The 115,343-nt window shown below is 34.3% G+C and carries 121 protein-coding genes and 2 pseudogenes (2 of these 123 only partly in view); 44 read left to right on the top strand and 79 right to left on the bottom strand.

Translation table 11 applies throughout. From position 1 onward, the window contains the following. The 8 genes from EDC58_RS00930 to EDC58_RS00900 form a co-directional block, all read left to right on the top strand. Nucleotides 1-517, top strand: the 3' end of a protein-coding gene (locus EDC58_RS00930; RefSeq protein ID WP_123351623.1) for a TolC family protein. It extends 746 nt beyond the left edge of the window; only the last 517 of its 1,263 coding nucleotides appear in the window; the start codon falls outside the window, past its left edge; it ends in the stop codon at nt 515-517. Beyond that, a complete protein-coding gene (locus EDC58_RS00925; protein ID WP_123351622.1) occupies nt 514-1,584 on the top strand; it encodes an efflux RND transporter periplasmic adaptor subunit in 1,071 nt (356 codons plus the stop codon). The genes EDC58_RS00930 and EDC58_RS00925 overlap by 4 nt, the downstream gene beginning before the upstream one ends. Before the next feature lie 2 nt (nt 1,585-1,586). Continuing rightward, nucleotides 1,587-4,661, top strand: coding sequence for an efflux RND transporter permease subunit (locus EDC58_RS00920; protein ID WP_123351621.1), 3,075 nt, complete (start codon nt 1,587-1,589; stop codon nt 4,659-4,661). A 74-nt stretch (nt 4,662-4,735) separates the two neighbouring features. After that, nucleotides 4,736-5,092, top strand: a complete 357-nt coding sequence (locus EDC58_RS00915) for a rhodanese-like domain-containing protein (RefSeq protein WP_123351620.1) — start codon at nt 4,736-4,738, stop codon at nt 5,090-5,092. An 8-nt stretch (nt 5,093-5,100) separates the two neighbouring features. After that, nucleotides 5,101-5,832, top strand: coding sequence for a sulfite exporter TauE/SafE family protein (locus EDC58_RS00910; protein WP_123351619.1), 732 nt, complete (start codon nt 5,101-5,103; stop codon nt 5,830-5,832). A 142-nt stretch (nt 5,833-5,974) separates the two neighbouring features. Further along, nucleotides 5,975-6,124: a hypothetical protein gene (locus EDC58_RS10035; protein WP_170151094.1), complete on the top strand. Its 150-nt coding sequence runs from the start codon at nt 5,975-5,977 to the stop codon at nt 6,122-6,124. Nucleotides 6,125-6,127: 3 nt separating this feature from the next. After that, nucleotides 6,128-6,595 (top strand): cyclic pyranopterin monophosphate synthase MoaC, encoded by a 468-nt coding sequence (gene moaC, locus EDC58_RS00905; RefSeq protein WP_123351618.1) that lies wholly within the window; start codon nt 6,128-6,130, stop codon nt 6,593-6,595. 9 nt (nt 6,596-6,604) lie between these two features. Further along, the gene (locus EDC58_RS00900; protein WP_123351617.1) at nt 6,605-7,177 is read left to right on the top strand and encodes an NTP transferase domain-containing protein; all 573 of its coding nucleotides are present in this window, start codon (nt 6,605-6,607) and stop codon (nt 7,175-7,177) included. Here EDC58_RS00900 and EDC58_RS00895 read toward each other — a convergent pair. Beyond that, entirely contained in the window at nt 7,133-9,271 is a 2,139-nt protein-coding gene (locus tag EDC58_RS00895; protein ID WP_123351616.1) for a WD40 repeat domain-containing protein, read from the bottom strand. The genes EDC58_RS00900 and EDC58_RS00895 overlap by 45 nt on opposite strands. 45 nt (nt 9,272-9,316) lie before the next feature. Between EDC58_RS00895 and polA the strand changes: the two genes are divergently transcribed. The 3 genes from polA to EDC58_RS10030 all read left to right on the top strand — a co-directional run bounded on the left by polA (nt 9,317) and on the right by EDC58_RS10030 (nt 13,303). Beyond that, on the top strand, nt 9,317-11,938 hold the full coding sequence (polA, locus tag EDC58_RS00890) for a DNA polymerase I (RefSeq protein ID WP_123351615.1): 2,622 nt from the start codon (nt 9,317-9,319) through the stop codon (nt 11,936-11,938). 9 nt (nt 11,939-11,947) lie between these two features. After that, nucleotides 11,948-13,003 carry a tetratricopeptide repeat protein gene (locus EDC58_RS00885; protein ID WP_123351614.1) on the top strand — a complete coding sequence of 352 codons (1,056 nt, stop codon included), beginning with the start codon at nt 11,948-11,950 and terminating at the stop codon, nt 13,001-13,003. A gap of 162 nt (nt 13,004-13,165) precedes the next feature. Further along, nucleotides 13,166-13,303: a hypothetical protein gene (locus EDC58_RS10030; protein WP_170151093.1), complete on the top strand. Its 138-nt coding sequence runs from the start codon at nt 13,166-13,168 to the stop codon at nt 13,301-13,303. Nucleotides 13,304-13,328: 25 nt separating this feature from the next. Here the strand turns inward: EDC58_RS10030 and EDC58_RS00880 are convergent, their stop codons facing one another. From EDC58_RS00880 to EDC58_RS00845, 8 genes are all read right to left on the bottom strand, one after another. Beyond that, nucleotides 13,329-13,817, bottom strand: coding sequence for a methyltransferase family protein (locus EDC58_RS00880; protein WP_123351613.1), 489 nt, complete (start codon nt 13,815-13,817; stop codon nt 13,329-13,331). A 1-nt stretch (nt 13,818) separates the two neighbouring features. Beyond that, the gene (locus EDC58_RS00875) at nt 13,819-16,425 is read right to left on the bottom strand and encodes an AAA family ATPase (RefSeq protein ID WP_123351612.1); all 2,607 of its coding nucleotides are present in this window, start codon (nt 16,423-16,425) and stop codon (nt 13,819-13,821) included. Beyond that, nucleotides 16,400-17,470, bottom strand: coding sequence for a metallophosphoesterase family protein (locus tag EDC58_RS00870; protein WP_123351611.1), 1,071 nt, complete (start codon nt 17,468-17,470; stop codon nt 16,400-16,402). The genes EDC58_RS00875 and EDC58_RS00870 overlap by 26 nt, the downstream gene beginning before the upstream one ends. An 8-nt stretch (nt 17,471-17,478) precedes the next feature. After that, a complete protein-coding gene (locus tag EDC58_RS00865; RefSeq protein WP_123351610.1) occupies nt 17,479-17,970 on the bottom strand; it encodes a LemA family protein in 492 nt (163 codons plus the stop codon). 256 nt (nt 17,971-18,226) lie between these two features. Next, nucleotides 18,227-19,465: a DNA recombination protein RmuC gene (locus EDC58_RS00860; RefSeq protein WP_123351609.1), complete on the bottom strand. Its 1,239-nt coding sequence runs from the start codon at nt 19,463-19,465 to the stop codon at nt 18,227-18,229. Further along, the gene (locus EDC58_RS00855; protein ID WP_123351608.1) at nt 19,465-20,028 is read right to left on the bottom strand and encodes a M48 family metallopeptidase; all 564 of its coding nucleotides are present in this window, start codon (nt 20,026-20,028) and stop codon (nt 19,465-19,467) included. Before EDC58_RS00855 ends, EDC58_RS00860 begins: the two co-directional genes overlap by 1 nt. Further along, nucleotides 20,021-20,647, bottom strand: coding sequence for a 3-methyladenine DNA glycosylase (locus EDC58_RS00850; protein ID WP_123351607.1), 627 nt, complete (start codon nt 20,645-20,647; stop codon nt 20,021-20,023). The genes EDC58_RS00855 and EDC58_RS00850 overlap by 8 nt, the downstream gene beginning before the upstream one ends. 52 nt (nt 20,648-20,699) lie before the next feature. Beyond that, nucleotides 20,700-21,515 carry a TIGR00282 family metallophosphoesterase gene (locus EDC58_RS00845; protein ID WP_123351606.1) on the bottom strand — a complete coding sequence of 272 codons (816 nt, stop codon included), beginning with the start codon at nt 21,513-21,515 and terminating at the stop codon, nt 20,700-20,702. A gap of 85 nt (nt 21,516-21,600) precedes the next feature. On the opposite strand from EDC58_RS00845, the gene EDC58_RS00840 reads away from it, so the two are divergent. Genes EDC58_RS00840 through speA form a run of 3 tightly spaced genes read left to right on the top strand, consistent with a single transcriptional unit; the run spans nt 21,601 to nt 25,386 of the window. Next, nucleotides 21,601-22,356, top strand: coding sequence for a hypothetical protein (locus EDC58_RS00840; RefSeq protein ID WP_136779810.1), 756 nt, complete (start codon nt 21,601-21,603; stop codon nt 22,354-22,356). Between the two features lie 26 nt (nt 22,357-22,382). Further along, on the top strand, nt 22,383-23,546 hold the full coding sequence (hisS, locus tag EDC58_RS00835; protein ID WP_123351604.1) for a histidine--tRNA ligase: 1,164 nt from the start codon (nt 22,383-22,385) through the stop codon (nt 23,544-23,546). 7 nt (nt 23,547-23,553) lie between these two features. Further along, nucleotides 23,554-25,386, top strand: a complete 1,833-nt coding sequence (speA, locus tag EDC58_RS00830; protein WP_123351603.1) for a biosynthetic arginine decarboxylase — start codon at nt 23,554-23,556, stop codon at nt 25,384-25,386. Here speA and EDC58_RS00825 read toward each other — a convergent pair. From EDC58_RS00825 to EDC58_RS00775, 11 genes are all read right to left on the bottom strand, one after another. Further along, entirely contained in the window at nt 25,383-25,895 is a 513-nt protein-coding gene (locus EDC58_RS00825) for a chemotaxis protein CheW (protein WP_123351602.1), read from the bottom strand. The genes speA and EDC58_RS00825 overlap by 4 nt on opposite strands. Nucleotides 25,896-25,898: 3 nt before the next feature. Beyond that, nucleotides 25,899-28,289, bottom strand: a complete 2,391-nt coding sequence (locus EDC58_RS00820) for a hybrid sensor histidine kinase/response regulator (protein ID WP_123351601.1) — start codon at nt 28,287-28,289, stop codon at nt 25,899-25,901. Nucleotides 28,290-28,292: 3 nt separating this feature from the next. Next, complete coding sequence (locus tag EDC58_RS00815; protein ID WP_123351600.1) at nt 28,293-29,240, bottom strand: chemotaxis protein; 948 nt, start codon at nt 29,238-29,240, stop codon at nt 28,293-28,295. Continuing rightward, complete coding sequence (locus EDC58_RS00810) at nt 29,192-29,914, bottom strand: UDP-2,3-diacylglucosamine diphosphatase (RefSeq protein ID WP_123351599.1); 723 nt, start codon at nt 29,912-29,914, stop codon at nt 29,192-29,194. The genes EDC58_RS00815 and EDC58_RS00810 overlap by 49 nt, the downstream gene beginning before the upstream one ends. An 8-nt stretch (nt 29,915-29,922) precedes the next feature. Continuing rightward, nucleotides 29,923-30,900, bottom strand: a complete 978-nt coding sequence (gene argC / locus EDC58_RS00805; RefSeq protein ID WP_123351598.1) for an N-acetyl-gamma-glutamyl-phosphate reductase — start codon at nt 30,898-30,900, stop codon at nt 29,923-29,925. 302 nt (nt 30,901-31,202) lie between these two features. Next, entirely contained in the window at nt 31,203-31,631 is a 429-nt protein-coding gene (gene dut, locus EDC58_RS00800) for a dUTP diphosphatase (RefSeq protein WP_123351597.1), read from the bottom strand. Nucleotides 31,632-31,700: 69 nt separating this feature from the next. Next, a complete protein-coding gene (gene greA / locus EDC58_RS00795; RefSeq protein WP_123351596.1) occupies nt 31,701-32,189 on the bottom strand; it encodes a transcription elongation factor GreA in 489 nt (162 codons plus the stop codon). A 59-nt stretch (nt 32,190-32,248) separates the two neighbouring features. Continuing rightward, entirely contained in the window at nt 32,249-33,325 is a 1,077-nt protein-coding gene (gene lpxB / locus EDC58_RS00790) for a lipid-A-disaccharide synthase (protein WP_123351595.1), read from the bottom strand. Next, the gene (locus tag EDC58_RS00785; RefSeq protein WP_123351594.1) at nt 33,318-33,458 is read right to left on the bottom strand and encodes a lipid-A-disaccharide synthase; all 141 of its coding nucleotides are present in this window, start codon (nt 33,456-33,458) and stop codon (nt 33,318-33,320) included. The genes lpxB and EDC58_RS00785 overlap by 8 nt, the downstream gene beginning before the upstream one ends. Before the next feature lie 3 nt (nt 33,459-33,461). After that, the gene (locus tag EDC58_RS00780) at nt 33,462-36,137 is read right to left on the bottom strand and encodes a RecB-like helicase (protein WP_123351593.1); all 2,676 of its coding nucleotides are present in this window, start codon (nt 36,135-36,137) and stop codon (nt 33,462-33,464) included. Continuing rightward, the gene (locus EDC58_RS00775; protein WP_123351592.1) at nt 36,138-36,929 is read right to left on the bottom strand and encodes a GTP cyclohydrolase I; all 792 of its coding nucleotides are present in this window, start codon (nt 36,927-36,929) and stop codon (nt 36,138-36,140) included. A gap of 77 nt (nt 36,930-37,006) precedes the next feature. Here EDC58_RS00775 and EDC58_RS00770 point away from each other — a divergent pair, with 77 nt between their 5' ends. The 6 genes from EDC58_RS00770 to EDC58_RS00745 all read left to right on the top strand — a co-directional run bounded on the left by EDC58_RS00770 (nt 37,007) and on the right by EDC58_RS00745 (nt 41,340). Then, nucleotides 37,007-37,585: a LemA family protein gene (locus EDC58_RS00770; protein ID WP_123351591.1), complete on the top strand. Its 579-nt coding sequence runs from the start codon at nt 37,007-37,009 to the stop codon at nt 37,583-37,585. Further along, entirely contained in the window at nt 37,585-38,436 is an 852-nt protein-coding gene (locus tag EDC58_RS00765) for a TPM domain-containing protein (protein WP_123351590.1), read from the top strand. Before EDC58_RS00770 ends, EDC58_RS00765 begins: the two co-directional genes overlap by 1 nt. A 10-nt stretch (nt 38,437-38,446) precedes the next feature. Further along, on the top strand, nt 38,447-38,989 hold the full coding sequence (locus EDC58_RS00760) for a hypothetical protein (protein WP_123351589.1): 543 nt from the start codon (nt 38,447-38,449) through the stop codon (nt 38,987-38,989). Further along, a complete protein-coding gene (locus EDC58_RS00755) occupies nt 38,986-39,843 on the top strand; it encodes a class I SAM-dependent methyltransferase (protein ID WP_123351588.1) in 858 nt (285 codons plus the stop codon). Before EDC58_RS00760 ends, EDC58_RS00755 begins: the two co-directional genes overlap by 4 nt. 56 nt (nt 39,844-39,899) lie before the next feature. Continuing rightward, nucleotides 39,900-40,751, top strand: coding sequence for a cation diffusion facilitator family transporter (locus EDC58_RS00750; RefSeq protein ID WP_170151092.1), 852 nt, complete (start codon nt 39,900-39,902; stop codon nt 40,749-40,751). 70 nt (nt 40,752-40,821) lie between these two features. Then, entirely contained in the window at nt 40,822-41,340 is a 519-nt protein-coding gene (locus EDC58_RS00745) for a hypothetical protein (protein WP_123351586.1), read from the top strand. A gap of 1 nt (nt 41,341) precedes the next feature. Here the strand turns inward: EDC58_RS00745 and EDC58_RS00740 are convergent, their stop codons facing one another. Beyond that, complete coding sequence (locus tag EDC58_RS00740) at nt 41,342-42,460, bottom strand: Mrp/NBP35 family ATP-binding protein (protein WP_123351585.1); 1,119 nt, start codon at nt 42,458-42,460, stop codon at nt 41,342-41,344. Nucleotides 42,461-42,517: 57 nt separating this feature from the next. After that, complete coding sequence (gene thiC / locus EDC58_RS00735) at nt 42,518-43,897, bottom strand: phosphomethylpyrimidine synthase ThiC (RefSeq protein ID WP_123351584.1); 1,380 nt, start codon at nt 43,895-43,897, stop codon at nt 42,518-42,520. A 146-nt stretch (nt 43,898-44,043) separates the two neighbouring features. Here thiC and EDC58_RS00730 point away from each other — a divergent pair, with 146 nt between their 5' ends. From EDC58_RS00730 to EDC58_RS00700, 7 genes are read left to right on the top strand one after another with little or no spacing between them, the layout of a single operon-like run. Continuing rightward, the gene (locus EDC58_RS00730) at nt 44,044-45,162 is read left to right on the top strand and encodes a bifunctional 2-C-methyl-D-erythritol 4-phosphate cytidylyltransferase/2-C-methyl-D-erythritol 2,4-cyclodiphosphate synthase (RefSeq protein WP_123351583.1); all 1,119 of its coding nucleotides are present in this window, start codon (nt 44,044-44,046) and stop codon (nt 45,160-45,162) included. After that, entirely contained in the window at nt 45,137-45,997 is an 861-nt protein-coding gene (locus EDC58_RS00725; protein ID WP_123351582.1) for a DNA-binding transcriptional response regulator, read from the top strand. Before EDC58_RS00730 ends, EDC58_RS00725 begins: the two co-directional genes overlap by 26 nt. Continuing rightward, the gene (locus EDC58_RS00720) at nt 45,975-47,150 is read left to right on the top strand and encodes a sulfate adenylyltransferase (RefSeq protein ID WP_123351581.1); all 1,176 of its coding nucleotides are present in this window, start codon (nt 45,975-45,977) and stop codon (nt 47,148-47,150) included. The genes EDC58_RS00725 and EDC58_RS00720 overlap by 23 nt, the downstream gene beginning before the upstream one ends. 8 nt (nt 47,151-47,158) lie before the next feature. Continuing rightward, entirely contained in the window at nt 47,159-47,803 is a 645-nt protein-coding gene (locus EDC58_RS00715; RefSeq protein WP_123351580.1) for a phosphoribosyltransferase, read from the top strand. Continuing rightward, nucleotides 47,796-48,287, top strand: coding sequence for a phosphatidylglycerophosphatase A family protein (locus EDC58_RS00710; protein WP_123351579.1), 492 nt, complete (start codon nt 47,796-47,798; stop codon nt 48,285-48,287). The genes EDC58_RS00715 and EDC58_RS00710 overlap by 8 nt, the downstream gene beginning before the upstream one ends. Nucleotides 48,288-48,320: 33 nt before the next feature. After that, entirely contained in the window at nt 48,321-49,628 is a 1,308-nt protein-coding gene (locus EDC58_RS00705; protein ID WP_123351578.1) for an APC family permease, read from the top strand. Further along, on the top strand, nt 49,615-49,998 hold the full coding sequence (locus EDC58_RS00700) for a YidH family protein (RefSeq protein WP_123351577.1): 384 nt from the start codon (nt 49,615-49,617) through the stop codon (nt 49,996-49,998). The genes EDC58_RS00705 and EDC58_RS00700 overlap by 14 nt, the downstream gene beginning before the upstream one ends. Here EDC58_RS00700 and EDC58_RS00695 read toward each other — a convergent pair. The 11 genes from EDC58_RS00695 to EDC58_RS00645 form a co-directional block, all read right to left on the bottom strand. Beyond that, entirely contained in the window at nt 49,995-50,855 is an 861-nt protein-coding gene (locus EDC58_RS00695) for a hypothetical protein (RefSeq protein ID WP_123351576.1), read from the bottom strand. The two genes, EDC58_RS00700 and EDC58_RS00695, sit on opposite strands and share 4 nt — an antisense overlap. 19 nt (nt 50,856-50,874) lie before the next feature. After that, nucleotides 50,875-51,522: a ribonuclease T2 family protein gene (locus EDC58_RS00690; RefSeq protein WP_123351575.1), complete on the bottom strand. Its 648-nt coding sequence runs from the start codon at nt 51,520-51,522 to the stop codon at nt 50,875-50,877. Further along, nucleotides 51,519-52,073, bottom strand: a complete 555-nt coding sequence (locus EDC58_RS00685) for a YigZ family protein (RefSeq protein ID WP_123351574.1) — start codon at nt 52,071-52,073, stop codon at nt 51,519-51,521. Before EDC58_RS00685 ends, EDC58_RS00690 begins: the two co-directional genes overlap by 4 nt. Then, a complete protein-coding gene (locus tag EDC58_RS00680) occupies nt 52,073-52,999 on the bottom strand; it encodes a ribose-phosphate pyrophosphokinase (RefSeq protein WP_123351573.1) in 927 nt (308 codons plus the stop codon). The genes EDC58_RS00685 and EDC58_RS00680 overlap by 1 nt, the downstream gene beginning before the upstream one ends. Nucleotides 53,000-53,141: 142 nt before the next feature. Then, nucleotides 53,142-54,164: a tRNA 2-thiouridine(34) synthase MnmA gene (gene mnmA, locus EDC58_RS00675; RefSeq protein ID WP_123351572.1), complete on the bottom strand. Its 1,023-nt coding sequence runs from the start codon at nt 54,162-54,164 to the stop codon at nt 53,142-53,144. 25 nt (nt 54,165-54,189) lie between these two features. Next, a complete protein-coding gene (locus EDC58_RS00670; RefSeq protein ID WP_123351571.1) occupies nt 54,190-54,981 on the bottom strand; it encodes a tRNA 2-thiocytidine biosynthesis TtcA family protein in 792 nt (263 codons plus the stop codon). Further along, nucleotides 54,962-56,167, bottom strand: a complete 1,206-nt coding sequence (locus tag EDC58_RS00665) for a hypothetical protein (RefSeq protein ID WP_123351570.1) — start codon at nt 56,165-56,167, stop codon at nt 54,962-54,964. Before EDC58_RS00665 ends, EDC58_RS00670 begins: the two co-directional genes overlap by 20 nt. After that, on the bottom strand, nt 56,164-56,850 hold the full coding sequence (locus EDC58_RS00660) for a 5'-methylthioadenosine/adenosylhomocysteine nucleosidase (protein WP_123351569.1): 687 nt from the start codon (nt 56,848-56,850) through the stop codon (nt 56,164-56,166). The genes EDC58_RS00665 and EDC58_RS00660 overlap by 4 nt, the downstream gene beginning before the upstream one ends. Next, nucleotides 56,847-57,590: a nitrilase-related carbon-nitrogen hydrolase gene (locus tag EDC58_RS00655; protein ID WP_123351568.1), complete on the bottom strand. Its 744-nt coding sequence runs from the start codon at nt 57,588-57,590 to the stop codon at nt 56,847-56,849. Before EDC58_RS00655 ends, EDC58_RS00660 begins: the two co-directional genes overlap by 4 nt. A gap of 2 nt (nt 57,591-57,592) precedes the next feature. Continuing rightward, on the bottom strand, nt 57,593-58,504 hold the full coding sequence (gene fabD, locus EDC58_RS00650; protein ID WP_123351567.1) for an ACP S-malonyltransferase: 912 nt from the start codon (nt 58,502-58,504) through the stop codon (nt 57,593-57,595). A 25-nt stretch (nt 58,505-58,529) separates the two neighbouring features. Next, a complete protein-coding gene (locus tag EDC58_RS00645) occupies nt 58,530-59,138 on the bottom strand; it encodes a response regulator transcription factor (RefSeq protein ID WP_123351566.1) in 609 nt (202 codons plus the stop codon). A gap of 537 nt (nt 59,139-59,675) precedes the next feature. Here EDC58_RS00645 and EDC58_RS10400 point away from each other — a divergent pair. After that, nucleotides 59,676-60,335 (top strand): annotated as a pseudogene (locus EDC58_RS10400) (methyl-accepting chemotaxis protein); the annotation flags it as partial. 1 nt (nt 60,336) lies between these two features. Here the strand turns inward: EDC58_RS10400 and ubiE are convergent. The 4 genes from ubiE to EDC58_RS00620 all read right to left on the bottom strand — a co-directional run bounded on the left by ubiE (nt 60,337) and on the right by EDC58_RS00620 (nt 63,267). After that, a complete protein-coding gene (gene ubiE, locus EDC58_RS00635; RefSeq protein WP_123351564.1) occupies nt 60,337-61,038 on the bottom strand; it encodes a bifunctional demethylmenaquinone methyltransferase/2-methoxy-6-polyprenyl-1,4-benzoquinol methylase UbiE in 702 nt (233 codons plus the stop codon). Nucleotides 61,039-61,095: 57 nt separating this feature from the next. Further along, on the bottom strand, nt 61,096-62,073 hold the full coding sequence (gene hypE / locus EDC58_RS00630) for a hydrogenase expression/formation protein HypE (protein ID WP_123351563.1): 978 nt from the start codon (nt 62,071-62,073) through the stop codon (nt 61,096-61,098). Nucleotides 62,074-62,218: 145 nt separating this feature from the next. After that, a complete protein-coding gene (locus EDC58_RS00625) occupies nt 62,219-62,452 on the bottom strand; it encodes a type II toxin-antitoxin system HicA family toxin (RefSeq protein ID WP_123351562.1) in 234 nt (77 codons plus the stop codon). Next, on the bottom strand, nt 62,449-63,267 hold the full coding sequence (locus EDC58_RS00620) for a viperin family antiviral radical SAM protein (RefSeq protein ID WP_123351561.1): 819 nt from the start codon (nt 63,265-63,267) through the stop codon (nt 62,449-62,451). The genes EDC58_RS00625 and EDC58_RS00620 overlap by 4 nt, the downstream gene beginning before the upstream one ends. Nucleotides 63,268-63,324: 57 nt before the next feature. Here EDC58_RS00620 and EDC58_RS00615 point away from each other — a divergent pair, with 57 nt between their 5' ends. Beyond that, nucleotides 63,325-64,089 (top strand): hypothetical protein, encoded by a 765-nt coding sequence (locus EDC58_RS00615; protein WP_123351560.1) that lies wholly within the window; start codon nt 63,325-63,327, stop codon nt 64,087-64,089. A gap of 73 nt (nt 64,090-64,162) precedes the next feature. On the opposite strand, the gene EDC58_RS00610 is transcribed toward EDC58_RS00615, so the two are convergent. From EDC58_RS00610 to EDC58_RS00555, 12 genes and pseudogenes are all read right to left on the bottom strand, one after another. Then, entirely contained in the window at nt 64,163-64,525 is a 363-nt protein-coding gene (locus tag EDC58_RS00610) for a HepT-like ribonuclease domain-containing protein (RefSeq protein ID WP_123351559.1), read from the bottom strand. Continuing rightward, a complete protein-coding gene (locus EDC58_RS00605) occupies nt 64,518-64,808 on the bottom strand; it encodes a nucleotidyltransferase family protein (RefSeq protein WP_123351558.1) in 291 nt (96 codons plus the stop codon). Before EDC58_RS00605 ends, EDC58_RS00610 begins: the two co-directional genes overlap by 8 nt. A gap of 28 nt (nt 64,809-64,836) precedes the next feature. Continuing rightward, complete coding sequence (hypD, locus tag EDC58_RS00600; RefSeq protein WP_123351557.1) at nt 64,837-65,952, bottom strand: hydrogenase formation protein HypD; 1,116 nt, start codon at nt 65,950-65,952, stop codon at nt 64,837-64,839. Then, entirely contained in the window at nt 65,949-66,260 is a 312-nt protein-coding gene (locus EDC58_RS00595) for a HypC/HybG/HupF family hydrogenase formation chaperone (protein ID WP_123351556.1), read from the bottom strand. The genes hypD and EDC58_RS00595 overlap by 4 nt, the downstream gene beginning before the upstream one ends. A 25-nt stretch (nt 66,261-66,285) precedes the next feature. Then, on the bottom strand, nt 66,286-67,056 hold the full coding sequence (gene hypB, locus EDC58_RS00590) for a hydrogenase nickel incorporation protein HypB (RefSeq protein WP_123351555.1): 771 nt from the start codon (nt 67,054-67,056) through the stop codon (nt 66,286-66,288). Between the two features lie 93 nt (nt 67,057-67,149). Next, nucleotides 67,150-67,911, bottom strand: coding sequence for an energy-coupling factor ABC transporter ATP-binding protein (locus tag EDC58_RS00585; RefSeq protein ID WP_123351554.1), 762 nt, complete (start codon nt 67,909-67,911; stop codon nt 67,150-67,152). Next, nucleotides 67,908-68,468, bottom strand: coding sequence for an energy-coupling factor transporter transmembrane component T (locus EDC58_RS00580; protein WP_123351553.1), 561 nt, complete (start codon nt 68,466-68,468; stop codon nt 67,908-67,910). Before EDC58_RS00580 ends, EDC58_RS00585 begins: the two co-directional genes overlap by 4 nt. Then, nucleotides 68,458-68,763 (bottom strand): PDGLE domain-containing protein, encoded by a 306-nt coding sequence (locus tag EDC58_RS00575; protein WP_123351552.1) that lies wholly within the window; start codon nt 68,761-68,763, stop codon nt 68,458-68,460. The genes EDC58_RS00580 and EDC58_RS00575 overlap by 11 nt, the downstream gene beginning before the upstream one ends. Next, nucleotides 68,760-69,407, bottom strand: coding sequence for a cobalt transporter CbiM (cbiM, locus tag EDC58_RS00570; RefSeq protein WP_123351551.1), 648 nt, complete (start codon nt 69,405-69,407; stop codon nt 68,760-68,762). The genes EDC58_RS00575 and cbiM overlap by 4 nt, the downstream gene beginning before the upstream one ends. Nucleotides 69,408-69,865: 458 nt before the next feature. Then, nucleotides 69,866-70,360, bottom strand: a pseudogene (locus EDC58_RS00565) (ABC transporter ATP-binding protein); the annotation flags it as partial. Continuing rightward, entirely contained in the window at nt 70,357-71,244 is an 888-nt protein-coding gene (locus EDC58_RS00560) for a FecCD family ABC transporter permease (RefSeq protein WP_123351549.1), read from the bottom strand. The gene EDC58_RS00560 and the pseudogene EDC58_RS00565, both read right to left, overlap by 4 nt. Further along, the gene (locus EDC58_RS00555; RefSeq protein ID WP_123351548.1) at nt 71,237-72,223 is read right to left on the bottom strand and encodes an ABC transporter substrate-binding protein; all 987 of its coding nucleotides are present in this window, start codon (nt 72,221-72,223) and stop codon (nt 71,237-71,239) included. The genes EDC58_RS00560 and EDC58_RS00555 overlap by 8 nt, the downstream gene beginning before the upstream one ends. A 128-nt stretch (nt 72,224-72,351) precedes the next feature. Between EDC58_RS00555 and EDC58_RS00550 the strand changes: the two genes are divergently transcribed. Together EDC58_RS00550 and EDC58_RS00545 are read left to right on the top strand one after the other, a co-directional pair. Further along, nucleotides 72,352-72,867, top strand: a complete 516-nt coding sequence (locus tag EDC58_RS00550; RefSeq protein ID WP_123351547.1) for a hypothetical protein — start codon at nt 72,352-72,354, stop codon at nt 72,865-72,867. Continuing rightward, entirely contained in the window at nt 72,864-73,466 is a 603-nt protein-coding gene (locus EDC58_RS00545; RefSeq protein ID WP_123351546.1) for a helix-turn-helix domain-containing protein, read from the top strand. Before EDC58_RS00550 ends, EDC58_RS00545 begins: the two co-directional genes overlap by 4 nt. Here the strand turns inward: EDC58_RS00545 and hypF are convergent. The 9 genes from hypF to EDC58_RS00500 all read right to left on the bottom strand — a co-directional run bounded on the left by hypF (nt 73,458) and on the right by EDC58_RS00500 (nt 84,450). Further along, nucleotides 73,458-75,641, bottom strand: a complete 2,184-nt coding sequence (gene hypF, locus EDC58_RS00540) for a carbamoyltransferase HypF (RefSeq protein WP_123351545.1) — start codon at nt 75,639-75,641, stop codon at nt 73,458-73,460. The two genes, EDC58_RS00545 and hypF, sit on opposite strands and share 9 nt — an antisense overlap. A gap of 125 nt (nt 75,642-75,766) precedes the next feature. Then, a complete protein-coding gene (locus EDC58_RS00535; RefSeq protein ID WP_123351544.1) occupies nt 75,767-77,506 on the bottom strand; it encodes a hypothetical protein in 1,740 nt (579 codons plus the stop codon). Then, nucleotides 77,503-78,090, bottom strand: coding sequence for a HyaD/HybD family hydrogenase maturation endopeptidase (locus tag EDC58_RS00530; RefSeq protein WP_123351543.1), 588 nt, complete (start codon nt 78,088-78,090; stop codon nt 77,503-77,505). Before EDC58_RS00530 ends, EDC58_RS00535 begins: the two co-directional genes overlap by 4 nt. 104 nt (nt 78,091-78,194) lie before the next feature. Beyond that, on the bottom strand, nt 78,195-78,887 hold the full coding sequence (gene cybH, locus EDC58_RS00525) for a Ni/Fe-hydrogenase, b-type cytochrome subunit (RefSeq protein ID WP_123351542.1): 693 nt from the start codon (nt 78,885-78,887) through the stop codon (nt 78,195-78,197). A 10-nt stretch (nt 78,888-78,897) separates the two neighbouring features. Further along, nucleotides 78,898-80,634, bottom strand: a complete 1,737-nt coding sequence (locus EDC58_RS00520; protein WP_123351541.1) for a nickel-dependent hydrogenase large subunit — start codon at nt 80,632-80,634, stop codon at nt 78,898-78,900. Nucleotides 80,635-80,637: 3 nt separating this feature from the next. Next, nucleotides 80,638-81,771 (bottom strand): hydrogenase small subunit, encoded by a 1,134-nt coding sequence (locus tag EDC58_RS00515; protein WP_123351540.1) that lies wholly within the window; start codon nt 81,769-81,771, stop codon nt 80,638-80,640. Between the two features lie 103 nt (nt 81,772-81,874). Next, nucleotides 81,875-83,032 (bottom strand): nickel-dependent hydrogenase large subunit, encoded by a 1,158-nt coding sequence (locus tag EDC58_RS00510; protein WP_123351539.1) that lies wholly within the window; start codon nt 83,030-83,032, stop codon nt 81,875-81,877. Beyond that, a complete protein-coding gene (locus tag EDC58_RS00505; protein WP_123351538.1) occupies nt 83,004-83,879 on the bottom strand; it encodes an NADH-quinone oxidoreductase subunit B family protein in 876 nt (291 codons plus the stop codon). Before EDC58_RS00505 ends, EDC58_RS00510 begins: the two co-directional genes overlap by 29 nt. Beyond that, complete coding sequence (locus EDC58_RS00500; RefSeq protein WP_123351537.1) at nt 83,863-84,450, bottom strand: TetR/AcrR family transcriptional regulator; 588 nt, start codon at nt 84,448-84,450, stop codon at nt 83,863-83,865. The genes EDC58_RS00505 and EDC58_RS00500 overlap by 17 nt, the downstream gene beginning before the upstream one ends. Before the next feature lie 46 nt (nt 84,451-84,496). On the opposite strand from EDC58_RS00500, the gene hypA reads away from it, so the two are divergent. Then, the gene (gene hypA / locus EDC58_RS00495) at nt 84,497-84,847 is read left to right on the top strand and encodes a hydrogenase maturation nickel metallochaperone HypA (RefSeq protein ID WP_123351536.1); all 351 of its coding nucleotides are present in this window, start codon (nt 84,497-84,499) and stop codon (nt 84,845-84,847) included. A 7-nt stretch (nt 84,848-84,854) separates the two neighbouring features. On the opposite strand, the gene EDC58_RS00490 is transcribed toward hypA, so the two are convergent. From EDC58_RS00490 to EDC58_RS00480, 3 genes are all read right to left on the bottom strand, one after another. Next, a complete protein-coding gene (locus EDC58_RS00490; protein ID WP_123351535.1) occupies nt 84,855-85,157 on the bottom strand; it encodes a hypothetical protein in 303 nt (100 codons plus the stop codon). A gap of 20 nt (nt 85,158-85,177) precedes the next feature. Continuing rightward, nucleotides 85,178-85,732, bottom strand: coding sequence for a DJ-1 family glyoxalase III (locus EDC58_RS00485; protein ID WP_123351534.1), 555 nt, complete (start codon nt 85,730-85,732; stop codon nt 85,178-85,180). Nucleotides 85,733-86,089: 357 nt separating this feature from the next. Continuing rightward, nucleotides 86,090-86,785 carry a hypothetical protein gene (locus EDC58_RS00480; protein WP_123351533.1) on the bottom strand — a complete coding sequence of 232 codons (696 nt, stop codon included), beginning with the start codon at nt 86,783-86,785 and terminating at the stop codon, nt 86,090-86,092. Nucleotides 86,786-86,854: 69 nt separating this feature from the next. Here EDC58_RS00480 and EDC58_RS00475 point away from each other — a divergent pair, with 69 nt between their 5' ends. Further along, nucleotides 86,855-87,433, top strand: coding sequence for an LPP20 family lipoprotein (locus EDC58_RS00475; RefSeq protein ID WP_123351532.1), 579 nt, complete (start codon nt 86,855-86,857; stop codon nt 87,431-87,433). Nucleotides 87,434-87,436: 3 nt separating this feature from the next. Here EDC58_RS00475 and hemN read toward each other — a convergent pair whose 3' ends face one another. The 11 genes from hemN to EDC58_RS00420 all read right to left on the bottom strand — a co-directional run bounded on the left by hemN (nt 87,437) and on the right by EDC58_RS00420 (nt 99,411). Beyond that, complete coding sequence (gene hemN / locus EDC58_RS00470) at nt 87,437-88,795, bottom strand: oxygen-independent coproporphyrinogen III oxidase (RefSeq protein WP_123351531.1); 1,359 nt, start codon at nt 88,793-88,795, stop codon at nt 87,437-87,439. A gap of 10 nt (nt 88,796-88,805) precedes the next feature. Continuing rightward, nucleotides 88,806-89,690 carry a hydroxymethylbilane synthase gene (hemC, locus tag EDC58_RS00465; protein ID WP_123351530.1) on the bottom strand — a complete coding sequence of 295 codons (885 nt, stop codon included), beginning with the start codon at nt 89,688-89,690 and terminating at the stop codon, nt 88,806-88,808. A gap of 32 nt (nt 89,691-89,722) precedes the next feature. Beyond that, a complete protein-coding gene (gene hemB / locus EDC58_RS00460; RefSeq protein WP_123351529.1) occupies nt 89,723-90,706 on the bottom strand; it encodes a porphobilinogen synthase in 984 nt (327 codons plus the stop codon). Beyond that, entirely contained in the window at nt 90,703-91,737 is a 1,035-nt protein-coding gene (gene hemE, locus EDC58_RS00455) for a uroporphyrinogen decarboxylase (RefSeq protein WP_123351528.1), read from the bottom strand. Before hemE ends, hemB begins: the two co-directional genes overlap by 4 nt. 86 nt (nt 91,738-91,823) lie before the next feature. Next, a complete protein-coding gene (hemA, locus tag EDC58_RS00450) occupies nt 91,824-93,083 on the bottom strand; it encodes a glutamyl-tRNA reductase (RefSeq protein ID WP_123351527.1) in 1,260 nt (419 codons plus the stop codon). Between the two features lie 2 nt (nt 93,084-93,085). Then, the gene (locus EDC58_RS10180; RefSeq protein ID WP_123351526.1) at nt 93,086-93,556 is read right to left on the bottom strand and encodes an alkylphosphonate utilization protein; all 471 of its coding nucleotides are present in this window, start codon (nt 93,554-93,556) and stop codon (nt 93,086-93,088) included. Then, nucleotides 93,556-96,039 (bottom strand): cytochrome c biogenesis protein CcsA, encoded by a 2,484-nt coding sequence (locus EDC58_RS00440; RefSeq protein WP_123351525.1) that lies wholly within the window; start codon nt 96,037-96,039, stop codon nt 93,556-93,558. The genes EDC58_RS10180 and EDC58_RS00440 overlap by 1 nt, the downstream gene beginning before the upstream one ends. Further along, nucleotides 96,036-96,458, bottom strand: coding sequence for a thioredoxin family protein (locus EDC58_RS00435; protein ID WP_123351524.1), 423 nt, complete (start codon nt 96,456-96,458; stop codon nt 96,036-96,038). The genes EDC58_RS00440 and EDC58_RS00435 overlap by 4 nt, the downstream gene beginning before the upstream one ends. Nucleotides 96,459-96,536: 78 nt before the next feature. Then, nucleotides 96,537-97,097, bottom strand: coding sequence for a cytochrome c3 family protein (locus EDC58_RS00430; RefSeq protein WP_123351523.1), 561 nt, complete (start codon nt 97,095-97,097; stop codon nt 96,537-96,539). 60 nt (nt 97,098-97,157) lie between these two features. After that, nucleotides 97,158-98,777: a sensor histidine kinase gene (locus EDC58_RS00425; RefSeq protein ID WP_123351522.1), complete on the bottom strand. Its 1,620-nt coding sequence runs from the start codon at nt 98,775-98,777 to the stop codon at nt 97,158-97,160. Next, nucleotides 98,761-99,411, bottom strand: coding sequence for a response regulator transcription factor (locus EDC58_RS00420; protein WP_123351521.1), 651 nt, complete (start codon nt 99,409-99,411; stop codon nt 98,761-98,763). Before EDC58_RS00420 ends, EDC58_RS00425 begins: the two co-directional genes overlap by 17 nt. Before the next feature lie 316 nt (nt 99,412-99,727). On the opposite strand from EDC58_RS00420, the gene napA reads away from it, so the two are divergent. From napA to EDC58_RS10175, 10 genes are all read left to right on the top strand, one after another. After that, on the top strand, nt 99,728-102,562 hold the full coding sequence (napA, locus tag EDC58_RS00415) for a nitrate reductase catalytic subunit NapA (protein WP_123351520.1): 2,835 nt from the start codon (nt 99,728-99,730) through the stop codon (nt 102,560-102,562). A gap of 9 nt (nt 102,563-102,571) precedes the next feature. After that, on the top strand, nt 102,572-103,393 hold the full coding sequence (gene napG / locus EDC58_RS00410; RefSeq protein ID WP_123351519.1) for a ferredoxin-type protein NapG: 822 nt from the start codon (nt 102,572-102,574) through the stop codon (nt 103,391-103,393). Continuing rightward, nucleotides 103,381-104,229 (top strand): quinol dehydrogenase ferredoxin subunit NapH, encoded by an 849-nt coding sequence (gene napH, locus EDC58_RS00405; protein ID WP_123351518.1) that lies wholly within the window; start codon nt 103,381-103,383, stop codon nt 104,227-104,229. The genes napG and napH overlap by 13 nt, the downstream gene beginning before the upstream one ends. After that, on the top strand, nt 104,207-104,707 hold the full coding sequence (locus EDC58_RS00400; protein ID WP_123351517.1) for a nitrate reductase cytochrome c-type subunit: 501 nt from the start codon (nt 104,207-104,209) through the stop codon (nt 104,705-104,707). The genes napH and EDC58_RS00400 overlap by 23 nt, the downstream gene beginning before the upstream one ends. After that, on the top strand, nt 104,704-105,180 hold the full coding sequence (locus EDC58_RS00395; RefSeq protein ID WP_123351516.1) for a ferredoxin-type protein NapF: 477 nt from the start codon (nt 104,704-104,706) through the stop codon (nt 105,178-105,180). Before EDC58_RS00400 ends, EDC58_RS00395 begins: the two co-directional genes overlap by 4 nt. A gap of 10 nt (nt 105,181-105,190) precedes the next feature. Continuing rightward, complete coding sequence (locus EDC58_RS00390; protein WP_123351515.1) at nt 105,191-106,147, top strand: WD40 repeat domain-containing protein; 957 nt, start codon at nt 105,191-105,193, stop codon at nt 106,145-106,147. A 2-nt stretch (nt 106,148-106,149) separates the two neighbouring features. Next, nucleotides 106,150-106,494: a chaperone NapD gene (locus tag EDC58_RS00385; RefSeq protein ID WP_123351514.1), complete on the top strand. Its 345-nt coding sequence runs from the start codon at nt 106,150-106,152 to the stop codon at nt 106,492-106,494. A gap of 111 nt (nt 106,495-106,605) precedes the next feature. Next, a complete protein-coding gene (locus EDC58_RS00380) occupies nt 106,606-108,138 on the top strand; it encodes a multiheme c-type cytochrome (RefSeq protein WP_123351513.1) in 1,533 nt (510 codons plus the stop codon). Between the two features lie 181 nt (nt 108,139-108,319). Next, nucleotides 108,320-109,534, top strand: coding sequence for a multiheme c-type cytochrome (locus EDC58_RS00375; protein ID WP_235823144.1), 1,215 nt, complete (start codon nt 108,320-108,322; stop codon nt 109,532-109,534). Next, nucleotides 109,449-109,847 carry a hypothetical protein gene (locus EDC58_RS10175; protein WP_235823143.1) on the top strand — a complete coding sequence of 133 codons (399 nt, stop codon included), beginning with the start codon at nt 109,449-109,451 and terminating at the stop codon, nt 109,845-109,847. The genes EDC58_RS00375 and EDC58_RS10175 overlap by 86 nt, the downstream gene beginning before the upstream one ends. Nucleotides 109,848-109,965: 118 nt before the next feature. Here EDC58_RS10175 and EDC58_RS00370 read toward each other — a convergent pair whose 3' ends face one another. The 5 genes from EDC58_RS00370 to lgt form a co-directional block, all read right to left on the bottom strand. Next, the gene (locus EDC58_RS00370; protein ID WP_123351512.1) at nt 109,966-110,202 is read right to left on the bottom strand and encodes a cytochrome C; all 237 of its coding nucleotides are present in this window, start codon (nt 110,200-110,202) and stop codon (nt 109,966-109,968) included. A 79-nt stretch (nt 110,203-110,281) separates the two neighbouring features. Beyond that, entirely contained in the window at nt 110,282-110,512 is a 231-nt protein-coding gene (locus EDC58_RS00365) for a c-type cytochrome (RefSeq protein ID WP_123351511.1), read from the bottom strand. Next, nucleotides 110,509-111,204 (bottom strand): cytochrome c biogenesis CcdA family protein, encoded by a 696-nt coding sequence (locus EDC58_RS00360; protein WP_123351510.1) that lies wholly within the window; start codon nt 111,202-111,204, stop codon nt 110,509-110,511. Before EDC58_RS00360 ends, EDC58_RS00365 begins: the two co-directional genes overlap by 4 nt. Then, a complete protein-coding gene (gene hemG / locus EDC58_RS00355) occupies nt 111,197-112,432 on the bottom strand; it encodes a protoporphyrinogen oxidase (RefSeq protein WP_123351509.1) in 1,236 nt (411 codons plus the stop codon). Before hemG ends, EDC58_RS00360 begins: the two co-directional genes overlap by 8 nt. Further along, the gene (gene lgt / locus EDC58_RS00350; RefSeq protein WP_170151107.1) at nt 112,420-113,229 is read right to left on the bottom strand and encodes a prolipoprotein diacylglyceryl transferase; all 810 of its coding nucleotides are present in this window, start codon (nt 113,227-113,229) and stop codon (nt 112,420-112,422) included. Before lgt ends, hemG begins: the two co-directional genes overlap by 13 nt. A gap of 202 nt (nt 113,230-113,431) precedes the next feature. On the opposite strand from lgt, the gene EDC58_RS00345 reads away from it, so the two are divergent. Next, nucleotides 113,432-113,641, top strand: a complete 210-nt coding sequence (locus EDC58_RS00345; protein ID WP_123351507.1) for a hypothetical protein — start codon at nt 113,432-113,434, stop codon at nt 113,639-113,641. On the opposite strand, the gene EDC58_RS00340 is transcribed toward EDC58_RS00345, so the two are convergent. Continuing rightward, the gene (locus tag EDC58_RS00340; protein ID WP_123351506.1) at nt 113,638-114,903 is read right to left on the bottom strand and encodes a (Fe-S)-binding protein; all 1,266 of its coding nucleotides are present in this window, start codon (nt 114,901-114,903) and stop codon (nt 113,638-113,640) included. The two genes, EDC58_RS00345 and EDC58_RS00340, sit on opposite strands and share 4 nt — an antisense overlap. A gap of 45 nt (nt 114,904-114,948) precedes the next feature. Further along, on the bottom strand, nt 114,949-115,343 hold the final stretch of the coding sequence (fliY, locus tag EDC58_RS00335; RefSeq protein ID WP_123351505.1) for a flagellar motor switch protein FliY. 421 nt of this gene lie beyond the right edge of the window; only the last 395 of its 816 coding nucleotides appear in the window; the start codon falls outside the window, past its right edge; it ends in the stop codon at nt 114,949-114,951.

Genomic DNA, 115,343 nt, shown 5'->3' with positions numbered 1-115,343 from the left:
TTCACTACTTGATATAAAAGCGAAAAAAGACGACTTTTTACCTAAAGTATTTTTTAAAATCTCGGCAAACAGAGGTTTTGGTTGGGCGTACAATACCAAAGATAGCGTCGCACTAAATACCGCAAGTACCGGGATTTATATTAATTGGAATATTTTTAATAAAAAAAGAAATTCGGACGTTCAAAAAGCAAAAATAGAATATATCAACTCAAAACTCACTTTGCAAAAAACGATAAAAGAGCTGACATCTCAAATAGAAAAAATAGATAAAACTTTAAAAATAGTCAATCGCTCGTTATCACTTGCAAAAAAATCGGTAAAAATAAAAGAAGAGCTGTTAAAAAGCGCAAAAGTTGCATTCAAACTCGGTACTATGACCGTGGATGAATATCTAAATTACGAAAACGACCTTGCTTTAGCAAAAGCAAACGTTGCTAACCTAAAAGCTACCAAAAACTCCCTAATCGCTCAAAAAGCGTTTATTTACGGAAATAATTTCAAAAAGGTGTTCAAATGAAAGTACTAAAAATCGTAATTCCAATAATCATCGCTATTGCATTGGCATTCGGCGGATATAGACTAATCAAGCTAAAAAAAGAAGCCGACGCAAAAGAAAAAACGGCCACACTTTATCCGATTGTAGTAAAAATGTATAAGCCGGAATATAAAGAAGTTACATTGACTCTTCCTGCGGTTGCGGAAGTTAAAAACTCAAACGAAGTAGCAATAGCTACAAAATTCCCTGGTAAAATCTTATATATCAAAAACTTGGGAGAAAAAGTAAAAAAAGGCGATTTGCTTGTTAAAATAGACGATAGCGAATTAAAATCGCAATTAAATACTATCGATTCGAAAATCGCCTCTTTAAAAGATAAAATCAACGCACAAAAAATATCCCTTGAAAACTTAATCAAAACCCACATCAGAACGAAAAAACTACTTGAAGTAAAAATGGCTTCTATCGAACAATATCAAAATGAAGAGAGTAAAATCGCTACTCTAAAAGCGGCGATAAAAGCAGATGAAAACTCACTTAAATCTTTGTATTCTCAAAAACAATCAATCCTTGACAACCTAAAATACACTACAATTTATGCAAACACAAACGGCGTTGTAAGTGCGAAACTTTTCAATAAAGGCGATATCGCACCTATGCTAAAACCTATTTTAAAAATCACTCCAAACAGCGGAAACTATCTGCTTGTGCTTTTGCCAAAAGAAGAAAAAGCAATAATTTATAAATCAAAAGAGTATCCGCTAATCCCTCTAAAAAGTACGATTAACGGAATAAAAGCTTATAAAGCGGAAGTGGAAGATAAAAACCTGCTACCGGGTGAAAAAGTTAACGTAAAAGTAGTGACTTTCCAAGGAAAAGGAACGTTTTTACCTTTTAACACAATATTGACTATCGAAAACAAAAACTACATTTTCACACCTAAAACAAAAGAAATTCATATTAAAGCCAGCGGAGTCGAAGGTGTGGTAATCGAAGAAAAAATAGATACTCCGGTAATTCAAGCCGAACCGGATATTTTACTTAAAATCAAAGCCGGCTATCCTATCAAAGTTGAAAATAAAGGATAAAAATGTTTGAATTTTTCTATAAAAGAGGCTATTTATTATCCGCAATTATCTTGGGAATGTTCGTTTTCGGGGTAATCGGGCTTATAAAAATGCCTAAAAACCTATTCCCCGACGCAAACCGTCCGGAAGTCGTAATATTTACGCAAGTCCCGGGTGCTACGGCTTCGGTTGTCGCTACAACGGTATCAAAACCGATAGAAGAAGAGATGGCGACTCTTAGTAACGTATATCAAATCAAATCTACAAACGTCGCAAACTTCTCTATCGTACACGTGGTTTTCGACTACACAAAAACATTACAACAAGCAAGCGTGGATGTCAGTAACGCTCTAAACAGAATAAAAGACAAACTACCAAAAAACTCTATTCCGGCAATTTATTTGGTGGGTGATTTTACAGCACCGGTGGATGTTTTTGCTCTAAGTCCGAAAAACAACTCCATAACTTTGCCCGAAATCAAAAAAATAGCGACTCATTTTATAAAACCGAAACTCCTAAGTAATCCGAATATCGGAAACGTAGAAGTTTTCGGCGGATACGACAGCGCGGTTATGGTAAAAATCGACCCTTTGAAACTAAAAAAATACGGCATTTCGTTTGACGATTTGATAAAAATCATTCAAACTACGGATTTGAATATGCCTATAGGTTTCGTAAAAACGAAAAATTCGTTTATTACTCTAAGCTTTTACGGAGAAAAAGACGACGTTAAAAAGCTTAAAAACTTACTTATAAAACCTAACGTCAGATTAAAAGATATTGCGGATATTTCTTGGAGTTATCAAACAAACAACACTCTTTATATAGGAAATAACGCTCCTTCAATTGCCATAAGCGTCCAAAGAGCACCAAGCGGCAGCGTACTTGCTACGAGTGACGCGGCAAGAGAAGAGATGAAAAAAATTGAAAAACTCTATCCGAATATAAAAGTTACTATTTCCGATACTCAAAGAAACCTAATCGAAACTTCGAATATCAACATGTTAGAAGCGCTAAGAGATGCGATAATCTTTACGCTTATAGTGCTTTTGATTTTCTTAGCCAATTTTAGAGCGCTTGCGGCAGCCGCTCTTTCTATTCCGATGGTATTTTTCGGAACGATTGCTTATTTATACCTAACAGGCCAAGGTCTTAATATAGTAATTTATACCGCTATTATCTTAGCACTCGGAATGCTTACGGACGATGCGGTCGTCGTACTTGAAAATATCGAGCGTCACCTCGAAAACAAAGAAGATTTGCAAAAAGCGATTTATGAAGGTACAAAAGAGGTGTTAAAACCGATTTTTGCCGGAAGCGTATCGACAATAGCGATTATTTTCCCTCTTATGTTCGTGGGAGGATATCCTGAAAAAATCTTCAAACCTCTAATAGAAACGCTAATAGTTGCATTGCTTATCAGTTGGTTTTTATCCGTTACTTTTATTCCTAAACTTTCGACTCTTTTATACAAAAAAGGCTTTAAAAAGACAAGAGTTGAAATTTTCTTTGAAAAACTTTATCAAAACACAATTGCGAAACTAATAAAACCTTATGTGGGTATATTACATTTCTCAAACGGTAAATTTTACGTCTTAAGAAGAATGCTTTTAATAGCTGGGGCAATGATAGTACTTATGCTTAGCGTAAAAAATATTATGCCTATAATCGGTAGAGACGTTATGCCTCCTATGGATACCGGAATTATGAAAGCTCATATTGAATTTTCAAGTAACCTTAACGCCGAAGAAAGTGAAAAAAGACTAAAACCTTTCCTAACATGGCTAAACAAACAATCTTGGCTTGAAAAATCCTCAATTGCCATCGGTACTCAAAAAGACGTGCTCTCAATCACCGGTGGAGGCGGCGGAAACAGTATCAATATGACAATCATCGCAATTGATAGATTCCACAGAAAAAAAACAATTTGGCAACTTGAAGACGAAGTAAGAAACGAACTTGCAAAAATCCCCGGAATTAAAAAAATCGGAGTTTACGATTACGGAGCGACAGCCCTATCCACAATCAACGCACCGCTTGACGTAAGACTTCTTAGCGATACCTATAAACAACTTCCAAAAGAAGCGCAAAAAATAGAAAAACTTCTTTATAACGTAAAAGGTCTTACGACTATAATGAAAACGTGGGATAAGGATTTTAACGAAGTCGTTATTAAAATAGACACCAATAAAGCCCTAAGCTACGGAATAACACCTGCCGGTATCGCGTATCAAATAGCTCTAAAAGATATGCCGGTTGCAATGCTTACGAATCTTTCGAGTATGAACGTGCAATTTGTAAGAGTAAGATTTAATAAACAATTCGAAAATATAGAAGCTCTAAAATTATTGCCTATAGATACAAAAAAAGGTCCTATTCCTCTTGGTGAAATAGCGCAAATTAAAAAAGAGTTTACATATTCAAAAATCGACAGATACAACCTTCAATACGCAATTGACGTAGAGGGTTACAGAAAAACAAGACCTGTTAGTTTGATTACGGATGATGCCGACAAACTCTTAAAAGAACACGGAATCAAAAACTACAAACAAGCAGGTGACGTTAGTGAAATGGACGATTCTTTTGGAAGACTTGTAAAAGCAATTGCGGTTGGAGTGGTTATTTTGATTTTGACTTTAATGGTCGTTTATCAATCACTAAGACTCGCACTTATTATGATCGTCGTACTTCCGCTATCTATGATTGGTGCTAGTTGGGCGTTACTAATAGCAAACAAACCTTCATGTATGCCGAGTATGGTGGGGTTATTGTTGCTATTTGGGATTATTATCAAAAACGCAGTACTTCTTATCGACTTTTACAAAGAGTTCGAACACAGCGGAAAATCGCCGTTTGAAGCTGCTATTGAGAGCGTAAAAGTGAGATTCAGACCCGTTATGATGACCGCATTCGGAACGATTGCGGGAATGATTCCTATCGCTCTTGAATGGGCGGTAGGTCTTGAGAGACTCTCACCTATTGCTGATGTAGCAATCGGCGGTCTTCTTGTAGGAACTTTCCTAACTCTCGTTTACGTACCTATGCTTGCTTACTCTACAGACCCGAGAAACAAAAAAACAAACCCTCTAAAAAGCTAATTTTTTAGCTTTTTTTCTTTTTTTAATCTAACTTTAAGTTATTAGAAATATAATTTCACAAAAAAGGAGAACATATGTTCAAATATGCAATGCCAAAAGAAAATAAAGAGATGAGACTTTCTATCGAAGAATTTATCGAAAAATACAATAACGACGAAGCTGTTTTAGTTGATATCAGAATGCCTTTTGAATTGAAAGTATGGAATTTGCCGTTTGCTATTCATATTCCGGCGGATGAACTTGAAAAAAGAATTGAAGAGCTTCCTAAAGATAAAATCATCGTAACAGCTTGTCCTTTTCAAAATAGAAGTCCGTTTGCGGCAATGTATCTCAAAGAAAAAGGCTTTAACGCAAAATATTTAGAAAAAGGACTTATTGCGTTAATGGATACGCTAAAAGGCGGAGAAGCTAAAAAACTTAAAATCGATTAGGAGTTTTTATGTTTTATATCGAAGTATTTTTTATAGTACTCGCTCTTTCTACTTTTTTTGCTTTAGGAGGAGTTGGAAGTGCGGTTGCTTTAGTACCGATTCTTCATATGTTAGGTGTAAATTTCAATCTCTCAAAAGCTATAGGTCTTTTTGTCAATACCTCAACGACAATTACCGCAACTATTATGAATATAAAAAGAAAAGTTCTCGATTTCAAATTCGCAATGCCTCTTGCTCTATCTCTTGTTTTTAGTGCACCTATCGGAGCTTATTTATCAAAATACATTCCACAAATATACGTAAAATACCTTTTTATAGCATTTTTGCTTTTTGCCGGAACTATGCTGCTTTTTGGAAAAAAAGAGCAAAAATTCAAATACGACAAACCATGGGTTATGGTTGTTTTAGGCGCAATTGTCGGAGTGATTTCGGGGCTTCTTGGAATAGGCGGCGGTAGCTTGCTTATGCCTCTTTTGATACTTTTGGGATTCGATGCCAAAAAACTTGCCGTAACTATGAGCTTTGTTATTCCTTTTTCAACTTTTAGTGCGTTTTTGACATATCTTAGTATCGTAAAAATAGATTGGACTCTTCTTGGAGTGGCGACTATTGCTGCGATTTTGGGAGGTTATATAGGAAATTATATTATGCATTTTCATCTTAATCAAAAACAAATCAAAAAAATTATCGGCGTCTTGCTTTATATAATTGCGGCAAAAATGCTTTGGAGTGCTTTGTGAAAATAGCAAAATGGATAATAGCAGGGGCGATTTCTTATATAGGCACTATGTGGATTAAAAATTTCATTTTAAACCTCCTCGCCTCTACTGCTTTATGGTTTATTTCGCTATACTTTCTTAATAAATTTTTAGAAGGCGAGATTTGAAAGATATAGCGGCACTTGTAATATCGTTACTCATAACGATGATAGTTTTAAATTATTTGAAATTCGGTTTTGTCGTAAGTTTTATAGTAGGTACGATTCTTTGGAGCGTACTACATTATAATCTCAAAAAAATATTAAAAGGCTGAAAAATGGGCTTAACTCATATCAATGAAAAACACAATCCCAAAATGGTGGATGTAGGCGATAAGGACATAACAAAAAGAATCGCCGTAGCAAGCGGAAAAATAAAGATGAAAATCGAAACTAAAAAAGCAATTTTAGAAGAAAAAACAAAAAAAGGCGCGGTTTTACAAACGGCAATAATCGCTGCGATTATGGGGAGCAAAAAGACAAGCGAGCTAATTCCTATGTGTCATAATATATTAATCGATGGAGTTGATGTAGATATAGAAGAGCTTGAAGACGGCTTTAAAATCATAGTAACCGCAAAAACAACGTCAAAAACCGGTATAGAAATGGAAGCTCTCACGGCTGTAAGCGTCGGACTTTTGACAATATACGACATGGCAAAAGCGATAGATAGAGAAATGGAGCTTTACGATATCAGACTCGAATACAAAGCCGGCGGAAAAAGCGGAGAATTCAAAAGAAGTTAAAAGTTAAAAATGAAAAGTGAAAAATTAAAATACAAAAAAACACAATGCCCGACTTTTCACTCTTCACTCTACACTTTTCACTTTGATATTCCCTGCTTTATTTTAGTAGGAGGAAAATCGAGCAGATTCGGCACCGAAAAAGAAGATAAAGCCGAACTTTTTTACAAACTTCAATATGAAAAATGCAAAAAAGTTTTTAAAAACGTCTATTTCGTAGCGAAATACGAAAAATTTAAAAATTATCCGTTTTTTATAGAAAAATCAAAAATTTACGCACCTTTTTTCGCACTCGAAGAGATATTAAAAAAACACAAAAAAATATTCGTTTTGAGTGTGGATACTCCTCTTGTCAAAGAAAGCACTCTTAAAAAACTGCTTCAAAAAAAAGCAGTAGCGTGTGATAATCCACTGATAGGATATTACGACTACACAATGCTAAAAAACTTTGACAAAAAGACTCTAAAAATTTTCGGAATAAATAAAAAATGTCTAAAAGTCCCCCAAAAAGAGCTTATAAACATAAATAAAAAAGAAGACTTAAAATTCATACCAAATAAAATCAGGATACTTCTCAAACATTAATTCTATTGGCTTAGTGTTGGCATCGAATTCTATCGCGGTTTTGAGTTTTTTCATTTGTAGTATCAAATCCCCTATTTCGTTATCGAACCCGAAAAGCAAAATATAATTTTTTATTCCTTTAACGATTTCGGCTTTTAATGAAGTGTCTTTTGTTTTTGCGTATTTTAAGATATCGGAAATTAGTTGATTCAAATACGCCGCTTTTAAAACCTGAAGAATTCTGTTTTTATAAACCATAGAATCTTTCAAAGGCAAAAGAGCTTTTTTGATACCGGGAATATCACCTTTAACGCTAAAACTCTCGGCCATTGCAAATCTTTTTTTGATATCGTCTTTAAATTTATGATAATCCTCACTCTCTTCCAAAAACGGATAATCATAAACCGTTTTTTCTATCAAATCTATATCGTTTTGGGATAGATAATTTAGAAAAGTGGAAAAAATTTTCGCTTTTTGTGCTATATCTTTGGCAACATCTTTCATATCAGGAAAATCTTCCAAAGTATGAGCCAAAAGCATCGCTTTTTTATAATTTCCTTCTCTAAGCTCTTTTTGGGCCATCTCTTTTAATTTTTTTCCGTAATTTATCGCCATTTCGTATTCCGGAGTATCATACAAAAACGGATATCTGTTAAGAAGCGTAAAAAAGTCTTCGAATTGTTTTGAGACGAGTTTGCTTTTGAATAAGTCATAAAGCTGTTTGTCGTTAAATAGCGATTGAATATGAGCAGTTTTTTCGCTAACTCCTCTAAAAGGCTTTAAAACTTCTTTTATCATCTCGTCTCGAGCGTTCATTTTTATCATCTCTCTTGCTTTATTAAATACTTTTTTCCAATCTTCTTCCATTTTTTTATAATAAACCGTATCTTTAAAAGCCGGATGCATCGTAGCAAGAGAGTATGCAAGAGGGTATCTTCTATTGATAACGGCGTTTTTAAATTTTTCGAAATCGGCAAAATCGCTTAGAATATTTTGGATAATTCCTCTTTTGGAAGGTATTTCCAAAAACGGAGCGAAAAGCTGTCTTGCTTTGTTACTTTCTCCTTTTTCAAGTAGTTTTTGAGCCGCACTAAACGTTTTTTCCCAAATCTCTTCAAGTTGTTTGTAATGGCTGGTACGTTTGAGTAAAGGATTATTTTTTACGATTTCATATGCTTTTGCATACTCTTTTTTTGCAATTGTCGCTTTTAATAATTTTTCGTCTTGCAATAAATCAAAAATATAAATACTGCCCCCAAGAGTACCTATCCAAAGAGAATTTGTCTCCGGAATATAAGTAATACTGCTCGGTAATTCTCCAAGTTTAATAAATTTATCCGTAATAAGCTCATAGTTATTCAAATCGAAAAGATAAACGTGTTTATCTTTTGTGATGACAAAAAGATAATCTTCATTTTCATCCCAATCAAAGTCAATCACCATATCAGCAACATTCGGGAGTCTATTTAATACTTGCCCTTTTAGATAATTCCAGACGATTAACTCTCCCGTTTTATCACCGCTAATCATCCTTTGATTCAAAAATTTAATCTGCGTAACGGCACCTCTGTGGGATTTTTTTCTATAAGAGATATTCAAAGAAGTGACGTTTGTAATAGATATGAGTTTATCATAACTGCCCGTTGCCGCCCACATATTGTTTTTGCTAAAGCCGCAGCTTAAAATATAATCGGCGTGAGGAGGCAAGGAAGAGACCATTTTTCCGATATTCATCGACCACATATAAGCCCTGCCGTCCGCACCGCCCGTGATTAAGTATTCGTCGTTATTATCAAACGCACACGCTAAAACTTCTCCTTTATGCCAGCCTAAAGTATAAAGAAGTTTTTTTGTCTCTATTTCCCAAACGGTGGTTTTGTGTTTGCCGTTGATAGCTACGGCCAAATATTTACCGTTAGGTGAGATAGCTACGCTATTTTCAAGAGGTTTGTTTGCCGGTAAGTTTATTCTAAATCCGCCGGTAAGCTTGAAATTTTCTATATCATACATCCTAAAAGTGTTTTTCTCGTCTATTACTCCCACAACCGCTTTTGAAGGGATATACCTAACAAGCGATATCGGAAATTTGATATTTAAAATTCTTACCGGCTTCAATTTTACTCCTTATACTTGATACAATTATAATAAAAAAGGCATATAATGACTTTAACTATTATCGACACTTTCGGGTTTCTTTTTAGAAATTTTTACGCACTGCCTCCTCTAAAAAGCAAAAAAGGCACCCCAACAGGTATGATTACGGGATTTATGAACTTTATCGCTTCTCTTGGAAAAGATTTTCCGACCGATTACGTAGTCTTTACGCTTGATAGCAAAGAAAAAGAGACTTTTAGAAAAGAGATTTTCAAAGATTACAAAGCAAACCGCCCAGAAGCCCCGGAAGATTTAAAAGTACAACTTCCTATCGCTATAGATTTGATTAAGGAAATGGGCTTTAAGATGATAGAAATTCCCGGATATGAAAGCGACGACATTATAGCAAGCCTTGCAAAAAAAGCCGCAAGTCAGGGGATAAAAGTAAAAATAGTAAGTCATGATAAAGATATGTATCAATTAATAGACGACGATAAAATAGTAATTTTCGACCCTATAAAAAAAATAGAAATCAACGAAGAAAAATGTATGGAAAAATTCGGAGTTCATCCTAAAGATTTTAGAGATTTTCAAGCGCTTGTGGGTGATAGCAGCGACAATATTCCTGGTGTAAAAGGCGTAGGTGTAAAAACCGCCGCAAAGCTTATCAACCAATACCAGACTCTCGAAAACATCTACGAACACATCGACGAAATAAAAGGCGCACTTAAAAAGAAACTGATAGAAGGCAAAGAAAACGCCTTTTTAAGCCGTGAGCTTGTAACTTTAAAAACGGACCTTTTCGATAAAAACTTAAACTTAGAAGAGTTCAAATACCCTGAATACAATCCTATTTTAAAAGTAGCCGACAAACTAATAGATTTGGATATCACTTCTATCATCGAAAGAGTAAAAAAAGAGGGTCTTTTTATCAAAACAAAGGAACCAAATACCCAAATAGAATTCGAAGCTGTGTTGATTGAGGATGAAAAAGAGCTTTTCGAGGTTATAAATTCCATACCAAAAGATGCGATAGTAGCGTTCGATACCGAAACAAACTCTCTTGAAAATCCTGAAATTGTCGGTTTTAGCTTTGCTTGGGAAGAAAAAAGAGCCTATTATGTGCCGATTAATCACTTCTATTTGGGAGTTGGAAAACAGATAGACGAATCAAAAGCAATAGAAGCTATAAAAGAGCTTTTCAAAAGAAAAATAGTCGGTCATAATCTAAAATTCGACCTTAAAATGCTAAGAAAATACGGCGTTTATTTAGAACCTTTCAGCGATACGATGATACTTGCTTGGATTATAGACCCCGATTCTCCGGTAGGACTTGACAGCGTAGCAAAAAGATACCTAAACCACCAAAACATAAAATTCAAAGAGATTATCGGAAAGAAAAAAGATTTCTCGGAAGTTCCGATAGAAGAAGCCACCAAATACGCTGCCGAAGACGCTCTTATTTCTCTAAAACTTTATCCCGTTTTGACAAAAAGGCTTTGGGATGAGGTGAAATGGGATTTGGAAAATATCGAAATTCCTTTTATTAATCTTTTAATAGATATGGAAAACGAAGGGATTAAACTCGATATCGAATATATGAACGAACTAAAAGAAAAAATAACAAAAAAACTAAATGAGCTGACAAAAGAGATATATGAACTTGCAGGAAGCGAATTTAATATCAAAAGCCCCAAACAACTAAGCCACATACTTTTTGAAGTATTGAAACTTCCGGCTAAAAAGAAAACGAAAACGGGCTATTCTACAGACGAAAAAGTCCTAAATTCCCTAAAAAACGCTCATCCTATCATGCCGAAACTTCTTGAATACAGAAAACTTGACAAACTTTTAAGCACTTATGTTATTCCTCTTAGCGAATACGCAAAAAAAGACCCGAATCACAAAATCTACACAAATTTCGTCCAAACTGGAACGGCTACAGGAAGACTATCGAGCAAAAACCCGAATCTCCAAAATATCCCGACCTCAACCGATATAAACATCAGAAACGCTTTTGTTGCTCAAAAAGAGTTCGTGAGCCTTGATTATTCTCAAATAGAGCTTAGGCTCTTAGCTCATTTCAGTGAGGATTCTCATCTGATAGAGGCGTTTTTAAACGACAAAGACATCCACCTCGAAACCGCCGTAAAAATCTTCGGCGCCCAAAACGCAAAAGAGTATAGAAGTGTAGCAAAATCCATAAACTTCGGGCTTATTTACGGAATGGGACCTAAAAAACTCAGCGAAACCATAAACGTCTCGACAAAAGAAGCCAAAGAATTTATCGAAAAATATTTCGCGTCATTCCCGACTGTTAAAACTTTTATCGAAAAAACAAAACTCGAAGCCAGAGAAAAAGGATATGTCGAGACTCTATTTAAAAGAAGAAGATTTTTCGATTTTGCAAGCGCAAACGCAAGAACGATAGCAAACTTCGAGCGCGAAGCGGTAAATACTATTTTTCAAGGAAGTGCCGCCGATATTATAAAAAAAGCGATGATAGAGATAAAAAACAGATTTCCGAACTCAAAAATGATACTTCAAATTCACGACGAACTGATTTTTGAGATAGACTCAAAAGATGAAGCGTACGAATATCAAAAAATTATGCAAGAAGTCGTAAAACTTAAAGTACCTTTGAAAGTGGGAATTAGTTTCGGAAAAAGATGGGGTGAACTAAAATAAGGAGAAAAAATGAAAAAATCGATACTTTTCATAACCGCGGCGCTATTTTTTGCGGGATGTTCGACAAAAGAAGTCCCTATTAACATTACGCAAAAACCAAACGCCGTCACATCAAAAGAGATTAGAAACATAAGAGTCGATTATTTAGTAAACGATACGATAAATTTAAGAGAAAATATAATTAGAAAAATGTATGACGTAAACGCGATAATTCCGGGATATTTTCAAATCAATACACCAAATTACGAATCAATCCTAAGCGGATATGTAAAAAAAACATCAAAAGAAATCACTTACACAAAAACGATACCTATAAAAAACACCAAATCGCCTTGCGTTTATATGCTCTATTCTTGCAAAGCCGTAAGCGGAGCGGTATTTTGTAAAGATAAACCCTCCACTATCCTAACTCCTGGAGCATACGATAAAATCAAAAAAAGCTCATATAAAAACTCAAACTACATCTTATACAAAAATTCAATTTACAAAGTAACCTACAAATGCAAGCCTACTCGCAAAAAAATAAAATGCCAAAAAAAATCCCTAAACATCCAAGCTCATATCACAATCACAGACAAAAAAAACAACACCTTACTTGACAAAACCTACTATGCCGATTTTAATGACGATTCGTGCAAAAACGTAAAATATTACGAAAACAAAAACGTATATTCTCTTAATTATTCGATAAAAGAGAAAATTCCTGAGCTCTCATATAAACTCGCAAGCGAAATCATCGACGACATCGCACCTCACCAAATAACAATATACACCACACTTTTTGAAAAACCCGATATCGATATGAATTCAAAAGACGAAGACATCCTCCAAAATACAATAAAAAACTTCTCACCTCCGGCAAACGAAGCTCAAATAAGCATATTAACGAACCTACTTTCAAAATATCCGCAAAGCGCTGTTATAAAATACGACCTTGCGGTATTTTTAACAAGTGCCGGAAGATACCAAGAAGCAAAATCGCTATTAGAATCTCTAAAAACAACAGATAGCGATATAATTTCCGCAAAAGAAAAACTCTTAACATATCTTCAAAACGCTTTTTAGTTAATAAAATTTTTCTTTTGCCTCTTTTTTTCTCTTATTAACGTTTGATTAATCTTTTTATTATAAATTTTCAATAAATAAATGTCAGAAAAGTGTAAAAAAAGCTAAAGTTTTTTTTCTTATAGCCGATTATGGTTATAAGAACGAAAAAAAGGATGTAAAATGAGCGCAATAGCATACATCATCGGAGCATATATAATCTATGCGGCAATACAAATAGGATTTTTTAAATATAAAGAAGCGAAATTTCAAAAACAAAGAAGTACGAATAACAACTATAATAACTCTCACGCACTATAAACCGAAGCTTAACCGAAAAGCAAGGTTAGGAGATTTGTTTTAAAAACCGATAACCTTCAACCAAGCATTTAATCGAGAAATTAAACGGAGGAACTTCAATCTTATATTTACAATAATCGAACCCGAATTTTTCGACCCCTTCAGGTTCTTCAACCGATAATATAAACCAAAGTCCAAAAGCGAGTACCCAACCGACAAATACAACCGACCATACTTTCCCTGATACCATCGCCACACCCGATAAAATCATCAAATTTCCGAATTGGCCGGGATGTCTCATACAAGAATAAATCCCGGCTTTTACCATTTTATCAGGTGGTGAAAATTCTTTCGTTTTTACTTTATGTCCCAAAAGCTTTAACGTTTTGCCGGCTATATAATTGAGTACCACTCCGTAAATTATAAATAAAATTCCTAAAATACTCAATAAAAAAACCTTAGGAGGCGGAAAAAATATATCGGCAAGTAACACCGCTACCAATAATCCTATCCAATATAAAAATCTAAACTTCATTTTAAGCCTTTATCACTATCTCACTTCTGCCGTTAGGTTTTTTAATAACTTTGATTTGCTTTGTTATCTCTTCTTTCAGACTATCGACGTGCGAAATAATTCCGACGCTTTTTCCTCTACTCGCCTCTTTTAAAATATTCAAAGCCCTATAAAGACTATCGTTATCAAGCGTCCCGAATCCCTCATCCAAAAACATAACTTCAATATCCACTTTATCCCTTACCATATCGCTAAGCCCGAAACTAAGAGCCAAAGAAGCCAAAAACTTCTCACCTCCGCTTAAAGTCGAAACTTCTCTTTTTTTATTTTCATAAAACCTATCGACGATATACAAACTCAATTTTTGCAAATCATCGCTCTTTTCAAAAAGATACCTTCCGTTTGTAATCCTCTCAAGATGCATATTCGCAACGCTCAATAAAGACTCCAATAAAAAGTTAATCGCTATTTTTTTAAACTTATCTCCTTTTGCCGAGCCTATTGCGCCGTTTAGTTTTTCGATAACTTTATATTTTTCGCTTTTTTCTTTAAGCTCTTTTTCAAAAGCTTCTTTTTGTGCTTGCTTTCTTTCTATCTCCGAAATTTCGGCACTTAAAAGCCCTATTTTTTTATTTATTTCGTTCAACTCCTCACTTTTTTTAAGCTTAACACTCTCATCAATATCCACATCTTCAATCGAAGAAATCTCTTTTTTGTTTTTTTCTATTCTGTTTTCATACTCCTCTTTTAAAGCTTTCAATTTTTTTATTTCGCTTGATAAAAAATTATGCTTTTCTTTTGTTTTTTCAAATTCACTTTCCAATTCGCTAAGCTCTTTTTTTAATTTTTCTTTTTTCTCTTTTGCCGAAAAATCGAAATTTTTGTCATTTTTAATTTTTTCCATCTCTTTTTGAATAACTTGCATCTCTTTTTTTATATCTTCAATTTTTTTATTTTTTTGCGCCTTTTCTTTAACTACGGATTCCAAGTTCGCTTTTAGTTTTGTAATTTCTATTTGGAGTTTAGTTTTTAATTCTCTGTTTTTATCGTTTTTTTCTTTTATCGCTTTTAGTTTGTCAAACTCCTCTTCTTTAATTCCGAATTTCTCAAACTCTTCTCTAAGCCTTTTGCCCTCACTTAATATCTCATTTAAACCTAAATTTTTTATCCTATCATCAATCAAATAAATCTCTTTTTTTACCTTTTCAAGCTCTTTTTGTTTTGTTTCAAGCTCCATTTTCACCTTTTGATACTCGTTTTTTATCTCTTCGCTTATTTTCGGAGGGTTTTTAACATACGGATGAATCGTACTTCCGCAAAGCGGACACGGCTCGTTTTCTTTTAAATCTCTTCTTTTTTCTTCATACTCCAAAACCAATATCTTAGCTTTTAAATAAGCTTCTTTTTCTTCCAAGTCTTTTATCTCTTTTTGGATTTTTCTTTCCAATTCCTTTTTTTCTTCTATTTCGTTTTCATATTTTTTCTTTAAAGTCAGTTTTTTTTTGTATTCCTCTCTTAAATTCAAAAGCTTTAAATATATCTCTTGAAGGTTTTCGAAATTTTTTAATCTCTCATCATCAACAATCTCAATCGAACTGTTTTCAATCTCTTTTTTTTCAAGCTCGTTTTTTAAGTTTTCTTCTATTTTTTCCAACTCCTCCAACTCTTTTTGTAAAATTTCCAATTCAGCTTTTTTGGAATTCAATAAAGAATTTTTATTTTGAAGCTCTACTAAGAGTGTTACCGCAATATCAAGAGATTCCACGTCTTTTAAAATTTTCTCTTTTTGCAAAAGAAAATCCCGCTCTTTTTTTGAAAAATCCAAATCTTCAAGCTCTTTTTGATGATTTTCCATAGCCGTTCGGGTCTTTTTCAGTTTTTCCAAAATTTCTTCGTTTTCTTTTACAAGAGATTCTTTTTTCTTTTTCTTTTCGAGCTTTTCTTCAATCTCTTTTAACTCCAAACTCAATTTTTCAGCAAGTTTTTGTACGCCTTTAAACTCTTTTTCTTTATCTTTCAAATCGCCTATTTCACCAATATTTTCGATATCTCTTCGAATCAGCGCGATTTCTTCTGCAAGACTTTTTGCTTTTTCATACACTTTTATCGAAATAAGCTCGAACTCTTTTACGTTTAATATCCTCTCCAAAACTTTAGCTTTTTCACTATCTCCCGCACTCAAAAACGCATCGAATTCACCTTGAGCTAAAACTATAGATTTAGTGAATTCGTTAAAATCAAGCTTTATAACTTTCAAAAGCTCTTTTAAAATATCCGCTCTTTTATCCGCTAAAAGCTCATCGTTTTTATAAAGTACTCTTTTTACATTTCCGATTTCGCCTTTTTTGTTTCTTTTTACACTCCAATTTATCCTATACCTATCACCCTGAACTGAAAAACAAAGCTCGATAATCCCCTCTTTTGCGTCTTCGTTTAAAAGATACTTTGAGGCTGAGAGTCTTGGAGTTTTATCATAAAGAGCCGCTAAAATAGCATCGATTATCGTACTTTTCCCGGCACCGGTAGGACCTGAAATCAAAAAAAGCTCGTTTTTAAACTTCTCAAAATCTATTTCAAACTCCCCCTCAAAAGAGTTTATATTTTTAATCCTCAACTTTTCCAAATTCATCTTCAACTTCCTTTTTTATCTCGTAAAACGCTTCGATTATCTCTTTTTCATCGAAAATCTCTTTTATAATATCTTCGGGAGTTACTTTTTTAACTTCGAAATTTTTTATCTCTTTTACATACGGCAGTGTTATTTTTACAATATGATTTTCGCCGTTTTTTAGAAGTTTTAATTTCTCGCTATCAACAATCTCGTCCAAAACTATCTCCAAAAAAGCATCTTTCATTTCGCTTATTTTTTCATACACCTCTTTAAAACTTCCCTTAATACTCGCAAACTCCCTAAATTTAGGTACATTAATAAACTCGACATTATCATCCTCTATAAATACGATATTTTTCTGATACGTCTCTTTAAAACTAAGAGCAAGAGGCGAGCCGCTATAAATAATATTTTCGGTAATTTTTTGAGGTTTGTGAATATGCCCGAGAGCTACATAATCATACCCCTCAAATACGTCCTTACTCACAAATTCCAAATTACCGACATAAATATCTCTTTCGCTGTCCCCAAGACTCGCCCCGCTTACGCTAAAATGAGCGGTCGTCACTAATTTTTTACCGGGAAACTTCTCTTTTGCTTCTTTTAATTTCTCTTGATAAAGCTTAAAAATAGCCTTTTCGATATCATCATCATATTGTTTTAATATCCCCTCTCTTAAATATGAAATAGCAACCACAACAAAATCATCAAATTCGACAAACTCGCAAAAATCATCCTCCGACCCGCTTACAACCACAACATCAAGATATTTCAAAATCTCTTTTGGAGCTTTTAAGGTTTTGAAAGAATCGTGATTTCCTCCGATAATTATCACTTTTTTCGTCTTATTTTTAAGTGACAACAAAAAATCGTAATATTGCCTTATCGCTTCATTCGAGGGAAAATAGACGTCAAAAACATCCCCTGCCACTATCACACAATCCGGCTTTTTTTCGTTTGCCACACCCTCAAACCACTCAAAAAACCGCTCGTACTCCTCACCTCTGTCAATCCCGCTTACGCTATGACCTATATGCAAATCCGAAGTATGAAGTATTTTCATTATTTTCCTTAATTTTCCTCAAAAGTTTTTCTTTTTTTCATTCTCATAATTTTAGCCAAAAGATTGGATGGAACTAAATCGAGCGCGTTGTTGTATTCGGTAACTGCTTTATTGTAGTCTGTTTTTGAAATTGCTATTTTATTTTCAAGTGTTCTTATATTTTCGTGCAAATCTATATCTTTTAAAACAGGTTTATTAAGAAGCAATTTAATTAAGCGGCTGATTTTTTCTTCGTATTCTATTTTTTCATCGATGGATTCGGCTTGCATTGCATGAATTCTTAAGTTTATTATCTCTTCGATAATCTCTTTTTCAAGTTCAAAGCTGTTTTTTAAGTTTTCGATAAGACTCGGGAGCAAATCGTATCTTTGATGAAGATAAGCTTCGATTATACCTTCGCTCTTTTCAACTTTGCTCTTTTTAAAAAGCAAAATATGATAAGTTACCGCAAAAGCGGCACCCAAAACACCTATAACCCCCGCTAAGAGTGCCCCGTTCATCCTTTCTCCTTGCCCCTTTTTGAAATCATAAAAAAAATCTCTGTCAAAATGTGTCGCAAAGCAAAATTATAAGTAAAATTAATATTATTTTAACAAAACCATTGATAAATAATCGTTCATTTGCTACAATTAACAAAAAAGGAGAAAAAATGTGGCTAACTTTTAACGACTTTATGAACTACGTATTCGGTATCGGATTTGTCTTTTTTACATTCGCAATGATTATCAACTACCTAAAAGCTTTCGCAAGAGCTGATTAATCCAGCTCTTTTTTGGGTTTTAAGTCCATTATTTTTTTGAATCTCTCAAGCTGATACAATAGTCCTTGATTTCCTCTTAGTTTAATATTCGCGTTGTCGTATGTTTTTTGAAGAGTATGGATATTTTTTTCTATTTTTTCAAATTCCTCAATAAAATTTACGGCTTTTGTGTAGATATCGTCGGCTTTTTTAACGGCGTTTTTTAGGTTTTTTATCTGTCTTTCGCTTCTCCACGAATTCTCAATAGCCCTAAGTGCCGTCAAAAGTGTCGAAGGAGTAACTAAAATCACTCTTTTTTTATAAGCAAATTCAAAAAGCGAAGGGTCGTATTCTATCGCCGCATTAAGCGCCGCCTCGACAGGCACGAATAAAAATACAAAATCAAGCGTATTTAGCTCTTCTATGTTTTCATAATCCCTCACACTCAACTCTTCAATCCTGCTTTTAATAGCCTTCACCTGCTCTTTTAGATATTTTTCATCTCCGGTATCGATATATTTTTTATAAGCGTTAAATGAAGTTTTTGCATCGATTATAACGGCCCTATTTTGCGGAAGATAAACAATTACATCGGGTCTTTTAGTACCGAAAGCCACCTCTTTTTTGTATTCTATCCCTTCTCTAAGCCCGCTAAGCTCCAATATTTTAGATAGTACCATCTCTCCCCAAATTCCTTGAGCTTTTTTGTCACTGCTAAACGCTTTTGCCAAGTTTTCGGCTTCTTTTGCTAAATTTTTGTTTAGTTCTTTTAAATTCAAAAGTTCGTTTTGCAAAAATCCGAGAGATTTCAGTTCGCTCTCATAAAGATGTTTAAGAGAAGTTTTGAATTCGTCTATATCGCTTTTTAAAGGTGTAATGACTTCGCCGATACTTCTTTTTGATTCGTTGGATATCTCATCTTTTGCGTTTTTAACTATTTCGTAAGCTATATTTTTTAGTTCGTTTTTTAGGTTTTCTTTTGACTCTTCCAAAAGTTTTGTTTTTTCGAAAAACTCTTTTTCTTTTACGTCAAGCATGGTATCGAGTCTTGCTATTTCGCTTTTGGCTTTTGAGAGTTCTTGCCTAAGTAACTCCTTTTGGGAATTAAGCTCTTCATTTATTCTTTTTAATTCCTCAAGATTTTTTCTTAAATTCTCGATATGGCTCTTTTGTTTGGCTATTTTAAACGCTATAAAAACAAGCACAATCAAGCTCACAACCAAAAAAGCTATCGCACCAATATAAAATTCGCTCATCAAAACTCCTTTTCAAGTTTTCTTAATCTTTTAATTCTATCTTTATAGTCCGGAATATACTCTCCCATCAAACTCCAAAACTCTTTTTGGTGATTCTTGTGTTTGATATGAGCAAGCTCATGCACTACGATATATTCGATAATATCTACAGGCAGTTTCGCTAAATAGTAATTAAAAATTATCGAATCTTTATAACTACAACTCCCCCATCTGCTTTTATTAAACCTAAAAGAGACCTTGCTGGGATGCAAATTCATTTTTTTAGCGTACTCATATACGAAAGGCAGTACGATTTCGGGAGTTTTTTGCTTATATAGCTCTTTTACGTCGATTCCGTTGTTTAAGTATTTTTTTCCGAATAAAAAGTAATATTTTTGATTTTCGAACTTTTTTATAATATGTTCCGCGTTTTTCAAAATAAACTTTTCAATAAAACTTTTAGGAACGAAATGCGAAGCACTTACTTCGACATGGTCTTCTTTTACTCTTAAATATACGTTTTTTATAGGTTTTTTTGTTATTTTATACTTTATTTCGACTCCGTTAAAAAATATTTTATCCACGTTTCATAAACTCCACTATTTTTCCGTGATATCTCGAATAGCATAAATTAAGGTCGTTTTTGTAAAAATTTGCGAGTTTATCCCAATTTTCTTCAACTCCTCTTTCAAACCACTCTTTCATTTCGTCATAACTTTCAAACTCATATCCGTGTTTTTTCATAAGTCTCTTGGTATAAGCATCCATTACCATAGTCTCCCTGCCGCACGCATAACAAAGTATCGAATCGGCAGTTTCAAATCCTATTCCTTTTTGACTTAAAAGCCACTCTCTATCGACATTTTCCTTAAAACTTTCAAAATCCCCAAAATCCCTTAGAATATTTCGGCTAAGAGTTATGAGTCTTTTTGATTTTTGGTTATAAAAACCGGCGGGTTTGATCAACTCGGCAAGATAACTCGGCTCGCAACACGCAATATCTTCGAGTCTCCATTCTCCATTTTGCATTTTCCACTGAGTCAGTGCTTTTTCGACGTTTTCCCACTTCGTATTTTGTGTGAGAATAGCTCCTACTACAACTTCGAAAGTCCCGAAATTCGGCCACCACCTTTTCGGTTTGTTTTTTAAAAGCTCTTTTTTCCGAAGCTCTATTAAAAGCTCATACGAATTACTAAACTCCATTTTCTCTCCTACATATTTTCAATCTTTCGAATTAACCCTAAAAACGATAAACTCACAATTTCACAATTTCACCATTTCCTACCTCGCCTTCCCCGGCAATCTGAGTTATCATTATTCCGCTATCGTCAAACGCTTTTAGTTTATAAGCTTTTTTTGCGTTTATTCCGTCACTCTCTATTAGTACGGCTTGAAAAATACTTTTGCAGTTATCAGGTACGTCGTAGTGCTGTTTTAGACCTGTAAGCATATTGGCGATAGGTCCGTCTATTTTCATTCCGATTACGTTATCTCGACATCCGGTAATTCCTACATCACTCAAATAACAACACCCCTCATCAATTTCCAAATCATCCGTACCTACATGCGTATGAGTACCAATAATTGCGGAAGCTCTTTTTTTCAAAAGATGAAAAATAGCCCTTTTTTCAGCCGTAGCTTCGGCGTGAAAATCTATAAAAACGAATTTTTTCTTCTCTTTTAAGAAATTATCAAGCTCAATAAAAGGGTTTTTGCCATACGGCATACAGCAAACTCCCATAGCACTTATTACGATAATGTTTTCGTCTTCATAATACCAGCTTCCGGGAGCTTCGAAGTAATTTAGAGGTCTTAGTATCTCTCCGGCACTCAAAAGCTCGATAGCCTCCTTTTTCTTATCAAAAGTATGATTACCACCCGTAAATATGTCTATTCCGGCGTTTTTCATCTCTTTGAACGTTTTTGGTGTTATGCCGAATCCATGTGCCAAATTTTCATAATTTCCTATTACATAATCTATTTTTTTCTCTTTTTTTAGCATCGGAAGGTATCTTTTTACCATTTTTCTTCCGGGCTTTCCTACGATATCTCCGATAAAAAGTATATTCATCTATCTCCTTTGGTATAATTATCGAATGAAAAAGGGGATAATTTTATTTTTATTTACGTTTCTTTTAGCATCAAACACGGTTGTTTTGTCAAAAAAAGAAAAAGAAACCAATAATACAATTATACAAGAAGAGTTCTTTATTCGAAAATGGCTAATTGACAAATACAACGCAATCGTACCTTCATTTCTAGAAGGTGAACCCAAAGAAAATATGCTTAACTTCACCGTAGGCTACGACACCAAAAACAACAAACCGTATTCCAAACTAAAAATCAACATTCTTTTACCTCAAATCGAAAGAAAATTTTCAAAACAATCACTAAAAACCGCAAAAACAAGCACCATAAAAGTAAAACTTTTACCTATATTGCAAATATATAAAAGAGTTCCGACTTTAACTATCAAATGGTCATTAACATACAAACAAGACTCACTAACCAACCAGTTCAAATTCAACGAAAGTATCTATTACTACACAACTTTTACCGAATATAAAGAGATAACGACTATATCCGTTCAAAAATTTATCGCAATAGAAAATCTGCTGTTTTTAATACAAAAAAGTTATTATTCGACAGATAAAACGAATATGTATTATAAAACCGGAATTTATTATTACACTGATTTTTATAAATTCATAAGAACATACGGATATGAAATGGGCGGAGAGAGGGAAAAACTGCCGTTTATTTATTGGTATAAGCTCTTTTTTACTTACAGACATATACTTTTTGACAGAAGATATCTGTTTATGGAATTCACTCCTTATCTTTACTACTCTAAAGAGTACGATTTTCACCCAAAACTCTTCTTAAACGTCTCTTTTAACGTTAAATTTTAGATAAAATTTCATAAAAAAGGCTTTTTATGATTAAAGCGCTAAGAGGTATGAAAGATATTATAGAAGATAAAAGATTTTTAAAAATATTCGATACCGCAAGAGAAATAGCACAAAACTACGGATACGAATATATCGAAACACCTATTTTGGAAGAAACGGCTCTTTTTAAAAGAAGTGTGGGTGAGAGTAGCGATATCGTAAATAAAGAGATGTATCAATTTATCGATAAAGGCGGAAACGACGTATGTCTTCGTCCGGAAGGTACGGCCGGAGTGGTTAGAAGTTTTATAGAGCATAAATTCGACCGCCAACAAACTCCTAAAAGATTTTGGTATTTCGGTCCGATGTTTAGATACGAAAGACCGCAAAAAGGAAGACTTAGAGAATTTCATCAATTCGGAATAGAGAGTTTCGGTGAAGCGAGTGTTTATGAAGATATAAACGTAATAGCGATGGCTGCGGATATTTTTGATGCTTTAGGAATTGATTATATTTTAAAAATCAACTCTTTAGGATGTCCTACGTGTATGCCTAAATATAGAGATAAGCTCGTAGAATTTCTAAACGAACACAAAAATAATCTTTGCGAAGATTGTCAAAGAAGAATTTCTCAAAACCCTATAAGAACGCTCGATTGTAAAGTGGAAAGCTGCCAAGCGATACTAAAAGACGCTCCGAAAATCACGGACAATCTATGCGAAAACTGCCAAAGTGATTTTGAAAAACTTAAAAAAGGTCTTGAAAATTTAGGAATTGAGTATGAAGTGGATAAAAACTTAGTAAGAGGTCTTGATTATTACACAAAAACAACATTCGAATTCGTATCAAACGAAATAGGAGCGCAAAGCGCAATAGCAGGAGGCGGAAGATACGACAGACTTGTTGAATTTTTAGGAGGGAAACCGACTCCGGGCGTAGGATTTGCTATCGGAGTGGAGAGAATTTTGGATTTGGTAAAAGCGGAAGATAAAAGAAGCGGAATTTATATGGGTGCTATGATTGAAGAGGCTATACCTTTTATTCAGAAAAAAGCTAAAGAATTGAGAAATCAAGAAAAAGTATTTGTAGAAACAAAACCAAAAAGCCTAAAAGCACACTTAAAAGCCGCAGATAAAGGCAACTTCAAAAAGGCTATGATTGTAGGAGAAGACGAGCTTAAAAAAGGGGAATTTTTCGAAAAAGAACTTTAAAGGCATAATTATGAACTACGGAATTGATATTTGGGGAGCTAATAACTTTTTTATCGAAAACGGAAAACTAAAAATAAACTACGGAAATCAACCGGCTCTTATCGATATCGTAAAAGAGATTGAAGAGAGAGGTTTTCAAGGGCCTATTTTAATCCGTTTTCCGCATTTGATAAGAAAACAGATAAATTCTCTTTATAATTCGTTTAAAAAAGCGATAAAAGAGTTTAATTACAAAGGTAAATTTAAAGCAGTTTTTCCTCTTAAGGTTAATCAATTTCCGACTTTCGTAAAACCTTTAATAAAAATTGCCGAAAAATACAACTACGGGCTTGAGGCCGGAAGTAAAGCCGAGCTGATACTCGCAATGACATACAACAACAAAAACGCTCCTATAACAATCAACGGATTCAAAGACAAAGATATGATTCGTTTGGCGTTTATCGCCGGGTTTATGGGATTTGACGTGACTATTACGATAGAGGGGTTAAATGAACTGAAATCTATCATAGAAGTTAGTAAAGAGTACCACAAAATGCCGGTAAATATCGGTATTCGTATTCGTCTTCATACTTCCGGAGTAGGAATTTGGGCGAAATCAGGAGGAATAGAGAGTAAATTCGGCCTTAGCTCTACGGAAATTATAGAAGCCGTAGATATCTTAAAAAAAGAAAAAATGCTTGATAAACTCAAAATGATTCATTTTCATATCGGAAGTCAGATTAACGATATTTCACCTCTAAAAAAAGCGATAAGAGAATCGGGAAATATTTATGCGGACCTTAGAAAAATGGGCGCTAAAAATCTTAGTGCTATTAATATCGGTGGAGGACTCGCTATCGAATATTCTCAATGGGAAGAATTTAGAGACAAAAACTACTCGATAGAAGAATTCAGCAACGACGTAGTCTATCTTTTAAAAGAAATTTCAAATAAAAAACACGTACCTATGCCTGATATTTTCACGGAAAGCGGCAGATTTATAGCGTCTCCTTCTACCGTTTTGGTAGCGCCTGTGATTGAGCTGTTTTCTCAAGAATATACGGAAAAAGCTCTGAAATTGAAAGAAAAAAATCCGGATTTAGTTGAAGAGCTTTATGACCTGTACAAAAGTATAAACGAAAACAACTATATCGAATATTTTCACGACGCGCTTGACCATTTCGAAAGTCTATTGACGCTTTTTGATTTGGGATATATCGATTTGATAGATAGAAGTAACAGCGAAATTTTAGTAAACCTCATCATCAAAAAAGCAATAACCTACGCAACCCTTAAAGGCTTCAAAAACAAAGACCTAAAATCGATAAACGAAAAATTTCAAGAAAAATATTTGGCAAACTTCTCTATCTTTCAAAGTCTGCCAGATTTTTGGGGACTTGGGCAAAGATTTCCTATTATGCCGCTTACAAAACTAAACGTCACACCAAATAGAAGCGCTACCATTTGGGATATTACTTGTGATAGTGACGGTGAAATTCCTTTTAGCAAACAATTCCCTTTATATCTTCACGACGTGGGTTTGGAAAAAGAGAATTATTATTTAGGGTTTTTCTTGGTAGGTGCTTATCAGGAAATTTTGGGAATGAAACACAATCTTTTCAGCTACACGAATGAAGCTATCGTAACTTTTGATAGTGAGGGTAATTATGAAATAGAATTTTTAGAGCCTACTCAAAAAATAAGAGAAATTTTAATAGACCTCGATTATGATATCGATGAAATAGAAAGAGAATTAAAAAACAATATCGAAAGCGCAATTGATGACGAAGAGGAGAGAAAAGAGATTTTAGGAGAGCTTTTCTTGCTTCTTAACGATATGGTATATCTAAAAAACGACTAATCTTTTTCAGGAACTATCTCTTCTCTTTTTATTAAATTATCGACTTTTAAAATAGTAATAATTCTTCCGTCTTTTAGCCTCCCGACACCTTCGATAATATCGTCTTCGTTATTGTACGTCTCAGGTGGAGGCAGGATTTCTTTTTTTGGAATTCTGATAGCGGATGTTAGTCTGTCAATTACGAACGCAACGTCTTCGCCTTTTATTTTCATTACGATAAATCTCGTATTTTCGTCAATTTCAGAGGCCGGTGAGCCGAATTTTTTTCTCAAATCGATAAGAGGCAATACGTTTCCTCTTAAGTTAAACACACCAAGAACATAATCCGGCACAAAAGGAACTCTCGTCCACTCTATCGGTTTAATGATTTCCTGAATCGAGAGAATAGGAACCGCAAACTCCTCTTCTCCCACCACAAACCCGACAAGCTGAACTATCTCTTCCGTTTTTTTCTCAGGTTCGGTTAATGATTGTTGCTGTTTTTTTACGATATCGTTTAAGCTTCCCATTTTTTATCCTTCAAGCTTTAAATTTCTTTTTACAACGTTTTGTAAATATTCTTTAGTATAAGGTTTGGTGATATATTCGTTCATTCCGACTTCCACACCTCTTACTCTGTCGGCTTTAGTCGCCCTACTCGTTACGGCTATGAGAGGCAGTTTTCTATATTTATTATATTTTCTAATTTCTTGAGCCAAAGTATATCCGTCCATTCTCGGCATTTCGATATCGATAAGCATCGCATCGACATCGTTTTGTTTTAGCATATTAAGGGCTTCTATACCGTCTTTTGCTTCTTTAATCGTTACCCCTAATTCTTCTAATGCTTGTCTCATAATTTTTCTATCCATTGCACTATCATCAACTATCATTACCACATAATCGCTCGGTTTTTCTTTTTTCTTTTTAGCTTCTTTGAGAGATTCGGTTACGATTTTTTTGTTGTGAGTCTCTTTTGCAAGCTTCATAAGACTCGCAACATCCACAATCAACGTAACTCTACCGTCTCCCCTGATAGTAGCACCGGCAATTCCCGGAAGTCCTTTTAAAAATTCACCTAACGATTTAATAACAATCTCTTCTTGACCTATGAATCTATCTACTATAAGCCCTATTTTTGTCGCCCCAAGACCCAAAATTACGACATATAGGTATTTTTCGGGCTCAAGTATTTTTTCGATTTCAAAAATATCCGCCATATTCACAAGCGGCAGAACTTCATCTCTTAATTTAAGTACGCTTTTTCCTTCAATAGTATAAATATCCTCTTCTACGATTCTTACTGTTTCGATTACATTTGATAACGGAACCGCAAACAAATCTTCTTGGCTTGCGACAAGTAACGCTTGAATAATCGCAAGCGTTAGAGGGATTTTTAGTTTAATAGTCGTACCTTTACCCGGTACCGAATCGATTTCGATAATCCCGTTTAACTGTTCGATATTCGTCTTAACTACATCCATTCCAACACCGCGGCCGGAGACGTTCGTAACTTTTTCGGCAGTTGAAAATCCCGGCTTAAAGATAAGCATAAACGCCTCTTTATCACTCATATTTTCAGCTTCTTGAGGCGTAATAATTCCTTTTTCAATCGCTTTTTTCTTTAAGATTTCAGGGTCCATACCCTTTCCGTCGTCTTTAATTTCAATAACGATCATATTACCTTCATTGTAAGCTTTAAGCCAAATAGTCCCCTCTTCCGGTTTTCCTTTTTTTACTCTCTCTTCAGGCGGTTCGATTCCGTGGTCAACCGCGTTTCTAATCATATGAACGAGAGGGTCTCCAATCTCTTCGATAATGGATTTGTCAAGCTCGGTTTCTTCACCTTCAATAATCAATCTGACTTTTTTACCAAGTTCACGTGAAAGGTCGCGAACTAATCTCGGGAATTTGTTAAATACTTTGCCAATCGGCAACATTCTTGTTTTCATAACGGCAATTTGTAAATCCGTAGTAACAATCGAGATACTTGATACGACTTGATTCAATTCTTCCAAGAATTTCTCACCCTCATATCTTTCTTCTACGTCGTTATAGATTTTAATCAGTCTGTTTTTCGCAAGAACAAGCTCACCGATTAAGTTCATTAGTTGATCTAATCTTTTTACATCAACTCTAATAGTCTGTTCTTTTGTTGATACGAGTTGTTTTTTAATCTCTTTTTTCTGCTCTTCTTTCGTTAAGTTTTTATTTTCATTATTAACTGCAGGTTTTGATTCTTTCTTTTCTACTGGCGGTTTTTTCTCTTCTTCTTTATTCTCTTCTTTATTTTCCTGTTGATTTTTTTGCTCTTCTTGTGCTTTTTCCGCACTCTCTTCTTTTTCTTCATTTTCTTCAGGAGGCGTATTTATATCCTCTACCAATTTTTCAAGTACGGCATCAAGCTCTTCTGGTGATAATTCGCTAACATCAATATCATCTATATTTTCAATACTTATATTTTCAAGCTTAGAATCACCTTTTTCTTCATTTGTTTGGTTATTTTCATCGCTTTCATCATTAGAAATTGTTTCACCACTAACAATCGCATCCAGTTTTTTAACGATAGATTCGATTTCTACATCCGGCGAGCTGTCGTCTCCATGGTCTCTGATGTATTCCAAAATCGCTTTCATAGCATCTACTGATTCCAAAATCACGTCCATAATTTCAGGCGTAATTCTAAGCTCACCTTTTCTCGCTTTATCAAGCACCGCTTCCATATGATGCGTCAAGTGAGTCAGCTTGTCGAAATTCAAGAAACTACCGCTTCCTTTTATCGTATGGGCTACACGGAAAATCTTGTTTAACAAATCGAGATCGTCAGGATTGTTTTCCAGCTCAATCAAATCCTGGTCCATCTCTTCAATCATTTCAAAAGCTTCGACAAGGAAGTCTTCTAATAATTCCATCATATCATCCATGGCCTATCCTTTATAATCTTTTAAAACTTCAGCGATTTTCGCATAGAATTTAGAAGGGTCGAATTTCACAAGATACCCTTCCGCACCTACTTCTTTACCTCTTATATCACTAAACGCGTCGGAAATTGACGAGCTGAAAATAAGAGGAATTGAATTGAATCTGTTATCTTGGTGAATTCTTGCAGCCATATGGTATCCGTCCATTTTCGGCATTTCTATATCGCTTAAGATAAGTTTTAGTTTCTCTTTTAGATTTTCGCCGTATAATGCGTAGAGTTCTTCGAGTTTTTGTAGTCCCTCTTCTCCGTTTGTAGCTTCTATGACTTCAAAGCCCATTTTCTCAAGAGCTTCTTTTTCTATACGTCTGGCTGTAGGTGAATCATCCACAAGAAGTACGATACCTGAGAATTTTTCTAATTTATCTTCTTCGATATCAAGATTGCTTTCAAAAAAGCCCATCTCTTCAACAATGCTCTCAAGATCCAAAATAAGAAGTATTTCACCATCTTCAATTCTCGTAATTCCGGTAATCTTACTTCTGTCAAGCTTACCTTGAGCCGCACTAAACGACGCAGGTTCGATATCGCTCCAAGAAATTCTTCTGATTCTTTTTGCGTCGTGAACGATAAATCCTATGAGAATATTATTAAACTCAGTAATAATCACCCGCTTTTTTATAGGCGCTTCATCTTCGCTCGGGACGTTTATCCCCATCCATTTAGCCAAATCTACAACGGGAACGACAATTCCTCTTAAATCGAAAATTCCCTCAATATAATCTTCACTTCCGGGAAGTTCGGTGAGTTCGGGCATTTTTATAATTTCACGCACTTTTGCGACGTTAATGCCGTACACACCTTCATATATCGTTCCGTCCGGTTCTTTTTTAAAGAGTCTGAAATCTACGAGTTCGAGTTCGTTTGAGCCGACTTTGAGAGTTTTGTCATCCATTGGTATCCTTTAATTTCGTTTTCATATACAAAATAGCTTCCGTCACATACAAAGGCACCAAGATTTACATATCTTTTATCACCAAAATCAAAGCTTTCGTTTTGATGATAATGCCCTTCTACTATCATCTTATAATCTATATCGGCAATTTTTGATTTTATTTTCGCTTTAAAGTCAAAAATTTTCAAACATTTTACTTTTTTTTGCAAAATCGCTTTAAAAAGCCAATTATTTACGAAATTAAAGGACACCAGATTAAGAAGTTTGTTTCCGAGATAGTTTCTTATCAAAAAGACGTAAAATTTATAAAAAATATCCTTATCGGTTAAATCTCCGTGAGTTAAAAAAACACTTTTTTCTTCATCTACGAACGCATCGGCTATTTTTACATTTTTAAAAATAGTGTCGAGATTAAAATCGTGATTTCCGGGAGTATAATATACTTCGGTTTTTCGTGCGAGTCGGTTTATAAGCTCTATCGCATCTTTATTATATTCGATCAAATAATCAAACGGCAAAAGCAGATGAAAAATATCGCCTAAGAAAAAAATTTGAGGAGGGGGATTTTCTAACCAATATCTCAAAAGAGACAAAAATTTTTCATCCCCTTTTTTATAATGCACGTCGGCAATTAAACAAGCGCCTTTTTTTAAAGAAACGTTTTGAACTCTCAAAACTACCCTTACGGCACGTAAGCGATTTTCGGCAGTGCAAGACCTTCGTCAAGTCCGAAAATCAAGTTTGCGTTTGCAACAGCTTGAGAAGAAGCACCTCTTAAGAGATTGTCTATTACGCTGTTGATAAATAGCATATTTTCGTTTTTTGCCGCAAAAATATCACAATAATGAGTCCCCGCAACGTTTTTGATTTCCACAGGCTTATCGAAAATTCTTATAAATTCTTCGTTTTTATATTTTTCTTTTAATACTTCAAGAAGATCGATGTCTTTTTTGAGCTTTGCGTATATACTTATTTGCATACCTCTGGTAATAGGCAATAACTGCGGTACGAACGTTACGTTTAGACCCGTTTTTTCTTTAATCTCTACGCTATGGCGGTGTTTTATAGGATTGTATGCAAAAAAGTTTTCGTTATCTTTTACGAAATGAGTAGTAGCGCTAAGCTTCTTCCCGGCTCCGCTAACTCCGCTTTTCGCATCCACAAACACGCCGTCTTCTATGTATTCGATAAACGGATAAAGGGCCAAAATCGTAGCTGTAGGATAACATCCCGGATTTGCTATAAGAGTCGATTTTTTAATGTAATCTCTAAAAATTTCGGGAAGTCCGTATGCGCTGTTTTCAAGGTTAGCGGGGTCGATATGAGGACAATAATAATCTTCGTAGTTTTTTTGATTAAGTCTGTAATCAGCCGAAAAATCGACAATCTTAGTTTTGCCGTAAAGCTCTTTTACAAGCGCCATAGCGGTTTTATGAGGTACCGCTAAAAATACAAGGTCGTATTTCGCTATTTTTTCTACGTCGGCTTTTTGAATCTCAGCTTCGAAAACTCCCTTTAATGAAGGATAAATATCCTCTATTCTCTCCCCGCCTTCACTCCCGAAAAGCGCGCTTATTTCAAAATGGGGATGATTTAGCAAAATTTTTATAAGCTCAAGCCCCGTATATCCGCTCGCACCTACTATCGCCGTTTTTATCATACGATTCCTTTTTTTAGTTTTTTAATCTTCCACCTCGCACAACTTCATAAACTTACAATTTTACAATTTCACCATTCCACCATATTTATCCTAAAATTAATCACCCTCAACAAGAGAGCAAATTTCGACCACTACAAAAAAGCTAAAAAGCACAGACCGCTTCGCGCTTGTGTGCTTTTTTAACGCTTTTTTTCCATTAAAATTTGCAATTGTCTCGGGTTGCTTAATTTTATAAAAATCCAATTTCACAACTTCACAAACTCACAATTTCACTAATTCACTATTTCACTCTTTTTCACCATCTATTTCCCCGTACTACCAAATCCTCCCGCTCCTCTTTGAGTATCGCTAAGCTCATCCACTTCTTCGATTTTTGCTTGAATCACAGGAGCCACAACAGCTTGAGCAATTCTTTCACCCTCTTTTATCTCAAAAGGCTCATCGCCTAAATTAATCAAAAGTACCTTTATCTCTCCTCTATAATCGCTATCGATAGTACCGGGAGTATTTAAAACGGTTATTCCGTGTTTAAAAGCAAGACCGCTTCTTGGACGAATTTGCACTTCATACCCGAACTCAATCTCAAACGCAAGACCCGTACCTATGAGTTTTCTCTCTCCAGGCTTTATCACCACATCTTCAATCGAGTGCAAATCAAACCCGGCGGCTTCTTTTGTCTGATACGCCGGAATTTTAGCATTTTGAGTTAATTTTTTAATCTTTAAAACCATACCTTATCCTTATCACGATTTCACAAACTCACAATTTCACTATTTCACTACTTCACTATTCCCACACTCTTACGTAAAACAGATATCCTCAAAACAGATTTTATCTATTTCATAAACTTTCGTACCACCAGGCAGATTTACTTCCACCTCATCTCCGACTTCTTTTCCGATTAACGCTTTTGCAAGTGGAGAGTGATATGAAATAAGTCCTTTTTCAGGATTTGCTTCGGGTGCTCCTACGATAGTATATTTTACTTCCTCATCAGTATCCACATCGATTAAATATACGGTAGAGCCGAATGATACTCTATTATGAGCGTGTTCTTTCGGGTCAACAACAACTGCCCTACTTAAAATATCGCTAAGTTCCGCGATTCTTCTTTCGATATGAGCTTGTTTTTCTTTTGCCGCGTGATATTCGGCGTTTTCTTTTAAGTCTCCGAGTTCTCTTGCCGCATCGATCTCTTTTGCTACTTCCGGTCTTGCGACTGTTTTTAGATATTCAAGCTCTTTACTTAGCTTTTCATATCCGTATTTAGTCATTGGTTCTTTTTGCATTTTCACCCTTTTTTATAGATTATTTTTTTAGAAATTATACCGAAATTAACGTTTTATTTTTAGCCGATAAGAAGCTTCACTACGTTATCGGCGCTGCCGTATTTGAGTATCTCTCTTAGCGTTTTTGATTTTTCTCTAAAATCTTTCAAATCGCTGTTTTTCATATCTTTAATCAGCCTCTCAATATCGAATGTCTGCAAATACTCCTTATGAAATTCTCCAAGCCCTTCATGCTCGAAAATGATATTTGCAAGCCCGACATAATTAAGTTTTACAAAAGTTTTGGCTATTAAATATTCTATTTCTCTCGCTTTATACATCAAAACAAAAGGAGTACCTATAATCGCAGCTTCCAATGTGGCCGTACCGCTGCAAATATAAGCAAAGTCACTTTTTAAAAGCGCCTCTTTCGCATTAAAAACAATCTCAAAACCTTTTACATCTCCGTATATTTCATCAATTTTATCTTTATAAATTTCAGGTACCGCAAGCAAAGCTTTTTTATCGATTTTTTTTCTTAACTCTCTAAAAACGGGCATTAAAGCTTTTATTTCGCTTTTTCTACTTCCCGGCAAAAAGGCGATATTTCCGTATGTTTTTTCGTCTCTATATGTTTTTATTTCATCCAAAAGAGGATTTCCGACATATATTCCGTCTCTCCAAATCTCTTTTTCAAACGGAAAAATATACGCTTTTTTGTCGATATAAGCATTTACCTCTTTTATTCTTCCTTTTTTCCAAGCCCAAACTTTTGGCAAAATATAATAAATTATCTCTTTTTGCGGATGTTTTTGTTTGATTTTTTTTGCAAGTCTCAAATTAAAAGAAGGAGCGTCGATTAAGAGTACTTTATCGACTTCGCCCGCCATATCGCTTAGTGTTTCAATCGCTTTTTTTGCAAGATTGATTTTCGGCAAAACGTCAAAAAAACCCATAACGTTAAATTCGTTGCTATCAAGTATCGGATTTCCCAAACTTTTATCAAAAATCCCGGTAATTTCATAATCTTTTGAAGAACTTATCCCTATATCAAGTCCTTCTTTTAGCCCCAGCCCTTTAGGATTCAGTCTTTTTAAGATTTCTTTTAAATGCAAATTGGCACTCGGCTCAAGAGCGCTCACAAGTATCCTATTCAAAATCTACCTTTTGCTGATAAATTACCTTTTTATTACTCTTTTTTTGGGCTTTTGCTCTTTTTTTGCGTTTTTTACCTTTTTCTACCATAACTCCATCAACCAAACAACACCCGAAATTCGTCTGCATACACATTTTTTACTCCTTAACTTCTCTAAACTTCTTCTCATCCGCATAAAAAAGATACCCTTTTACTTTTTTAGAAGTGATTTCTTTAACAGCTTTCATATAGCCTCTCACCTGATTGATATACGCGCTTTCATCATTAGGTCGTGCGGATTTATAATCCACTATTATCATCTCTTCTTCGTTTTCTATCAAAAGGTCGATTCTATACTCTTTTTTATTGAAAACCACCGGTACTTCTTTATAATATTTACCTCCAAAATTTATCTCGCCTTTTGAATTTTCATACACTTCATATACTTTTTCTACATCGGTATAAATTCCGTATCTGTTAAGTACTGCATCGAAATCCTCGACTTCAAAACTATAATGAAGTGCAAGCCCCTCGTATATCGCTTCGTAATCGTTAGGTTTATACTCATCGTCTTTTTCGTTATCTTGATAATCGTAAAATTTAAGAGGAAGTGAAAATTTGGAGGTATCTTTTTTAATCTCTTCTTTTTTTTGAGCTTCAAATTCTCCTCTTATAGTATCAAACAGCGGCGTTACAAAAGATGTTTTTTCCTTTTTTATGATAAAAAGCGCGTTTTTAGCACGCGTAAACGCTACGTATTCTACGTTTTTTTTATCTTGAATTTCTAAAAACTTATTTTTTTCAAGCACTCTTTTATAATCAAAATCTATTTTTTCTCTATTTGGAAAAGTATATTTGATATCTTTTAGCTCTATTCCCTCATAGTCATACAAAAAAGCACCCCCGCCGCCTCTTTCTCTTGAAAGCCTATCCAAAACTATTACGTTTTCGAATTCAAGCCCTTTACTTTTATGAATAGTCATAATAGCAACACCCTCAAACTCGCTCAAAGGCAGCTCTTCGCTCCATTCGTCTATTTTATAAACGAAATCTATAATATCTTCAAAATTCAAGGCATACTCCAAAAGTTTCAAAGAGGCTTCGTCGTATAAATTATATGTATCCATAATCGTTTTTATCATTTTTGCAGGTTTATCAAAAGGAATTTTTATCTCTTTTGTCGAGTATTTTTCGCCTATTACGCTTAAAAAGTTAAATTTAAAAAGCTCTGCTTTTTTACCTATCGAATTAAAATAGAGATATTTCATCAAATCTATAATCGCTCTTGCAAAAGGTTGATTGATAACCTGCGCTCTTGTGGATGTTACGCATTTGATTTTTTTCTCTTCCAAAAATTCGGCAACGTCAAGGATGTTTTGGTTGGTATATACCAAAACGGCGATATCGCTCTCTTTTGCGCCTTTGCTTTTCATAAATTCGATTTTTTTATACATCTCTTCTAAAATTTCCTCTTTTTCGTTTCCGCTTGTCACAACCTCGACATAACCGCCCTCTTTATTGGCACTTTGAGCTTCATCTCTTAAAGCGAAAACTTCATTAACAAACTCCACTATCTCTTTTTTGGAGCGGTAATTAATTTTTAAAATATCCTGTTCCATACCGAAAGGTTTTAGAGTTTCATAAACATAATCGAAAAGCTCGCTGCTACCGCCTCTGAATCTATAAATCGCCTGCTTTTTATCTCCTACATAAAAGAAACTCCTAAAACTCTTAACTCCCTCACCCGCTTTTATCTCATCCACCAAAGGTTCGAAAATTTTCCACTGAGTAACAGAAGTGTCTTGAAATTCATCTATTAATATATGTTCGATTCTGCTATCGAGCCTAAAATACAAAAAGTCTCTATTCAGCTCGTCTTCTACGAGCAGTTTATATACGAAATGCTCCACATCTTTAAAATCGAGGTACTTTTCGTCTCTTTTTATTTTCATTTTTATCTGTTTATATTTCCCGTATAGTTTAAAAAGCATATAAAGAGTATATTTTTCTTGAAGCAGGATTTTTTCTTTTAAAAGTCCCAATAAAACACTATATTTTTCATCCATCCACTCTTCGTAGCATTTTTTATAGCCTTTAAAACCTTTTAGAGTATTATTTTCAAGAAAATATTCGACCATTTTACTCTCAAGAAGCTTATAATCGCTTTTTTTGAAGTAATTGTTTATCTGTTTGCAATCTTGAGTAGCCAAAACAAATTCGTTTTTTATTTTCGATATTTCAGAATTTATTTCAGAAATAGTCTTTTTAGGAGGTGTAACTTTAAAAGCCGAAATTTCTTTGTCTTTTTCGTACAGATTCTCAAAAAGCGATAAAATCGAGCCCTCTTTGTATTCCATAATCTTTGAAAAATTTATAAATTCTTCCAACTCATTAGGAGATAAAGAGTTCAAAAAGTTTTCAAAAACGACATTCAAATCGTCACTTTTTTGCTCGAAATCCAAATCAATCCCGGCATAGTGCCAAAACTTTCTTAATATTTTTTGGATAAAACTATCAATCGTTTTGATATTGATATCGCTTTTCAAAAAGCTCTCAAGCGCCTTTTCTTTTAATTTTAAAATCTCCTCTTTTGACAAATTAAGCTCGTTTTGAAGCCAATTTAGCATACTTGTATATTTTTCTTCGTCTTTGTGGAGATTTTTTAGATAATCTACAATCCTCTCTCTCATTTCGTTTGCGGCTTTATTGGTGAAAGTTACGGCAAGAATGGTTGAGGGGTGTTTTCCTTTTAATAAAAGCGCTATGTATCTACCGGCAAGCGAAAAGGTTTTGCCGCTTCCCGCACTCGCTTTTAGAGATAAAAGTCTTTTCACTTAATACCCCCTTACAAATTCGAGCAAATCTCTGTTTTGTCTGAATTTTCCTCCGAAATATTCGGTAGTGAATCCTTCACTCTCACTCAAAGCTCCCCTTAAAAATTCGCATGAATGTTTGATGTTTTTGAGTTTTACGTAGACGTCTTTGGTTTGGGCTGTTTTGCTGATTTCGTTATAAATCGCTCTTGTCAAATCTTCTTGTAGCCAACCTCTTTGGGCGATATAACGAACCACTCTTTGAAGTTTGGATATTCCAAGTACGTATTTATCCGGAATATAAGCAATCACCACTTTGGCTTTATCGGAAAATTTAGTAGAAAAAGGAGCGAAATGATGAGAACACACCGCCGTTAAATCTATCTCTTTGATAATAGGATTATCGTAATCTTCACTTATTTCGTTCGGAAACTTCGCAAGTCTGACGGGCTTGTTGAATCTACCGCTCATAAGCTCTCTGTCATCCTTGGTATCCGCTCCGCTCCACATTTTAATTATTCTACCAGCCGTACCGATATTTCCATCTTCATGATTTTCGCAAACATTAGGGTCGTTGATATCTATTTTTAAAGCCTCGAAAACTTCTTTCATTTTTTCAGTGGCAATTAGCCTCATTAAGTAATGCACATCATCATTCCACTCTTCGTTTTTTTCATAAACGTTTTGGTTGATTTTGAAAGACGGAGTTTTTTCGTATATTTCAAGAGCTTTTTCAAAAGGTGTTTTTAGATTTTTGGATTCGTATAAGGATTTTATTTTTTCAAATTGAGATTTGCTAAGATAGATTTTCACCTCAAACCTTTTTATGAGAATATAACAAAATTTTGAAACTTTTTCAAAAATGTTATAATTTGAAAAAAAGGTTTGCTATGAAAAAAATTAACCTCGTTTTTTTAATGCTTATTGCATTTTTAATCAACGGATGTATGATAAACAACGTCCCTAAATACGACGAAGAAGTAAAAGCCAAGTGGGCGCAACTGATGAACGAATATAAAAGAAGAGCAGATTTGATACCAAATCTCGTAAAAACGGTAAAAGCTTACGCGAAACATGAAGATAAGGTCTTTACAGAGGTGACAAAACTAAGAACTCAAGTTGCTCATATGAAAGTAGATATCAATAATCCAAAAGAACTTCAAGAATATATCGCGGCTCAACAAAAACTAAGCTCCGCCCTTGCAAGACTTCTTGCGGTATCTGAGAGATATCCGGACCTAAAAGCCAGCAAAAACTTCCTTATGCTTCAATCACAACTCGAAGGTACGGAAAATAGAATTGCTGTTGCAAGAAGAGACTATATCGAAGCGGTAAAAAGATACAACCTTGAACTTAGAACCATTCCGAATAAATGGATAGCGCACCTACTCTACCCGGATGCTAAAATAAAACCTACTTTCACAATCGACCAAAAAGATATGAAAACACCTGAGGTAAACTTTAACTGATGAAAAAAGTCATTTTTTTAATACTTTTTTCTTTTCTTTTTGCAATCGAATTTCCAAAGCTCACCGGTAGAGTCGTAGATAACGCTCAAATTTTATCCCCTAAAACAAAACAAACCCTAAACGCTATGCTAAAAAGTTTCGAACAAAACACTTCAAATCAAATCGTAGTCGTAACACTCAAATCTCTCCAGGGTAATTCGATAGAAAATTACGGATATCAACTCGGAAGACATTGGGGTATCGGACAAAAAGAAAAAAATAACGGAGTGCTTTTAATCGTAGCACCGAAGGAAAGAAAAGTAAGAATCGAAGTCGGCTACGGGCTTGAGGGTACTTTGACGGACGCGAAATCTTTTCTTATTATAAACGACATAATTATTCCGTATTTCAAAAAAGGCGATTACGATACAGGCGTATTAAAAGGCGTACAAGCCATTATGGATACGATAAAAAACACTTTCAGACCTGAAAAAAAAGAAAAAGAAGAAATAGACGAAGCTATTCCTATCGGAGGTTTTGCACTGCTGTTTTTAAGCGTTCTTTTATCAAAATACCTAACATTTCTAAAAAGAATCCTTCCCGCTTTGTTTTTAGGAGTTATGGCATTTTTGGTAGTCTATTTCATAAGCCAAACACTCCTTTACGCACTGCTTGCAGGTGGTGGAATTTTCGCAATTATTGCACTTTTCAACCTTAAAAATCCGCCTCCTCCTTCAAACGGAGATATAGAAATGGGTGAGATAATCACTGATTACGGAGTATTTACGGGCGGAGGCGGCTCATCAAGCGGCGGCGGAAGCAGCGGCGGAGGAGGAGATTTCGGCGGCGGCGGAAGCAGCGGAAGTTGGTAAAGGAAAAAAAATGAAAAAATCGATTTTTTTAATTCCGGCCTTTTTATTTGCTAAAGATGATACTTTAACCATTCTTTACAAATTTTATTTACTAATGGAAAAATTCCTATTTTTAAAAACTTTTTGGATAGTTTACGGGATAGTTTTCGCTCTGCTTTTTTTATTCGGAAGATACAACAGGCTCTCAGCCGTATTTTTCCTAAAACTTCTTTTTTATACTCTTGTACTTTTATCGATATATCTCAGTATGCAGTTTTATCTTTTTATTTTCAATATAATCCCTGACATTCCGGGTTATATTTATATGCTGATAATCTTTTTGCCTCTTTTGATATCGGGAATAGTTTTATACTTCAAAAGAAACAACAAAACAATAATTGCTACGGCAATTTCTTTTTTCCTTTTTTTAGGAGGTTTTGTTCTTTATGGAGAAATTGAAAACGTAAAAATGCTTTTTCTTTATGTAATTATTTTGACCGCTCTTGGGTTAATGGTCGGGGCAAGTTTTTATTTTGTCTATTTATTGAAAGATTTAAGGTGGTTTAAAAAGTGAAAGAATTATTAAAAAAACTATCAACAATAAAAACAACCGAAGAATTCAAAAGACTCTACCACGGCAGAGGTGAAGAAGAGTTTAAATTTCTAACTATCGATTCGATCGGGGATATTCTTTTTATTCAGTTTTTCGAAGAAAACGAATACGAAAACGAAATTTTAACTCTTTCGAAAAATCTTTTTTCTCATAAAACGATAATCATAAAAAAAAGATATTCAAACGAAACGTTTGCAATAAAAGGAGAAATTCCAAAAACAGCCTATGCAATAGAAAACGGCTTTAAATTCAAACTCAACTTTTTAAACCAAAACATCGGATTTTTCGGAGATATGAAACACGGAAGAGAATTTATAAAATCAATTTCAAACGAAAAAAAAGTCCTTAATCTCTTCTCTTACACCTGCGGTTTTTCATTGTATGCAAAAAGCGGAGGTGCGAAATTTATCGCAAACGTAGATATGAGTAAATCCGCACTTGCAACGGGAATGGCAAATCACCAAATTAACGACTTAGAAGTCAAAAACATAGCGTTTTGGCCTTATAATATCTTAAAAGCATTTCCTAAATTAAAAAAACAAGCACCTTACGATATCATAATAATAGACCCTCCAAGCTATCAAAAAGGAAGCTTCATCGCAAGCAAAGATTATATAAAAATTATAAAAAAACTACCTCAACTCTCTCATAAAAACACCACACTTTTAGCTTGTATCAACTCACCGAAATTTACAAAAGAAGAACTAATCGAAATGATAGAACAAAATACCGACTTTAAATACGAAAAATCGATTCCTCCGGCAAAAGAGTATAAAAACTCGACATTAAAAAATCTTGTTTTTAATAACATTTGACATATGTCAAAAAAGTAGTTACAATTACGTTTCAAAATTATTTGAAGGAGATTTTTGTGACAAGAGAACAAATCTACAAAGAAAAGAAAAAAATCGCTATATTTTCAATCATAGTCAACCTTACTTTATCACTTATAAAAATAATCGGTGGAAAACTCTCGGGTAGTGCTGCATTGACTGCTGACGGTATTCATTCACTATCAGACCTTGCGGCATCATTTAGCGTATTAACAGGTATCGTAATCGCCAACAAAAAAGCCAAAGATTTTCCTATGGGACTTTATAAAGTCGAAAATTTGGTGGCTTTAATTTCGGCATTTGCAATATTTTTTGCGGGATACGAAATCGCAAAAGACGTATTTTTCGGTGAACCTATGAAAATTCACAACTTACCGATTGCATTAATCGCTATCGTTTTAACGGTAATAATTACCTATTTTTATTCAAGATGGGAAAAGAAAAAAGCGATAGAATTAAACTCGCCTTCACTACTTGCCGACGCAGAACACGTAAAAAGCGACTTTTTTACGGCTCTTGTAGTTTTGGTAGGTGTAATAGGCCAATATATGGGATATCCTATTATCGAAAAAATAGCCGTTGCAATCGTAGTATATTTCATTTTCCACAGCGGTTGGGAAATTTTAGTGGACGCTATCAAAGTTTTACTTGACGCTTCAGTTGATAAAGATACTTTAGAAGAAGTAAGACAAATTTTGGAAAAAGAAGATATGATTGAAAAAATCAACGACATCAAAGGTAGAAACGCCGGAAGTTATAAATTTATCTATCTTGATATCGACGTAAAAACCGACTCTATCAAAGAAGCACACGCATACGTACACAAACTCGAAGATAAAATCAAAGAAGCTATTCCTGAAGTCGAAAAAGTAATAACTCACTACGAATAAGAAAAAGTTATAACAAATTTGATTTTTCTCCCCTCTTTTCTTTATAATTCCTGATAAAAAAAGGAACAAAATGAAAAAAATCGTTATATTTAGTGCAATCGCATCTTTTTTATTAGCTTCACAAACGACTGAACGCATACTCAAAAAAGAGTTTGACTCCAATATTTTGCCTCAAGTAGTAAACGATTTAAATAAAAACGGTGAATCGGTAATAATTCTTAGAACTTTCAAATCAAATAAAGGAATTACTTTAAAAGCTTATAAAGTAAAAGAAATCTACTCAAACACGACTCTTTTCGAAACAAAAGGAGATTATAATATCGGATATAAATACTATACCAAATATATTTTAAAACCTGCAAAAATAAAAGTAACGGATTTCGTCAAAATTATAAGAGCTAAAAACGAGGAAGATTTAAATAAATTATTCGCCAATAACGCTGAAAAACTAAAAGAAATACTTAAAAAAGAAAAACAATTTATCGCATTAGAAGGAATTGAAAAAATCATCAAAAGAAATAAACTTAACGACTTAAAAGAGTTTTTAAAAGGAGTGATAGCAGGAAAAGTTCCCGCTAATTGTAGCTAAATTATCTATTTACGCTACAAGCGCTCGGCGCTCCGTTTACTCCGTAAATTGGCTGAATCATCTCATTTCCTGCCAAATCTTCGGCAAGTACATAGTCGATAAATTCGATTAACTCTTTTGCCGCTTTAGAAAATCTTTTTGCACTTTCACTCTCAGGTCTGCTTACTACGATTGGTTTTCCGGTATCTCCGCCTTCTCTGATTTCAGGCTCAATTGGAATTTGTGCAAGTACTTTTGTGTCGTATTCTTTTGCAAGCGTAGCAGCCGCACCTTTTCCGAAAATATCATATTCCATTCCGCAGTTAGGACAGATAAATCCGCTCATATTTTCAATAATTCCGGCAATAGGAATATGTAGTTGTTTAAACATATCAAGACTTCTTTTTGCGTCATCCACAGCAACCGTTTGAGGTGTTGTTACCGCAACTCCGGCAGTTACCGGTACTTGTTGTGCCATTGTCATTTGAGCATCACCCGTTCCGGGAGGCATATCTATCACCAAAATATCAAGCTCACCCCAATCCACGTCTTCCATAAATTGTTGAAGCGCTTTTACAAGCATTGCGCCTCTCCACATCAAAGCTTTACCCTCAGGTAAAAGGTTTGCCATAGAGATGAATTTTACTCCGTAGTTTTCAAAAGGTTTTACTTTATTTCCTACCACTTCAGGTTTTCTATCTTGCATTCCGAGCATTCTTGCAACATTCGGTCCGTAAATGTCCCCGTCAAGAATACCTACTTTTTTACCTTCTTTTGCTAAAGCCAACGCCAAGTTTACGGCAGTTGTAGATTTACCTACCCCACCTTTACCGGAAGATACCATTACGAAAGATTTAACGCTTGGCATCTTATTTACGCCGCGGCTACTTGTTTCTCTAGGTTTTTTTGGTCTTATGATTTGAACGCTTGCTTCAATTCCCTCTTCTTTTAACGCATCAACCGTCGTATCGTTTAGTTTTTGAGCAACTTCATCGTCGCTTGAAGGGATTTGATATGTAATTATTGCGCTTTTTCCGTCCTCACTAACTTCGATATCTTTAACAAATCCGAAATCCACTACTGACTTTTTGAATCCCGGATATACAACTTTTTGCAAAATTTGTTTAATTTTTTCTTTCACTTCAACTCCTTAAAATGTTTTTGTGGTTTATATAACTTTTTTTAACTTTTGTCAATACTAATCGACTTTTTCCATTTTTTGAGCGGCCTCTTTTTTAAACTCTTCCCAATCGAAATTTTGCATCGCTTCTTGAGTTACTTTATAAGAACAGAATTTCGGACCGCACATACTACAAAATTCCGCTTCTTTAAATACCTCTTGAGGCAGAGTTTCGTCGTGATACTCTTTTGCTCTTTCAGGATCTAATGCAAGCTCAAATTGTCTTTTCCAATCAAACTTATATCTCGCATCGCTCATCTCATCGTCAATATCTCTAACTCCCGGAATTTTTCTACCGATATCCGCCGCGTGAGCCGCTATTTTGTATGCCATCATCCCCTCTCTAACATCTTCTTCGTTCGGAAGCCCCAAATGCTCTTTTGGCGTTACGTAACAAAGCATACTAACACCATACCAAGCGGCCATAGCGGCACCAATCGCACTACCTATATGGTCATACCCCGCTCCGATATCAAGCACAAGCGGTCCGAGTACGTAAAACGGCGCTTCGTGGCAGTAGATTTGTTCTAATTTTACGTTTCTTTCTATTTCGTTAATAGGTACGTGTCCCGGACCTTCTATCATAACCTGAACGTCTTTATCCCAAGCTCTAAGAGTTAATTCTCCAAGAACTTTCAACTCTTCAAGTTGCGGTTTGTCGCTTGCGTCGTATAAACATCCGGGTCTTAAACTATCCCCGAGAGAGAGCGAAACGTCATATTCTCTACAAATATCCAAAATCTCATCAAAAATAGTATAAAAAGGATTTTCTTTATGGTGTTTAAGCATCCAACTTGCCGTCAAACTTCCCCCACGGCTAACGATTCCCATTTTTCTTTTTGCGATTTCCGGCATATGTCTTAAAAGAAGCCCCGCGTGAATCGTAAAATAACTAACACCTTGACGAGCTTGTTTTTCAAGGACTCTTAAGATATCGTCGTATGTAAGTTTTTCAACATCTCCTATCTCATCGATTATCTGATACATAGGAACCGTACCGATAGGTACCGGACTTGCTTTAATAATCGCTTCTCTTATTTCATCCATATTTTTAGCACCCGCACTCAAATCCATAACCGTATCGGCTCCGTATTTAACGGCTGTTTGAAGTTTTTTTACTTCTTCTTGAATATCGCTTGCAAGAGCGCTTGCCCCGATATTTGCGTTTACTTTAGTTTTTGTAACTCTTCCTATAGCCATAGGCTCAAGGTGTGTATGATTTATATTTGCCGGAATAATACATCTACCTCTTGCAACTTCTTTTCTTAAAAATTCAGGGTCTAAATTTTCTTTTTTAGCTACGTATTCTATTTCTTCGGTGATAATCCCTTTTTTTGCGTAATACATTTGGGTTCTGACTTTATCATTAGCCCTTTTCTTTATCCATTCAGTTCTCATCAAAATCCTTTATGATAAATTTTATCTCTTTTTACACTAAAAACCTTAAAATTAGCTTAAAATTTCTTTTTTTAAACGAAAAGACGTTTTTTACAAAAAGTAACAATTTTTTTGTATAATTTCGTAACATCATTACAAAAGGAAACATTTTGAATGTTACTTTAATTATCCTTAGCGCGGGAAATTCGACAAGATTCGATTATCCTGTCAAAAAGCAATGGCTAAGAATAGAAAACAAACCGCTTTGGCAATTCGTAGCCGAGAGGTTTAATCAATTTTTCGAGTTTAAAAAAACAATTCTTACCGCAAATAAAAACGAAGTAAGATTATACGAAAAACTTTGCGATTATACAATCGTACCCGGAGATAAAGAGAGACAATTAAGCCTCAAAAACGCTCTTGAATATGTAGATACCGAATATGTAATGGTAAGCGACGTGGCAAGAGCTTGCGTACCAAAAGAGATAATTCAAAATCTGCTTCAAAATCCTGCCGATTGCACCGTACCTTTTATAAAACCTGTCGATACGGTGGTATATGAAAATTCTACAATCGACAGAGACAAAGTAAAACTAATCCAAACTCCGCAACTAAGCCGCACGGAAATTTTAAAAAGAGCACTTGATACCGACAAACTTTTTACCGACGAAAGAGCGGCGATAGAAGCAATAGGCGGAGAGATAAAATATATCTCAGGTAGTGAAAAAAGTAAAAAAATAACCTATTTTAAAGACTTAAACCTGTCTTGTTTAAAAAAACCTTCAAAAGATATCTTCACCGGCACCGGATACGACACTCATAAATTCGAAGAAAATAAAGAGATGTTTCTTGGAGGCGTAAAAATAGACGTTGATTACGGATTCAAAGCCCACAGCGACGGAGATGTGGCGATTCACGCACTCATAGACGCACTGCTCGGTGCCGCCGGATATGGAGATATCGGGGAATTTTTCCCTGATGACGACCCTAAGTTTAAGGGAATCTCAAGCGTAAAGCTTTTAGAATACGTAAAAGAGACGTTGCTTAAAACCGGCTTTGAAATAGTCAATGCGGATTTGACTATCATAGCTCAAAAACCAAGACTTAAAGAATATAAAACCAAAATCCAAAGAAACTTATCCGACCTACTTGGCGCACGTGTAAACGTAAAAGCCACTACAAACGAAAAAATGGGCTTTATCGGAAGATGTGAGGGGGTTGCAGTTATCGCTAACGCAAATTTAAAATATAAGGACTGGCATGAAGATTATAATAGTAGAAAATGAACTCTACTTAGCTCAAAGTATCCAAAACAACCTGAGCGAAAAACTAAACGCAAGATGTGAAATTTACGCTTCGTATGACGAAGCTATGAAAACAAACGGCGATATTTTCATAATCAACACCAATCTCCAAGGAAATATCGAACCGCTTATCAAAGAGAAGAAAAACTCAATAATCATCCTCTTAGCTCCTTATGTTACATATTCAAGCGTAACGCACCCTATCGAGCTTGGAGCAGACGATTATCTTCAAAAGCCTTTTTCAATCGAGGAGCTTATCAGAAAAATAAAACACCTCATCGAATATTACAAACTAAAAAGAAAAGTAAAACTTCTTGAAGATTTCATAGAATATCTGCTTCACGATATCGAAATTACTATGCCTAAATATTCGTTTCCGGTATTTATTAAATCGACTCCTAACAAAGCCGTCGAAAAACTCGTATATGAAATAGCGAAAAAAGAAAACAAAGATATAAAAATCATAGACCTTGAAAAATTCAATAAAAAAGATTTTAACAGTGACGATGTTATATACTGCTGTTTGAATTACGAAAAAGTAGAAGACGAAGAGATTTTGAAATTCGTCTCAAAATACGATTCGATAATACTATTACCGAAAAACTACGACAAAATAACAAACAGATGTGTCGAATTCGAAGTTACGAAATCGAACTTTTTCGATAACGAAATTTTAAGCATAGAAGAATATATAAAATTCATCATCACCTCCCATCAGCACAAATTTCCCGATACGGAGCTCAGTAAAAAGCTCGGCATAAGCAGAAAGAGCCTGTGGGAGAAAAGGAAAAAATATGGAATCTTCAAACAAAAATAAGATTTTTATAGACAAAGAAGCCTATTATACGCTTGCAATGGTGCAAGCGGGATTATTAAATCCGATAGATAAACTGATGAACAGCAAAGAAGCGAAAATCGCTGATACGGAAAAAAAATACAAAGGAAAATCGGTACCTTTTTCTTTTATTTTGGCACCTGCCGGAAAAAGAAACGAAGAAGTCCTAAAACAAAATCCCCAAAAAATAGAACTTTACTACAACAATAAAAAAATAGGCGAAGTGAATGTAGAAGAGATATATGAAATAGACCCGCTAAAAAGAGTCGAAACAATTTACGGCACCAAAGATACCAAAAACTACCCTCAAGTCGCAAGAACGTTAAAAAGGCTCGGAAAATACGCTATTGCAGGTGATTTTTGGGTTGAAGATTACGGAATCAAAAAAAAGATAGACTACGCAAGAGAGCTTATAAAAAACAAAGAAAAAGTTGTCGGTATGACAATGCACGCAAAGCCGATTCACAGAGTACACGAAAAAATTATGAGACAAGCTATCGAAAAAAACGACTTATTAATTATTTTTTTGATAAAAAACATTCAAGAAGACGAAGTGCCTTATAAATTAAGATTCGAATCTTTAAAATTCGTTGTTGAAAACTATTTTCCAAAAGACAAAATCATTATAATTCCTCTACTAAACACATATATCTTCTCAGGAGTTAACGAAGCGATACTTGATGCCATGATGGCAAAAAATTTCGGTTGTACCAAATTTATTATGGGGCAAACACACAAAGGTTTAGGCATATATTACGAAGCGGACCATTTAAAAAGCATTTTCGATTCAATGGATATCGGAATAGAAATCGAAACTATAAACGAATACGTTTATTGCGACAAATGCAAAACTATCGTAAGCGTCAATTCATGTCCTCACGGTAGTCATCACCATATCAGCTATCACAGCGATTCGATTTTCGAGCTTATAAAAACGGGGCTTATGCCGCCTACAATTTTGATGAGAAAAGAGATAAGCGCTAAATTTTTAGCTCATATGTTCCCGAATAGATTTAAAAACCTACAAAAACTCTATTACGATATAGCCCCGAATAAAGGGCTTATCGAAGAAAATAAAGAAGAAGATTTTTATATTGCACTTATGAAACTTTATCAAACGAGCTCTTTAACATAAGGAAAAAAATGACGTTCAAAGACAGATTCGATGCCGGAGTAAAACTTAGCGAGGTGTTTGAGTTTCCTGAAAACTCCGTTATTTTTGCAATCCCAAGGGGCGGAGTACCCGTAGGATATGCAATAGCAAAAACAAAAAAAATCCCAATGGATTTAATTGTTGTAAGAAAACTCCCGATCCCCGGTAATCCGGAAGCCGGATTCGGGGCTATTAATATGGACGCAAGAGCGATTTTGAATCCGGCGTTTGATGCTTTATTTTCTCAAATTCCTGTTGAAGAGATTGCAAAAGACGTATTGAACGAAGTACTTAGAAGAAACGATCTTTACAGAAACTCAAGAGGTTACTCATCTTTAAAAGGAAAAACGGCTATCGTAGTGGATGACGGATTTGCCAGCGGATATAGCGCAATAGCCGCTTATGAATACCTAAAAAAACTACATCCCGATAAAATAATCGCAATAGCCCCCGTGTGTCCGAAAGAAACGAAAAAAATGCTTGAAAATTATTTTGACGAAGTCTATTGTCTTATCGAAAGCGAAAACAAACCTTTTGCAGTGGCAAATTTTTATGACGATTTTCATGATTTAAGCGATGATGAGGTGATTGATATGTTGTATGATTTAAGAAAGGAGAATTTACTTCATGAATAAACTAAATTGGTTCTTACTAACCGGATTTTATAGCGGTCTTTTGCCAAAGGCTCCCGGCACTTGGGGAAGTATTGTTGGTGTGATAATAGCTTATTTGGTTATTGCGTATATGCCAAATCCGAATATGACTATTATGCTTTTAGCGGCACTTTTTTCAATAATAGGCTTTAAACTCGTAAACGAATACGAAGCAAACGGAGGAATTCACGACGACAAAAGAATCGTAATAGACGAAATCGCCGGAGTTTTGATAACCATAGGCGTTTTAGGGGATTTGAAACACGACACTTTTATAAAACTCCTTTTGGCTTTCATATCTTTTAGGCTTTTTGATATTTGGAAACCTTCGATTATCGGAAAAATAGACCAAAAAGCAAAAGGCGGTCTCGGAGTTATGGGCGATGATATTTTAGCCGGAATTTTCGGAGGAATTTTTGCGGGAATTTTATATATGGGGTATCTGAAGTTAAAAACTATGATATAATTTAACTAAATCGCTCTTAGTAAAGGAGCCGCAATGAGTGAAAAAAAAGCATTCAATACTCTCTCAGCGGCAATGCTTGGAATCGGTACAATGGTGGGTATCGGTATTTTTATCGTTATCGGACTTGCCGGTAGTATTGCGGGTAATCTTGTTTGGATCTCTTTTGTAATCGGCGGTATTATTGCTCTTCTTAGCGGTTACTCTTTAGCAAAACTCGCCATCAGATTTCCGAGCAGAGGCGGGATTATCGAATATTTAGTCCAAGAATTCGGAGAAAATCCTTTTTCGGGGTCTTTGAGCGTAATGTTTTATTTTGCTCAACTCGTAACGCTTGCGGCTGTTGCTAAAAGTTTTGGAGAATACGGAGCAAGGCTTTTTGGTTATCATTCGAAATTTATGATTGACGCTTTTGCAGTTGGAATAATTCTATTTTTTACGTTTATTAATCTACTCGGAGCGACTCTTGTAGCAAAAAGCGAAAATATAATAGTCGCAATTAAACTGATAGCCCTAACTATCTTTACAATCGCAGCACTAATGACGATAAAACCTCAATATCTATCCATGAAAGACGCACCTCCGATTATTAACGCCGTTTTTGCTATAGGTCTCACATTCTTCGCATATCAGGGATACAGCGTAATTACAAACGCAATAGAAGATATGGAAAATCCGAGCAAAACGGTACTAAAAGCTATGTTTATAGCAATAGGAGTGGTAACGATTCTTTATGTAAGCGTTAGTATTGCAGTACTTGGGAATTTACCTCTTAGCGAAGTTATAAAAGCAAAAGATTACGCTCTTGCAGAAGCGGCAAAACCGGTTTTCGGAGAGCTCGGATTTAAAATTATGTCCGTTGTTGCTCTTATTTCGGCAACAAGTGCTATTAATGCGACAATCTACGCCGCTACGGAAATCAGCTATACTCTTGCAAAAAAAGGCGAACTTCCGAAAATTTACGAATACAATGTTTTTCATTCGTATGAAGGTCTGCTTATTTCCACCGCTTTGATTATCCCTATGGTTTTATTTTTCAATCTAAGCGAAATAACTACGGTTGCTGCGCTTAGCGTATTGATTATTCAAGCTTTAGTGCATTTCGGACATATCAAATTAACTCCTAAAACCGGAGCGAATAAAGGAGTTATAATTTTCGCTTTTTTACTTATGACTTTCGTAGTTTTAGCTACATTGTACTATAATGCAAAACAAGATATCAAAATTATTTATTACTTAATCGGCGGATTCGTAATAGCTTACATAATCGAGATAATTTTAAGAAAATTCTTCAATCGTACCGTCAAAAAACAAATTAAAGGTCTAACGGGTGAACTCTTCTAAAATTGATCCCAAAAATTTAATGGCTCTTGAGAGAGCCGTTGCAGCGCTTATAGGAATTGCGATATCGTTTATCGCACTTGGATTTATTATCGAAAAATTCGAGCTTTTTTTACATCTTGTAGCAATGCAGTTAGGCAATAAGTCTCTTTCGATAAAAGCGGTAGAAAATGCATCGTTTTATAAATGGATGGGAATAAGTATTATTTTAGCGGGTGCGATTTTAGCAATTTATTCATATTTTTATTACACGAAATGGATAGAACTTTTACAAAAAGGAGAGTTAGACACCGACAAAAAGGTTTTTTTAGTATTAGCCCTTTTTGTCGCCGCTATTGCGGTTATATTGATTCTCTCGATGATTTGGTTTTAAAAATCATACCCTAAACCGAAATATGCATATTCCACACTAAAAGACAAATCCGCCGGACCTATCAAGTTTACTCCGTTTATTTCTACGTTTTTTACTTTCCAATAGTTATATCTATATCCGAAAGTTACGAAAAATTTCGGAGAAAACGAAATAATCCAAATTTTCTTTCTTCCGGCTTTAGCTTGAAGTTTTACACCGATATCATAACTCAAATAATTACCGCTATCGTATTGATCGATACCTGCTTCTTTATTTTTTACGCGAGCCATTTGATATGCATACTGAGCATCTCCATAAACGGTTAAAAAGCTTAGAATCTCTTTTTGAGCTCTGACACTAGGCCCGATTTTATAAGTAGTAAAATCCGTTTCCGAATCGCTTAAATATCCATATCCCGGAAGAGTATTATCAACATTATCGGAATCCGAACTAGCAGAATCGTCTCCTTTACTTTTTATATACGGTCCGCTGATACCAAGCAAAACACCAACACCCAGATAATCTCCACCCTCTCTATAAAAATCTCTTCCTAAAACTATATTCGCATCAACCCCTTGCAGCTTATAATCAAAAGTTAAAGAGTTTGTTAGCGTATTAGAACTCACGACCGAATTATATGTATTTATCGTATTTGTAACGCTTTTTGATTTATAAAAAGCAAGTTTATATGAAAAGAAAAATTTTGTACCTAAAATATTTTTGTGATGATTATAAAAAGCAAATACATCGATATCTTGACTTACGGTTTTACTTAAACCGAAAAGCCCACCTTTTATACTAAACGTACCTTTTCCGTATTCAAACTCGGCTCCAAATAAAACCCCTATCAAAACAAAAAAAAATAAAACCTTCTTCAAACTTTCTCCTTAAAAATTTTTACGGAAGAGCGAATACTCCTCCTTGACATTGTCTCACACCTACCATCGGTTTTGCGTTGTCAATTAATTCTTGAAGTCCTAATTTAGTCGGGTCTCCTTTGAGGTTTATTCTTATTTCGGTTATATAGATTTGTCCTTTTTTTCTTTTACAAATCAATTGAAATTTTCTTTTATTTTTTTCTCCGAAAGCTCCGCCGAAAACAAATCTGATTCTTTGAAGACTAACCCATTGTCCCATATGCATTCTTACGAAATCTAAAAATTGAGTTTCGTTAAATTGTTGAGTCAGTTTAACTGCGGTTAAAAAATAAGTTTGAGCATCGGTTCCGAAACAAGTTCCGTGTTTTTTCCATTCGTATCTTGCAAATCCGTCTTTTGCGCCCGGCATAAATTTTTCGAGAACTTTCCACATTAAAGGTGAAAGTTTGAATTTATATCCGATATGACAATAATTTCTATTTTTAGGCCAAAGTCCGTGAAGCGTAAAATGAGTAAGAGAATAATCTCCCGGCCTTCTCATTCTACATACTTTTTTGTTTTCCACTTTACAAAAGCTATTTAACCAAGTAAGAGCCAAAATATTTTCTTTTGACACGGCAAAAAGCAATGATGAAAAAAGTAAAGTTAACGCTAAAAGCTTTTTCATAATATCTCCTTAATTTTCTTTATTTTTTCGATATCGTCTCGGATTTTGTATTCTATCCCCTCACTTCCGAACCCTCTATCCACAACGTAAACGTCAAGTTTTTTTAAAATATACTCGATTTCCCTGGTCTTATCATAAGCTACGCTAAAATCATACTCAAAAACTTGCTTATATTCAATAAGTTCGGCTCTTTTTATAACTTCATTCGCAGCGTCGCTATAAGCTTTTACAAGTCCGCCGACTCCCAAAAGAATACCTCCGAAATATCTGACGGTTATTATTCCCACATTTATAAGGTTGTGACCTTGCAAAACTTTAAGAGTAGGTCTTCCGCTGCTACCTCTTGGCTCTCCGTCATCTGAAGAACCTTCCACTATTTGATTATGTTCGTTTAAATATCTGAATGCGGTTACGTGATGATTTGCTTTTGGGTGTCGTTTTTTTAAGTCGTTTAAGGTTTCTTCAAAAGAAGAGAAAGGAACTAAAAAGGAGTGAAATTTAGACTTTTTTACCTCGATACTTGCGGCAAAAAGTTTATTGACCGTCTTCATTAATCAAAAAGTTTATTAATGCTTTCGTTATAAACTATTCTTCTTATAACTTCGGCAAAAAGTTTTCCTGTTTTAAGAACTCTGATTTTTTCGCACGTTTTGTTAAAAGGAATAGTATCGGTAATAATAAGCTCTTCAAGTACCGAATCTTTGATTCTCTCTATTGCAGGTCCTGATAATACTCCGTGAGTTGCAAACGCTCTAACGGATGTAGCACCTCTGTCTTTGAGAGCTTTTGCGGCTTTTACCATAGTACCCGCCGTATCTACCATATCGTCGATTAAGATTACGTCTTTTCCTTCTACGTCACCGATAATATTCATAACTTCACTAACATTCGCTTTTTCTCTTCTTTTATCAACAATCACCATATCAAGTCCGAGTTTACTTGCAAAATATCTCGCTCTTGCAACACCACCGATATCAGGAGAAGCGATAATAGGATTTTTTAAATTCATCTCTTTAAAATAGTCAAAAAACAGAATACTTCCGTAAAGGTTATCCACAGGAATATCGAAAAATCCTTGAATTTGCCCTGCGTGAAGGTCGATAGTTACTACTCTGTCAATTCCCGCTTTTTCCATCATATTAGCTACCAACTTTGCGGTAATAGGAACTCTCGGAGCCGCTTTTCTGTCTTGTCTTGCGTATCCGAAATACGGCACTACAGCAGTAATACTTTTAGCGCTCGCTCTTCTCATCGCATCCGTAATAATCAAAAGCTCCATTAAATTATCGTTTGCCGGTGCACAGGTAGGCTGAATAATGAAACAATCAACACCCCTGATACTCTCACCGATTTGAACGTTTATTTCTCCGTCACTAAATCTATTAACCGTAATCTTACTAAGCGGTCTATCGAGATAATATGCAATATCTTCCGCAACTTTTGGATTCGCCGTACCGCTAAAAAGTTTGAATTTCATTTTAACTCCTTTGTTTTGTTAATGAAATGGTAACAAATTAATCTTAAAAAATTCTGTTTTTTACACAAATTTTACATTTATTAAAGATTAAATCTTAAAAGTTTATAATTTAAAACCCATAATCAAATTCACTTTAAAAAATTTATCTTTTAGCCCCTCTAATCCAACCTCCTCCAAGAAGCTTTTCTCCCTCATAAAACACACACGCCTGACCTTTAGCCACTCCTATAGCAGGCTCTTTAAATTTAACAACAGCTTTTGATTTTGTCTCCATTTTAACAATTGCCGGCAGTTTTGGGGCTCTATATCTCACCTTAGCCTCACACTCAAAGACTTTCTCGTCTATAAAAAGATTGACACCTTTTAAAAAGACGTTGGTTTTACCCAAATCTTCTTTATCACCTACGATAAGAGTATTTGTTTTTGCGTCAATCCCGATGACATATTGAGGTTTATGCGATTTAAAAAGCCTAAAACCTTTTCTCTGTCCTATCGTATAAAAAGCATATCCTCTATGAGTTCCTATTTTTCTGCCTCTTTTATCAACGACTTTTCCCGGTTTTTCAGGGTTAAAATGAAATTTTAAAACGTCAATATAATTCGTATCGATAAAACAGATATCTTGAGACTCTTTTTGAGAGGCAAACTCTTCAAGACCTATTTTTTTGGCAATTTCTTTTATCTCGTCTTTCGTATATTCCCCAAGAGGAAAAAGCACTTTCGGTAAGACCTCTTTTTTTATACCAAATAAAAAATAGCTTTGGTCTTTGGTTTTGTCTTTCGCTTCATATAAAAATTCCCCGTCGTTTCTTACGTAATGTCCCGTAGCTGCTTTATCACATCCGTATTTTTCCAAAAAATTCATAAAAATACCGAATTTTATCTGTCTGTTACACATCGCACAAGGATTAGGGGTGGAGCCTTCTTCGTAACTTTTTACAAAATAATCATATACCTCTTTTCTAAACTCTTTTTCCACATCCTCGACATGATACTCAAACCCGATAAGTTTGCTGAGTTTCTCTATCTTTTCCAAATTTTCCTTGTGATTGACACCGCTATGCATTTTCATATAAAGCCCCACCACTTCGTATCCCGCTTCTTTTAAAAGATATGTAGTTACCGCACTATCAACCCCGCCGCTTATTCCGACTAATACTCTCAAAATTCACTCCTCATCATTAAATTCATCATTTCAAAAATTCCTTCATAAAAAAGGTATGGCATTCGATATTTTCAAAAGCGCTTTCAAGTCTTTGAAAAAGTTTGGGTTCTTCCTCTTCCATTTCTTTAAGCCACTTTTTAATTTTAGCTCTTGCATAAGGAGTTTTTACTCCTTCGCTGTCTTTTAACGCAAGACAAGTAGCTTCTCCGTCTATTATCGGAAATTCGTTTTTACTTGCCATATACTCTATCCACTTTTCTCTTACCTTAATCATCGGTCTGATTACCTGAATTCCGGTGTTTGCCGTATAGATAGGAGGCATTGATTTCATCATTCCGTTATAAAACATACTCATAAAAAAAGTCTCCACCGCATCGTCAAAATGATGCCCTAAAGCCAATTTATTAAACCCGAGCTCTTTAGCTTTACTATAAAGCGCTCCTCTTCTCATTCTCGCGCAAAAACCGCAAGGACTGCTTCCGGGGCGTTTTTTTTCATTCATAATTTCCAAAATCGGAGTTTCGTATAAAATATAAGGAATATCGAATCTCTCACACCACTCTTTTAAAGGAGAATAATCAATTCCGGTACCGGCATCGATAGTAATAGCGGCAAGCTCGAAAGAAAAAGGAGCGATTAACTGCATTCTTTTTAAGACGTGTAGCAATACGAAACTATCTTTTCCGCCGCTAAAAGCGACCAAAACTTTATCGTCGGGTTTTATGAGTTCGTATTTTCCCTGAACTCTTCCGACGAATTTAGTAACTTTTTTACTAAAAAATATATCTTTTATCGGATTACTTAACTTTTTGTCCATTTATATAAACTTCGTTGTTTTTAAATTCGATTTGTAAATCAATAATTCCGTTTTTCTTATCGGCCGCAGCAAAAGCAAACGCACTTTGCGGAATGACGTTCATCAAAATCATTTCGATTTCAGGAGTAGTTTTTAGATTGAAAGTCAAATCTATAAAATCTAAATTCTTTTGATTAATTTTCTCTTTTATATTTTGAGTCGGTCTAACTTTTATTTTTGCATTTAAATCTATAAAGCCTAAATCTTTATTTTGAATTTTTATATTTTTTATTTTTAAACCGTAATTTAAATTCAGTCCTTTTTCAATTAAAACAATTAGGTCATTTTCATTAGGTTTCGGCTTATTTTGTATTTTTTCAACTATAGGATAATAAACGTTTTTAATCTCAAAATTCAAATCCACTTTATTTAAAAAGATTTTATTGAAAATATTTATATCATTAACAGATACTTTAGCAATCGCATTAGCTCTTTTTGCAATTGTCGATACAGAATTCGTATTAATGTTATTTAGAGAAATAGTCTTATCTTTTATTTTGATTATAATGTTCATATTAGAAGAAGATTTCGTTACGTTAGCTTCACTAACAGAACTCTCTTTTAAAGAATTTAATTGAAACAAAAAGTTTTTATTATCGTTAAGATATAGTTTCGGAATATTAGTACTCTCTTTTATCAAGTCATTGTGGATATACACAATTCCGTTTATTCCTTCATATCCTAATACGGCTCCGTTATCATCAAGTAAAATTTTATTATCGAAAACTTTGTATTTATATGTTTTAAAATTAGGAGTTATCACTAAAAATTTGATTTTGTCTTTTATAACCGAGTTAAATTGTGCATTTTGAATATCCGTAAAGTTTTTAAGTATTACCTCTTTAACTTTCCCGAAAAACTTCACGTCAGTAACAGGAAGGTTTTTAAAAACGGCTTCAACTCTTAATTTGATATATTTTATTCCGTTATCACCAAGAACTTTTTGAGGAATTTCTACATCAAAAACCCTATCCGTAGTCAGATAAGTGCTTTTTGATTTTAACTCTTTAATTACCACACCCTCTTTTTTCAAATTATCAAGCATTTGATTGAATTTTGCGTTCATTAATTTATTAAAAATAAAAGGCGTAATTGCAATCATTATCGCAAAAGTTATAAACATTACGAGCAGTTTTGAATTTTTCATTTAATTTCCTTTAACATTTCAAGTAAAAATTTTGCACTTACTTTGCTCGATTCTTCCAAAAAGGCGTCAAAATCGACTCCGGCACCCTCTTCTGCCGTATCGCTTATGGCTCTAAGCATAAAAAAAGGCACCTGATAATTCCATGTAACACATCCGACAGCCCCGCCTTCCATTTCGATTGCACTTGCGCCGAAGACCTCTTTTATCCACTCTTTTTTCTCTTTGCTGTGAACGAATTGGTCCCCGCTTGCGATTATTCCTTTTTTCAGTTTAATACCGAGCTTATCGGCTACATGCTCGGCGATATTTATAAGATTGGAGTCACAATCGAAAAATATCTGACTCTCAGGAATAAAGCCGTGCTTATATCCGAATACGGTAAGGTCTATATCGTGCTGACAAACTTCGGTTGCGACTATCAAATCTCCTATTTTCAAATCTTCATCAATTGCTCCCGCCACACCGCTAAAAAGAAGTTTTTCAACACCGAATTTTTCAATCATTGCAGTCGCGGTAATTGCAGCGTTTACTTTTCCGATTTTACTATAAGCAAGTACGATATCTTTATTATCGAAACTTGCCAAATAGTAGGTATTGTTTCCGTGATGAATTTTATCTTTTACTTCCACTTGCTCCAAAATCGGCTCAAGCTCTTCTACCATTGCGCACATTATTCCTATCAACTTTCTTTCCTTAAAAAATATTTTTGCGTAAATGTAAGATGATTATTAAGCTCACACTCCACCAAATCTTCATCAAAATATTTCGCTTCAATCTCAATTTCGCCTTTAGGGTTTATAACTTTGCTTTTTCCCCAAAAACCAAGACCGTCTTCAAAACCTACCCTATTACAAAAAGCGACATACCCGCCGCTTAAAATTGCCATATTTTTCAAGATGGATTCCCAATGCTCTTCGATTAAAAGTTTACCTTCTTTAAATTCTCTTGCCGGAGATGCAGCTATTACGATTATCAAATCGGGCTTTTCTCTTCCCACAAACTCTATACTATCCCCGCTAAATACGTCTTCACAAACGAACATCGCGGTTTTTCCGAATTTCGTATCAAAAGTAGAAAATCCGCTGCCTCCGAAGAAAAATCTACCCTCTTCGAAAACCCCGTATGTAGGAAGATGAACTTTGTCGTGTCTGTGAAAACTATCTCCGATATATAAAGCGGAATTAAAAATTTTTCCTTTATCTTTAATCGCCGCTCCCAAAACCACGTCTTTATCAAAGCTTAGGTTTTTAAAAAACTCCTCATTAAAAGCGTCTTCCAATAACGCGTCTTTCACTTTGTATCCGTTCATACTGAGTTCCGGAAAAACGACCAAATCGACATCGGTTTTTTTAATAAACTCCAAATGTTTATCAAGATTATCGGGTGAGAGTTTTGGTCTTATTTGAGCTAAAGCTATTTTCATTATTATCCTTGAATAGTGTTAATTACTTTTTCCAAACTTGCCATATCAGTAATAGGCAGAGTTTTTTTCTTAGTGATTTTTCTATTGATACCCATCAAAACTTTTCCGCCGAATTCCACAAACATATCAACTTCATCTTCGTAATTTTTGATAGATTGTTTATAAAGTACCGGTTTTGTAAGCTGTACGGGTAAAACTTCAAGAGCTTCCGATTTTGTCGTATATTTTTTAGCCGTCACGTTACTAACAACAGGTAAAAACTCATCTTTTACATATTCGTTTACAAGTTCTTTTAGAGGCTCGCTCGCACTCTCAAGCAAAGGACAATGACTTGCAACGCTCATATTTAAAAGCATAACTCTTTTAGCGCCTTTTTCTTTTAATACGGGCTCCAATTTTTCCAAATCTTCTCTAATTCCAGCAATTACGATTTGCCCGTCGCTATTATAATTCGCAGGCCAAACTTGAAGGTTGGAATTTTTACACACTTCTTCTACAGTTTCGTCATCAAGTCCCAAAACAACCATCATTGAGCCGACTTTGTCTTTAAAAGCGGCGTTCATAAGTTTTCCTCTTTCGTGTACAAGCTTAATAGCATCGGCAAGTTCAAGAGCGCCTGCGGCATATAAAGCACTGAATTCTCCTAAAGAGTGCCCCAAAGCATACTGAAAATCAAAAGGAGTATCTTTAAAAAGTTCATACGCGATAGCGGAATAAAGCAAAATTGCAGGTTGTGTGAATTCCGTTTTATTGATATCGTCGTTTTCTTCGAACATCAACTTTTTAAAATCAGTTTTTATCGCTTCACTTGCGATTTCAAACATTTCACGAGCTTTTTGTGAATTATCATAAAAATCTTTTCCCATTCCCACAAACTGAGAACCTTGCCCAGGAAACAAAAGTCCAAGTTTCATACCTATCCTTTTTTGCAAAATTATATCAAACTTTTAAAATATACCCTTCTTTCGGTACGGAAATGATATTTAATTTAAGTTTTTTTTTCAGTCTGCTAACGAGCAGATGTATCGCATTATCGCTCGGATAGGTATAGCCGTAAATATCATCTCTTATCATCTCATAAGTTACGATTCTATTTTTATATTGCAATAATAAAAATAAAAGAGAGGACTCTTTTTGAGTAAGTTTTACCAATTCGCCGTTTTTACTTACAATTTTGTTATAAAAATCTATTTCGATATCATTTAATCTGATTTTTTTAGGACAATATTTTTTAAGTTTAAAAATAATCTCCTCTAAAAATACCGGTTTTTGAATAAAATCCGCAATACCTAACGCATATACTTTTCTAATAAGTTCAACACTTTTCTCAGTGCTTATTAAAATCACATCTTTTATTTTATAATTTTTTATTGCGTCTATTATCATATTTTTATTCATATCCAAATCCGCTATTAAAAAACTATATTTCTCTTTTTCGTTTATAAAGTTTAAATTTTTATAAATTATTACTTTATATCCGTTATGAAGTATGATTTTTGATAGATTTTCAATAATTTTTTCATCCAAAGTTACTAATCCTACTGTCATAACCTATCCTTTCACCGACTCAAAATCGGCATTTTTGGTTAAAAAAAAAGTTCATTGAGTAAAATCTGACATAAATTTGACAGAATAAAAAAATATAATTAAATGAATTTTTCATATGAAAGGATTCAAATGTTATTTAAAAAAACCGATACAAAAAATGTTGACTTATCAAGAGAAAATTTAAAATTAAAAGAAGAAATTGAAAGACTTAACAATGAACTTTCAAATTTAAAACAAGAAAATTACAGACTCAAACAATCTTTATATAATTATAACACTAATCAAGACAAAATGGCAATAGTAGAACATCTTCTGGAAATAAGTAATGAAAACATTTCCGAAATTGCTGAAAATGCAGACGAAAATATAAGCCAAATACATGAATTAGTAGAAATTAACCGAGAAGTCAAAGGAGAAATTCACGAACTTCGTGAAACATTTGATAAATTTATGTCTGAAATTAAAAACCTTATAAATTTTGCGGCAACAGCAAAAGAAAATATCGTAAATTTAAACGAAAGTGTCGAGAATATCTCGCATGTTATCCAGCTTATTAAAGATATTGCCGATCAAACCAACCTGCTCGCTTTAAATGCCGCTATCGAAGCCGCAAGAGCCGGGGAAGCGGGTAGAGGTTTTGCGGTTGTGGCGGATGAAGTTAGAAAACTTGCCGAAAGAACTCAAAAAGCGACTCACGAAGTTGAAGTTACGATAAACGTACTAAAACAAAACAGCTCCAATATGACTGATGAAGGCCATAAACTTGACTCGATTATCGAGCTTATGAGTAATTTTATGAAAGATTTTAAAGAAGGTTTTGACAAATTATACGAAATAGATATTCAAACATTTGAAAATTTCGAAAATTTAGCCGACGCATTAACTGCATTACAACAAAAAATAAACAATATGTTTTACACAATCAAAAACTATCAGGAAAAATTAATAGGAGAGCAAAAAGCATTTAAAGACAAAGGTTCTCACAGCTTTGACGAATGGTACAGCTCATCCGAAAAAACATTCGGTAAAACCGATAGTTACAAACAGATAAGTTCATCCCAAAACAGACTTGAAGATAATTTCAAAGACGCTATGAATATGTCTATGAAAGATTCTTTGGGAGAGTATAAAAAAGCACAAAACGAAACAAAAACAATGTATAAATTATTAGACGATATGGTAGAAGAAAAAGCTTAATTCAACTTCGGGCGATTAACATCGTCACTTGCCCGAAGTTAAACGTTTCGAGCTTTTCGATATTGAAACCGCACTCTATAAAAAGCGCGGCAAGTTCATTTGGAGTATAAAAATTCTCGATGGAATTGGGTAAATATTCATAAGCTTCTTTGTTTTTACTTAAGATTCCGCCGATTTTAGGAAGAATTTTATTCGAATAAAAATCCACACATTCCCTAAATTTATTAGGTTTTTCCGCTTTTGTAAATTCAAGGACCAAAACTATCCCGTCTTTTTTCAACACTCTTTTAAATTCGCAAATCGCTTTTTTTATCTCCAAAACGTTTCTTATTCCGAAAGATATACTAATGCCGTCAATAGTTTTACTCTCACATGGAATATCTGTAGCATACGCTTTATAAAACTTAACTTCCGGAAATCTTTTTTTTGCTACTTCAAGCATACCGACACTCGGGTCAAGACCGCATATTTTTATGTTAATATCTTTTTTATTCGCCTCTTTTTTCCATATTTCTATCATATCACCAGTACCGCAAGCAACATCTAAGATTTTTACATCTTTTTTATCGATTAATTCAAGAGTCTTTTTTACAGCTTTTTCTCTCCATTTTTTATCGATTCCGAATGTCAATACTCTATTTACAAAATCATATTTTTTAGCGATAGAGTCAAACATTCTTACAATCTGTTCTTGTTTACTCACTTAGCCCCCTATAAATAACTATTCATTTCTCAAATTGTACCAAAAAAAGAGAGAAAATCAGCAGATTCTCGGAAGAAGTTCACCTTTAGGAAGTTCTATCACTCTTTTAGTGCCCCATGGAGATTTTAAAATTACCTTGTCATCATCAGTCACTTCACCGATAATCGAAGCGTTTTGATTAAAGCTTTTTAAAATTTCCTCAGCCTTTAAAGCGTCTTTTTCACTTACAGCAACTATAAAAGTACCCTCATTCGCCAAATCCATAGGTTCAAAACCGAAAATTTCACAAAGTCCCACAACCTCGTCACTAATAGGTAGTTTTTCTTCTTCTATCTCGATTCCGACACCGCTTGCCTCGCTCCATTCGTTAAGTACGGCGCTTATTCCGCCTCTTGTAGCATCTCTAAGGGCTTTTATATCCAAACCTGCATCAATCAAAGCTTTTACCTCATCCCAAAGCAATTTACAATCGCTCTTAAGCTCGGTTTCAACCCCGTATCTGTGAGCCATTATTACCGTTCCGTGTCTTCCGATATCTCCGCTTACAAGAATCTTATCGCCTTTTTTTAAGTTGGAAGCACTGATTCCAGGCCTTATAACTTCACCGATTCCCGATGTATTGATAAATATCTTATCCACACTTCCGGCCGGCACTACTTTCGTATCTCCCGCTACGATTTTAGCTCCCGTTTTCTTAAGCTCCTCGGCCATACTTTTAACTATTTTTTCAAGTTCGTCAAACTCAAGCCCCTCTTCAATCATAAACCCGCATGTTAGGTACTTGGGTTTTGCTCCCATCATTGCCAAATCATTGCAGGTACCCACAACGCTTAATTTTCCGATATCTCCTCCGTTAAAAAATATAGGGGAAACGGTAAAAGAATCGGTAGTAAAAGCAAGTCTCTCACTACCCTCAATAATCGCGGCGTCTTCCGACTTTGTCAAAATTTCATTATCGAAATATTTATAAAAAAGTTCGTTTATAAGTTTATTGGTCTCTTTTCCACCACCACCGTAGCTCAAAGTTATTTTCATTTTCTTCCTTTTTCTTGCATAATAAGCTCTTCTTTTGAAACTTGAAAATTTTTATCAAGTTTATAATTTTTAGATAACTCAAAAAGCCTATTTAAAGATTTTTTTATATTCTACTTTTTTAGACATCAAATGCTTTTTTTGTTTATTATACCATATCCCTAAGCTTTATAAACTCATCCTTGTTGATATTTAACTGACTTAATATTCCCTTTAAAAGTCCAGGTTTTAATACTTTCTTCTTATAAGCCGGAACAACGATAATTTCTCCTTTATCATTCTTAAAGATTCTGTGATTTCCTCTATTTTGTCTATCAAGATAAAACCCCAACTTTTTTAAAATTTTAATAAACTCTCTTCCGGTAATGTTAGTAAGTTTCATTTTTGACACCTTTTATAAAACTTATCTTTCATAAAAGTAACTTGAGAAAACGCTTTTTTTGCTCCTACTTTTAAAATACTTTCACTATATTGATATTCTAAATTACTATTTTGATAAAACCTACCAAAAGGGTCTACCATAATATACGATTCTCTCATATCTTCACTTGATTCAAAAAACTTATTAACATTTACTTTTATGTGCAACTTTTTAAACCTTTCATATTGCCAATCTTCACAAAAAACAGTTTTTTTAAAAGGAAATGCTTGTAATATTTTCCATTTATTAGGATTTATTTTTTCTATAAAGTCACCTAAAAATTCGTTATAATTAAACCTATTTACGACTGTGTTTATTTTTATTTGGATATTTGGATTTAAACTTTTTATTAACTTAATTTTCTCATAAAAATATTCTCTATTTAAAATCTTTTTATCAAACCTCCCAATTTTTTTTATGGTATCTTCTTTTAAAGAATCAACACTAATTCCAATCATAGTTAAAAAGTTTACACTCTCTAAAATCTTATCTGAATTAGAAAAGTTGGTAATTATAGAAACATCAAAACCAATGCTTTTAGCACTTTTAATAATAAAATTCAAATCTTTTACCAACAAAGGCTCTCCACCTGCTAAATTAAGTCTAATTCTTTTATAATTTTGAGCAAAATAACTATATACTTCTTTTAACAGTTTTAAACTATTACTTTTATCAAAATATATTTCTCTTTCCGATTTTTCATACTTTGCAAAACAGTAAAAACATCTATAATTACATTTTTGTATAATATGCCAATTAATAACAATCTCTTTCATTTTATACTCCTTTTTTTTCGAAGAATATGAAAAAAAGGAGAAAAATAAAGGAAAAAAGTGGTTTTAATTCATATTGATCATTTCATTGAAATAAACAAGGATTTATTCACTCTTAATAAGCTATCAACAATATTAGGAAAAATCAGTGGATATAATAAAAACACAATAAAAAATAAACTTATAAAATCAAAAAAAGACTCAAACTTTTTACCTTTAAAAAATCAACTTGAAAAATCCCAAAAAGAAGAAATAAACTTAATTTTAAAACATTTAGAAAGTAATTTTATTGAAACATTTAAACTTCTACCTGAACTTTACGAGCTAGCTAAAATTGAAGAAAATATTATTAAAAACGAACCTATTGAAAATTATGACGTATTAAAAAAATTTCTTAAAAATGATGAAATTGAAGACATAACTAACAAAAAATTTACAAAATCAAAAATCATTACTTTAAAAGCTTCGTATTTTAATCTTATAACCTGGAGCAAAAATCTGTTCCCAGGAATTAAAGAAAACACAAAAAATTTTTTTACATATTATAAAATAGAAAAAGAAAAAAATTTATTAAAAGCATTTTTTAATAGCAAAATATTCAATATGACTCCTCACGAAAAAAGAAACATAAGAAATATAATAAAAAACAACCAATTAATTAAATTTAAAACTTTTGAAAAATATATCTCCTTTGAATATAAAAAACAAAGCATTTATTTATATTTTTTTTATCTATATCTCAGATATTTGACATTATTAAAAAAAGAGCTAAATATAGAAGAAAAAGAATGGGAAAAATTTATAAATTTTATAATTATTTTTTAATTTACCTATCAGACCTATAATTTGCGTTACAAGCCAATCGTCACTTACCATACAACTACAATTAGAGTACAAACTATGTTAAACTAATCAACCTAATAATTTTATCTTTTAATTCTTCAAGCTTTTCATCACAAATCATATAAACAATTTCTGCATCTAAATTTATATAATGATGAGAAATTATTTCTCTTGTTTTTATAATTTTGCTCCAATACTCTTTATCATCAACTTGTAATAAAAACTCTTTATCTTTTTTATCAATATTTTTTAAAGCTTCTCCAACAGCTTGAAGTCTCATTGAAATTGCATCAAGTATTAAAAGTCCATCTTCTGTTAAAAAATCATCAACACTCTTTATTTTTTTAAACCTTTTCTCAATTAATTCAATACTTTCTAAAATAAACTCCAAAAGAACTAAAATCTCACTTTTATCCATAAATCACTTCTTTTTTAATTTTTTCCAATACCCTTTTGTCACTAAATTTATGAGGATAATAGATATCAACTTTTTGATGAAAGCTATTTTCCAAATATTCATAAAGTCCAACTAAATTATCGAAATTTTTTTCTTCAAATTCAACATAAATATCAATGTCACTGTTTTTTGAATTCTCATTTTTAGCAAAAGAGCCAAAAAGCCCTATCTTTTTTGCTTTAAACTTTTGATAAATTTCATTTTTATGACTTTTAAGAAAATTCAGGATTTCTCTTTTAGTCATCAAAAGCCTTTTTGTTTATTATACCAAATTACCTATCATACCTATAATACGCGTTACAAGCACCCTCATCACTAACCATACAGCTTCCGAGAGGATTTTCAGGCGTACATGCCGTGCCGAATACTTTACAATCTTTAGGAGTGGCAAGACCTCTTAAAATATCACCACAGATACACATTTTATGGTCGTCAATCGGTTCGTTCGGTAAAACATCGGCCCAAATTTTTTCGGCATCGAATTCAGCGAATTCGTCTCTTAATTTCAAAGCGCTTTTTGGAATATCCCCAAGACCTCTCCATCTAAACGTATCTCTTACTTCCATATATTTATCTATCATTTTTTGAGCCACTACGTTACCTTCCCAAGTAGTCGCTCTTTTATATTGAATCTCAACTTCACATCTGCCTTCGTTTTTTTGCTTTAAAAGCATTAAAATACTCTCCATTACATCCACGGGCTCAAACCCCGCAACCACTACAGGTGTTTTATAATCATCGGTCAAAAACTGATAGCTCTTAGCACCGATAATAACGCTAACATGGCTCGGTCCTATAAATGCGTTGATTTTAGCTTCTCCACTATCCATAATAGCCCTCATCGGAGGCGGTACCAAAACGTGATTGATATGATAATAGATATTTTTGATTCCTTCTTTAAACGCTCTATCCATGAGTGCGGCCGTCATAGGAGTCGTCGTCTCAAATCCTATAGCAAAAAATACCACTTTTTTATCAGGGTTTTCTTTTGCGATTTGCAATACGTCAAAAGTCGAATGAAGAGGTCTAACATCGGCACCCTCGGCTCTGACTTTAGCAAGGCTTGATTTGCTACCCGGTACTCTTATCATATCCCCGAGAGTCGCTAAAATAACATCCGGTTGTTTGGCAAGTTCTATTGCATGGTCGATTCTCTCTTTTGGCATTACGCACACGGGACACCCTGGACCGTGAATAAAAGTAATATTTTCGGGCATCAGTTGTTTTAAGCCGTATTTCATAATAGTATGGGTATGACCGCCGCAAATTTCCATAACTCTCATAGGCTCTTTTAATTTTGCGGCTTCTTTATGGATGAGTTTATTTAAAGTTTTTATGGCTTCGGGGTCTCTGAATTTAAAATACAAATCTTTAAGAGTTAAACTCATTTTTCATCCTCCGTAGGAGGCTTGTATAAAAGCGGACCGTCTTCCGTCACTAACTTTTCAGGGTCGATTTCGTATTCTTCCTGCATTGCGGCTTCGGCAAGCTGCTTATAAATTTCTATACTTTCAAGTGCTTCTTTTTCATCGATTTTACCCATAGCGTATCCGACGTGAATAAGTACGTAATCTCCCTCTTTTACAGGTTCGGGCATCAAATCGAGACTAACAACCCTTTTAACTCCCAAAGTATCCACTTCGGCCATATTATCTTCCGTTATTTTCAAAACTTTACTCGGAATTGCCAAACACATTATTGCTCCTTAATATTTATAAAAATTATCTGTTTTCAAGAGACTTTAAATGCTCTTCTCTTTTACTCTTAATCCATTCGATTATTTCATCAAGCCCCTCACCGGTTTTGTTGTTTAAAAGCACTACAGGAACTCCGGGCTTTAGTTTATTTGCCGCTTCTTTTGCTCTTTTTACGTCAAAATCGAAAAATTCAAGCATATCGGCTTTTGTGATAACTACGATATCCGCTTTTCTAAACATTACCGGATATTTTTCTATCTTGTCATCACCCTCAGGCACGCTAACAAACACCATATTATAATGAGCTCCAACATCATAGCTTGCCGGACATACCAAATTTCCTACGTTTTCGATAAAAGCCACTTCAACTTCGTCAAAAGGAAAATGAGGAATTGCGTGTTTTACCATTCCGGCGTCAAGATGACACGCCCTACCCGTTTGAAGTTGAAAAGACCAAATTCCTTTATTTCTAATTCTCTCGGCATCGCGAGAAGTCTCAAGGTCTCCTTCGATTACCGCAAATTTATAAGGAAGCTTATCCGCTAAATTTTCAAGAGTCGTCGTTTTTCCGCTTCCCGGAGAGCTCATCATATTAAAACAAGTGATTTTATGCTCATCAAATGTTTTTCTTATTTCATCGGCCATTGCGTTATTTTTTGAGAGAATTTTTTCAATTACGGTCACTTTGTGAGATAGTTGGGGATTATTTTTAATATCTTCGTTAATCACCTCTTCTTTATGTCCATGGTTATGATCATGTTTGTGCCCAGTTGCACATCCGCAAGAATCACACATTTTAACTCCTTATGAATTATTGTTTAGTCGTATTATACATAGATTTCTTAAAAATCTCTTAAAATTTTATTTTTCTTATATAGTTTTTGCACTTCAGAAATGTAAATGATAGTGAGAATGGATAAATTTTTTGTGTTTATGTTTGTGTTTGTGGATAAGGTTCGCTTTTATTAAAGTATCCAAATCTTTCATCAACTCTTCCATATCTCCGTCATATAAAAGCTTATGCTCTTCACTCATTACAAGCGCCCTATCGCTAAGCTCGTACGCAAGTGCCAAATCGTGAGTAGCCGCTATAGTGGTTAGTTCAAGTTCATACATAAAATCCAAAAACCATCCCGTAGTCCTCGGGTCCATTGCGGCTGTGGGCTCATCAAGAATTAAAAATTCCGGTTCATATACCAAAATACTCGCAAGCATAACTTTTTGTTTTTCTCCTCCGCTTAAATGAAGAGGCGATTTTTTTAGAAGTTTTTCGATTCCGAATTTTTTAGCTATTTCATTTACTCTATCTTCGATATTATCAAACCCGAACTCTTTTAAACTAAAAGCTATTTCATCAAATACGGTCGGATTAAAAATCATCGAATCGGGGTTTTGAAATAAAATTCCGACCTTTTTCCTAAAATCTTTTTTAACGCTTTTTTTGGTAATTTTTACTCCCCCGAAAAAATATTCGCCTTTTTTTGGGAAATATAATCCGGCAAGTATTCTTAAAATTGTAGATTTTCCACTTCCGTTGCTTCCTAAAAGTACAACTTTTTCATTTTTTTCAATAGAAAAACTTACATCATCAAGCGCTAAAAATTCATTTTCGTATTTATACGTGACATTTTTCAAATCTATAAAACTCATTTTTCACCTTCTTCGAAAAAACCTCTCGCTTTCATAGCAAGCGCTCTTTCTTTTGAATCTTTCATCGCTTTTGTCAAAAAAAACTGAAAAGTATTTGTAATAAAAGTTTTTTCCTTATCTCTTATATTCACCACCCTTGCTCTAAAAGCGTCCCTAAAATCGGTAAACGTTTTTTTGTATGAAAAAATCTGAGAAAGAGTAATCGTGAGTAAATAACTAAGCTCTTTGCTAAAAGAAAAAAATCTGACAATACTGACTTTTGAAAAAAACCAAAAAACATAATACGTCATCAAAATAACTTTAAGATTGATATACAAAATATAATGCCAAGGATTTATATGCTTAAAATAAGCCAAAATTATATACCCCAAACTCACACCCAAATTAAAAAGCAATATCGACTTCAACGCTTTAAAAAAAATTTTTAGATTTTTATCTATTATAAATGTCACTACAATCAACAAAGCAAGTAAAAAAGAGATGATTTTTATATCTCTAAGTGACAAAAAGAGGAAAAAAAGAGCGATAAAAGCTATTCTAAAAAAATTATCTTTCAACTTTTTTGCCCTTTAATACCTTCGCAAGGATAAAATAGATAGCAAACACCAAAATCACTCCGACAATCGCGCTGATATAATATCCGCTAATCGTACCAAGCCCCGGTACTTCATAATCAGGAATCAAAGGCTTAATAGAGCTTGCATGCGCCATTCCTTGAGGAATGAAACCTAATTTTTCTTTATAATAATCCAAATCCCATTCACCCCAAGCAGGATTATCCGTAAGCACTCCAAGAGGAACGAGTGCAAGTAAAACTCCAAGAACGATTAATAATTTCTTTTTCATACTCATGCCGCAACCTTTTCGTTTTCTTTTTTAGTGAGGAAATTATATACAAGCTGTGTAAAAATACCCTCTACGATTCCGAAAAACAAAGCGTGTTCTCCAACCATGGCTGGTACCGAGATTTTAAGTGAAAACGGAAAATATAACGGATGTCCGTTATGAGTCCAGAATATCGGCTGAATTCCAAGAATGATACCAACAAAAAGCGCAGCCGTTACAATCGAAATATATCCGGCAAAAAACGGAGCGAATTTCGTTTTGTCTTTTAATAACTTAAATACGTAATATCCCACAAAACTACCGATAAAGCCCATAGCCAAAGAATTAACAGCCCAAGCGCTGATTCCTCCGTCTCCAAAAACAATAGCTTGAATCAAAAGTACCAAACTCACACTAATAAACCCAACCCAAGGTCCGAAAAGTATAGCAATTAACGCAGCTCCCACCGCATGTCCGCTCGTACCTCCGGGTACGGGAACGTTAAACATCATAATTACGAAACTAAGTGCCGCAAGAGCTCCAATCATAGGAAGAGTCTCTTCGTTAAGTTTTTCTTTTAGTTTTTTAAATCCGTACACCCATAAAGGCACGGCAACAGCATAACTCACCGCAACCGTAGCAGGGGAAAGATATCCGTCCGCAATATGCATACGCACTCCTTTTTTTTTTAAATGAATAATAGCTCATTTTCTTAAAAAAAACTTAAAACAAATCAACTCTTGTATATTTTTAGAACTAAATATTGACAAAAGAATTATTAAGTTAATTTTATGAGTCTGTCACTATTAAAAATGAGAAAAAAAGGAAAAGAAGAAGTTTTCTAAAAGGTTATATTGAATGATAACTCATTTACCTTAAACGAATATTAAAAAACAATAAATTTTCTATTTTTATACTCACAAAGCTCAACTTTTATATCATAAACTTCATATATCAACTATTCATTAACCATCTCTTGATTACCTTTATTAATTATTTTACCATTTTTTAAAAAAATATATTCGTCAAAATATTTTAAAGCCAAATTTATGTCATGAATAACCGAAATTATTATTTTATCCTCTTTTATCTCTCTTAAAAATTTAATTATTTCAATTTGATATTTTATATCTAAATTATTCGTAGGCTCGTCAAGTAATATAACCTCCGTATTTTGCGCTAATATCCTTGCAATTGCAGCTCTTTGTCTCTCTCCTCCGCTTAACGAATTGAGCGGTATCTTTTTTTTCTCTTTTAAATTTAATTTTTCCAAAACCCTCTCAACCGTTTTTTTATCCGTCAATTTTGGCAAAAACCTAAAATGAGGTTTTCTTCCGAGCATTACAAACTCATAAACACTAAGAGAGGAATTATTTTGAATTTGTGAAAGAAAAGCAATTTTTTTGGCAAACTCTTTTACGGATAAATTATCAATATTTTCATAAAAAATAATCTCACCTTTAGGTTTTAAAATTTTGGCAATAGATTTTAAAAAAGTACTTTTACCAGCTCCGTTACGACCCAAAATCGCGTACATCTTGCCTTTTTGAAACTCTAAATTTATATCTTTTAAAATCTCTTTTTCTTTATATTTAAAATTTAAATTTTTAACAATAAGACTCATTTTTTCCTCATTAAAAGATATAAAAACATCGGTGCCCCAATAAACGACGTCACTATTCCTACAGGTATTTCGACCGGATATATTATATTTCTGGCGATATAATCCGATATCACAAGCAAAATCGCTCCGTAAAGAGCACTTAATATCAAAAGCGATTTAAAACTATTTTCAAAAAATCTCACAATATGAGGAGCCACAAGCCCCACAAACCCTATAATACCGTAATTTGCGACTACTAAAGCGCTTAAAAGAGTTACGATAATCATAGATATAAAAATTAAAGTTTCTGTTTTAACCCCTACGTTCTTAGCACATTCCAAACTCAAAGCGTTAAAATTCCAACTATTGATTAAAAAAAATATCAATGAAAGCATAATCATAAAAAATAACAAAAAAATATTAAAAAAATCTCCCTTGCTTAAATCTCCGAAACTCCAAATTACAATATTAGCAAGTTGAGATTCATCGGCAAAATATTGCAAAAACATACTTCCCGCGCCAAAAAGAGCACTTATCGCAATTCCGCTTAAAATAATACTTTGGCTTGAAAGTCGTCTTAAAAACGCAACAGCTAAAATAAAAACTATTACGATAAAAGCACCTAAAAAAGAAAACAAAAAAACGCTTCCGATTCCAAAAACAACAGATAAACTAACACCAAAAAGAGCTCCGTGCGTAATTCCCAAAGTAAAAGGAGAAGCCAAATCGTTTTTTAAAACGACTTGCATTATAAATCCGGCAATCCCAAGCGCCGCACCCGCTGCAATCGCCGATAACACTCTTGGCAGTCTGATATTATAAGCAATAAAATCATTCGCACCGTAATAAACGGAAAACAACGAAATTATTAATAAAAATATAAAAGCCGATAAATATTTAATCAATCTTTTTAAATCCTCCGAAAAATTTTTTCATACTCTCGTATACGTCTTTGCCGACAAAAAATTTATAAACTTCACCGCTTAATTTTTCCATATCTATTTTTTTATTTCCTACTACGCTTAAGACGTAATAACTGTCAAGATACGCGGTATCTATATTAGTTGCGTAATTATTATAAGGCAAAAGCCCGTATACCTGTTTTTCCCTAAACGCTTTTAAAATTTGATACTTTTTAAAATCGATCAAACCTAAAGCACTTTCATCGATAAAAATTATATCCGGATTTATTCTAAACAGCTCCTCTTCATTTATAAAAAAAGGTGTTTTTATTTTCGACGTTACCGCATTTTTGATACCGACTTTTAAAAACACCGGAAAATCGCTTATAGTTGAAGTAAGACCGTGCAAACCTTTAAAAGCCACTCCGCCTATATATATTTTCTTATTGGTTGTCACTTTTTGTAAGTTTGAATTCAGTTTTTCAATATATTTTGAAATTTCGATTGCTCTTTCTTTTTTATTTAAAATTTCTCCGAGCACTTTAATAGCTTTTAAAAACTTTTTATCGTCAAAAGAACCTATCGGTCCGTATCGAACTACAAATACGGGAACTTCACTCTTTTTTTGTAAATAATCGGCATATTTTTTAGTTATATATCCTGCAATAATTAAATCCGGCTTTAAAGAAATTATTTTCTCTATATTAATATTAGGGTAAACTCCTCCCATTCCTATTACCGGAAGTTTTAAAAGCTCTTTATGAGCTAAAATATACGGTCTTGCAAAAATATATTTAAATTCCCTCTCTTCAATCCCTACTACTCTGTTTTGAGCTTGTAAATAAACCACAAGTCTTAACGCACCGGGTCCTATACATACTATTTTATGAATATTTTTAGGAATCTTAACTTCTCTATTTAAAAAATCTTTTTTTGCAAAAAGAGCACTTACGATTAAAACTAATATCAGAAATCTTTTCATGAATTTTCCTTGATTCAAAAAGAAGAAGAGATTTTATAAAGTGGTCGATAAAATAATAACAAAAAAACTTAATTTTTTCTTAAAAGCTCAATTTTCTTGTATAATTATAGAACTAAAAAGGAGGAAAAATGTTAATTTTAATCGTTGTAATCGCTCTAACAGCCGTAGCATATCTGATGTGTAGCAAAGAAAATTATATTTTGCACCCGAAAAGAAACAATCTTTTTATACTAATTCCCGTGAGTCTTAGTTTCTTTTTGTATTTATCTTTTTTTTCGCCTCTATTTTCATTCGTTTTTTTAATTATGTTCGTTTTAGCAGGATTTTTGGTTATTAAAAAATATGAAGAATTTTTGACGCTTTTCTTCTCTAATAAAATCGAAAATCTTATTTTAATCGTCACGACTTTTTCAATTATAGGTACACTTTTAATCGATATAGCGCTCTATAATAAACATCTCTCTCAAGCAGTTTTAATAGGAGCTTTCGTACTCGGGGCTATATTATCAATATCCGGAAGACTCGGATATATCGCTATCTCGACATATATAGCAAAAAAGAAAAACAGAAGCGAGTATTTAGGACTTTTGGGATTTTTAGGAATTTTGGGCGTTGTAATTTTGTGTATGGTTAAGAAAAAATGAGTTGTATTTACTGTAATCATTACATCTTATACAAATTAAAAGACGGATATTATAAATGCGCCAAATGTAAAAGAAAATTTTCACCAAAAAGAGTTGAAAGAAAAGCCGAAATCCTAAAAGGCTTTTTAGACGAACTAACCCCTCAAGAAATCAGTCAAAAATATTCCATTTCATACGCAACGGTGGTAAAAGAGATTAAAAATATACGAAAAGTTATCGCTTCGATATGTGAAGAAGAGTTTTTGAAAAAAGATGAAATAAAAGAATTCGAAGAATATCTATATCTACCAAAAACTTCAAAAGAACTTATAAAAGCCCAAAACTTCCTCACAATCGACTACGGCGGAAAAATTTATAACATTATGCTAAGCCCAATGAAAAATTACGCCGGATTTGATGAAGAAAAAATAAAAAGTTTTTTTAGACAAAGTAGAATAATAAAAGTCCAAAATCACGCAAATATTTACAAATTTTGGGAATATTTCGAAAATTTTATTAAAAAATTCAAAGGAGTAAGCGAAGAAAACTTCTTTTATTACCTAAAAGAAGCGGAATTTAGATTTAACGGATTCAAAATTGAAGTTAAGGATTTATTTTAAATTCCAAATCCCCCATGCCGCCTGACCTACGCTCACACCTCCGTCATTAATCGGTATTTTTTTGTTAAAGTAAGGATTAAGCCTTTTATTTACAAGCGTAAGAAGAGTTTTATTTTGAAAAACCCCGCCTCCTACGATCACCGGTAAGTCGTAAATTTTTGCGATTTTCTCAATCAAATCGACCAAAGTATTTATAAAAACACTCGAAACTCTCTCAAATTCACCTCTATTTGCAGCCGCGAAATTCAAAACCGGTCTAAAGTCTATCTCTTTTTCGATTTTAAGCTCTATTTTTTCGTTAATTTCCGGATTATAATATTTTTCAATCAATAATCCGCTTATTCCCTCCCATTCGTTTTTTTCAATCATCCCAGACAAAAACGCAACCATATCAAACATTCTACCCATAGAGCTTGTCAGAGGAAAAGAGGCGTTATTCAGGGCTTTTGCTATTTTGTAATTCGGATAATTTTTAGCAAGCTCCTCATCAATCAAAGCAACAGCCATATTCGCCGGATTTTTAACGGCTTTCTCACCCCCTATTAATTTAAAAGGTTTGATATGATGTATTCTCTTATAATCATTCCTATTAGCTATAAATACTTCACCACCCCAAATAGTCCCGTCATCTCCGTATCCGGTACCGTCGAATATAAAACAAAGATATTCTCCTTTTAAATTATGCTCGAACATCGTAGCCAAAGCATGAGCGTAGTGGTGCTGAACTTGAAAGATTTTTTTATCTTGGGACAAAGCCCATTTTGTCGATTCGTAATACGGATGTTTATCACAAATAATTACATCTTCTTCAAATTCATAAAGCCTTCTAAAAGTCTCAATCGTCCTTTGGAAATATTCGATACTTCCAAGAGTCCCCAAATCTCCGATATGAGGAGAAAGAATAAATTTGTCTTTAAAAGCAAGGGAAATAGTGTTTTTTTGATTGGCACCGACGGCTAAAATATTAAGTTTGCCATACGACTTTTCATTTTCACTTTTATCATTCTCCATTAAAGGCGCATATCCCCGAGCACATCTCATCGTAATATATTCATCCCCTACAGCCTGCACCACGCTATCGTCACACGCATTTACAATATCTCTGTCGTTATCTAAAATATAATCAATTACATTCGATAACTTTTCGATAAGCTCATCACTATCTCTTATAATCGGCTCGTCCGAAATATTCGCACTTGTAGCGACTATCGGAAAATCTAAAAAATCAAAAAGCAGATAATGCAATGGTGTATAAGGCAAAAAAACGCCGTATCTGTCTATTTTATCGGCTATACCTTTTAAATCCTTCTTTTTCTTAACAAGTACGATAGGTTTTTCTTTAGAAGTTATCAAAGCGACATCTTTATCCGTTATATCGCAATAATCTTTTATCATATCCAAATTTTTAAACATCATGGCAAAAGGCTTACTCGGTCGTCTTTTTCTCTCTCTAAGATTTCCAACAGCCTCTTCATTCGTCGCATCACATACGAGATGAAACCCTCCAAGCCCTTTTATTGCGACATTTTTCCCTTCTTTTATTTTTTTAGCAATATATTTAATTTTATGAATTTCATCATCAAAATTAAGACTTTTCCATTTTCCACTATCATCTTTACGTTTTACATCAAGTTTCGGACCGCAGTCATAACAGCTGATAGGCTGAGCGTGATATCTTCTGTTTAGAGGGTCGTTATACTCAATTTCGCAAAATTTACACATTTTAAATTTTTTCATTGAAGTATTTTTTCTGTCATAAGGAATATTTTCGATTATAGTATATCTCGGACCGCAGTTAGTGCAATTTATGAAAGGATAAAGATATCTTCTGTCGTTTTTATCGTACATCTCCTTTAAGCAATCATCACAAACGGCAATATCAGGAGAGATTGAAGTGGTTTTTTGAGTATTTTGAGATTCTTTTATTACAAAATCCTTAAATCCCACAAAATCCAATATTTCACTCTCTATCGAATCAATCCTCGCAAGAGGCGGAAGGTTTTTTTTGAGTTCGTCTAAAAACTTATCTTTATTTTCACCTTCTATTTCAATTATCACTCCGTCACTACTGTTTAAAACATAACCCTTTAAATTAAGTTTCTTGGCTATCTTATAAACGGTAGGTCTAAATCCGACACCTTGAACGATTCCGTTGATTTTGTATTTAACACGCAAGTTTTGCCTTTTTTAGAAGTAATTTTACAACAAAAGGAGGGAAAAATAAAAAAGGAGAAAAAATGAAAAAGCTTTTTGCATTTGAATTATAAATAAATAGGATTAAAATTGTATTAAATTTAAAATTATTTATTATTTTTTTCCAAATTCGAATTAATAACCAAACTTCCGTATGCTTCAATAGCACCGCTAATAGGCAATGCTTTTGGCGTATAAACTTTGTAATTTTTATCGATATAACTGTAAATTTTATTTAAAAATTCACCTTCAAACAAATCTCCTACGATTATAGCACCATCAAGAGGAGTTTCCTTATTTACTTGGTCGTAATTATTACTTAAAAATTCGGCAAAACTTTCAATAACACCATAGCTTAAAAGATAATTATCCACTCCTGCCATATGAAAACTCATAGCCGTTCTTATAGCCCAAAGAGGATCCAAATTATTTCCGTTCATTTTATAGTCTATCCGAGGACCTTTTTTTGTCATTGCTTCGTTAGCATACTTCAAAAGTTTATCGGCTGCATTTTCTACATTATCGGCAAATCCTAAAACCACCCCAATTAATCCCCATAAATAATAAATTCCGTTTTTATCACTTGAAATATCCGCTTTTAGAGCTTTCTCGAATAGTTCGGGTTCTCTTTTTGCGAAGTTTTGAATTAATTTTTTGCCGGTATCGTTCATTGCACTAATCAATGCAAAAATTTCTTCGAAATTTTCAAACTTAAATATAAAATCGATATACTCCACAAGACCGAATTTCGGAGAATTGATAAAAATTTTACTCTCATCTTCTTTATAAAAACAAAATCCCATAATATTTTTTTCTTCCAATTCCCATTGACTTAATACTCCGTAAAATCCTGCAAAAGCGGGTTTAGCTTCTTTTTTTTCAAAATTAGGAAAATTTTTATTATCAATAATACTTCTCTTTTGGTCGCTATAAGCTCCGTATTGTTTATGAACCCCTAAAATTCCGCTTAATTGTGCTTTTTCAAACGTAGGAATAATTCCTCTATCTCCATCATATAACAAAATATCTTTTTTCACTGAATCCGTAACAACTGCCATAGGAGTCTTTTCGACCGCAACATCAAAAGCTAAATCTTGAGGATTATCGCATTTTTTAAGCCCTAAAATATCAAAATCTCCAAGCTCGAAAATCGCTTCTAAAACCAAACAATCGGGAAGTTTTACGTCAAATGCAGGAATAGAAAGACCGAATGTTTTTTTAAATTCAAGATTCGTTTTTAATTTAACAAGAGGTTTTTCTATACTCGCAAGCGCTTTTGCATCACCTTCAAAAGCCATAAAATATTTTGCAATACTTGCCAAATCTTTAGCCGCCACGATTTGAGCTTCTTCTAAATTTTGAGACAATTCATAAGCTCCGTTCATCGTTTGAACGGTAATTTTTCCATTTTCTTTTAACTTTTTAACAAGTGCTGAAAAAAACTCTTTTGGATTTTGAATATCAGCTTTTTCTCTCACGTCATATCCGCACACTTCGCAATGATGAAAAATATCCAAGTAATATTCGCTATTTATATCTTTAAATTCTCTTAAACATTTAGGACAAGGAGGTAATGAAATATTAGGAAATTCATCAATTTTTTCATCTCTAAACTCTTCGACAACTTCGGCGTTTAATGATTTTAAAAATATTGATAAAGGAAGTTCGTTAGCAAGTTCTCTTGAAAAACTTTCGATATCTTTTTCGTCCCCTTCGATGTAAGCGTAAATATTTTCCAAATCTCTATCAAATCCTATTTTGACTCCGACTTTTTTCGCAACTCTTTTTGAAATTTTTTCAATAATTCCGGCTCTTGAAGGAGTTTCGAATACAAATTTTAATATCATTGCATATCCTTCATAGCTTCATAACCTCTTAGCGATTCTTCAGGTACGCCTTTTTTATAAGAAATTCTCGCTATTTCTTGTAAATCGACATCAGGATTTTTCACTTCTATTTCGACTCCCAATTTTTTAAGCTCGTCTATTAAAATTTTTTCCATTAGTTTTGCGGCTTTTTTTACCGGTTCGGTAATTGTAAAAGTAGTATCTTCTCCGATTACATAAGGAACTACACCGATTATTTTAGTTTCCGGTAAATCACCCATCATATGTATCATTTCAAGAGTTTGAAGCATTTCCACTTCATGAGCGCTTCCCTGCCAACTCACACACTCCGGAACTTCCAAAAAATCAAAAAAATAGACATCGCCTATTTCTCCTTCATCAACATCAACGGTATCAAATATAAATACTTTATCGTATTCCACTATTATAGGAATCAATCTTTGCGCAAGTGTTCCGCCGTCTATCAAATCAACTTGATGAGGACCTTTAAAATTATATTTTTCATCCAAATAGTTAACCATATGAACGCCGATTCCTTCGTCTCCGAATAATATATTCCCTATACCAAGAACTAATATTTTCATAACAACCTTTCGAGTTTAAGTGAAGAATGTAAAGTGAAAAGTGAAAAAAGAAGTTTTATTCGTTTTTCATTTTTCACTTTATTCCCCAAAAGGGGAAAAATAAATTAATGTTCTTCTTTTTCCCATTTCATACCTGAGAAAATTGCGTCCATTCCACCGTTTTTGCCAAATACTGCGTTATATACGGCCATATAGATGTGGATAAATACTACGATAATAATAGCCCACATAAAAATATGATGCCAAAGTCTAACATACGCAAGACCGCCAAAAAAGCTCTCAACCGCTTTTGCTAAAGGATATAAAGCTCCTCCAAGACCGTTATGATAAACTTCGGCGTATAATGCAAGCCCTGTGATAATAATACCGTAAAAGAATACGTAAAGCATAGTATACGCCCAAAATTGTAACGGATTATAAACACCTTTTGTGTGTGGGTGTTTGTTGATTAATAAATAATATCCTACTTGCTCTAACATTAGTTTAATGTTAAAAGCATCCAGGATGGATAATCTTTCATATTTTCCTTCTCTGAAAAAGAAGAAGAAAAATGTTTTATATAAAACGGCACCTATCATCGCAAAACCGAAAATAATATGCCATTCTCTAATCTGAGCTTGCAAAAATCTTGTCGGCTCAGGAGATACGTTTGCGTATGTAATAAAAGGATTTGCAATATAAAATCCTGTTGCGATAAGAGCAAATATAGAAATAGCTCTTATCCAGTGTTGCCATCTGTATCCGGCAGAGAATTCAATCCCGCCGAGATACTCTCCCATTGTTTTTAAGAATTTCATTTGTGCCTCCTTAGCATGCACCGTAAAGTGGGTCTACTTTGAATTCACCAAGTTTTTTACCTTTTACGTCCATTACGTGAACCGCACAAGCAATACATGGGTCGTAAGAGTGAATATTTCTGATAACTTCAAGAGGTTTAGTCGGATCTGCAAGTTTCATACCGATTAGGTTAACTTCATAAGCACCTTTTTTACCGTTACCGTCTACAGGACCTGCATTCCAAGTTGAAGGAACTACAGCTTGCCAGTTTTCAATTTTACCGTCTTTAATTCTACACCAATGGCTTAGCATTCCTCTTGGAACGTCACCGATAAATCTACCTTTGTATTCTTTGTTTTTATCAATTACATAAGGTGTTACTGTAGTTTTATCTACTTTTAGGTTTTCTACTAAGTTGTTAAATGCTTCAAGACCGTAATCAGCAATTGTTTTAGTTTGAAGCATTCTTGCCGCAGTTCTTCCAAGAGTCGTAAATAACGCTTCAGCAGGAAGACCAGTTTGAGCTAAGAACTCATCAACAACTTTTCTAACTTTTTCATTTCCTTTTGCATAGTTAACAACCATACATGCAAGAGGACCAACTTCCATAGGTTCTTTATTGTATCTTGGAGATTTAATCCAAGAATATTTTCCTTCCGGATTCGCAACTTTTGTATGAACAAGTTTTCCTTCACCGTTAATACTTTCACCGTCTACGTATCCTGTATATTCAGGAACAGTCTCACCGTTATACGGATGTCTGAATCCTGTATCTTTGTACCAAGAGTGAGTTACGTCTTCTTCGATTTTGCTTTCATCTATTTCATAGAATTTGCTTAAATCGAAATCTTTAATATAACCGCAAGCGTCAAATAACCAAGAGTTAGCACTTGTTTGCATAGTTCTGTATGTTAGGTAGTTACCTAAGTTATTTTTTTGTACGACGCTCGGCTCGTTACCATAAGCAGCAGCTGCCATTACGATGTCGGCATAGTATGCTCTGTTTGTATAATCTGCAAGTTCTTTAAATTTAGTCATATACTCAGCAAGTCTTGCAGGGTCTTGTAAATCCATAACACAAGTAACACCACCTACGGTTAAACTTTGCGGATGTGGGTTTTTACCACCGAAAATTGCCATCATTTGAGCGGCAATTCTTTGCATTTCAAGTGTTTTTAGGTAGTGAGAAAGTGCAATTAGGTTTTGTTCCGGAGTAAATCTCATTGTTTGGTGACCCCAATATGCATTTTTGAATGGTCCTAAGTCACCTTTTTCAGCAAATTTAGCTACTCTTTTTTGAACTTCTCTTAGATGATCTTCACCTGTTGCGATAGGTTCATAACCTTTCGGAACATATTTGAAAGCTTCTTCACTCGCTTTTTTAGGGTCCGCTTTAAGCGCACTGATAATATCAACCCAGTCAAGTGCATGAAGTTGATAAAAGTGTACGATATGGTCATGGAAAAATAGTGCGAAATCAAGTAATGTTCTTGTAAGTTTCGCATTTAGAGGCGGCTCGATACCAAGAGCGTTCTCAACAGCAGTGATACCTGCTTTATAATGTGAATAAGTACAAACACCACAAATTCTTTGTGTCATAAAACCTGCGTCTCTCGGGTCTCTTCCTTTTAGAATTACTTCGATACCTCTCCATAATGTCGCAGAAGAATACGCGTCTTTAATTACGTTGTTTTCATCCAAAACAACCTCTACTCTTAAGTGCCCTTCAATTCTTGTAATCGGGTCAATTACTACTCTTTTAGCCATCTATTACTCCTTAGGATTTTTAATTGCGCTTAGTGCTGCATGTGCTGCAATCGCTACACCAGCTACTGTTAAGATTGTGATACCTACTTTATCAGCAGTAGCGTCAGCATCTACCGACATAAATTTTTTATTTGCAAGAGGCTCTTCATACGGTGCCATACTATCCCAGAAATCAGGCTCACTACATCCGATACATCCGTGTCCCGCTTGAACAGGCCATGAAGTATGTTGATTGAATCTTTCTCTACTACAGTTGTTGAAAGTATATGGACCTTTACATCCTACTTTATATAAACAGAATCCGTTTTCAGCTCCTGCATCACCGAATTGTTCTACGAATTCACCTGCGTCGAAATGACCTCTTCTTTCACATAGGTCATGGATTCTAAGTCCGTATGCCCATTTAGGTCTGTTGAAGTTATCAACAGCAGGTAATTGTCCGTAAAGAATCACATAAACTATTGTACCTACAATATTTTTTGCACTTGGAGGACATCCGGGTACATTAATTACAGGTTTGTTTAATACTTTATTGATTCCAACTGTTCCTGTAGGATTTGGATATGCAGCTTGGATACCACCGAAACTACTACAAGTACCAACAGCAATAATTGCAGCGGCTTTGCTTGCAGTTCTTTTAAGTTTTGCAAGCCCTGTTTCAGCTTCAGGTCCGATTGTTAAATATTCTCCACCGTCTTTTGTAGGAACACCACCTTCTACACATAAGATAAATCTTCCTGCAAATTTTTCAAGTGCTTCTTCATAGTTTTCTTCTGCTTGCCATCCCGCAGCAGCCATAATAGTGTCATGATATTGAAGATTGATGTAGTTAAAAATCAAATCGTCAATTGTAGGAGCATCCGTTCTTAGCAAACTTTCACTACAACCAGTACACTCTGCCAAGTGTAGCCATACCACTGGAAGTCTGTCACTTACCTCAGCAGCTTCTGCCACTACCGGAGCAAATGATGCTGGAAGTCCTAACATTGCTGCCATTGCAGCTGACCATTTTAGAAAATCTCTTCTTGTAAATCCGTTCTCTTCAAGTACATCTTTAATCGATTTGCTTCCAACTCCCGGAAGCTTTTTAAGAGCTTCAATTCTCTCTTTCATTTGTTTCATAAGTGCATCATTCATCGTCTTCCTCCGAATTAGAATTCATTCATCATTATTTTATAATAAAAAATTATCAAAAAGCAAGGAAAAATTAATATTTTTTTAATATTTTAGATAATTTTTTCTAATGAGACACACAAACGGCACAAATATCGAAACATTTAAAAATCGTGTCGATATATTCTGTTTTTTCGCCCATCATGGCTGCTTGTGCCGCAGAAGGATTTTCTTTTGAAGACGAAGAGAGATTAAACTGTGTAGGTACTATGATATTATATTTTCTTATAACTTCATCATCTATTTCAATTTCATGAATCAAACTTCCTCTTGGTGCTTCTATTGCGATTTTACCTTTACCGCTTTTCTTATTATATTTTATATAAGAAGGCTCCAATACATCTATATCATTAACTATTTTCAATAAATAATCAATAACCAAATATACCTCGTAAATACGAGAAAAAACTCTCGTATAAATACTATCTGAATATATTTCGTATTTTTCGCGCACTTTTTCGTTAAAAAGATTTCTCGCTAAAGACCCGACTTCCACAAGCCTATTTTTATAAAAAACATTTTTACTTAATGAAGAATTTTTTTCTTCATCAATTTTTGTAATATCTCCGTTAGTTTCAAAATAAAGATTATTCCCAAGGACCAAGAATCTACCTAAGCTTTTTCCTATCTCTTTTGGCAAATCTTCAAAAAAAGTTTCCAAATCTTCACTTTTTCCGTTTTCATCTACGACGTTTTTTTCTATATTCTCTTTTAAATGTTTTAACATATCCTTTATTTTAAAAACTTCAAGATTAGTCAAATCACAAGTAACTCCACCCGGAACAATATACGAATTATGTGGAAACTGACCTGCTATTAACGCAATAATTTTAGAAGCTTCTCTTGCGATATCAAGACCTTTAAACATAAATTTCCTATCTTTAATTCGAGTCGGAAAAAGCGTTACGTAAAACCATTTGAGGTGATTTTGAATAATCTCAAGACCGACTGTTATATCTCTTAAAATTTCTGCTTTTTTAGAAACTTCCAAACCAAACGCTTGTTCGATAACTTTGGCACTTGCCAATAAATGCGAATGACCGCAAATACCGCAAATACGAGGATTTATTACAAGTGCATCCATATAATGACGCCCTACCAAATAATTTTCAATCCCCCTATATTGCCAAAACTCTATTTCGACAAAATCTACAATATCTTCTCCGTATATTTTAAGATTGGCTTCGCCTTCAATTTTATTTACTATTTTTTGTGTTATTTTCATCACAATCCCCATATTCTATTAAAGGTTTATTTAATCGTTCATTTTTAAGGCTTTTTGCAACTCCGGCAAGTGTTAAATATGCTCTTTTGCTAACACCAAGCGGTAAATTAGCCGGAATTCCCATAAACGTTTCGGTTTTAAAAAGATTTTTTTTAGGAAACGTACTTTCCGTACAACCGAAACACGGAGTCCCGGCACGAGGTTTGGAATTTACTTCGTTCCAAAGTATTTTATTACAACTACTATGAGTAAAAGGTCCTTGACATCCTTGAAAATAATATAAACACCCTTCTTTCGTACCGAAACTCTCTGCGTCTATTTTCCACTCGAAATATTCGTTACGTATACACCCCATATGAGAAGTATAAGAAAATGTTTCAAGAGGTCTATTTTCAGAGTCCAAATCTATTTTTTTATTCTCTATAATCATATTTAGCACATATGCAAGCCACTCAGGATGTGCCGGACATCCGGGAATATTGATTACTTTTTCTTTACATTTATAAAATTTACCGTGAGATTCTTTGTTATAAACAATTCCTTCACCAAACATTCCACCATAAACCGCACACGTTCCAAGAGCAATAACTTTTTTTGCCGAAGAAAAAAGTGAAGTAATTAAATTATGAAGCTCATAACCGAGTCTTGTAAAATTGGATTTTAAAGCACCCTCTATAACCAAAATATCGCAATCTTGAATTTTAAATTCTTCAGTATCGATTAAAGGATGGTAAAGTAGCTCGATTTTTTTAAATATTTCCTTAAATTCCGGATAATTAAAAAAAGAATGACTGCACCCGTTACATCCTACGGCATCAATCCATATAAGTTTAGGCTTTGAGTGCATTGTAGATATTCTCGCTTACCGGTTCGATATATTCATCCAAATCTTTTCCCAAAATACCCTCTCTATTCAAAAACGCAAGTCCGCCGATATATCCCATAAAAAGTCCGAACGCAGCAAAAAAATCTTGGTTTTTAAGCTCTTTTTTTCTAACTCCCTCTTCAAAAAAGATCATAATCTCGGTCACAAAAGCAGAAACACAAAGCATTCCTTCGCATCCGTTATTAAAAATCTCTTTATTAGATAGATAAACTCTCATAAAATAATCTACAAGTTCGGGTTCGGTTTTTGCCATTTTGAAGTACAATTCAACAATTTTTTTTATTTTTTCTTTAGAACTGATATCCATATCGTTAATTTTTCTGATTTCATCACCGAATTTTTTTGACGTGTATATTAAAAGCTCTTTTGCCAAAGACTCTTTTGATGGAAAGTAATTATACATATTCCCGACACTCATTCCCATTTCACGTGCTATATCCGCTATCGTAGTAGTATAAAAGCCCTTTTTTGCAAAAAGTTCAAGAGCTGTTTTCATAATTTGTTCTTTTTTAGCCTCTTTACTCACTTTTATCCTTTTTTTTCCTTAATTATAATATAATTTTAAAAAAAGGTTATGAATGCATGAATATTCAATAGTCGATTCACTACTTCAACTTGCAGAAGAACACGCTATAAAAAACAACGCAAAAAAAGTAACCAAGCTCGAAATAAAAATAGGTGTTTTAAGCGGCGTGGAACCTGATTTGTTAAAAACGGCTTTTGATACTTTTAAAGAAGGAACCATGTGTGAAGAAGCCGAATTCATAATGAAAATACAACCGGTAGTCGTGCGGTGTGAAAAATGCGGCTTCGAAGGCGAATTAAGCAAAGACGAATATTTATGTCCCCAATGTCAAAGCGGTAATATTAAAATTATAGACGGGGAAGATATGTATCTTATGAGTTTGGAGCTCGAAACGGACGATTAAGTCCGTTTTAGCAGATTTTAGGAGCGATTTTTATTCTGTAAAGATTTCTATTTATATACAGATTCCCGCTAAACGGGTCATATTCTATCTCTTCCGGTAAAAAAGAGGTCTTAAGGTCGAAAAACTCTTCGTTTTCGAATCTTATTACTCTATCAAAAAATCTATCGATTATAACTTTCGTATTTACAACCCTAACATCGTTTCCAAGAGCATACTCAACCATTGCTTCAAACTCTTGGACCTCATCAAAACATCTTATTTTAGAATCCCAATTTTCCAAAAAATACTCAAGCGCTTCAAGTCCTCTCATGATTCCCCTCCTTTAAGGTTTTAGCAGTAGTCTGCTAAAAGCCCTTCTTTTAATGCTTTATAAGTATCTTCGCCTGCAAATTTTCTAACTATTTCAAGTCCGAAACAAATCGCAGTACCAGGTCCTTTTGAAGTTAATACGTTTTTATCTTCTACAACTTTTGCGTCACTTACGTATCCTTCCTTTCTAATATTACCTTCCCATCCCGGGTACGCCGTATATTTGTCTTTTAACACTCCGGCAGTTTTAAGAGCATATGGCGCCGCACAAATCGCACCTACGTATTTTCCTTTTTCGTCCATCTCTTTTAATAATTTTTGAACGTGCTCATCTTCAGCTAAATTAATCGCTCCAGGCAGTCCTCCCGGTAATACCACCAAATCAAGTTCATCAGCATTTACAAGCTCGATTTTAGTATCAGGAATAACTCTTACGTTATGAGCTCCGTAAATTACATCGCCGCCGACTCCAGCTACTATTACGTTAAGACCGCCTCTTCTCATTACGTCAATCAAGCTCATAGCTTCGATTTCTTCAAATCCGTTTGCAAGCGGAACACATACATTTACTGCCATTTTCGCCTCCTTTTTTAGTTTATTATACTAAATTTTCTTTCATATCTCAACTAACTTTTGATGTTTTTATTCCTTTTCTCCACACCACCTCATCCAATTTCACGATTTCACTTATTTACTACTTTACCATTTATTTTCCATATATCACTATAAAAAATTAACCACCTTCAACAAAAGAGCAAATTTCGACCATTCCAAAAAAGCTAAAAAGCACAAACCTCTTCGAGCTCGTGTGCTTTTTTTTAATGCTTTTTTTCCATTAAAATTTGCAATTGTTTCAGGTTGCTTAATTTTACATTTATATCAACTCTTCAATTTCACTATCTCACAATTTCACAATATCACCATCTCTTTTCCCTACCCCACATTCTCAATCTTAACTCTTAAAAACGGATACTCGTCCACTTTTTTCAATACGACTCCGAAAGTACCTTTAAGTTCCGGGATTTTTCTTAGATTTTTAATCTCTCCGTCCACTTTTACTTTTAAAGCTTTGATTTTATTTGCGATTACAAACTGATGAGAACATAATAGTTCATCATCTTTTACGACATTCGGATCGTCACACGCATAAACTACGCTTCCGTCAAAACTCGGAAGTTCGTCAATCTCTTCAAGTGCCATTTCGTAAGTTTTTTCAGTTTCCATTATCTCTTCTAAAATAGGATCGCTCGGTTTTAAAAATTCCGGGAGTTTGATTCCTTCTATTTTAAAACCTCCGAAATCTCTTAAAATACACAAAAATTTTTTTATATTTTCAACTTTCGGATGTAAATGAATATCTTTGCCTATTATTAAAGTACCTTGTTGAAGTTTTTCAAGGTCGAATTCGTCAAAGTTACTCTCACTAAAAAGATATCCGTCATCCATTTCGTCAAAATAATCCCTAATATGCTCAGGAACGTTATCATAAGTAAAATGTTTAGCTATCAAAGCGATTACAGCTTCTTCGGCCATAGGTTCATAAGCGATAGAATCTTTATATTTTACGGGATGTAGAAAAATATCGGCATCAATATTTTTTAAAGGAAGATTTCCGATTGAAATTCTCATGGTTTACCTTTTTTCACAATTATATTAAAATTTTTGTATATAATATCATAAAATGACTAAGGAGATAATATGAAATTAAAAATTGCGTTAATGTCGCTTGGGGCACTGCTTTTGATAACGGGATGTAGCTCGAAAAAACCAAATCCTAATCAAATCCAATGCTCAATCGACGGTGCGAAAGCTCCGGCATGGGTATGTAACGGAGCTGCGAATATGAAAGACGGAATTTATGCCGTAGGAAGCGCTCCGAAATCTCCCCTCGGGTATAGTTTCCAAAGAGAAGAAGCAATGGCAATTGCAAGAGACGAAATAGCAAGAAGACTCGATTTAAAAGTTAAAAACCTACTAAAAAGATACTATTCAAGCACGGGTACCGTAAACAATCAAACGGCAGAAAGAGTCGTTACCAGCGTATCTAAACAGCTAACAAAACAAACACTTAGAGGTTCTCATTTGATAAACACATGGGTATCTCCTAAGGGTACGATGTTCGTACTTGTAGGTATGACAAACGAAGACATTAAAAACTCACTAAAAAACGCAGTAAAAACGACTTATAAAAACGACGAAGCTTTATGGCAGGAATTTAAAGCGAAAAAAGCTCAAGAAGAGCTTGAGTATCAAATCGACAAAGAGTTCGGGGAGTAATCCCTAAATACTCTTTGAAAACACTTTTTGATTTTTCATTTTTTTGAAATACTCATCAAACGGAAGTACGATATTTCTGATTAAAAGTGTTCCTGTTTTATTTACCGATATTTTCTCAGGCGTAATCTCAACAAGCCCCTCATCAACGAATTCTTGAAGTTCTTTTATTTCATTTTCGAATTTTTTAAAGAAATCGATTCCGAATTTCTCTTCGAATCTTTTAATGTCAAATGAGAAATTCGCCATCATCTCCATAATGACATATTTTCTGATTTTGTCTTCTTCGTTTAAGATAACTCCCCTAAAAGTCGGAAGTTTTCCTTCATCGATAGCTTTTTCGTAGTTTTTTAAATCTTTGTAATTTTGAAAATAAGCGTTTTCAGTTTCACTGATGGATGTTAAACCGAATCCGATTAAATCCGCACCGCCTTTAGTGGTATAACCTTGGAAGTTTCTGTGAAGTTCACCTTTTTCGATAGCTTTAAAAAGCTCGTCATCAGGCTTTGCGAAATGGTCCATTCCGACCATTTTATAGCCGTTGTTTTCAAAAAAGTCGATTACGTATTTGAAAATTTTAAGTTTTTCTTCAGGACTTGGAAGAGTAGTTTCGTCAATTTTTCTCATACCTTTTTTCAGCCACGGAACGTGCGCGTAATTAAACACCGCAAGTCTATCCGGGTCGAGTTCTTTTACAAGTTCAAGAGTCTTTTTGAAAGTTTCGAGCGTTTGAAAAGGAAGTCCGTAAATAAGGTCTACGTTTATAGAGTCTATTCCGGCAGCTCTTGCGATATCCACCGCTTCTTTTGTCAAATCGAAAGGCTGGATTCTATTTACCGCTTTTTGAGTCTCTTCGTTAAAATCCTGAACCCCGAAACTTATTCTGTTAACTCCGTATTTTCTCATTACATCCATATGTTTCTGAGAGAAAAATCTCGGGTCTATTTCCACACTGATTTCGGCATCGTCTTCGAAATTTTTGAAATGAGAATAGATTATTTCATAAATTTCTTCAAGTTCTTCTGGAGTAAAAAACGTAGGTGTCCCGCCTCCGAAATGAAGCTGTCTTACCATTCTGCTGGTATCTAAATATTTAGCCCAGATATCAAGCTCTCTTTTTAGATAATCGATATATCTTCTTCTTTTATCGGCTTTACTTGTATATACTACGTTACATCCGCAAAAATAACAAGCACTTCTACAAAAAGGAAGATGAAAATAAAGACTTAGAGGCTTATCTGATTTTAGCTCATCTATAATATCCTCGGGAGTTAAGTCTCTAAACTCAACAGCCGTCGGATAAGAGGTGTATCTTGGTGCGTGTCTTGAAAATTTGCTTAATTTTTTAAAATCGATTCCGCTCATAATAACTCCATTACATTAATTTTTTAAACTCTCTTGCAAAATCTCTACCCGCATTTTGCCATTCGTCAAACGCTACGACCAAATCTCTTTTTACCACTTCTCCTTTAATTTCAAGTGCAGCTTTTATTTTTATAGAATCGTCTATCATCATTTTGGCATTTACACCGACAGGAGCGTGACATCCGAGTTTAAGTTCATCTACGAAATCTCTTTCGATTGTCGTTTCTATTTGAGTTCTTAAATCGTTAAGAGGTTTTACCGCCTCGATAACAGCCGGGTCATTAATCGTCTCAATTCCAAGAGCCCCTTGTCCCATAGCAGGTACCATAATATCGGTATCTAAAATTTCAAAATATTTCACTTCTTTGATAATTCCGAGTCTCTTAACTCCTGCATACGCCAAAATAATCGCATCGTATTCGCCTCTTTTTAGTTTATTAATTCTCGTATCGACATTTCCTCTTAAATCAGTAATCACCAAATCGGGTCTGAATTTTTTAAGCTGCATAGCACGTCTGATTGAGCTTGTTCCTACAACCGCTTCGTGAGGAAGTTCCGCTAACGTTTCGAAATTTTCACTCAAAAATACATCCTCAACCGCTTCTCTTTTAGGAATAGCCGCAAGAGTAAAATGTTCTGTATCGTATTCCGTAGGAAAATCTTTCAAAGAATGTACGGCGATTTGAGCTTCGCCGTTTAGCATTGCTTCTTCCACTTCTTTAATAAAAAGTCCTTTTCCTCCGATACTTGCAAGAGGTTTATCTATTATTTTATCTCCCGTAGTTACTACGATTTTCAAATCCACTTCATGTCCTAAATTTTCAAGTCTTTTTTTTACCCATTCGCTCTGCCACAAAGCAAGCTTACTACCGCGAGTCGCAATTGTCAGTTTCATTCACATCCTTTATAAAATTTTTATTATTTTACTTAATTTTGAATTAATTTTGCAGCGTCTTTGCTGTGATAGCTTATAATCATATCCGCTCCAGCTCTTTTAAAACTTGTAAGTATTTCCATCATTAAAGCTTCATAATTCATCCAGCCGTTCATTGCCGCCGCTTTTACCATAGAATATTCACCGCTAACGTTATAAACGCAAAGAGGTTTTAAGGTGTTTTCTTTAATAGTTTTGATAACATCCATAAACGCAAGGGCAGGTTTTACCATTAAAATATCAGCCCCCTCTTCTTGATCGATAAGGCTCTCCAAAAGAGCTTCTCTTGCGTTTGCAACGTCCATTTGGTATGTTTTTCTATCTTTTGGCAAATAATCACTCTCCACAGGCGCACTCTCCGCAGCATCTCTAAAAGGTCCGTAAAAAGCGCTTGCGAATTTTGTCGAATAACTCATAATAGGAATATGCTTAAATCCTTCACTATCAAGTCCTTCTCTTAAAGCCTCGACAATTCCGTCCATCATTCCGCTTGGTGCTATCATATCCGCACCCGCTTTTGCATGAATTACCGCTTGTTTTTTTGAAATTTCAAGCGTTGCGTCGTTATCAACCGTTTTTAAGTGCGGATTTATAATCCCGCAGTGTCCGTGGTCTGTGAATTCACAAAAACAAAGGTCCGTAATAACCGCGATTTTGTCTCCGAACGTCTCTTTTATTTTTCTAACGCTTCTTGCAATAAGCCCCTCTTCATCAAGTGCATCGCTACCGCAAGAATCTTTTAGTTTCGGGATACCAAAAAGTATAACGGCTTTGATTCCAAGGTCTATACACTCGGCTACTTCATCCAAAAAAGAGTTTTCACCGAATTGATAAATTCCCGGCATTGAAGGGATTTCGTTTTTGCCATCAAGCCCCTCTTTTATAAAAACAGGCATAATAAGGTCGTTTTTTGTTACGTAATGCTCCCTTACCAAATCTCTTATATTGCTGTTTAGTCTTAGGCGTCTTAAGTTCATGACTCCTCCCTTAATTTTCTACTCACTTCCTTACACAAATCAACGAAATATTTAGCGTTTTCTACAGGTACGTCAGGTAAAATTCCGTGTCCTAAATTGAATATATGTCTATGACCTTTCATAATTCTTGCAATCTTCTCAACAGCGTCTTTTGTCGCGCTTTTACTATAAAGTCTTGTAGGATCCATATTTCCCTGGAGAGTATAATTGTCTTTGAAAATACCAAGAGCGTAATCAATAGGAGTGTTCCAATCAACACCTATTACATCAAAATCTCCGTCCATATCTCCCATATAAAGCCCTACACCCTTAGAAAATCCTATAACCGGAATATGAGGATATTTTTGTTTTAGGGTTCTTGCTATCTCTTTCATATAATTCCAAGAAAATTCAAAAAATTTCTCTCTCTCAAGCGCTCCGCCCCAACTATCGAAAATCATTACCGCATTTGCTCCGGCTTCAATTTGTTTACTTAGATATTCAATAGTTTCTTTTGTATTAAACGCAAGAAGTCTATGAAGAAGCATAGGGTTTGCGTATACCATTTTTTTAATTTTTGCGTATTGTTTAGAGCCTCTTCCTTCAACCATATAAGTAGCGATAGTCCAAGGACTCCCTGCAAATCCGATAAGAGCTTTTTCAGGATTTAGGCGCTCTCTAATAAGTTTTACCGCTTCATATACATAAGAGATTTTTTCATCGGCACTCGCATCAAGAGCGTCGATATCTTCTTCCGTGCTAATAGTTTTATCAAAAATCGGACCTACTCCCTTTTCAAATCTAAGCGGCAAGCCCATTTCCATAGGTAAATTCAAAATATCGCTAAAAAGTATAGCCGCATCTACATCGAGAATATCTATTGGCTGAAGAGTAACTTCAGCGGCAACTTCCGGATTTCTCGTCATATCAAGAAAATTTCCGACTTTGCGTCTAACTTCCATATATTCAGGAAGATACCTACCCGCTTGTCTCATCATCCAAACAGGTGTATAAGGTGTCTCTTTTCCAAAACAAGCATCAACAAAAATCATTCATTCTCCTTTTCTATTTTTCCTTTTTTTCCACTCACAAACTCACAATTTCACCAATTCACTATTTCACAATTTCACTACTTTACCTACTTAAAAATCCCTTTTTCCATATGATATTCGCATTTATTCATATCCATTTTCAAATCATTTTCCCCAAAAAGCCTTTTAATTACAGATACGAAAATATCTACTTCCGCGCTATCCGCCATTTTTCTAAGAGTAAGATTCGGATGATGTAAAAATCTTTTAAAAGCGTTATGTAAAACTTTTTCGACTTCTTCTTCAAGTTCTTTTGGAATATAGTGTTTTTTTACCGCGTTTTTAAGTGCAGCTTTAGAACACTCGTGCGCTTTGTCTTGTAAAAATTTAATTACCGGCTCAATCGATACAGATTGAAGATACTTTTCAAATTCTTCAACGCATTTTTCAATTAAAGCATTCGCTTTTTGAACTTCTTTTTCTCTTTTTTTCATATTTCTTTTACTAATCTCTTTTAAGTCATCGACCGTAATTACATCGATATTCGAGCATGTCATTTTTTCGATATCGTTCGGGATAGCCAAATCAAACCAAAGTCTTTTGAATTTCGTCTCTTTTACGTGTTCGTTTCTTATGACGGGATAGTTTGAAGCCGTAGCACTAAACAAAAGTCTATAATTATTGATAAGTTTTGGCAAACTATCAAGTGAATGCACGTCGATATTTACTTCATCACCAAGCTCCTCTTTTAAAGCAAAAGCATTTTCAACCGTTCTATTAACCAAAACGATATTAACTCCCTCTTTTATTAAATTTTTACATACTATTCTTGCTGTATCACCGACCCCTACTACAACGGCACTATAACCGCTCAAATCTTTCAAAATCTCTTTTGCTTTTCTAACCGCAATACTCGCAACACTCACAGGCTCGCTTGAAACACTTGTTTGATTTCTTATTTTTTTCGCACATTTAAAAGAAAAATGAATTAATCTCGTCAAATCTTGAGCAATATAATTTTTCTCATACGCTTCATAAAAAGCTTCTTTTAATTGCCCCGTAATTTGAGTCTCACCAACAACCATAGAATCAAGAGAAGCCGCAACCTTAAAAACGTGCTCGATTGCTTCATTATCTTGATAAATTTCGGCTTTTAACATCTCTTCTGGCGTTATTACCTTATGAAAAACTTTATCATAGAGTTCGTTTATATCTCTTTTTTTATCGAAAATCACCTCAACTCTATTACACGTTTTTAAGAACATCACTTCCTTAAAATCTGCAAAATCTTCTAAAGTCAGCTCACTTAATTTACTTCTTAAAACCACATCGGAGTTGCGATAATTAAAACTTATTACAAAATACATAGCTACACCTTTTTAATAAACTCCGTTTTGATATATATATTTTTTGCCAGAATATGCCCCGGAGTGTCTCCGAGTCTGATGTTTTTGAAAATCGTACCTCTTTTTATAGTATCTCCGCCTTTTACGTTCAAATCTTTTATAACCATTACGTTATCGCCGTTTTTCAAAAGATTTCCGTTTGCGTCTCTTTTTTCTTCCGCTTCCGCTTCCGCCCAAGCAAGCTCTTCGGGTTCAAGATACATCATATCAAGCAAATCGCCTCTGCCTAATTTCTTTAAAAGTCTATATGTCAACACCTTAACCGCACTTTTTTCACTCCACATTGAATCGTTTAAACATTGAAAATGATTTTCATCAAGCTCGCCGCTCTCGATTTGAGAGAGACAAGTTTCGCATAAATTCACATATTCGTCTTTCGGTTCGACTTTATAAGCCGTAACATTATTATCACTTCCGCATAAATCACAAACCATTATTTTTCTCCTTTATATTCCGGATGATAATCATTAGCGTGATTATCATCTTTTAATTCGATAGGTTTATTCATTTTTTGAACTATTCCCATAAATAAAGTTACAAGTACAACTGCAATCCAAGCTCCCATACCTGCAAATATTACATTAATCCACCAATATCCTTCCGCAGTACCTTGACCGTAACTATGAAGACCTTGAGCGATATAGAAATTCACTCCGAAATATGTCATCAATACAAAGAAAAACGATAAGAATGCAAGTAATGAGAATATAAACTCTCCTCTCATTTTAGGAATCATTTTAGTATGAATAATTAATGCATAAGCAATCATAGTAATCAAACTCCAAGTCTCTTTAGGGTCCCAAGACCAATATCTACCCCAAGACTCATTCGCCCAAACACCGCCTAAGAAAGTACCGATACTAAGCAGGGCAAGTCCGATATATAACGCGATATAGATAATATTATTTAACTGTTTAATCTGTTTATCAAGGTCATATTTTTTTCTCATTGCAAAAAGTATCAAGTTAAGAAGTCCTAACATACTTCCAACACCCAAGAAACCGTAACTTGAAGTAATAACCGCCACGTGAATCAATAACCAATATGATTTCAATACAGGCACCATATTCGTAATTTGAGGGTTAATATTGTTTAAGTGAGCTACCATCATAAACATTCCCGCTACAAAAAGACCAGCACCAAGAGCAAGCATTGATTTTCTAAAGAAAATTAACGATGCAAAAGCTGAACCCCATGCAATAAATACAATTGATTCGTATGCATCCGACCAAGGAGCGTGCCCGGCCACATACCATCTTAAAAGCATATTCGCAGTATGTATTAGTAATCCCAAATATCCTAATAATACAATAGTAGTTTCAAGTTTCGGGAATCTTTTGAGTTTGATAATTTCGATAAATCCTAAAATAATCGCTAAAAGACCGAGTGTCGTATAAACACCGATAAGTTTAGGGAAAATTTGTAATCTATTATATGTAATTTCCCATTTTATCCTACCAGGGCTTGGTAATATCTCACCGCTGTAGTCTTTTTGAAGCTGATAGATTTTTTCTCTTGTCTCTTTTTCAAGTTTTACGTTATATGTTTTGATACCCGTAGCCAAATCTTTGAATAAATTAAAATAAAAATTAGCAGTCATCGGGTCCATAAGATTCATTTTTACCGCCTGTTTAATATCATCAATACTAAACCAGCGATAATTCATTTTTTTAGAATTAGGAGTCGGAAAAATCTTGAAAATTTTAGCCGTATAAACGGTAAATGCAACATAAACTCTTTCATTTATTTTTAAAAATTCTCTTTGTAATTTTGTTCTGTCTTTGTCAGGAGTTTTAAACGCTTCGTCTATTTCTTTACTGAATCTAAAATTCCCGTTCGGTAAGAAAAATGCATTGTATGGAGCGTATTTTCCTTTAATTCCGAGCATTTTTCTAATTGCCGGATGTCCTACGTAAATAAGAGGTAGTTTTTGAAACTCATCAGGATATGCCACCATTCCTGCTACGATTTGATTATAGTTCATTCCGTACATTTTAGCTTTATATGTAAGTTTATGCACTATATCCAAATCAAGCGTATCCATAGGCTCGATTCTTCCTCTTTGCTGTACAAGTACTTTACTCCACTCATCAGCCACCGCTTTTGATTTTTGAGCGTATTCGTTAAAATCAAACGCTTTTGCGTAAGTTCCGCCAATCATTAGCATAAGTAAGATAGCAAAAAGTCCGCTTTGTTGTAATTTTTTAATAGTAAGTCTGAATCTTGATTTTTTATAAATCATACTCCATAAAAACCCTATCGCAAGTAAGATATAACCGAAATAAGTCACCCACATTCCCGGGTCGTGATTAACGGAAAGAATAGAACCTCTCTCATCCGGATCGTAACTCATCTGATAAAACCTATATCCGCCATAAACCAAAATATGGTTCATATAGATATGGTATTGGAATTCTTTATTATGTTTTTTGTCTATAACCGTTACGTAACTATCATATGAGCTCGGTTGCATACTACCCGGATATTTTCTCATAACGAATTTATCAAGTCTAACTTCAAACCCTAATTTAACAGGATAAACGTTACTCGGGTTTCCTTTGCTTTTTTGTACCATAATTACCGACTTGGTTTCACCGTTTCTTAAATGAAGAGTTCCTTCATAGCCGAAATATCTAGTAATAGCAGCTCCTAACAAAATTACGATAATTGAAACGTGTAAAAGAAAAATAGGTGTTTTTTTGTAAGTTTTGTATCTAATCATAACACCAACTAAATTCAATCCCAAAAGCCACATTATCGCTTCAAACCATTTTGTTTCATACACATACTTCCACGCTTCAGTCATTGAAGCGAATCCCAAAGTAGCGTAAATTTGCGCCACCATAAAAAATATTGACAATACTACCGCAACTTCAAGAGAGAAAAACGCTCTTGATATTCTTTTAACTACACTCATTTCGCACCTTTATATTTTTCGTTTACATCTTTTAAAATTTTTAGAAACATTTGAGGAGGTCTTGCTCCAATCATTCTAAAATACAACTCACCGTTCGGTTTGATAAATAAAATAGTCGGAGTAGAACCTGTAAAATAAGCTTCCACCTCAGCTGGAATTTGATCTTGGTCGGCTAAATAAAATACCGGTACGAAATTTTGATTAATGTAATTCGCAACTTTATCGTCGGTATATACTTTAGTAGCAAGATATCTACACGGAGGACATTTAGTAAGAGCGATATCCACCATTATGAGCTTATGCTCTTTTTGTGCCAGCTGTTTTGCAAGCTGATAATTCATAGCCCAGTTTACTTTTCCGCTCCACTCAAAAGCGAAAACGGACACAACAAAAAGTGCCAATGCTAAAAACTTTCTCATTTTTTCGCCTTTTTTGTTGTATTGTAACAAAAAAATTACATTAAATTTATATTAATCGAAGAAAAAAGAGGAAAAAAATTATTTTGACTCGTTTGAAAGCGTTTCAAGAAGGTTTGGATGTGCAAAATGAGACATTGTATAGTCATTATGACAACTTACACAACTTACGTCTTTTCCTGCTTTTTTCGCATCCCAATAATATTTTTGATGAAGTTCTTTTACGTTATCTGCAAGACCGATAGCTTTTTCAGGTTCTTTTATACCATGGTGACATTTTAAACAAGCACTATCATATACGTAATGTTTCATTTCCCAGAAGTTTTCTTTGAAATCAACTCTTTTGATAATTCCGAACTGTGCCAATGCGTCTCTTGTTCCGCTGATTCCTTTAGCTACCAAATATCCGATTAAGCTGTTGTGAGGCAAGTGACAATCCGTACAATGATGAGCTGCAAATCCTTGCGGGTTGTTTCCTCCGTGCACACTATAATGAAAACTTTCAACCATCGGTTTCATCGTATGACAGCTAGAACAAAACGCAGGTGTTCCCGTTTTATCTACCGCTACAGCGGCAACATAAGAAATTCCAAGACCGATTAATGCTCCTACAATTAACGCACCTACTGTTGATTTTTTCATTTATCCACCTTTTTTTAGAGCATTATATGCAAAAAAAGTGCTCCAAAAGTGCTTTTTACATTAATTTGACAAATCTATAACAAAAACGGCGCCTTTTTCGGAGTTGTAAGCATAAAGCTTGCCTTTAAAATGCTGAGATATAATGATTTTACTCATATAAAGCCCTATTCCGGTACCTTGAGATTGAAACTTAGTAGTAAAATAAGGTTCGAAAATCTTATCTTTTATCTCTTCCGGAATCCCTCCTGCGTTATCCTCGATTTCAATTTTTTTACCGTCGATTCTTATGAAAATTTTTCTATCTTTGATATCTCTTTCTTTCAAAACGTCAATAGCGTTATTAATAATGTTTAAAACGACTTGAGAAAATTCAGTTTTATACCCTAAAATAGGCTCCGTTTTTTTAATATCCAAAACAACCTCTACTTTGTTTTGCTTAATTCTACCTTCCATAAGTTTTAAAGCGTCTTCTATAATCTCTTTAGGGCAAAATTCCACTTTTTTCGTATCTTTTTTAAAGAAATTCGTAAAATCGTCAATCGTTTGAGACATATATTCTATTTGAGCTTGCGCTTTTTCTTTAAATTTTTGAATAAAATCTTTATCAAGTTTATTCATTTGCGCGGCCATTTCTAGATTTTGAATTAAAAGTGAAAGTCTTGTTAGCGGATGTCTCCATTGATGTGCGATATTACCTAACATTTCTCCAAGAGAAGCGAGTTTACTTTGGTGCATAAGCATTTGTTCTTTTTGCTGTCTTTTTTCTATCTCTTCTTTTACCCTCAAATCAAGTTCTTCATAAAATTTATATAAAGGTTTCGAAAAGAAAATTCCAAGAGGAATAGCAAGCAAAATAGAAATCGCTATCATTATTAATACCATTTTCTTAGATACTTCATTGGTTTTGTTTATAAGGTTTTTATTTTGTATCAAAACTATTTTTATATTAGGCGAAAGCTCTTTTACGTAAATATCATCGGTTACGAAACCTTCTTTCGTTTTTAATATCTTATCTCCAAGAGAATAGCTAAATAAATCGTAAATACTTTTTGCTTTATAAAAATTAGATAAGAAAATTTGCCCCTTTTTATTAATAATTACCGTATAAAAAAGATCACTGTTTAACGTATCCAATTTATTTATTAAAGCCCTAACCTCAATAAATCCGTTATTATTACCTTTTTGAATAGGACTGATAAGCGTTAAATTAAGTCCTTTATCACTCAAATACTCTTTAAAAAAAAGATTCTTATTGGACTTGTAATTATTTACTTGAAGTGTTTTGGAATCCCGATTTAAACAAAAAACTCTGTTTTTTACTTTTTCACAACCTATTACGTATTTTCCGTATCGATTATAATAGTTTATTTCGCTTAAATTGGAATTGGCAAGTAGCATAGTTTTAAATACGGATTTTATTACTTCGGGATTTACTGTAAATTTAGTATTAAAAATATCATTATTGGAAAGTGCGATTGTAGCATTCTTTATATTATTTACTTTTTCTTGATAAATATAGTAGATATTATCGGCCGAAAGTTTTACTTTGTCTTTGAATTCCTGAGTTGTGATATCCGTAAAAATGTAAATAGCTGTATATGTTACGGCAACAATTATTAAAAATGCAAAAATAGAAAAGGCGGTTATGATATCGAATTTAAATTCATCCGTTTTTCTCAATTTTGTATCCGCTCCCTCTTACGTTTTTAATAAAATTCTCTTTTAACTTACTTCTTAATTTTTTAACTTGGGTTCTAATGGTATTGTCACAAATATCTTTTCCTTCCCAAACGTAGTCTCTTAAAGTGCTCATATCAACTACCTGTCCGATGTTTTTTACTAAGATTTCTAGAAAATATCTTTCATTTTGAGTCAGTTCAACCTCTTCATCATTGTAAAAAAGCTTTAATTTACCCAAGTCAAAAGAGTAATTATCCGTAATTTTAATTCTATTTGTATTTTTAAATACCAATCTTTTTATTCTAAGTTCGAGCTCTTTAAGCTCAAAAGGCTTTTTAATATAATCCGCCGCACCTAATTTGAATGCTTTTTCTACATGGTCGATATCGGAATATGCCGTAATAAAAATAACAGGTACATCAGACGTATAATTTTTTAATTCTTCATAAAATTCGTATCCGTTGATTTCCGGCATATTGATATCCAATAAAAATATGTCGTAATGACTCGGATATATTGTCTCAAGCGCTTTTGTAGGTGATGAAAAATAATCAACTTTATTTCCTTGCATTTCCAAATATTCTTTTATAGATTCACCGATAAAATCATCATCTTCTACAAGCAATATTTTCACGCAAATCCTTTTTTTGATTGATTATATCATAAAAAATAGTTATATTAACACAATATTAAGAAAAAATCGAAACTTTAAAATAGCGAAAATTTAGGCATTAAAAGAAAGTGACTGAGAATATAAATAACCGCTCATTCATTTTTTTGTTGTTATCGCAATAATTAAAAATTATAAAAAAGCCCATAAAATAGGACATTTTATCTCTTCTGTAAAGTGCCTTTAAAGTGCCACAAAAGCAAAAAAACAATTAATTTTATGTTAAATTAAAGTAAAAAGCGGTATTATTATTATGTAAAAATCCAAAAAGGAGTGCATAATGTCAATGACAAGAAGAGATTTTCTAAAAACTACAGCGGCAGTTGCAGCTGCAAGCGCTGCAGGATTAACTATTCCTGAAGAAGCAAAAGCTGCTGCAAATGCTGCTGAAGCAGGATGGCAATGGGATAAAGCGGTTTGCCGTTTCTGTGGTACCGGATGTGGTATCATGATCGCAACAAAAGGTAATAAAGTTGTTGCGGTAAAAGGTGACCCTGAAAACCCTGTAAACAGAGGTATTAACTGTATCAAAGGATATTTCAACGCGAAAATTATGTACGGTGCCGACAGACTTACTCAACCGTTACTAAGATTAAACGAAAACGGAGAATTCGACAAAAACGCTCCATTCAGACCTGTAAGCTGGAAAAGAGCTTTTGACGAAATGGAAAAACAATTTAAAAAATATTACAACAAATACGGACCAACAAGCGTAGCGGTATTCGGTTCTGGACAATATACTATTCAAGAAGGTTACGCTGCGGTTAAACTTGTAAAAGGTGGATGGAGAAGTAACAACATCGACCCAAATGCTAGACACTGTATGGCAAGTGCGGTTGTAGGTTTCTATCAAACATTCGGTATTGACGAACCTGCAGGATGTTATGACGACATCGAACTTACTGACACTGTTGTAACTTGGGGTGCAAATATGGCTGAAATGCATCCGATTTTATGGTCAAGAGTATCGGATGCTAAACTAAACAACCCTGATAAATATTATGTAGTTAACCTATCTACATATAGAAACAGATGTTCTAACCTTGCGGATATGGAAATTATCTTCAGACCAAACACAGACCTTGCTATTATGAACTATATCGCAAGAGAAATTCTTCATAGAAACGCAGTAAATTGGGATTTTGTTAAAAAACACACAATCTTCGCAACAGGTTTTGTTGATACGGGATACGGTCTAAGAGATCCTAAAAAAGCAAAAGAACTAGGATACTCTGAAAAAGAAATGCAAACAATTAGAAAACAAGACGTTAAAGTTGTTACACCTGAAGAAGCAGTAGCACTTAGCGCAATCGGTAAATGGAAAGCCGGTGATGAAATGGTTATGAAACACAACAAAGGAAAAGCTCCTTTCAAACACTGGCAAATCAGCTTTGAAGATTTCAAAAAAGCGGTAGAACCTTATACACTTGATTATGTAGCGAAAGTAGCAAAAGGTGATAAAGACGAATCACTTGAAAGCTTCAAAAGAAAACTTAAAAAACTTGCAGACCTTTACTGTGACCCGAATAGAAAAGTAGTATCTTTCTGGACTATGGGATTCAACCAACACGTAAGAGGTAGCTGGATTAACGAAATCGTATACACAGTTCACTTCTTATTAGGAAAACAAGCCGAACCAGGAAACGGTGCGTTCTCACTTACAGGACAACCAAGTGCATGTGGTACAGCAAGAGAAGTTGGTACGTTCGCACACAGACTTCCGGCGGATATGCTTGTAGCAAATCCTAAACATAGAAAAATTACTGAAAAATTATGGAAATTACCACACGGAACACTTAACCCTAAAGTAGGTAGCCACTTCCTAAAAATCATGAGAGATATGGAAGAAGGTAAAATCAGATGGGCTTGGGTACACGTAAACAACCCATGGCAAAACACAGCTAACGCTAACCACTGGTTAAAAACAGCAAGAACAATGGATAACTTCATTGTTGTAAACGAATGTTATCCTGGTGTATCTGCAAGAGTTGCAGACTTAATCCTACCGGTAGCTATGATTTATGAAAAATGGGGAGCATACGGAAACGCTGAGAGAAGAACACAACATTGGAGACAACAAGTAGTAGCTCCGGGTAACGCAATGACTGACATTTGGACAATGGCTGAATTCGCAAAAAGATTTAAACTTAAAGAAGTATGGCATGAGTGGAAACTTCCTGACGGAACAGTACTTCCAGACGTATTAGAAGAAGCAAAAGCAATGGGATACAGCCCTGAAGATACACTATTTGACGTTCTATTCAATAGACCTGAATATCACAAAAACTTCCCATGGCCAGATCCGATTGCTAAAAACCCTCAAACAGGAAAAATGCATCCTAACACAGAAGCTGAGGGAGACTTCAGAAACGTTGTTGGAAGTGACGGAAAAGTATTTAAAGGATACGGATTCTTCATTCAAAAAGCACTTTGGGAAGAATACAGAAAATTCGGTCTTGGACACGGACACGACCTTGCGGACTTCGATACATATCATAAAGTTAGAGGTCTAAGATGGCCGGTAGTAAACGGAAGAGAAACTAAATGGAGATTCAACGTTAACTACGACCCATATGCAAGAAAATATGCTAAACCTGGTGAAAAATTCGCATTCTACGGTCCTCTTCTTAAAGCAATTCCAAAAGGAACATTACAAGGACCTATTAATCCTAAGAAAAAATATCCGTTACCAAACAAAGCGAAAATATTCTTCAGACCGTTTATGGTTCACCCAGAAGATCCTAAATACGATAATGACGGATATAACTTCTGGCTATGTACAGGTAGGGTACTTGAACATTGGCATAGTGGTACAATGACAATGAGGGTACCGGAACTTTATAGAGCAATGCCTGAAGCACTTTGTTATATGAACCCTAAAGACGCTAAAGAATTAGGTCTTCAAAGATTCGATCTTGTAGTTATCGAAAGTAGAAGAGGTAAAGTAAAAGCAAGAGTCGAAACAAGAGGAAGAAACAAACCGCCAAGAGGACTTGTATTCGTTCCATGGTTCGACGAAAAAGTATTAATCAACAAAGTTTGTCTTGACGCGACATGTCCTATGAGTAAAGAAACAGACTATAAAAAAGCGGCAGTTAAAATTTATAAAGCGTAAAGGTAATTTGTGGATAACAAAAGAAGACAGTTTATCACTTCTTTGATACAAGCCTCAGCAGCTGCGGCTGCTGGAGGTACTATTGTTGGCGCTTTTGTTGAAGAAAATAAAAACAAGCCCCTAACATTAAGACCTCCTGGGGCTTTAAAAGAAGAAGATTTTCTAAAAACATGCATTAGATGCGGATTATGCGTCGAAGCATGTAAAAACAGAGAAAACAAAGTAATAATTGACGGAAATGAAATCATAACTTTAAAATTAGGCGCACCCGGAGACAACGTCGCTATAGGTACGCCTTATTTTATAGCAAGAACCGGACCTTGTTTTATGTGTGATGATATTCCGTGTATGTATGCATGCCCGACAGGGGCATTAACGCCCGATATGTGTAAAAACGACAAAGGCGAAGTCGCAATCGACTATGCGAAAATGGGCGTTGCGGTAATCGACCCGAGCAGTTGTATCGCCTTTTGGGGATTACAATGTACGGCTTGCTATAGAGCTTGTCCAGAAATGGATAAAGCGATAACTATCGAATGGAAAAAGAACGAAAGAACCGGGAAACACGCTTATCGTATTCCAGTAGTACATGAAGACGCTTGTACCGGATGCGGTATGTGCGAAATGGCATGCGTTACTGAAAAAGCAGCTATTAAAGTATTCCCAAGAGACGTATTCTTAGGAAAAGCCGGTGATAGATACGTAAAAGGCTGGGATAAAAAAGACCAACAAAGAGTCAAAAACGCTTCTACGAAAACAACGACTGAAACTGGTAGAAGCAAGCTTAGTCCTATTCAAAATCTTAACCAAGGCGTAACATGGGATCAATAATTAAAAACAGATATTTGATTCTAAGAAGAATATCCCAGCTAACAATTCTATTTTTGTATTTTGCGGCTAATTATTGGGGTCTTAAAATTTTGATGGGTAACTTAAGTTTTTCAAAACTTTTTAACACCATTCCGTTAACTGACCCTTATGCTTTTTTGCAAATGCTATTTGCGGGAGCGGTTATTAGTAGCGATTTGATAATCGGTGTCGTAATTATTTTACTTTTTTACGGTTTAATAGGCGGAAGAGCTTATTGTAGCTGGGTATGCCCTGTTAATATGATTACGGATTTCGCAGCATGGGTTAGAAGAAAAACACACCATGAAAAAGACAATTTGATAAATGCAACTAAAATTAGAAACTTCAGATACGTTTTTATGGTTATGATGTTAATCGTATCTACTGTAGTAGGTGCGGCGGCTTTTGAATTTATCAGTCCTATCGGTATGTTTACAAGAGCCGTGGCATTTACTTTAGGTTTTAGTTGGGTTTGGTTACTTGTAATTTTCATTTTTGACGCATTCGTACTGAAAAACGGATGGTGCGGTCATATCTGCCCTGTAGGCGCAATGTATAGCATTGTAGGCTCTAAGAGTATTATTAGAGTTTGGCATAACAAAGACAATTGTACCGCTTGCGGTGAATGTTTAAAAATTTGCCCTGAAAATCAGGTATTATCACCTGTAATAGACAAAAAAAGCGATTACATTTCCGGAATCGAATGTACGAATTGCGGAAGATGTATCGAAGTATGTAATGACAACGCTCTTGAATTTACACTAAGATATATAATCAACAAAAAAGGAGAAAACAATGAAAAAACTGCTACTAATTAGTGGTATTGCAGCAATGTTTGTACTTGCTGGATGTAGTACAAACAATACTCAAACTAACGCTGTAAGCAATAAAACTGTACAAGTTACAGGAATTAGAAAAACTGACTTAAACGCAGGTAGTGAAAACCTTCCTGTAGTTCAATATCACGCACCGGCTCCAATCCCTGGAAAAGTACAAGGATTCAAAAAATCTTTCGTTACTGCACCTCCTATGATTCCTCACAGTATCAAAGGAATGGTGCCTATTAAAGTAGGAAAAAATATGTGTCTAAGCTGCCATATGCCTCAACAAGCTAAAGCTCTTGGTATTCCTGCAATGCCAAAAGATCACTTTGTAGATAACTTCGAAGGAGATAAAGTTAAACCAAAAGTTGCAGGAAGCAGATATTTCTGTACTACTTGTCACGCACCTCAAGCTAAACTTGACCCTGTTATCGAAAACAAATTCGAAACTATGAAAGCTAATCAAGGTCTATGATAGACAAAAACAGAAGAAACCTTTTTAGGAGAGTTAAAAACTCTCCTTTTAAATCTTTCATTTATCCTCCATATTTCGAAAAAAAAGAAGATTTCTTAAAATGTATGGAATGCGAAACAAAAGATTGTTTGACTGCATGCGAAGAAAAAATCATAAAAATAGAAAATGAAATGCCCGTTTTAGATTTTTCAAACAGTGGTTGTACTTTCTGTGACGCCTGCGCACAAACCTGTCCTCACGGAGTATTGAAAATAGAAAACAAAAAAGAAAAAATAGCGGATATTATTCTAATTCCGAATAAATGTCTCGCATGGAATCAAACAATCTGCTTTTCATGTCAAGATATCTGCGAAGAAAATGCTATAATATACAACGGAATGTTTAGTCCGGTAATAGATATGGAAAAATGTACCGGATGTGGCTTTTGCGTAGGTGTATGTCCTACCGACGCTATCGAATACAAACCTCTATAAAGGTCTTGACATGAAAAAAATTTTATTATTAACATTAACAATAATATTTGCTTTTGCATCACAAATCGTTAAACCGTTAAAAGTTATTCACTTTTCAAGTTATATCGATAAATTGGCCTTTAATCAAAAATTTATAATAGGCGGTCTTGAAAACTCTACGGTTGAAATAAAAGACGCCAAAACATATGAGACGATATATACGATAAAACTTCCTAAAATTCATGATTTTATGGGTGATTTACAACCAATGCCGGTATATTCTTTGGATATTTCGCCAAATGGAAAAACTTTGCTTATCTTAACTGAAGACGAAGAAGCAAAAAGAGATTTGTTTTTATTCGATTTGGAAACTCATAAATTAACAAAAGTCTTCACTACAAAAGAGACTCTTATGAAAGCAAGATTTATCAATAACCACCAAATCTTTTTCGGTCTTCTAAGTGATGAAGTAACTCTTTACGATTTGAATCAAAAAAAATTTTTATATAAAGTCCAAGCCGACAGTTATGTTTTCTCTACTTTTGCGTTAAATAGAGTAAAAACGAAAGCGGCAATAGGTGATGAAAGTGGTTCAGTTAAAATCATTGAGGTAAAAAACGGAAAAATACTTGCGAAAATAATGGGATTCAATAAAGATAAAACTTTAAGTCTTGATTTTGTAAAAAATTACGTAATAAACGGAAGCAGTGATAAAAGAGTCGCCGTTTACGATATTACGACAAAATATTCCAAAATCGAAATGACAGCAAACTTTCTTCCTTATGCGGTAGCACTATCACCTAAACTCGATACTTTCGCTTTACAATACGACGAAAACAATGATATAAGAGTTTATGATTTTAATAAAAAATTACTTTATATATTAAGAGGTCACAGTATGCCGTTAAACGGAATTTATTATATCAACGAAAATAAAATAATAAGCTTCTCAACCGGAGAAGTAATAATCTGGAACTTAAAGGAGTAACCATGAATATTTCAAGTATTATAGTAAAAACTTTACCTCAAAATTATGATTCAGTTTGGATGAATCTTATCGATAGCGGACTGTGCGAAGTACATTTCGGAGATAAAGAAAAAGGTATTATTATTATAACTATCGAAGGAAAAAACGTCGAAGAAGAGATAGACAAATTAACAAAAATCCAAGACATTCCATATGTAATCAGTGCCGATATGCATATGAGTTACTGTGAAGAAGAACTTGAAGAAATGAAAAAAGATATGGACCTAAATGCTACAGTAGAAGAATTAAATACTGACAGAAAAGCCGAAGAAGTTGGATATTTCGGTTCTCTTAAAGGTAAATATTAATCTTTCCTCTCTTTTTCCCCCGTTTTTTTAATTTTTGTTTCATTTTGGCACTTTTGAGACACTTTGTTTTTGTAGAATTTTTAAGAGAGAATGTCTCGAAAAGGAGTGAAAATGAAAAAAGCACTTACAGCTGGGTTAAGCGTAGCTGCTATTGCAAGTGTTGCTTTCGCAGCTAACAGCTTAGATTCAAACCCGAATTATCAAAAACTTAAAAATTTCAAACCTAAGGGTGTAAGTAACGACCAATGTTTAATGTGTCACAAAACTACTGATCCTGGAATCGTTGCAGACTGGCAACATTCTAAACACGCAAAAGCTGGTGTAGGATGTGTTGAATGTCACGTTGTTCCAAAAGATTATCCAACTGCATTCAAAGCTCACCCAATGCAAGGTGCAAACTGGACGGTACAAATCGCAGTTTCATCTGTAACTTGTGCTAAATGTCACGCAAAAGAAGTACAAGAATATCTAAATTCAGGACACGCAAGAGGTGCTGCTCAATGGCTTGCTACTCCTAAAAACAAACACGGTTACCTTATGACAAAACTTTCATATCATTATGAAAGCTTAAAAGGTGCTAATAAGTCTTACCTAGTTGACGGTAAAACTATGGAAAAAGGTATCAGAAACGACCTTCCTGTTTATAGAGCAAACGAAAACAATCCAAGAACAGCAAACCTAAACGTAGCTAACATTTGTATCCAATGTCACGGTACTGTAGTTAAACTTGACAAACAAGGTAGACCTGACGCGACTACTTGGCCAAGCGACGGTATTGCTGCTCTATATCCGGACGGTGGTGTTGGAAACTGTCTAGCATGTCACAGCAGACATAAATTCAGCGCAGCTGAAGCAAGACATCCGGCAGCTTGTACTAACTGTCACTTAGGTCCTGACCATCCAGATAAAGAAGTATTCGAATCAAGCGTTCACGGACATATCTTTGATACAAATGAAGAAGATTACAAATTCGACACTGGAGAACAAATCCCAGGAAAAACAGTTAGAGCCGCTACATGTTTCACATGTCATATGAGTGGAATCAATGGTCTTAAAGCAACTCACAACGTATCTCTAAGACTTAAATGGAACCTTTGGGCACCGGATAGTTTCCTAAGAACTGGCGGACATGAAACTGCTGGTTGGGCATTCTGGAAAGGTGGAGGAAAAGTTACTGATACTACTGTAACAAGAGGTAACCCTAAAGCTGGTAACCCTAACGGTCCTGAAGCTGCAAGAGCAGATATGAAAAAAGTTTGTATGACTTGTCACCAAGCAACATTTACAAACAACTACTTCCAAAGAGTAGATGCGGCAGTTAAAATTTACAACCAATACAAAGCTGCAGCAAACAAAATGATGAAAGAACTAAAAGCTAAAGGTCTAATTAAATCAGACGTATGGAGCGATCCGTTCTTTAAACTATACTACTACCTATGGCATCATGAAGGAAGAAGATTCAGACAAGGTGCTGCCATGGGATCACCTGACTATGCACACTGGCATGGTGTATTCCAAGTAATGCAAGATATCAGAGAAATGAACGATATCTACAACTATAGAATGAAAATGCTTAAAAAATACGGAAGCGCTAAAAAAGTTCTTGAAAACGAACCTCCAATGCCGGTTGTTACTCACGAATAATCTTTTTGGCCCTTTCGGGCTTTTTTTATTATAAAATAAAACTCACAGACACTACTAATAGATAACTCCTTCTTATATTAAATATTACAAAAACTTAACTGACCTCTAAAACTTTCATATAGCACTCTAGAAGCACTTGGAAGGCATATACTCGTTTTGTGGGATGATTAAAGGATTAATCATGAAAAAAATAATTTCAACCGGACTAAGTGTAGCAACACTCACAACCGTATCTTTGGCTGCAAATTCTCTAACTTCTAATCCAAATTACATAAAGTTAAAAAACTTTAAACCAAATCCTGCAGTAAAAACCAACCAATGCTTAATTTGTCACAAAGTAATGGACCCTGGAATCGTCGCAGATTGGCAACATTCAAAACATGCAAAAGCCGGAATCGGATGCGTTCAATGTCACGTAGTTCCAAAAGACTATCCGACCTCTTTCAAATCTCATCCTTTCCAAGGTAAAAATTGGACGGTACAAATTACCGTATCTTCTGTTACATGTGCTAAATGTCACGCCAAAGAAGTAACAGAATATCTAAATTCCGGACATTCAAGAGCCGGAGCGCAATGGATTGCATATAACAAATCAGGCAATGGGATTTTGATGACCAAAATCGCTTATCATTACGAAAGTTTAAAAGGAAACAATCCCTCTTATGGAATAAGCGGAAAAGAAATGGTTAAGGGAATCAGAAACGACTTATCTGTTTATAGAGCGAACCAAAACAATCCTAAACTTGCAGATTTAAACGTTGCAAATTTATGCGTACAATGCCACGGTACGGCAATCAAACTCGATAAAAACGGCGTACCATCTCCTGATACATGGCCTAGTGACGGAATAGCGGCACTTTATCCTGACGGAGGTGTTGGAAATTGTCTCGCTTGTCATACACGACATAAATTTAGCGCAGCAGAAGCCAGAAATCCCGCAAGCTGTAGCAATTGTCATTTAGGCCCAGATCATCCTGACAAAGAAATTTTTCATTCAAGCGTACACGGACATATTTTTGAAACCAATAAAAAAAATTACGACTTTAACTCAAAAAAAATCATCCCAGGTAAAACAGTTAGAGCCGCAACATGTTTTGTTTGTCATATGAGTAATATAAACGGATTAAAATCAACTCATAATGTTTCGTTAAGACTAAAATGGAATTTATGGGCGCCTTCAAGTTTTGAAAGAACCGGAGGAAACGAAACGGCAGGTTGGGCTTATTGGCAAGGCGGAGGAAAAATCATACCGGGAAAAACCGTAATTAGAGGAAATGTAAAAACAGGAAATCCTAAAGGTCCGAGCCGATATGAAAAAAGTTTGTTTAGCTTGTCACCAAGTAACGTTTACAAACAACTTTTTCCAAAGAAGCGACGCTGCTGTAAAAGTATTTAATCAATATGAAGCTTCTGCTTCAAAAATGTTTAAAACATTAGCATCAAAAGGTCTAATTAAAGAAGATTTATGGAGTGATCCGTTTTTTAAATTGTACTATTATTTATGGCATTATGAAGGTACGAGATTCAGACATGCAGCCGCAATGGGTAGTCCGGATTATGCTCATTGGCACGGAGTTTTCCAAGTAATGCAAGATATCAGAGAAATGAACGACATCTATAATTACAGAATGAAAATGTACAAAAAATACCATAATGCTAAAAAAGTACTTAAAAATGAACCGCCTATGCCGGTTGTAACTCACGAGTAATTTTTTTGCCCTTTTCGGGCTTTTTTAATAAATTGAAAATCTTACGAGAGATAAGAGAGCACAATTGAACTATTAGCGTCAGTCACTTATTGAAAAGAAAAAAGAAAAAATTGGGAAATTATTTTTTCCCGTATTTTTTAGCTGCTTCTTGAATTTCTTTATCACTCATTCCTTGAGCGATTCCAACCATTGTTTGGTTACCTTTTCCAGCTTTGAATTCTTTCATCATTTTTACGATTTGAGCTGGAGTTAATTTGTCAAGTTTTTGAGCCATACCACCGTTATGACACATAGCACAATCAGTATATGCAAAAGCCATACCAGCTACCGCTGCAATTACAAGTAATTTTTTCATTTAATCTCCTTTTAGAAATTTTCGAGTATGATTATACTCAATTTCCTCAAAATTTCAAAATTATAACTTTTACTTATATCTACTTACCGTATTTTTCGGCGACTTTTTTTATATCTTTTTCGCTTAAACCTTTTGCAATATAGCTCATCGTACCTTTTTCTGAACTTTTAAATTCATGTAGTTTTTTTACTATTTCCTGCTTTGTAAGAGTCGAAAGTTTTATCTCTTTTCTTCCGTTATGACAAGACGTGCAAAAGACAAAATCTTTTGCAAAAAGCATAACTCCTAAAAAAATAACGACTTTTTTCATGATATACCTTTATAAAAAATATAAATTCCAACGGCAATCAATAAAAGTCCGCTTATTTTTTCTATTATCCCCATATATTTTTTAGTTTTTTCTATAAGTTTTAAACTTGCAACAGTAAAAAATGCCATTAAAATAAAAGGAGTTGCAAGTCCTAAAGTATATAAAATCATCATAAATACCGATTTTGCTGGCTCTGTAGCGGCAATTCCTACAATCGTTCCGAATATTGGTCCGATACAAGGCGTCCACCCAAGAGCAAAAGAGACTCCTAAAAGAAAACTTCCGGCATTTTGAAAATTGGCTCTTTTTTCAAATTGTAAAAACTTGAACTTAATAAACCCTCCGACATTCAATCCGAAAAGTACGATTACTATCCCGGCTATTATATTAACCCATTTATTTGCAAAAATATTACCTATCAAATTCGCAGCAGCCGCACCCAATAAAATAAATACCACCCCGAATCCCGCAATAAAAAGCATAGAATTTAAAAAAATTTTTATTTTTTCCTTTTTGTTAAGTTCTCTTTCTTGCAGCTCTTTGGCACTTATCCCGGTTATATAAAAAAAATAAATAGGCACCAATGGTAATACGCAAGGGGATAAAAAACTCAAAAGCCCGGCAATATAACTGACAACAAAAGGCATCTTATCAAAATAATCAAAAAGCGAATAACTTAAATTTTCAAACATTTGACTCCTTTAATTTTTGAGCTAACTCATACGAATTTTTAATACAATCGTTAAAGCTAACTCCCTTATAAGCGTTTCCGGTTAAATAAATTCCTATTTTTTCCGCTTCTTTCATAATCTCATCAACCAATTTTTGATGTCCCAAAGAGTAATTCGGTATTGCGTTTTTATGTATTTTTATCCATTTAAAACTCGGTTTTTGAGCTCCCGTAATTTTCGCCACGTCATTTTCAGCGATTTTTATAATCTCCTCTTCACTCATATTTTTAATCTCCGGATATCTCGCACCCCCGACCATTACTCTAATAGCGTTTCTATTCGGAAAAATATATTTATCCATCAAAATTCCAAGCGATTTATCTTTTACCGTCAAAATCCCGAAACAAACCGGTTTAATTTCTTCATAATCAAATCCGACAATCGCTACGGGATTATATTCTATTTTTTTAAGTAATCCGCTTAAATTTTCATATTTTGCCAATATTTCCGCAGCATTGTACGAAGGAGTCGCTATTACCACTTTATCAAATTCATCAAGCTCATCAATATCAATAATCTCTTTTTCAACGAAATTAGCTTTTGTCTTTGATATAAGTTTTTCGATAAACTCACTCATTCCCCATTCAAACGAATGAAGCTCTCCGCTTGGCTGTCCGCCTCTTTTTAGTTTTATCATCCCTTTAAAAAGACTCCCGTACTCACACTCTATTTTTTTAAGTTTAGGAAATGCCGCGTTCATTGATGTTTTTTCGGGAGTGGAAGCATATATTCCCGCAAGCATAGGTGTCATCATACGTCTATTAAACTCTTTTCCAAGACGTCTTGTCGCAAATTCGGCAACCGTCTCTTCCCTATCACAAATCGGCTCTACAAAAAACTCCATAGCAACTCTAAGTTTTCCAAAAAAACTTAAAATATCGCTTTTTAAAAACTCAATAGGTTTTAACGGAATTTGATAAAGTTTATCATCGTAAATATATCTGATTTTGGAATTTTCATTGGCTTTTATAGGATTAATTCCTATTTCTTCGCAAAGCTCAAGCGTTTTTGGAGAATTACTCAAAAATCCGTTTACACCCTCTTCCAATAAATATTTATCCACTTTTTGAGTATATGCTTTTCCGCCCCATTTCTCTTTTTCAAAGACCGTAATTTCATAATCGTTTTGTAAATAATAAGCTAATGTTAATCCGCTTATTCCTCCGCCTACAATAGCTAATTTTTGCATGCTCTCCTCCTAAAATAAAAAATAATAATTCCTCCGACAATTAAAAACGAACTAAGTATCTGCCCCATTGTCACATGATCGAAAATAAACCCTAACTGCGGGTCCGGAGCCCTCCATAATTCACACAAGCTTCTAAAAAATCCGTATGTAATCAAATAAAGCCCGATAAGTTCGCCTTTACACTTATAATACCTTTTATACCACAAATAGATTATAGCAAAACTGAATACCCCTTCAAAAAAAGCTTCGTATAATTGACTCGGATGTCTTAATACTCCATTTACGTATATACCCCAAGCGACATCCGTCGCTCTTCCGTAAAGTTCTTGATTTAGAAAATTTCCTATTCTTCCGAATACATACCCAAGCGGTACGGATAGTGCCACCACATCCATAAGTTTCCACAAATCTACTTTTTTAATTTTCCAATATAAAAGCGTAGCTATAATAAAACCTATAACCGCTCCGTGATAACTCATACCTCGTATTCCCACCAAATGTCCGTTTACAAAAGGATTAAACATCTCCCACGGATGAGTTAAATAGTAGTGATTATTCGGAACATAAAAGACAAAAAATCCAATCCTCGCTCCCAATATTATCCCTATCTCGGCCCATACGACGTACTCATCGATTATTTTTTTGTCGATACCGAATTTTTCTCCGAATTTTACTGCCGCAAAATATCCTACTACCAGAGCGGTAATATACATAAGAGCATACCAGTGGACTTTGAAGCTGAAAATCGTAAAAGCTATAGGATTAAAATGCTGATAAATATGCTGCCAGTATTCTATCACTTGGTTTTCCTTTTGGGTTTGGGAAAATTATAGCAAAAAAGCATAAAAGCTATCATAAAAAATTATAACTTCAAAAAATATTTATTTTAGTAGAAATATATATAATTGATTAAAATTCAGCGTCAATGAAAAATAAACCAAAAATTAAATTGGAATGAAAATTTCGAAAATGCTTATAAAAAATTTATAGGAGAAGAAAATGATTAAAAAAAGTTTATCTATTATGATATTAAGCTGTGCAGTATTTGCAAGCGGTAAAATAGTATTTGAAAACTCTTCAAAAAGCGTAATAGAGTGCGATGACAATAAAACAGTTGTGATTTTGAATAAAAAATCAGATGAATTCGTCACAAAAGACGGCGAAATATTTCAATCGGTACAACAAGCTATAAAGGAAAAATGTAATTAATCCTCTATAGCTTTTGCGATTATTTCAAGAGGGTGAACGAATATTTTATTATCCCCTACTTTATCAAGGTGTTCCGTTATCTGCATACGGCAAGCACTACACTCCGCACTTACATATTCGGCATCTACTTTTTTTATCATTTCGGCTTTGATTAGCCCTTCTTTTCTTGCGAGGTCGAATTTTTCAGTTTGCATTGTAATACCCCCGAACCCGCAGCAAACATTCGGATCTTCCATCTCTTTTACTTCCACGACTTTAGATATTAAAGCACGAGGCTCTTTTCTTATATTGAATACTTTTCCGAAATGACATGCGTCGTGATATGTAACGCTTGAATTTAACTTTTTGTTTAGTCTTTTTTCAAGGTCCGTATATTTATAAAGCCACTCGGTAGTTCCGAAAATTTTCGCTTTTACCTTTTCATGTCTTTTTAGCCATTCATAATCCATATGATATTTTATGTATTCTTCGTAATCTTTTTTTAGCATAGCCGTACATGTTGCTTCCGGAACCAAAATAGCGTCAACTTCATCTATAAAAGTTTCGAAGTATTCGATATTTCTTTTTATAAGCTCTTCCGTTGTTTTAAAATCTCCTGTAAAATATGCTGGCGCGCCGCAACAAGCTTGTTTTTTAGGAATAAAAATATCAATATCTAAAAATTTCAAAATCTTAACAAGAGCGTCCCCGACTTCTGTATAGTTATAATTCGCCATACATCCTATAAAAATTGCAACTCTTTTTTGAGGATTTTTCGCCGGTATTTTTTCAGGATATTTTTTTAAAAACGACGTTTTCCTAAACGCCGGAAGAAGTCTTCCTTTGTGAAGCATAGGGAGTGAAAAACGGCTTCTGATAGCTTTTTTTTCTTCTTCTATTTTAAATCCGCACGTTTGAAAATAAAATCCGAGCTTACTTACCAAATCATAAGCCCATCTGTGTTTCAGTAAAAAGAAAAATGCTCTCTTATACCATGCAATACCGAATTTTTCGGCAACTTTAGCTCTGGCGTTTTCAATCATAAAATCGGTAGGCAAAGAGTTAGGACACACCTCAACACATTGATTACACAAAAAACAACTCTCAACAGTATCTTTAAAATTTTTATCTATCTCGATTTCACCCTCTTCGACGCCTTTTAGGATATCCAAAAATCCTCTTGGAGAAGTGGCTTCGTCGGGATTTACTCTATGAATGGTACAACCCGGAATACATTTACCGCATTTAATACACATATCGCTTATTTCGCTAAACTTAAACACGCCCTGCCTTTTTGAATCGCAATTTATCAAACAATTTAAAAAAAATCAACCTTTAAGTGATTTTAACCTATCAGCCTTACTTCCGATAGAAGTTATCTGAATACCGAAGTTTCCGTCAACTATCACCACTTCGCCCTCACCTATTTTTTTATCTTCTATTAAAATATCAAGAGGCTCGTTCGCAAGTTGATTTAGCTCGACAATACTTCCGATATCCATATTAATAACATCTTTTAAAAGCATAACTTTACTACCGATTCTAACTCTAAGCTGAAGCTTGACATCAAGAAGCATCTCTAAGTTTTTGGCTTCTTCAGGTATTGCAATATCGCTTGGAGCTTCTTTTGGCGCAGCTTCTTGGACTTCTTCTTTGGCTATCAAAGAATAAAGAGCTTTATCCAAAAATACCTGACAAGATTTTAATATATCGTTTACCTTGC

The sequence above is a fragment of the Caminibacter pacificus genome (assembly GCF_003752135.1).
Classification (GTDB): domain Bacteria; phylum Campylobacterota; class Campylobacteria; order Campylobacterales; family Nautiliaceae; genus Caminibacter; species Caminibacter pacificus.
The sequence above is the reverse complement of the archived record's forward strand: the minus strand, read 5'-3'. Positions and strand labels throughout refer to the sequence as shown.

Coding starts and splice junctions, on each gene's coding strand:
- EDC58_RS00925 (WP_123351622.1), top strand. CDS start 514: ATGAAAGTACTAAAAATCGTAATTCCAATAATCATCGCTATTGCATTG.
- EDC58_RS00920 (WP_123351621.1), top strand. CDS start 1,587: ATGTTTGAATTTTTCTATAAAAGAGGCTATTTATTATCCGCAATTATC.
- EDC58_RS00915 (WP_123351620.1), top strand. CDS start 4,736: ATGTTCAAATATGCAATGCCAAAAGAAAATAAAGAGATGAGACTTTCT.
- EDC58_RS00910 (WP_123351619.1), top strand. CDS start 5,101: ATGTTTTATATCGAAGTATTTTTTATAGTACTCGCTCTTTCTACTTTT.
- moaC (WP_123351618.1), top strand. CDS start 6,128: ATGGGCTTAACTCATATCAATGAAAAACACAATCCCAAAATGGTGGAT.
- EDC58_RS00900 (WP_123351617.1), top strand. CDS start 6,605: ATGAAAAGTGAAAAATTAAAATACAAAAAAACACAATGCCCGACTTTT.
- polA (WP_123351615.1), top strand. CDS start 9,317: ATGACTTTAACTATTATCGACACTTTCGGGTTTCTTTTTAGAAATTTT.
- EDC58_RS00885 (WP_123351614.1), top strand. CDS start 11,948: ATGAAAAAATCGATACTTTTCATAACCGCGGCGCTATTTTTTGCGGGA.
- EDC58_RS10030 (WP_170151093.1), top strand. CDS start 13,166: ATGAGCGCAATAGCATACATCATCGGAGCATATATAATCTATGCGGCA.
- EDC58_RS00880 (WP_123351613.1), bottom strand. CDS start 13,817: ATGAAGTTTAGATTTTTATATTGGATAGGATTATTGGTAGCGGTGTTA.
- EDC58_RS00875 (WP_123351612.1), bottom strand. CDS start 16,425: ATGAATTTGGAAAAGTTGAGGATTAAAAATATAAACTCTTTTGAGGGG.
- EDC58_RS00870 (WP_123351611.1), bottom strand. CDS start 17,470: ATGAAAATACTTCATACTTCGGATTTGCATATAGGTCATAGCGTAAGC.
- EDC58_RS00865 (WP_123351610.1), bottom strand. CDS start 17,970: ATGAACGGGGCACTCTTAGCGGGGGTTATAGGTGTTTTGGGTGCCGCT.
- EDC58_RS00860 (WP_123351609.1), bottom strand. CDS start 19,465: ATGAGCGAATTTTATATTGGTGCGATAGCTTTTTTGGTTGTGAGCTTG.
- EDC58_RS00850 (WP_123351607.1), bottom strand. CDS start 20,647: ATGGAGTTTAGTAATTCGTATGAGCTTTTAATAGAGCTTCGGAAAAAA.
- EDC58_RS00845 (WP_123351606.1), bottom strand. CDS start 21,515: ATGAATATACTTTTTATCGGAGATATCGTAGGAAAGCCCGGAAGAAAA.
- hisS (WP_123351604.1), top strand. CDS start 22,383: ATGATTAAAGCGCTAAGAGGTATGAAAGATATTATAGAAGATAAAAGA.
- EDC58_RS00825 (WP_123351602.1), bottom strand. CDS start 25,895: ATGGGAAGCTTAAACGATATCGTAAAAAAACAGCAACAATCATTAACC.
- EDC58_RS00820 (WP_123351601.1), bottom strand. CDS start 28,289: ATGGATGATATGATGGAATTATTAGAAGACTTCCTTGTCGAAGCTTTT.
- EDC58_RS00815 (WP_123351600.1), bottom strand. CDS start 29,240: ATGGATGACAAAACTCTCAAAGTCGGCTCAAACGAACTCGAACTCGTA.
- argC (WP_123351598.1), bottom strand. CDS start 30,900: ATGATAAAAACGGCGATAGTAGGTGCGAGCGGATATACGGGGCTTGAG.
- dut (WP_123351597.1), bottom strand. CDS start 31,631: ATGGTTTTAAAGATTAAAAAATTAACTCAAAATGCTAAAATTCCGGCG.
- greA (WP_123351596.1), bottom strand. CDS start 32,189: ATGCAAAAAGAACCAATGACTAAATACGGATATGAAAAGCTAAGTAAA.
- EDC58_RS00785 (WP_123351594.1), bottom strand. CDS start 33,458: ATGTGTATGCAGACGAATTTCGGGTGTTGTTTGGTTGATGGAGTTATG.
- EDC58_RS00770 (WP_123351591.1), top strand. CDS start 37,007: ATGAAAAAAATTAACCTCGTTTTTTTAATGCTTATTGCATTTTTAATC.
- EDC58_RS00765 (WP_123351590.1), top strand. CDS start 37,585: ATGAAAAAAGTCATTTTTTTAATACTTTTTTCTTTTCTTTTTGCAATC.
- EDC58_RS00760 (WP_123351589.1), top strand. CDS start 38,447: ATGAAAAAATCGATTTTTTTAATTCCGGCCTTTTTATTTGCTAAAGAT.
- EDC58_RS00745 (WP_123351586.1), top strand. CDS start 40,822: ATGAAAAAAATCGTTATATTTAGTGCAATCGCATCTTTTTTATTAGCT.
- thiC (WP_123351584.1), bottom strand. CDS start 43,897: ATGAGAACTGAATGGATAAAGAAAAGGGCTAATGATAAAGTCAGAACC.
- EDC58_RS00725 (WP_123351582.1), top strand. CDS start 45,137: ATGAAGATTATAATAGTAGAAAATGAACTCTACTTAGCTCAAAGTATC.
- EDC58_RS00720 (WP_123351581.1), top strand. CDS start 45,975: ATGGAATCTTCAAACAAAAATAAGATTTTTATAGACAAAGAAGCCTAT.
- EDC58_RS00715 (WP_123351580.1), top strand. CDS start 47,159: ATGACGTTCAAAGACAGATTCGATGCCGGAGTAAAACTTAGCGAGGTG.
- EDC58_RS00710 (WP_123351579.1), top strand. CDS start 47,796: ATGAATAAACTAAATTGGTTCTTACTAACCGGATTTTATAGCGGTCTT.
- EDC58_RS00705 (WP_123351578.1), top strand. CDS start 48,321: ATGAGTGAAAAAAAAGCATTCAATACTCTCTCAGCGGCAATGCTTGGA.
- EDC58_RS00690 (WP_123351575.1), bottom strand. CDS start 51,522: ATGAAAAAGCTTTTAGCGTTAACTTTACTTTTTTCATCATTGCTTTTT.
- EDC58_RS00685 (WP_123351574.1), bottom strand. CDS start 52,073: ATGAAGACGGTCAATAAACTTTTTGCCGCAAGTATCGAGGTAAAAAAG.
- EDC58_RS00680 (WP_123351573.1), bottom strand. CDS start 52,999: ATGAAATTCAAACTTTTTAGCGGTACGGCGAATCCAAAAGTTGCGGAA.
- EDC58_RS00670 (WP_123351571.1), bottom strand. CDS start 54,981: ATGGACAAAAAGTTAAGTAATCCGATAAAAGATATATTTTTTAGTAAA.
- EDC58_RS00665 (WP_123351570.1), bottom strand. CDS start 56,167: ATGAAAAATTCAAAACTGCTCGTAATGTTTATAACTTTTGCGATAATG.
- EDC58_RS00655 (WP_123351568.1), bottom strand. CDS start 57,590: ATGAAAATAGCTTTAGCTCAAATAAGACCAAAACTCTCACCCGATAAT.
- fabD (WP_123351567.1), bottom strand. CDS start 58,504: ATGAAACTTGGACTTTTGTTTCCTGGGCAAGGTTCTCAGTTTGTGGGA.
- EDC58_RS00645 (WP_123351566.1), bottom strand. CDS start 59,138: ATGACAGTAGGATTAGTAACTTTGGATGAAAAAATTATTGAAAATCTA.
- hypE (WP_123351563.1), bottom strand. CDS start 62,073: ATGAAAATAACTTTGAGCTACGGTGGTGGTGGAAAAGAGACCAATAAA.
- EDC58_RS00625 (WP_123351562.1), bottom strand. CDS start 62,452: ATGAAACTTACTAACATTACCGGAAGAGAGTTTATTAAAATTTTAAAA.
- EDC58_RS00620 (WP_123351561.1), bottom strand. CDS start 63,267: ATGAAAGAGATTGTTATTAATTGGCATATTATACAAAAATGTAATTAT.
- EDC58_RS00610 (WP_123351559.1), bottom strand. CDS start 64,525: ATGGATAAAAGTGAGATTTTAGTTCTTTTGGAGTTTATTTTAGAAAGT.
- EDC58_RS00605 (WP_123351558.1), bottom strand. CDS start 64,808: ATGACTAAAAGAGAAATCCTGAATTTTCTTAAAAGTCATAAAAATGAA.
- hypD (WP_123351557.1), bottom strand. CDS start 65,952: ATGAGTTTAACTCTTAAAGATTTGTATTTTAAATTCAGAGACCCCGAA.
- EDC58_RS00595 (WP_123351556.1), bottom strand. CDS start 66,260: ATGTGTTTGGCAATTCCGAGTAAAGTTTTGAAAATAACGGAAGATAAT.
- hypB (WP_123351555.1), bottom strand. CDS start 67,056: ATGTGTGATTCTTGCGGATGTGCAACTGGGCACAAACATGATCATAAC.
- EDC58_RS00585 (WP_123351554.1), bottom strand. CDS start 67,911: ATGAGTTTTATAGATTTGAAAAATGTCACGTATAAATACGAAAATGAA.
- EDC58_RS00575 (WP_123351552.1), bottom strand. CDS start 68,763: ATGAGTATGAAAAAGAAATTATTAATCGTTCTTGGAGTTTTACTTGCA.
- cbiM (WP_123351551.1), bottom strand. CDS start 69,407: ATGCATATTGCGGACGGATATCTTTCCCCTGCTACGGTTGCGGTGAGT.
- EDC58_RS00555 (WP_123351548.1), bottom strand. CDS start 72,223: ATGAAAAGATTTCTGATATTAGTTTTAATCGTAAGTGCTCTTTTTGCA.
- EDC58_RS00550 (WP_123351547.1), top strand. CDS start 72,352: ATGTTAATTTTAATCGTTGTAATCGCTCTAACAGCCGTAGCATATCTG.
- EDC58_RS00545 (WP_123351546.1), top strand. CDS start 72,864: ATGAGTTGTATTTACTGTAATCATTACATCTTATACAAATTAAAAGAC.
- EDC58_RS00535 (WP_123351544.1), bottom strand. CDS start 77,506: ATGATATTAAAATTTGTATTCGAAACTCCTTCAAGAGCCGGAATTATT.
- EDC58_RS00530 (WP_123351543.1), bottom strand. CDS start 78,090: ATGAAAATATTAGTTCTTGGTATAGGGAATATATTATTCGGAGACGAA.
- cybH (WP_123351542.1), bottom strand. CDS start 78,887: ATGAAATTCTTAAAAACAATGGGAGAGTATCTCGGCGGGATTGAATTC.
- EDC58_RS00520 (WP_123351541.1), bottom strand. CDS start 80,634: ATGGCTAAAAGAGTAGTAATTGACCCGATTACAAGAATTGAAGGGCAC.
- EDC58_RS00515 (WP_123351540.1), bottom strand. CDS start 81,771: ATGAATGATGCACTTATGAAACAAATGAAAGAGAGAATTGAAGCTCTT.
- EDC58_RS00510 (WP_123351539.1), bottom strand. CDS start 83,032: ATGAAAATAACACAAAAAATAGTAAATAAAATTGAAGGCGAAGCCAAT.
- EDC58_RS00505 (WP_123351538.1), bottom strand. CDS start 83,879: ATGCACTCAAAGCCTAAACTTATATGGATTGATGCCGTAGGATGTAAC.
- hypA (WP_123351536.1), top strand. CDS start 84,497: ATGCATGAATATTCAATAGTCGATTCACTACTTCAACTTGCAGAAGAA.
- EDC58_RS00490 (WP_123351535.1), bottom strand. CDS start 85,157: ATGAGAGGACTTGAAGCGCTTGAGTATTTTTTGGAAAATTGGGATTCT.
- EDC58_RS00485 (WP_123351534.1), bottom strand. CDS start 85,732: ATGGCAGTAAATGTATGTGTTCCGCTTGCAAACGGATTTGAAGAAATC.
- EDC58_RS00480 (WP_123351533.1), bottom strand. CDS start 86,785: ATGAGAATTTCAATCGGAAATCTTCCTTTAAAAAATATTGATGCCGAT.
- EDC58_RS00475 (WP_123351532.1), top strand. CDS start 86,855: ATGAAATTAAAAATTGCGTTAATGTCGCTTGGGGCACTGCTTTTGATA.
- hemN (WP_123351531.1), bottom strand. CDS start 88,795: ATGAGCGGAATCGATTTTAAAAAATTAAGCAAATTTTCAAGACACGCA.
- hemC (WP_123351530.1), bottom strand. CDS start 89,690: ATGAAACTGACAATTGCGACTCGCGGTAGTAAGCTTGCTTTGTGGCAG.
- hemB (WP_123351529.1), bottom strand. CDS start 90,706: ATGAACTTAAGACGCCTAAGACTAAACAGCAATATAAGAGATTTGGTA.
- hemE (WP_123351528.1), bottom strand. CDS start 91,737: ATGATTTTTGTTGATGCTTGTTTTGGAAAAGAGACACCTTATACACCT.
- hemA (WP_123351527.1), bottom strand. CDS start 93,083: ATGTATTTTGTAATAAGTTTTAATTATCGCAACTCCGATGTGGTTTTA.
- EDC58_RS10180 (WP_123351526.1), bottom strand. CDS start 93,556: ATGGTTTGTGATTTATGCGGAAGTGATAATAATGTTACGGCTTATAAA.
- EDC58_RS00440 (WP_123351525.1), bottom strand. CDS start 96,039: ATGAGTGTAGTTAAAAGAATATCAAGAGCGTTTTTCTCTCTTGAAGTT.
- EDC58_RS00435 (WP_123351524.1), bottom strand. CDS start 96,458: ATGAGAAAGTTTTTAGCATTGGCACTTTTTGTTGTGTCCGTTTTCGCT.
- EDC58_RS00430 (WP_123351523.1), bottom strand. CDS start 97,097: ATGAAAAAATCAACAGTAGGTGCGTTAATTGTAGGAGCATTAATCGGT.
- napA (WP_123351520.1), top strand. CDS start 99,728: ATGTCAATGACAAGAAGAGATTTTCTAAAAACTACAGCGGCAGTTGCA.
- napH (WP_123351518.1), top strand. CDS start 103,381: ATGGGATCAATAATTAAAAACAGATATTTGATTCTAAGAAGAATATCC.
- EDC58_RS00400 (WP_123351517.1), top strand. CDS start 104,207: ATGAAAAAACTGCTACTAATTAGTGGTATTGCAGCAATGTTTGTACTT.
- EDC58_RS00395 (WP_123351516.1), top strand. CDS start 104,704: ATGATAGACAAAAACAGAAGAAACCTTTTTAGGAGAGTTAAAAACTCT.
- EDC58_RS00390 (WP_123351515.1), top strand. CDS start 105,191: ATGAAAAAAATTTTATTATTAACATTAACAATAATATTTGCTTTTGCA.
- EDC58_RS00385 (WP_123351514.1), top strand. CDS start 106,150: ATGAATATTTCAAGTATTATAGTAAAAACTTTACCTCAAAATTATGAT.
- EDC58_RS00380 (WP_123351513.1), top strand. CDS start 106,606: ATGAAAAAAGCACTTACAGCTGGGTTAAGCGTAGCTGCTATTGCAAGT.
- EDC58_RS00375 (WP_235823144.1), top strand. CDS start 108,320: ATGAAAAAAATAATTTCAACCGGACTAAGTGTAGCAACACTCACAACC.
- EDC58_RS10175 (WP_235823143.1), top strand. CDS start 109,449: ATGAAAAAAGTTTGTTTAGCTTGTCACCAAGTAACGTTTACAAACAAC.
- EDC58_RS00370 (WP_123351512.1), bottom strand. CDS start 110,202: ATGAAAAAATTACTTGTAATTGCAGCGGTAGCTGGTATGGCTTTTGCA.
- EDC58_RS00365 (WP_123351511.1), bottom strand. CDS start 110,512: ATGAAAAAAGTCGTTATTTTTTTAGGAGTTATGCTTTTTGCAAAAGAT.
- EDC58_RS00360 (WP_123351510.1), bottom strand. CDS start 111,204: ATGTTTGAAAATTTAAGTTATTCGCTTTTTGATTATTTTGATAAGATG.
- hemG (WP_123351509.1), bottom strand. CDS start 112,432: ATGCAAAAATTAGCTATTGTAGGCGGAGGAATAAGCGGATTAACATTA.
- EDC58_RS00345 (WP_123351507.1), top strand. CDS start 113,432: ATGATTAAAAAAAGTTTATCTATTATGATATTAAGCTGTGCAGTATTT.